General features: G+C 58.3%; 111 protein-coding genes and 13 pseudogenes (2 of these 124 running past the window's edge). 88 read left to right on the plus strand and 36 right to left on the minus strand.

Features of this window, described 5'->3' with window-relative positions:
- On the minus strand, nt 1-1,000 hold the 5' end (the start) of the coding sequence (plsB, locus tag RHM58_RS14495; protein ID WP_201201022.1) for a glycerol-3-phosphate 1-O-acyltransferase PlsB. The gene continues 1,502 nt to the left of window position 1, outside the view; 1,000 of the gene's 2,502 nt are visible here — the first part of the coding sequence; its start codon is at nt 998-1,000; its stop codon lies beyond the left edge, outside the window.
- A gap of 166 nt (nt 1,001-1,166) precedes the next feature.
- Between plsB and RHM58_RS14500 the strand changes: the two genes are divergently transcribed.
- Nucleotides 1,167-1,376, plus strand: coding sequence for a cold-shock protein (locus tag RHM58_RS14500; protein ID WP_322270620.1), 210 nt, complete (start codon nt 1,167-1,169; stop codon nt 1,374-1,376).
- Between the two features lie 92 nt (nt 1,377-1,468).
- On the opposite strand, the gene RHM58_RS14505 is transcribed toward RHM58_RS14500, so the two are convergent.
- The 4 genes from RHM58_RS14505 to RHM58_RS14520 form a co-directional block, all read right to left on the minus strand.
- Complete coding sequence (locus tag RHM58_RS14505; RefSeq protein WP_201201024.1) at nt 1,469-1,846, minus strand: hypothetical protein; 378 nt, start codon at nt 1,844-1,846, stop codon at nt 1,469-1,471.
- An 84-nt stretch (nt 1,847-1,930) separates the two neighbouring features.
- Nucleotides 1,931-2,740, minus strand: coding sequence for a putative RNA methyltransferase (locus RHM58_RS14510; RefSeq protein WP_201201025.1), 810 nt, complete (start codon nt 2,738-2,740; stop codon nt 1,931-1,933).
- Entirely contained in the window at nt 2,740-3,891 is a 1,152-nt protein-coding gene (gene dapE / locus RHM58_RS14515) for a succinyl-diaminopimelate desuccinylase (RefSeq protein ID WP_201201027.1), read from the minus strand. Before dapE ends, RHM58_RS14510 begins: the two co-directional genes overlap by 1 nt.
- A 220-nt stretch (nt 3,892-4,111) precedes the next feature.
- Nucleotides 4,112-6,703: a glycosyltransferase gene (locus RHM58_RS14520; protein ID WP_201201037.1), complete on the minus strand. Its 2,592-nt coding sequence runs from the start codon at nt 6,701-6,703 to the stop codon at nt 4,112-4,114.
- Nucleotides 6,704-6,924: 221 nt separating this feature from the next.
- On the opposite strand from RHM58_RS14520, the gene tcdA reads away from it, so the two are divergent.
- A complete protein-coding gene (tcdA, locus tag RHM58_RS14525) occupies nt 6,925-7,743 on the plus strand; it encodes a tRNA cyclic N6-threonylcarbamoyladenosine(37) synthase TcdA (RefSeq protein WP_123405731.1) in 819 nt (272 codons plus the stop codon).
- Nucleotides 7,744-7,848: 105 nt separating this feature from the next.
- On the opposite strand, the gene RHM58_RS14530 is transcribed toward tcdA, so the two are convergent.
- The 5 genes from RHM58_RS14530 to RHM58_RS14550 form a co-directional block, all read right to left on the minus strand.
- Nucleotides 7,849-8,259: a SufE family protein gene (locus RHM58_RS14530; RefSeq protein ID WP_201256209.1), complete on the minus strand. Its 411-nt coding sequence runs from the start codon at nt 8,257-8,259 to the stop codon at nt 7,849-7,851.
- Entirely contained in the window at nt 8,256-9,461 is a 1,206-nt protein-coding gene (locus RHM58_RS14535; RefSeq protein ID WP_201201040.1) for an aminotransferase class V-fold PLP-dependent enzyme, read from the minus strand. The genes RHM58_RS14530 and RHM58_RS14535 overlap by 4 nt, the downstream gene beginning before the upstream one ends.
- A gap of 161 nt (nt 9,462-9,622) precedes the next feature.
- The gene (dapD, locus tag RHM58_RS14540; protein ID WP_201201041.1) at nt 9,623-10,657 is read right to left on the minus strand and encodes a 2,3,4,5-tetrahydropyridine-2,6-dicarboxylate N-succinyltransferase; all 1,035 of its coding nucleotides are present in this window, start codon (nt 10,655-10,657) and stop codon (nt 9,623-9,625) included.
- 33 nt (nt 10,658-10,690) lie between these two features.
- Nucleotides 10,691-10,999, minus strand: coding sequence for an arsenate reductase (locus tag RHM58_RS14545; protein WP_242486321.1), 309 nt, complete (start codon nt 10,997-10,999; stop codon nt 10,691-10,693).
- Between the two features lie 429 nt (nt 11,000-11,428).
- Nucleotides 11,429-11,623, minus strand: coding sequence for a hypothetical protein (locus RHM58_RS14550; RefSeq protein WP_322270621.1), 195 nt, complete (start codon nt 11,621-11,623; stop codon nt 11,429-11,431).
- Between the two features lie 293 nt (nt 11,624-11,916).
- Between RHM58_RS14550 and RHM58_RS14555 the strand changes: the two genes are divergently transcribed.
- Nucleotides 11,917-13,548, plus strand: a complete 1,632-nt coding sequence (locus RHM58_RS14555) for a Na+/H+ antiporter (protein WP_201201043.1) — start codon at nt 11,917-11,919, stop codon at nt 13,546-13,548.
- Here the strand turns inward: RHM58_RS14555 and RHM58_RS14560 are convergent.
- The 4 genes and pseudogenes from RHM58_RS14560 to map form a co-directional block, all read right to left on the minus strand.
- Nucleotides 13,541-14,302, minus strand: coding sequence for a hypothetical protein (locus RHM58_RS14560; RefSeq protein ID WP_322270622.1), 762 nt, complete (start codon nt 14,300-14,302; stop codon nt 13,541-13,543). The genes RHM58_RS14555 and RHM58_RS14560 overlap by 8 nt on opposite strands.
- A 175-nt stretch (nt 14,303-14,477) precedes the next feature.
- A pseudogene (dapC, locus tag RHM58_RS14565) lies at nt 14,478-15,678 on the minus strand (succinyldiaminopimelate transaminase).
- Between the two features lie 193 nt (nt 15,679-15,871).
- Nucleotides 15,872-18,575, minus strand: a pseudogene (locus RHM58_RS14570) ([protein-PII] uridylyltransferase).
- A gap of 44 nt (nt 18,576-18,619) precedes the next feature.
- On the minus strand, nt 18,620-19,402 hold the full coding sequence (map, locus tag RHM58_RS14575; RefSeq protein ID WP_201201055.1) for a type I methionyl aminopeptidase: 783 nt from the start codon (nt 19,400-19,402) through the stop codon (nt 18,620-18,622).
- A 373-nt stretch (nt 19,403-19,775) separates the two neighbouring features.
- Here map and rpsB point away from each other — a divergent pair, with 373 nt between their 5' ends.
- The 23 genes and pseudogenes from rpsB (at nt 19,776) to ispD (ending at nt 45,960) form a co-directional block, all read left to right on the plus strand.
- Nucleotides 19,776-20,513, plus strand: coding sequence for a 30S ribosomal protein S2 (gene rpsB / locus RHM58_RS14580; protein WP_003219330.1), 738 nt, complete (start codon nt 19,776-19,778; stop codon nt 20,511-20,513).
- A gap of 187 nt (nt 20,514-20,700) precedes the next feature.
- Complete coding sequence (gene tsf, locus RHM58_RS14585; protein WP_201201057.1) at nt 20,701-21,564, plus strand: translation elongation factor Ts; 864 nt, start codon at nt 20,701-20,703, stop codon at nt 21,562-21,564.
- Between the two features lie 212 nt (nt 21,565-21,776).
- On the plus strand, nt 21,777-22,520 hold the full coding sequence (gene pyrH / locus RHM58_RS14590) for a UMP kinase (protein WP_003172271.1): 744 nt from the start codon (nt 21,777-21,779) through the stop codon (nt 22,518-22,520).
- Nucleotides 22,517-23,074, plus strand: coding sequence for a ribosome recycling factor (gene frr, locus RHM58_RS14595; protein ID WP_201201059.1), 558 nt, complete (start codon nt 22,517-22,519; stop codon nt 23,072-23,074). Before pyrH ends, frr begins: the two co-directional genes overlap by 4 nt.
- A 13-nt stretch (nt 23,075-23,087) precedes the next feature.
- Nucleotides 23,088-23,843 carry a polyprenyl diphosphate synthase gene (gene uppS / locus RHM58_RS14600; protein WP_201201068.1) on the plus strand — a complete coding sequence of 252 codons (756 nt, stop codon included), beginning with the start codon at nt 23,088-23,090 and terminating at the stop codon, nt 23,841-23,843.
- On the plus strand, nt 23,843-24,649 hold the full coding sequence (locus tag RHM58_RS14605; protein WP_201201070.1) for a phosphatidate cytidylyltransferase: 807 nt from the start codon (nt 23,843-23,845) through the stop codon (nt 24,647-24,649). The genes uppS and RHM58_RS14605 overlap by 1 nt, the downstream gene beginning before the upstream one ends.
- The gene (gene ispC / locus RHM58_RS14610) at nt 24,646-25,836 is read left to right on the plus strand and encodes a 1-deoxy-D-xylulose-5-phosphate reductoisomerase (RefSeq protein ID WP_201201072.1); all 1,191 of its coding nucleotides are present in this window, start codon (nt 24,646-24,648) and stop codon (nt 25,834-25,836) included. Before RHM58_RS14605 ends, ispC begins: the two co-directional genes overlap by 4 nt.
- A gap of 54 nt (nt 25,837-25,890) precedes the next feature.
- A pseudogene (gene rseP, locus RHM58_RS14615) lies at nt 25,891-27,242 on the plus strand (sigma E protease regulator RseP).
- 74 nt (nt 27,243-27,316) lie between these two features.
- The gene (bamA, locus tag RHM58_RS14620) at nt 27,317-29,707 is read left to right on the plus strand and encodes an outer membrane protein assembly factor BamA (RefSeq protein WP_201201075.1); all 2,391 of its coding nucleotides are present in this window, start codon (nt 27,317-27,319) and stop codon (nt 29,705-29,707) included.
- 45 nt (nt 29,708-29,752) lie between these two features.
- Nucleotides 29,753-30,256 (plus strand): OmpH family outer membrane protein, encoded by a 504-nt coding sequence (locus RHM58_RS14625; protein ID WP_322270623.1) that lies wholly within the window; start codon nt 29,753-29,755, stop codon nt 30,254-30,256.
- 3 nt (nt 30,257-30,259) lie between these two features.
- Nucleotides 30,260-31,315 carry a UDP-3-O-(3-hydroxymyristoyl)glucosamine N-acyltransferase gene (gene lpxD / locus RHM58_RS14630; protein WP_201201077.1) on the plus strand — a complete coding sequence of 352 codons (1,056 nt, stop codon included), beginning with the start codon at nt 30,260-30,262 and terminating at the stop codon, nt 31,313-31,315.
- 108 nt (nt 31,316-31,423) lie between these two features.
- A complete protein-coding gene (gene fabZ, locus RHM58_RS14635) occupies nt 31,424-31,864 on the plus strand; it encodes a 3-hydroxyacyl-ACP dehydratase FabZ (protein ID WP_201195505.1) in 441 nt (146 codons plus the stop codon).
- The gene (gene lpxA, locus RHM58_RS14640) at nt 31,861-32,637 is read left to right on the plus strand and encodes an acyl-ACP--UDP-N-acetylglucosamine O-acyltransferase (protein ID WP_201201079.1); all 777 of its coding nucleotides are present in this window, start codon (nt 31,861-31,863) and stop codon (nt 32,635-32,637) included. The genes fabZ and lpxA overlap by 4 nt, the downstream gene beginning before the upstream one ends.
- Nucleotides 32,638-32,639: 2 nt before the next feature.
- Nucleotides 32,640-33,770, plus strand: a complete 1,131-nt coding sequence (gene lpxB / locus RHM58_RS14645) for a lipid-A-disaccharide synthase (RefSeq protein WP_322270624.1) — start codon at nt 32,640-32,642, stop codon at nt 33,768-33,770.
- Between the two features lie 8 nt (nt 33,771-33,778).
- Nucleotides 33,779-34,405, plus strand: a complete 627-nt coding sequence (gene rnhB, locus RHM58_RS14650; RefSeq protein WP_201205153.1) for a ribonuclease HII — start codon at nt 33,779-33,781, stop codon at nt 34,403-34,405.
- Between the two features lie 83 nt (nt 34,406-34,488).
- Nucleotides 34,489-38,010 (plus strand): DNA polymerase III subunit alpha, encoded by a 3,522-nt coding sequence (gene dnaE / locus RHM58_RS14655; RefSeq protein WP_201201083.1) that lies wholly within the window; start codon nt 34,489-34,491, stop codon nt 38,008-38,010.
- A 152-nt stretch (nt 38,011-38,162) separates the two neighbouring features.
- Nucleotides 38,163-39,110, plus strand: coding sequence for an acetyl-CoA carboxylase carboxyltransferase subunit alpha (locus RHM58_RS14660; protein ID WP_201201085.1), 948 nt, complete (start codon nt 38,163-38,165; stop codon nt 39,108-39,110).
- Between the two features lie 131 nt (nt 39,111-39,241).
- A pseudogene (gene tilS, locus RHM58_RS14665) lies at nt 39,242-40,569 on the plus strand (tRNA lysidine(34) synthetase TilS).
- A 274-nt stretch (nt 40,570-40,843) separates the two neighbouring features.
- A complete protein-coding gene (locus RHM58_RS14670) occupies nt 40,844-42,484 on the plus strand; it encodes a CTP synthase (RefSeq protein WP_322270625.1) in 1,641 nt (546 codons plus the stop codon).
- 5 nt (nt 42,485-42,489) lie between these two features.
- The gene (gene kdsA, locus RHM58_RS14675) at nt 42,490-43,335 is read left to right on the plus strand and encodes a 3-deoxy-8-phosphooctulonate synthase (protein WP_092272409.1); all 846 of its coding nucleotides are present in this window, start codon (nt 42,490-42,492) and stop codon (nt 43,333-43,335) included.
- 156 nt (nt 43,336-43,491) lie between these two features.
- Nucleotides 43,492-44,807, plus strand: a pseudogene (locus RHM58_RS14680) (phosphopyruvate hydratase).
- Between the two features lie 170 nt (nt 44,808-44,977).
- Nucleotides 44,978-45,256: a cell division protein FtsB gene (gene ftsB / locus RHM58_RS14685; RefSeq protein ID WP_201195494.1), complete on the plus strand. Its 279-nt coding sequence runs from the start codon at nt 44,978-44,980 to the stop codon at nt 45,254-45,256.
- Nucleotides 45,253-45,960, plus strand: coding sequence for a 2-C-methyl-D-erythritol 4-phosphate cytidylyltransferase (gene ispD, locus RHM58_RS14690; RefSeq protein ID WP_322270626.1), 708 nt, complete (start codon nt 45,253-45,255; stop codon nt 45,958-45,960). Before ftsB ends, ispD begins: the two co-directional genes overlap by 4 nt.
- 166 nt (nt 45,961-46,126) lie before the next feature.
- Here ispD and RHM58_RS14695 read toward each other — a convergent pair whose 3' ends face one another.
- Nucleotides 46,127-47,023: a LysR substrate-binding domain-containing protein gene (locus RHM58_RS14695; RefSeq protein ID WP_201201103.1), complete on the minus strand. Its 897-nt coding sequence runs from the start codon at nt 47,021-47,023 to the stop codon at nt 46,127-46,129.
- 107 nt (nt 47,024-47,130) lie between these two features.
- Between RHM58_RS14695 and RHM58_RS14700 the strand changes: the two genes are divergently transcribed.
- The 8 genes from RHM58_RS14700 (at nt 47,131) to rpoS (ending at nt 54,275) form a co-directional block, all read left to right on the plus strand.
- Nucleotides 47,131-48,243, plus strand: coding sequence for an S-(hydroxymethyl)glutathione dehydrogenase/class III alcohol dehydrogenase (locus RHM58_RS14700; protein WP_201256060.1), 1,113 nt, complete (start codon nt 47,131-47,133; stop codon nt 48,241-48,243).
- An 8-nt stretch (nt 48,244-48,251) separates the two neighbouring features.
- Nucleotides 48,252-49,097 (plus strand): S-formylglutathione hydrolase, encoded by an 846-nt coding sequence (gene fghA, locus RHM58_RS14705; RefSeq protein ID WP_201201107.1) that lies wholly within the window; start codon nt 48,252-48,254, stop codon nt 49,095-49,097.
- 53 nt (nt 49,098-49,150) lie between these two features.
- On the plus strand, nt 49,151-49,624 hold the full coding sequence (gene ispF, locus RHM58_RS14710) for a 2-C-methyl-D-erythritol 2,4-cyclodiphosphate synthase (protein WP_137808032.1): 474 nt from the start codon (nt 49,151-49,153) through the stop codon (nt 49,622-49,624).
- The gene (gene truD, locus RHM58_RS14715; RefSeq protein ID WP_201201109.1) at nt 49,621-50,679 is read left to right on the plus strand and encodes a tRNA pseudouridine(13) synthase TruD; all 1,059 of its coding nucleotides are present in this window, start codon (nt 49,621-49,623) and stop codon (nt 50,677-50,679) included. Before ispF ends, truD begins: the two co-directional genes overlap by 4 nt.
- Nucleotides 50,667-51,416 carry a 5'/3'-nucleotidase SurE gene (gene surE, locus RHM58_RS14720; protein WP_201201111.1) on the plus strand — a complete coding sequence of 250 codons (750 nt, stop codon included), beginning with the start codon at nt 50,667-50,669 and terminating at the stop codon, nt 51,414-51,416. Before truD ends, surE begins: the two co-directional genes overlap by 13 nt.
- Before the next feature lie 41 nt (nt 51,417-51,457).
- Nucleotides 51,458-52,093 (plus strand): protein-L-isoaspartate(D-aspartate) O-methyltransferase, encoded by a 636-nt coding sequence (locus tag RHM58_RS14725; protein WP_201195881.1) that lies wholly within the window; start codon nt 51,458-51,460, stop codon nt 52,091-52,093.
- A 211-nt stretch (nt 52,094-52,304) separates the two neighbouring features.
- On the plus strand, nt 52,305-53,162 hold the full coding sequence (locus tag RHM58_RS14730; protein ID WP_201201113.1) for a peptidoglycan DD-metalloendopeptidase family protein: 858 nt from the start codon (nt 52,305-52,307) through the stop codon (nt 53,160-53,162).
- Between the two features lie 105 nt (nt 53,163-53,267).
- The gene (gene rpoS, locus RHM58_RS14735) at nt 53,268-54,275 is read left to right on the plus strand and encodes an RNA polymerase sigma factor RpoS (protein ID WP_201201115.1); all 1,008 of its coding nucleotides are present in this window, start codon (nt 53,268-53,270) and stop codon (nt 54,273-54,275) included.
- A gap of 562 nt (nt 54,276-54,837) precedes the next feature.
- Here the strand turns inward: rpoS and fdxA are convergent.
- The gene (gene fdxA, locus RHM58_RS14740; RefSeq protein WP_201201117.1) at nt 54,838-55,176 is read right to left on the minus strand and encodes a ferredoxin FdxA; all 339 of its coding nucleotides are present in this window, start codon (nt 55,174-55,176) and stop codon (nt 54,838-54,840) included.
- 142 nt (nt 55,177-55,318) lie between these two features.
- Nucleotides 55,319-57,886, minus strand: coding sequence for a DNA mismatch repair protein MutS (gene mutS, locus RHM58_RS14745; protein WP_201205155.1), 2,568 nt, complete (start codon nt 57,884-57,886; stop codon nt 55,319-55,321).
- Between the two features lie 269 nt (nt 57,887-58,155).
- Between mutS and RHM58_RS14750 the strand changes: the two genes are divergently transcribed.
- The 3 genes from RHM58_RS14750 to RHM58_RS14760 all read left to right on the plus strand — a co-directional run bounded on the left by RHM58_RS14750 (nt 58,156) and on the right by RHM58_RS14760 (nt 59,714).
- Nucleotides 58,156-58,599, plus strand: a complete 444-nt coding sequence (locus tag RHM58_RS14750; protein ID WP_322270627.1) for a hypothetical protein — start codon at nt 58,156-58,158, stop codon at nt 58,597-58,599.
- Nucleotides 58,596-59,156 (plus strand): hypothetical protein, encoded by a 561-nt coding sequence (locus tag RHM58_RS14755; protein ID WP_322270628.1) that lies wholly within the window; start codon nt 58,596-58,598, stop codon nt 59,154-59,156. The genes RHM58_RS14750 and RHM58_RS14755 overlap by 4 nt, the downstream gene beginning before the upstream one ends.
- A 267-nt stretch (nt 59,157-59,423) precedes the next feature.
- Nucleotides 59,424-59,714: a hypothetical protein gene (locus RHM58_RS14760; RefSeq protein ID WP_322270629.1), complete on the plus strand. Its 291-nt coding sequence runs from the start codon at nt 59,424-59,426 to the stop codon at nt 59,712-59,714.
- Nucleotides 59,715-59,736: 22 nt separating this feature from the next.
- On the opposite strand, the gene RHM58_RS14765 is transcribed toward RHM58_RS14760, so the two are convergent.
- The 11 genes and pseudogenes from RHM58_RS14765 to RHM58_RS14815 form a co-directional block, all read right to left on the minus strand.
- Nucleotides 59,737-60,975 (minus strand): site-specific integrase, encoded by a 1,239-nt coding sequence (locus tag RHM58_RS14765; RefSeq protein WP_322270630.1) that lies wholly within the window; start codon nt 60,973-60,975, stop codon nt 59,737-59,739.
- Nucleotides 60,942-61,139 carry an excisionase gene (locus RHM58_RS14770; RefSeq protein WP_122588920.1) on the minus strand — a complete coding sequence of 66 codons (198 nt, stop codon included), beginning with the start codon at nt 61,137-61,139 and terminating at the stop codon, nt 60,942-60,944. Before RHM58_RS14770 ends, RHM58_RS14765 begins: the two co-directional genes overlap by 34 nt.
- Before the next feature lie 166 nt (nt 61,140-61,305).
- Entirely contained in the window at nt 61,306-61,725 is a 420-nt protein-coding gene (locus RHM58_RS14775) for a hypothetical protein (protein WP_322270631.1), read from the minus strand.
- Between the two features lie 74 nt (nt 61,726-61,799).
- The gene (locus RHM58_RS14780; protein WP_322270632.1) at nt 61,800-62,612 is read right to left on the minus strand and encodes a DUF2303 family protein; all 813 of its coding nucleotides are present in this window, start codon (nt 62,610-62,612) and stop codon (nt 61,800-61,802) included.
- A 42-nt stretch (nt 62,613-62,654) separates the two neighbouring features.
- Nucleotides 62,655-63,005, minus strand: coding sequence for a hypothetical protein (locus tag RHM58_RS14785; protein WP_322270633.1), 351 nt, complete (start codon nt 63,003-63,005; stop codon nt 62,655-62,657).
- A gap of 59 nt (nt 63,006-63,064) precedes the next feature.
- Entirely contained in the window at nt 63,065-63,307 is a 243-nt protein-coding gene (locus tag RHM58_RS14790) for a pyocin activator PrtN family protein (protein WP_322270634.1), read from the minus strand.
- On the minus strand, nt 63,304-63,687 hold the full coding sequence (locus tag RHM58_RS14795) for a hypothetical protein (protein WP_322270635.1): 384 nt from the start codon (nt 63,685-63,687) through the stop codon (nt 63,304-63,306). The genes RHM58_RS14790 and RHM58_RS14795 overlap by 4 nt, the downstream gene beginning before the upstream one ends.
- Entirely contained in the window at nt 63,684-63,875 is a 192-nt protein-coding gene (locus RHM58_RS14800; RefSeq protein ID WP_322270636.1) for a hypothetical protein, read from the minus strand. The genes RHM58_RS14795 and RHM58_RS14800 overlap by 4 nt, the downstream gene beginning before the upstream one ends.
- 95 nt (nt 63,876-63,970) lie before the next feature.
- A complete protein-coding gene (locus RHM58_RS14805; protein ID WP_322270637.1) occupies nt 63,971-64,537 on the minus strand; it encodes a deoxynucleotide monophosphate kinase in 567 nt (188 codons plus the stop codon).
- Nucleotides 64,534-64,731 (minus strand): hypothetical protein, encoded by a 198-nt coding sequence (locus RHM58_RS14810; RefSeq protein WP_322270638.1) that lies wholly within the window; start codon nt 64,729-64,731, stop codon nt 64,534-64,536. Before RHM58_RS14810 ends, RHM58_RS14805 begins: the two co-directional genes overlap by 4 nt.
- Before the next feature lie 145 nt (nt 64,732-64,876).
- A pseudogene (locus RHM58_RS14815) lies at nt 64,877-65,675 on the minus strand (LexA family transcriptional regulator).
- 118 nt (nt 65,676-65,793) lie between these two features.
- On the opposite strand from RHM58_RS14815, the gene RHM58_RS14820 reads away from it, so the two are divergent.
- The 36 genes and pseudogenes from RHM58_RS14820 (at nt 65,794) to RHM58_RS14995 (ending at nt 94,802) form a co-directional block, all read left to right on the plus strand.
- On the plus strand, nt 65,794-66,003 hold the full coding sequence (locus RHM58_RS14820; protein ID WP_223554850.1) for a Cro/CI family transcriptional regulator: 210 nt from the start codon (nt 65,794-65,796) through the stop codon (nt 66,001-66,003).
- A 139-nt stretch (nt 66,004-66,142) separates the two neighbouring features.
- The gene (locus tag RHM58_RS14825) at nt 66,143-66,631 is read left to right on the plus strand and encodes a phage regulatory CII family protein (RefSeq protein ID WP_322270639.1); all 489 of its coding nucleotides are present in this window, start codon (nt 66,143-66,145) and stop codon (nt 66,629-66,631) included.
- On the plus strand, nt 66,624-66,830 hold the full coding sequence (locus RHM58_RS14830) for a TraR/DksA C4-type zinc finger protein (RefSeq protein ID WP_322270640.1): 207 nt from the start codon (nt 66,624-66,626) through the stop codon (nt 66,828-66,830). Before RHM58_RS14825 ends, RHM58_RS14830 begins: the two co-directional genes overlap by 8 nt.
- Nucleotides 66,827-69,525 (plus strand): annotated as a pseudogene (locus RHM58_RS14835) (bifunctional DNA primase/polymerase). Before RHM58_RS14830 ends, RHM58_RS14835 begins: the two are co-directional and overlap by 4 nt.
- Nucleotides 69,526-69,853: 328 nt before the next feature.
- Nucleotides 69,854-70,336: a hypothetical protein gene (locus RHM58_RS14840; RefSeq protein WP_322270641.1), complete on the plus strand. Its 483-nt coding sequence runs from the start codon at nt 69,854-69,856 to the stop codon at nt 70,334-70,336.
- Between the two features lie 187 nt (nt 70,337-70,523).
- Nucleotides 70,524-70,868 carry a phage holin family protein gene (locus RHM58_RS14845; protein WP_322270642.1) on the plus strand — a complete coding sequence of 115 codons (345 nt, stop codon included), beginning with the start codon at nt 70,524-70,526 and terminating at the stop codon, nt 70,866-70,868.
- 164 nt (nt 70,869-71,032) lie between these two features.
- Complete coding sequence (locus tag RHM58_RS14850) at nt 71,033-71,635, plus strand: terminase small subunit (RefSeq protein ID WP_322270643.1); 603 nt, start codon at nt 71,033-71,035, stop codon at nt 71,633-71,635.
- 4 nt (nt 71,636-71,639) lie between these two features.
- Nucleotides 71,640-73,654: pseudogene (locus RHM58_RS14855) on the plus strand (phage terminase large subunit family protein).
- A gap of 1 nt (nt 73,655) precedes the next feature.
- Complete coding sequence (locus RHM58_RS14860; protein WP_322270644.1) at nt 73,656-73,862, plus strand: phage head-tail joining protein; 207 nt, start codon at nt 73,656-73,658, stop codon at nt 73,860-73,862.
- A pseudogene (locus RHM58_RS14865) lies at nt 73,862-75,342 on the plus strand (phage portal protein). Before RHM58_RS14860 ends, RHM58_RS14865 begins: the two are co-directional and overlap by 1 nt.
- Complete coding sequence (locus RHM58_RS14870) at nt 75,339-76,493, plus strand: head maturation protease, ClpP-related (RefSeq protein ID WP_322270645.1); 1,155 nt, start codon at nt 75,339-75,341, stop codon at nt 76,491-76,493. The pseudogene RHM58_RS14865 and the gene RHM58_RS14870 overlap by 4 nt, the downstream one beginning before the upstream one ends.
- A complete protein-coding gene (locus RHM58_RS14875) occupies nt 76,490-76,834 on the plus strand; it encodes a head decoration protein (protein ID WP_322270646.1) in 345 nt (114 codons plus the stop codon). Before RHM58_RS14870 ends, RHM58_RS14875 begins: the two co-directional genes overlap by 4 nt.
- 63 nt (nt 76,835-76,897) lie before the next feature.
- The gene (locus RHM58_RS14880; RefSeq protein ID WP_322270647.1) at nt 76,898-77,893 is read left to right on the plus strand and encodes a major capsid protein; all 996 of its coding nucleotides are present in this window, start codon (nt 76,898-76,900) and stop codon (nt 77,891-77,893) included.
- A 2-nt stretch (nt 77,894-77,895) separates the two neighbouring features.
- On the plus strand, nt 77,896-78,216 hold the full coding sequence (locus tag RHM58_RS14885) for a hypothetical protein (RefSeq protein WP_322270648.1): 321 nt from the start codon (nt 77,896-77,898) through the stop codon (nt 78,214-78,216).
- Nucleotides 78,213-78,878, plus strand: coding sequence for a hypothetical protein (locus tag RHM58_RS14890; protein WP_322270649.1), 666 nt, complete (start codon nt 78,213-78,215; stop codon nt 78,876-78,878). The genes RHM58_RS14885 and RHM58_RS14890 overlap by 4 nt, the downstream gene beginning before the upstream one ends.
- Nucleotides 78,871-79,386 carry a hypothetical protein gene (locus RHM58_RS14895; RefSeq protein WP_322270650.1) on the plus strand — a complete coding sequence of 172 codons (516 nt, stop codon included), beginning with the start codon at nt 78,871-78,873 and terminating at the stop codon, nt 79,384-79,386. The genes RHM58_RS14890 and RHM58_RS14895 overlap by 8 nt, the downstream gene beginning before the upstream one ends.
- 29 nt (nt 79,387-79,415) lie before the next feature.
- On the plus strand, nt 79,416-79,949 hold the full coding sequence (locus RHM58_RS14900) for a phage baseplate assembly protein V (protein ID WP_322270848.1): 534 nt from the start codon (nt 79,416-79,418) through the stop codon (nt 79,947-79,949).
- Nucleotides 79,950-80,003: 54 nt separating this feature from the next.
- Nucleotides 80,004-80,255 (plus strand): hypothetical protein, encoded by a 252-nt coding sequence (locus RHM58_RS14905; RefSeq protein WP_322270651.1) that lies wholly within the window; start codon nt 80,004-80,006, stop codon nt 80,253-80,255.
- A gap of 5 nt (nt 80,256-80,260) precedes the next feature.
- Nucleotides 80,261-80,587, plus strand: coding sequence for a GPW/gp25 family protein (locus RHM58_RS14910; RefSeq protein ID WP_322270652.1), 327 nt, complete (start codon nt 80,261-80,263; stop codon nt 80,585-80,587).
- Entirely contained in the window at nt 80,584-81,465 is an 882-nt protein-coding gene (locus RHM58_RS14915) for a baseplate assembly protein (protein ID WP_322270653.1), read from the plus strand. The genes RHM58_RS14910 and RHM58_RS14915 overlap by 4 nt, the downstream gene beginning before the upstream one ends.
- 1 nt (nt 81,466) lies before the next feature.
- A complete protein-coding gene (locus RHM58_RS14920; RefSeq protein ID WP_322270654.1) occupies nt 81,467-82,075 on the plus strand; it encodes a phage tail protein I in 609 nt (202 codons plus the stop codon).
- Nucleotides 82,068-83,606 (plus strand): phage tail protein, encoded by a 1,539-nt coding sequence (locus RHM58_RS14925; protein ID WP_322270655.1) that lies wholly within the window; start codon nt 82,068-82,070, stop codon nt 83,604-83,606. Before RHM58_RS14920 ends, RHM58_RS14925 begins: the two co-directional genes overlap by 8 nt.
- Before the next feature lie 265 nt (nt 83,607-83,871).
- Entirely contained in the window at nt 83,872-84,069 is a 198-nt protein-coding gene (locus tag RHM58_RS14930; RefSeq protein WP_322270656.1) for a hypothetical protein, read from the plus strand.
- Nucleotides 84,070-84,173: 104 nt separating this feature from the next.
- On the plus strand, nt 84,174-85,340 hold the full coding sequence (locus tag RHM58_RS14935; RefSeq protein ID WP_322270657.1) for a phage tail sheath family protein: 1,167 nt from the start codon (nt 84,174-84,176) through the stop codon (nt 85,338-85,340).
- Nucleotides 85,341-85,352: 12 nt separating this feature from the next.
- On the plus strand, nt 85,353-85,856 hold the full coding sequence (locus RHM58_RS14940; RefSeq protein WP_322270658.1) for a phage major tail tube protein: 504 nt from the start codon (nt 85,353-85,355) through the stop codon (nt 85,854-85,856).
- Nucleotides 85,857-85,873: 17 nt separating this feature from the next.
- Nucleotides 85,874-86,146, plus strand: a pseudogene (locus RHM58_RS14945) (phage tail assembly protein); the annotation flags it as partial.
- A 36-nt stretch (nt 86,147-86,182) separates the two neighbouring features.
- Nucleotides 86,183-86,470 (plus strand): phage tail assembly protein, encoded by a 288-nt coding sequence (locus RHM58_RS14950; RefSeq protein ID WP_322270849.1) that lies wholly within the window; start codon nt 86,183-86,185, stop codon nt 86,468-86,470.
- A 150-nt stretch (nt 86,471-86,620) separates the two neighbouring features.
- A pseudogene (locus RHM58_RS14955) lies at nt 86,621-89,519 on the plus strand (phage tail tape measure protein).
- A 9-nt stretch (nt 89,520-89,528) separates the two neighbouring features.
- Nucleotides 89,529-90,373: pseudogene (locus RHM58_RS14960) on the plus strand (phage tail protein).
- Nucleotides 90,348-90,554 carry a tail protein X gene (locus tag RHM58_RS14965; RefSeq protein ID WP_201255284.1) on the plus strand — a complete coding sequence of 69 codons (207 nt, stop codon included), beginning with the start codon at nt 90,348-90,350 and terminating at the stop codon, nt 90,552-90,554. The pseudogene RHM58_RS14960 and the gene RHM58_RS14965 overlap by 26 nt, the downstream one beginning before the upstream one ends.
- Nucleotides 90,555-90,644: 90 nt before the next feature.
- Nucleotides 90,645-91,691, plus strand: coding sequence for a phage late control D family protein (locus tag RHM58_RS14970; RefSeq protein WP_322270659.1), 1,047 nt, complete (start codon nt 90,645-90,647; stop codon nt 91,689-91,691).
- A 48-nt stretch (nt 91,692-91,739) separates the two neighbouring features.
- Nucleotides 91,740-92,303, plus strand: coding sequence for a glycoside hydrolase family 19 protein (locus RHM58_RS14975; protein ID WP_322270660.1), 564 nt, complete (start codon nt 91,740-91,742; stop codon nt 92,301-92,303).
- Nucleotides 92,285-92,827, plus strand: a complete 543-nt coding sequence (locus RHM58_RS14980; RefSeq protein WP_322270661.1) for a lysis protein — start codon at nt 92,285-92,287, stop codon at nt 92,825-92,827. The genes RHM58_RS14975 and RHM58_RS14980 overlap by 19 nt, the downstream gene beginning before the upstream one ends.
- Nucleotides 92,828-92,977: 150 nt before the next feature.
- A complete protein-coding gene (locus tag RHM58_RS14985; RefSeq protein ID WP_322270662.1) occupies nt 92,978-93,772 on the plus strand; it encodes a DNA adenine methylase in 795 nt (264 codons plus the stop codon).
- Nucleotides 93,773-93,957: 185 nt separating this feature from the next.
- Complete coding sequence (locus RHM58_RS14990) at nt 93,958-94,506, plus strand: hypothetical protein (protein ID WP_322270663.1); 549 nt, start codon at nt 93,958-93,960, stop codon at nt 94,504-94,506.
- 38 nt (nt 94,507-94,544) lie between these two features.
- Nucleotides 94,545-94,802 (plus strand): hypothetical protein, encoded by a 258-nt coding sequence (locus RHM58_RS14995; RefSeq protein ID WP_322270664.1) that lies wholly within the window; start codon nt 94,545-94,547, stop codon nt 94,800-94,802.
- 47 nt (nt 94,803-94,849) lie between these two features.
- Here the strand turns inward: RHM58_RS14995 and RHM58_RS15000 are convergent, their stop codons facing one another.
- The 7 genes from RHM58_RS15000 to RHM58_RS15030 all read right to left on the minus strand — a co-directional run bounded on the left by RHM58_RS15000 (nt 94,850) and on the right by RHM58_RS15030 (nt 100,733).
- On the minus strand, nt 94,850-95,530 hold the full coding sequence (locus RHM58_RS15000) for an SOS response-associated peptidase family protein (protein ID WP_322270850.1): 681 nt from the start codon (nt 95,528-95,530) through the stop codon (nt 94,850-94,852).
- Nucleotides 95,531-95,553: 23 nt separating this feature from the next.
- Nucleotides 95,554-96,282 carry a hypothetical protein gene (locus RHM58_RS15005; RefSeq protein WP_322270665.1) on the minus strand — a complete coding sequence of 243 codons (729 nt, stop codon included), beginning with the start codon at nt 96,280-96,282 and terminating at the stop codon, nt 95,554-95,556.
- Between the two features lie 266 nt (nt 96,283-96,548).
- Nucleotides 96,549-96,959, minus strand: coding sequence for a response regulator (locus RHM58_RS15010; protein WP_322270666.1), 411 nt, complete (start codon nt 96,957-96,959; stop codon nt 96,549-96,551).
- A gap of 239 nt (nt 96,960-97,198) precedes the next feature.
- A complete protein-coding gene (locus RHM58_RS15015) occupies nt 97,199-97,582 on the minus strand; it encodes a hypothetical protein (protein WP_322270667.1) in 384 nt (127 codons plus the stop codon).
- Nucleotides 97,583-97,714: 132 nt separating this feature from the next.
- Nucleotides 97,715-98,071: a DUF6572 domain-containing protein gene (locus RHM58_RS15020; protein WP_322270668.1), complete on the minus strand. Its 357-nt coding sequence runs from the start codon at nt 98,069-98,071 to the stop codon at nt 97,715-97,717.
- Nucleotides 98,072-98,081: 10 nt separating this feature from the next.
- Complete coding sequence (locus tag RHM58_RS15025; RefSeq protein ID WP_322270669.1) at nt 98,082-99,287, minus strand: S-type pyocin domain-containing protein; 1,206 nt, start codon at nt 99,285-99,287, stop codon at nt 98,082-98,084.
- 885 nt (nt 99,288-100,172) lie between these two features.
- Entirely contained in the window at nt 100,173-100,733 is a 561-nt protein-coding gene (locus RHM58_RS15030; RefSeq protein WP_322270670.1) for a fasciclin domain-containing protein, read from the minus strand.
- Nucleotides 100,734-101,480: 747 nt separating this feature from the next.
- Here RHM58_RS15030 and RHM58_RS15035 point away from each other — a divergent pair.
- From RHM58_RS15035 to RHM58_RS15080, 10 genes and pseudogenes are all read left to right on the plus strand, one after another.
- Nucleotides 101,481-102,215: a LexA family transcriptional regulator gene (locus RHM58_RS15035; protein WP_201201119.1), complete on the plus strand. Its 735-nt coding sequence runs from the start codon at nt 101,481-101,483 to the stop codon at nt 102,213-102,215.
- A 521-nt stretch (nt 102,216-102,736) separates the two neighbouring features.
- Complete coding sequence (locus tag RHM58_RS15040; RefSeq protein WP_201195483.1) at nt 102,737-103,078, plus strand: phage holin family protein; 342 nt, start codon at nt 102,737-102,739, stop codon at nt 103,076-103,078.
- Nucleotides 103,079-103,101: 23 nt separating this feature from the next.
- Nucleotides 103,102-103,614, plus strand: a complete 513-nt coding sequence (locus RHM58_RS15045) for a hypothetical protein (protein ID WP_322270671.1) — start codon at nt 103,102-103,104, stop codon at nt 103,612-103,614.
- A gap of 2 nt (nt 103,615-103,616) precedes the next feature.
- Nucleotides 103,617-104,228, plus strand: a complete 612-nt coding sequence (locus RHM58_RS15050) for a phage baseplate assembly protein V (protein WP_322270672.1) — start codon at nt 103,617-103,619, stop codon at nt 104,226-104,228.
- Between the two features lie 11 nt (nt 104,229-104,239).
- Nucleotides 104,240-104,572, plus strand: a complete 333-nt coding sequence (locus tag RHM58_RS15055) for a phage baseplate protein (RefSeq protein WP_322270673.1) — start codon at nt 104,240-104,242, stop codon at nt 104,570-104,572.
- Nucleotides 104,569-105,564: a baseplate J/gp47 family protein gene (locus RHM58_RS15060; RefSeq protein WP_322270674.1), complete on the plus strand. Its 996-nt coding sequence runs from the start codon at nt 104,569-104,571 to the stop codon at nt 105,562-105,564. The genes RHM58_RS15055 and RHM58_RS15060 overlap by 4 nt, the downstream gene beginning before the upstream one ends.
- A complete protein-coding gene (locus RHM58_RS15065; RefSeq protein WP_322270675.1) occupies nt 105,561-106,196 on the plus strand; it encodes a phage tail protein I in 636 nt (211 codons plus the stop codon). Before RHM58_RS15060 ends, RHM58_RS15065 begins: the two co-directional genes overlap by 4 nt.
- Nucleotides 106,197-106,994, plus strand: a pseudogene (locus RHM58_RS15070) (phage tail protein); the annotation flags it as partial.
- A gap of 191 nt (nt 106,995-107,185) precedes the next feature.
- A complete protein-coding gene (locus RHM58_RS15075) occupies nt 107,186-108,151 on the plus strand; it encodes a hypothetical protein (protein ID WP_322270676.1) in 966 nt (321 codons plus the stop codon).
- Complete coding sequence (locus RHM58_RS15080) at nt 108,148-108,579, plus strand: phage tail protein (protein WP_322270677.1); 432 nt, start codon at nt 108,148-108,150, stop codon at nt 108,577-108,579. Before RHM58_RS15075 ends, RHM58_RS15080 begins: the two co-directional genes overlap by 4 nt.
- A gap of 109 nt (nt 108,580-108,688) precedes the next feature.
- Here the strand turns inward: RHM58_RS15080 and RHM58_RS15085 are convergent, their stop codons facing one another.
- The gene (locus RHM58_RS15085) at nt 108,689-109,834 is read right to left on the minus strand and encodes an acyltransferase family protein (protein WP_322270678.1); all 1,146 of its coding nucleotides are present in this window, start codon (nt 109,832-109,834) and stop codon (nt 108,689-108,691) included.
- A gap of 366 nt (nt 109,835-110,200) precedes the next feature.
- Between RHM58_RS15085 and RHM58_RS15090 the strand changes: the two genes are divergently transcribed.
- From RHM58_RS15090 to RHM58_RS15110, 5 genes are all read left to right on the plus strand, one after another.
- The gene (locus RHM58_RS15090; protein WP_322270679.1) at nt 110,201-110,623 is read left to right on the plus strand and encodes a phage tail protein; all 423 of its coding nucleotides are present in this window, start codon (nt 110,201-110,203) and stop codon (nt 110,621-110,623) included.
- Nucleotides 110,624-110,719: 96 nt separating this feature from the next.
- A complete protein-coding gene (locus RHM58_RS15095) occupies nt 110,720-110,905 on the plus strand; it encodes a hypothetical protein (protein ID WP_322270680.1) in 186 nt (61 codons plus the stop codon).
- Nucleotide 110,906: 1 nt separating this feature from the next.
- Nucleotides 110,907-112,073 (plus strand): phage tail protein, encoded by a 1,167-nt coding sequence (locus RHM58_RS15100; RefSeq protein ID WP_322270681.1) that lies wholly within the window; start codon nt 110,907-110,909, stop codon nt 112,071-112,073.
- On the plus strand, nt 112,073-112,579 hold the full coding sequence (locus RHM58_RS15105) for a phage major tail tube protein (RefSeq protein WP_322270682.1): 507 nt from the start codon (nt 112,073-112,075) through the stop codon (nt 112,577-112,579). The genes RHM58_RS15100 and RHM58_RS15105 overlap by 1 nt, the downstream gene beginning before the upstream one ends.
- Nucleotides 112,580-112,786: 207 nt before the next feature.
- A protein-coding gene (locus RHM58_RS15110) for a phage tail assembly protein (RefSeq protein ID WP_322270683.1) crosses the window boundary here: on the plus strand, nt 112,787-113,217 show its 5' portion. 151 nt of this gene lie beyond the right edge of the window; 431 of the gene's 582 nt are visible here — the first part of the coding sequence; it begins with the start codon at nt 112,787-112,789; the stop codon falls past the right edge of the window.

Below are 113,217 nucleotides of genomic sequence, written 5' to 3' on the forward strand. Positions count from 1 at the left end.
CAACGTGCGGCGGAGTCAGGCCATTGCGGAACAACAGATACGAAAGCAACAAGTAGTCGATGTGGCTGCGGTGGCAAGGCACATAGATCACTTCGTGACCCTGGGCGACTTTCTGCACACCTTCGATGTGGTTGACCTTCACCCCGTCGTAAATCTTGTTCCAGAACCAGCTCAACACTACTTCCAGAAAACGGATCGCGGTGTAGGTGTAGTCCGAGGCGATCTCGTTGCCGTAGCGCAGGGCCTGGGCCTTGGCTTTCTCCGGGGAGATGTTTTCACGCTCGGCTTCATCGAGGATCGCTTGTTTGACCAAGGGCTGATTGAGCAAGCCTTTGACCAGGTTTCGGCGGTGGGAAATGTCCGGACCGATCACCGCGGCTTTCAGGTTGCGGAAGTGCACCCGCAGGATCCGCTGAGCCATGCGCACGGTGCGTTCGTGGCCCTTATTGTGGTCGATCAGTTCGCGCAGATGGATCGGCGCCGAGAACTGCACGCGGGTCTTGCGCCCCAGCACGATGATGCTGAGCAAGCGGCGCAGACGCCCGGTGACCGCCCAACTGTCGGCGAACAACAGCTTCCACGGGCTGGATTCGCTGTCCGGCGACTGGCCCCAGAACACGCTGACCGGGATGATCTGCGCGTCTTCGGCGGCGTTCTGGCTCAGGGCGCTGACCAGGCGGGTCAGGGTCGGCGGCGCGCCGCGTTTGTCCTGGCGGCCGAGCCAGTCGGGCTCGGGTGTCAGGTAAAAGAACGCGGCGGGCTCCAACAGATTACCCACCGACACCGGCAGCACCGGGCGCGGCAGGCCGGCTTTGGTGCACTCGGTGTCGACCACCGCGAGGTCGGTCAGCGAAGGGTTTTGCAGGACGTAGAACACCGGACGGCTGCGGTCGAGGTTGAGGGTAAGGGACGACTGGTTGATCGTCTCCGAGCGAACCCAGAGGTACAACAGTCGGCGCAGGGTGCCAAACACAAGACGGCGAAACGGGGAACGGGTCATACGGCTTCTGCGTGAGTGAATAAAACCGAGCGTTTGCTCGGGAGGCCGATAGTGTGCCGGATTCATCGAAAATCGGCAAAAAAGCGGCTAAGTAAACTTGAGTTGAGAGTTTTGGCGGCTGTCATATACTCGACCGCTCAAAATAAAAAGAAGGGGGTAACGAGACATGGCTACGCGCGAAACCGGCAATGTAAAGTGGTTCAACGATGCCAAGGGCTACGGCTTCATTCAACGCGAGGACGGGGTGGACGTGTTCGTGCACTACCATGCGATCCGCGGTGAAGGCCACCGCTCGCTGGCTGAAGGTCAGCAGGTTGAGTATGCCGTGGTGACAGGCGAGAAGGGGTTGCAGGCTGAGGATGTGGTGGGGCTGTAAGCTTTAAGATCAAAAGATCGCAGCCTTCGGCAGCTCCTACAGGTGTACACATGACCCTGTAGGAGCTGCCGAAGGCTGCGATCTTTTTGGTTTTACACGGTTTTCCAGGTGATCTCTTCTTCACCGTCAACGCTGATTCGCATCCAGCGATCGGCCAATTCTTCACCTTCTTCCTCGACCCACGTACCCGGCGCGCAACGCACTTCGACGTTCAGCGCGGCAAAGGCTGCGCGGGCGCAGGCGATATCGTCTTCCCATGGGGTCTGGTCGCTGTCCAGAAACAGGCTGTTCCATTTGCCGACGGCTTTTGGCAGCCAGGTCACTGGCACGTTACCGGCCTTGCATTTGTAGGTCTGGCCTTTCTGTACCCAGTCGGTGCACGGGCCCAGAGCGGCGCCCAGCCAGGCGGCGACGGCTTTGTAGTCGACGTCGGCGTCTTTCAGGTAAATCTCTATATCGGGTTGGCGCATGGATGTCCTCACTGCGGTCTTGAAAAATCCATTCGCGGATTTAGCCGGTCCACGGCAAATGCCGTAGACCCAGAAATTGAAAAGTTACTGAAGAATAAAGTAATCGTAGCGCATCGAAACCGTGGTTTCGAACGGCTCGACCTGCTCGATGACTGCCGCTCGGCGTTCAGCGCTGGCGCGCCAGCCGTGGGGCGTCATGGCCAACAGGTTGGCGCGGTCCTGACCACTTTCCAGCGTCAGTTTGAATTCCAGGGTTTCGCTGTGCGCCAGCGCCATGCCTTCCGGCACCAGAGCCAGGTGCTTGTCGTCGGTGTATTCACGCACTTCGTCGTACAGGCTTTCGCGCAATTCCATCAGGTGGCCGCTGGTCGGGCCGACCTTCATCAAGCCGCCGCCAGGGCTGAGCAAGCGTTTGGCTTCTTCCCAGTCCAATGGGCTGAAGACGCTGGCCAGAAACTGGCAACTGCCGGACGCCAACGGCACCCGCGCCATGCTGGCGATCAACCAGGTCAGCGCCGGGTTGCGTTTACAGGCGCGTTTGACCGCTTCCCGGGAGATGTCCAGCGCGTAACCGTCAGTATTCGGTAAGGCCTCGGCGATTTGCGCGGTGTAGTAACCCTCGCCACAACCGATGTCGAGCCAGCGCTGCGGCGCGTACTGCGCCGCCAGTTCCGCCAGACGCTTGGCGACCGGCGCGTAATGACCAGCGTTCAAGAAATCGCGGCGGGCCTCGACCATCGCCAAGTTATCCCCAGGGTCGCGGCTGTTCTTATGCTGCACCGGCAGCAGGTTCAGATACCCCTGGCGCGCGCGGTCGAAACGATGCCCGGCGGGGCAGGCCACGCCGTTGTCCACCGCGTTCAGCGGTTCACTGCAGATCGGGCAGGCCAGCATCAGGCGAGCAACTTGATCAAGGTCTGGTAGTAGATTTCGGTCAGCACATCGAGGTCGGCGGCCAGCACGCGCTCGTTGACCTGGTGAATCGTCGCGTTGACCGGCCCCAGCTCAACCACTTGGGTGCCCATGGTCGCGATGAAGCGCCCGTCCGAGGTGCCACCACTGGTGGAAGCCTTGGTCTCGCGACCGGTGATGTCCTTGATGCTCGATGCCACGGCATCCAGCAGTGCGCCCGGTTCGGTGAGGAACGGCAGGCCCGACAGCGCCCAATCCACGTGCCAGTCCAGGCCATGCTTGTCGAGGATATCGGCCACCCGCTTTTGCAGGCCTTCGACGGTGGATTCGGTGGAGAAACGGAAGTTGAACACCGCCACCAGATCCCCCGGAATCACGTTGGTCGCGCCAGTGCCGGAGTTGACGTTGGAAATCTGGAAACTGGTCGGCGGGAAGAAGTCGTTGCCGTGGTCCCAATGCTCGGCGGCGAGTTCCGCGAGTGCCGGGGCGGAGAGGTGGATCGGGTTCTTCGCCAGGTGCGGATAGGCCACGTGGCCCTGAATACCGCGTACGGTCAGCTTGGCGCCGAGGGAACCGCGACGGCCATTCTTGACCACGTCACCGACCAGGGTGGTGCTCGACGGTTCGCCGACGATGCACCAGTCCAGACGTTCTTTACGGGCGGCGAGGCGTTCGATCACAGCCTTGGTGCCGTGGTGCGCCGGGCCTTCTTCGTCACTGGTGATCAAGAAAGCGACCTTGCCCTTGTGATCCGGGTAGTCGGTGACGAAACGCTCGGCGGCGACGGTCATGGAGGCGAGGCTGCCTTTCATGTCTGCCGCGCCACGGCCGCAGAGCATGCCGTGTTCGTCGATCACCGCGTTGAACGGGTCGATCTGCCAAGCGGTTACCGGACCGGTCGGGACAACGTCGGTGTGACCGGCGAAGCACAGCACCGGACCGTCGTGTTTACCGTGGGTGGCCCAGAAGTTATCCACATCTTCGATGCGCATCGGTTCCAGTTTGAAACCGGCATCGCCCAGGCGCTGCATCATCTGCTTCTGGCAATCGGCGTCGACCGGCGTCACGGACGGACGGCGGATCAGGTCGATGGCGAGTTGGAGGGTCGGCGAAAGGTCGGCGTGGGCCGTCATGGAAAACTCCGAAAAACATGAATTTGGGCGCGGACTAAAATGTGGGAGCGGGCTTGCTCGCGAAGCGGCCATCACTGGCGCCAAAAGCTTCGCGAGCAAGGCCGCTCCCACAGGTAAGGCGTTCGGCCGTTAAACCGGGCCCGGCCAAGGCCTGCAAAATGGCGGTTATCTTAAAGCAAAACGGCGGCCATTGGCCGCCGTTTAGTGCATCTGTACTGATTTAGACAGCCGGTGCAGGCTCAGGCTCGGCAACCGGTTTGGGCAGCGAAGACAGGAACGCCATGATCAGCGCCGCCAGGTACGGCAGCGACTGCACCAGCAACATGATCACCCAGAAGCGCATGTCGTTGCTCGGCAAGCCGTTCACCAGGAAGATCCCCAGCGCAGCGCCCCACAACAGCAGCATGATGAACATCTCTTCGCGAGCTTCCGAAATCGCCACCCAGAAGCCGTGGTTATCGGCGTTTTTCGGCGTGCGGAAGAACGGAATGCTGCTGGTGAAGAAGCCGTACAGCACCGCTTTGGCGATGGTGTGCGACAACGCCAACCCGGCCAGTGCCGCGCAGAACGCATCTTTCAGGTTGACCCCGACCGCACGACGGTACAGGAAGATGATCTTGCCAACCTTGAACACGAACAACGCCAATGGCGGGATTGCAAAAATCAACAGCGGTGGATCGACCCGTTGCGGCACGATGATCATCGCTGCCGACCACAACAGGGCGCCGACGGTGAAGAAGATGTTCATGCCATCGGCAACCCAGGGCAACCAGCCCGCGAGGAAGTGGTAGCGCTGGCCACGGGTCAGCTCGGTGCCCTTGCCGCGCAGCAAACTGGCGGTGTGACGCTTGATGATCTGAATCGCGCCATAGGCCCAGCGGAAACGCTGTTTCTTGAAGTCGATAAAGGTATCGGGCATCAAGCCTTTGCCGTAGCTGGTGTGGTAATACGCCGCCGACAAGCCTTTTTCGAATACGCGCAGGCCCAACTCGGCGTCTTCACAGATGCACCAGTCGGCCCAGCCGAGTTCCTCGAGCACCGAGCGACGGGTCATGGTCATGGTGCCGTGCTGGATGATCGCGTCACGGTCGTTACGGGTGACCATGCCGATGTGGAAGAAACCTTTGTATTCCGCGTAGCAGAGCTTCTTGAAGGTGCTTTCGTTCTGGTCGCGATAGTCCTGTGGCGACTGCACCACGGCGATTTTCGGATCGGCGAAGTGGGGCACCATGTGCTTGAGCCAGTTCGGGTCGACGCAGTAGTCCGAGTCGATCACCGCAATGACTTCGGCATCCTTGGCGGTGTGCGGAATCAGGTAGTTCAGCGCGCCACCCTTGAAACCGGCCAACGGGGCGACGTGGAAGAACTTGAAGCGCGGGCCGAGGGTTTCGCAGTAATCGCGCACCGGTTCCCAGACCGCCGGGTCCTTGGTGTTGTTGTCGATGATCAGGACTTCGAAATCCGGATAGTCGAGGTTGGCCAGGGCGTTGAGGGTCTGTTTGACCATCTCCGGCGGTTCGTTGTAGCACGGTACGTGAATCGAGACTTTTGGTCGGTAGTCCGAATCACCTTCGACCGGCAGGAATTCTCGCCGGCGCTTGTGGGTCCAGACCGCTTCGGCCAGTTCGTGGGCCTCGGTCAGCAGCACGATAAACACCCCGAGCGCACCGAGGGCGAGCAAGAAGCCCACCGTCAGGCTGAACCAGGTGCTGTATTGCTGGCTGTAGTCGTAGCCGATCCACACCAAAACCGAACCGCACAGGAAGGCGATAAAGGTCAGGAAGGTCCGGCCACGCTGGCGCAGGGCCGAGCCGTCGATCATCAGCAAGGTCAGGGACAGCAACGCCAGTACGGCCGAGCCGATCGCCAGCACGCGCCATTGCGGAATCGCGACCACCGGGCCTTCGAAGTTGAATTTCTGTTGGCGCGCGGCGTTGAACACGCCCCAATACGCGCCCACCGAGCCTTCGTCGCTGGCTTTCCACGGCTGGTCAAACGCTTCGATCACGAAGTAGTTGAAGCCCTGGCGGTTCAGCTTGTTGACCAAAGTCCGCAGGTAGATCGCCTGATCCGCCGGGCTCGCATCGGTGCCGCCACGCATCCGGCCGTTGCTCGGCCAGCCAACCTCCGAAAGCAGCAGTGGTTTTTTCGGGAACATCTTTTTCAGGTCCCGGGCGCGGTCGAGGACGAACTGACCGGCCTTGTCCACCGGGATGAATTCCCAGTAGGGCAGAACGTGCGCGGCGATCAGGTCGACGTGCTTGGCCAGTTCCGGGTGTTCTTCCCAGACGTGCCATTGTTCGGACGTGGTCACCGGCACTTTCACGGCGGCGCGGACGCGATCGAGGATCACGCTCAGGTCCTTGGCGGTGATTTCCTTACGGAAGATCGCCTCGTTACCGACCACCACGCGAACCACACTGCGGGAGGTGTTGGCCAGTTCGATGGCGCGCAGGATCTCGCGCTCGTTGCGTTCCTGGTCCGGGCTGATCCAGATCCCCAGGGTCACCCGCAGGCCGAACTCTTCCGCCAGTTTGGGGATGTCCTCCAGCGTGCCGTCGACCGAGTAGGTACGGATGTTGTCCGTCAGCTTGCTCATGATCTCCAGGTCGCGACGCATTTCATCGTCGGTCGGGTACTGGTCTTTCTGTGGGTACTGGTCTTGTTGAAACGGCGAGTACGAAAAACCGGAGATCTGTTCAGGCCAGTTGGGGGCGGAGACCGGGCGGTTAATCAGCGCCCAGAAGCCGGTAAACAAGGCTGCGATGGCGAGCACCACGACCAGGTTGAGTCCAAATTTACGCGATGACATAGTTTTTTTCGGGTTCCAAAGGCTGTGGAACGAAGGAACGGTTGGCGGCTGGCTGCCGGGGGCAGGGCGCGCATCCTACACTGGAGGTTCTCTGACCGTACAGCGAACAGGGAAATGCCCGGCATTGGGCACTGCGGTTTCACATAAGTTCTTACACTTATAGCCGGAAGGTTAAAAGTTCTCGCGCTGTGGCCCTATAATGCGCGCCGGTTTTTGGGGTAATGGTCATGAGTACAGAAGATCCGCGGTTTGCTGGCATCGCTCGTTTGTATGGCATTGAAGGCCTGGAGCGCTTGCGCGCGGCCCATGTGGCGATCGTCGGTGTCGGCGGCGTTGGTTCCTGGGCGGCGGAAGCCGTTGCCCGCTGTGGCGTGGGCGAGATTTCGCTGTTCGACCTGGACGACGTCTGCGTCAGCAACGCCAACCGTCAGTTGCATGCGCTGGACAGCACCGTCGGCAAACCCAAGGTCGAAGTGATGGCCGAGCGTCTGCGCGGGATCAACCCGGATTGCACGGTGCACGCGGTGGCGGACTTCGTGACGCGCGAAACCATGGCCGAGTACATCACGCCGAACATCGACTGCGTGATCGATTGCATCGACAGCGTCAACGCCAAGGCTGCGCTGATTGCCTGGTGCAAACGCCGCAAGATCCAGATCATCACGACCGGCGGTGCGGGCGGGCAGATTGACCCGACGCTGATCCAGGTCTGCGACCTCAACCGTACTTTCAACGATCCGCTGGCCTCGAAAGTGCGCTCGACGTTGCGCCGTGACTACAACTTCTCCCGCACCGTGACCCGCCATTACAGCGTGCCGTGCGTGTTCTCGACCGAGCAGCTGCGCTACCCGAAACCGGATGGCAGCATTTGCCTGCAGAAGAGTTTTGTCGGCGATGGCGTGAAGCTCGATTGCGCCGGCGGGTTTGGCGCCGTGATGATGGTGACGGCGACGTTCGGCATGGTCGCGGCGACCAAGGCTGTGGATAAGATTGTGGCGGGTGTGCGGCGGCCTGCGGATCGGGTTAAACCTGAAGCTTAAGGTTGCGGCTGATGGCCCCCATTGGAATGCGTTCCCGTGTAGGAGCGAGGCTTGCCCGCGAAGGCGTCTTGCCTGACACACCGCTTTCGCGGGCAAGCCTCGCTCCTACAGGGGCGCGGCCAACTCATTCATCCGCTGGAGTACGGCATTCAGGCCATTACTGCGCGACGGCGACAGTTGGCGACTGAGCCCGAGCTGGTTAAACCACTCGGGCAAATCCACCTGCTGCAACTCGGCCGCCGACAACCCGTTGACCCGCGCCAGCAGCAACGCCACCAACCCGCGAATCAATCGCGCATCGCTGCTCGCGGCAAACTGCCAGTGCCCAGCCTGCAACGCGCCCACCAACCAGACCTGGCTTTCACAGCCATGCACCCGGTTCGCGTCGACTTTATCCACAGCGCTCAACGCTGGCAGGCGGTCGCCCCATTGCATCAACAGGCGCGCCCGTTGTTCCCAGCCAGCGGCATTCTGAAAAGTCTCCAGCGCTGTAACGGCTTCGGCGGGCAAGCTCATCGCAATAACTCCAGCGCCTGATCCAGCGCTTCAAAGAAGCGTTCCAGATCTTCGGAATCGTTGTACAGCGCCAGCGACACCCGAATCGCCCCGGCCAGCTCGAAGCTTTTGAGTAGGGGCATGGCGCAGTGATGACCGGCGCGCACGGCGATCCCTTGCTCGGTCAGCAAATGCGCCAGGTCCGAGTTATGCACACCCTCGACGACAAAACTGGCCAGTGCCAAGTGCGGTTTACCCAGCAGTCGAATGCCATTGCGCGCCTCTAGACCTTTGAGCAAATAGTCATGTAGCGCCGCTTCGTGAGCAGAAACCGCTTCCTGATCCAGTCCGCCGAGATAATCCAGGGTCGCCCCCAGACCAATTACGCTGGCGATTGGCGGCGTACCCGCCTCGAAACCCAGCGGTGCCGGGCGAAAGCGCGCGTCGTGGTAGTTGGCGTCCAGCACCATCTCACCGCCGAATTGCCACGCACGCACTTGTTCAAGGGCTTCGTTACGCCCGAACAGCACACCCAGGCCATCGGGGCCATAGAGCTTGTGGCTGGAAAACACATAAAAGTCGCAACCCAGCGCCTGAACGTCGTGCCGGCCATGGACCACGCCCTGCGCGCCATCGACGACGGTCAGCGCGTTGTGGGCCTTGGCCAGCGCCAGCAACTCGGGCAGCGGCTGCCAGGCGCCAAGTACGTTGGACAACTGGCTGACCGCCAGCAATCGGGTGCGTGGGCCGATCAACTGCGCGGCAGCCTCAAGGTCGATCACACCGTCGGCATCCAGCGGCAAAATCACCAGTTTCAGCGCGCGGCGCAGGGCCAGTTGCTGCCAGGGCAATAGATTGGCGTGGTGCTCCAGGGCGCTGATGACAATCTCATCGCCTGGATTGAATAGATGTTCCAGGCCATAGGCCAGGAGGTTCAGCGCCGAGGTAGCGCCGTGGGTGAAGATGATCTGCCCGCAATCGCCAGCGTTAAGCCATTGGGCGACCTTGCTGCGGCTGTCCTCGAACGCCTGGGTGGCGTGGGCGCCGGGCAAGTGTTGCGCCCGATGCACGTTAGCCGCGCCATTAGCGTAGTAATGCGCCAGGGCATCCAGCAGGGCTTGAGGTTTTTGTGTGGTGGCGGCGTTGTCCAGATACGTCTGGTCTTGCCGTTGCAATGCGGCGATCGCCGGAAAATCGGCGCGCCAGGGAGAAGGAATCATCATGTTGTTCGGCCCTGGTGAACATGGGCGGGGTGTACGCCTGACCTCCCTGACCTTGTAGGAGCGAAGCTTGCTCGCGAAGCTTTTGGCGTCAGTGAAGACGCCTTCGCGGGCAAGCCTCGCTCCTACAAGTGCAGGGTGCAGGTGATCGTGTGACGCTCTGCTTAGTTGTGAGCGTGCAGCGCTTCGTTCAGTTCGATGGCCGATTTGTGGGTTTTGCATTCCACGGCACCGGTCTCCGAATTGCGGCGGAACAGCAGGTCAGGTTGACCGGCCAGTTCACGGGCCTTCACGACTTTGACCAGTTTGTTGTTTTCGTCCAGCAGCGCGACCTTGGTGCCAGCGGTCACGTACAGGCCCGATTCAACGGTGTTGCGGTCGCCCAACGGGATACCGATACCGGCGTTGGCGCCGATCAGGCAGCCTTCGCCAACCTTGATCACCATGTTGCCGCCACCCGACAGGGTGCCCATGGTCGAGCAACCGCCGCCCAGGTCCGAACCCTTGCCGACGAACACGCCAGCCGACACGCGACCTTCGATCATGCCCGGGCCTTCGGTGCCGGCGTTGAAGTTGACGAAACCTTCGTGCATTACGGTGGTGCCTTCGCCCACGTAGGCGCCCAGGCGGATACGCGCTGCGTCAGCAATACGCACGCCGGCCGGAACCACGTAGTCGGTCATTTTCGGGAACTTGTCCACCGAGAACACTTCCAGCAGCTCGCCGCGCAGACGGGCTTCCAGTTGATGCTCGGCCAGTTCGGTCAGGTCGATAGCGCCTTGGCTGGTCCAGGCAACGTTCGGCAGCAGCGGGAACACGCCGGCCAGGTTCAGGCCGTGCGGCTTGACCAGACGATGGGACAGCAGGTGCAGCTTGAGGTAGGCCTCCGGCGTGGAAGTCAGTTGCACGTCTTCGGCCAAAATGGTCGCGACCAGCGGCTTGTGGCTCTCGGCCAGACGGGTCAGCAATGCGGCCTGGCCGGCGTCGACGCTTTTCAGCGCTTCAGCCAGTTGCGAGGCCTGTGCAGTGCTGAACGCGATGGCCTGGTTGCCTTCGGTGTAGCCCAGAACCGGAGCAATAGCGGCGATCAGTTCGGCCGACGGGTTGAGCAGTGGCTGTGCGTAAAACACTTCCAGCCATGCGCCTTGACGGTTTTGAGTGCCGACACCAAAGGCCAGGCTGAACAGAGTATTGGACATGTTGATACCTCTAACAAAAAGGAACGGGCTGCCTTACTTGAGTGCGGCCGCGTAGATATCTGGCTTGAAGCCAATCAGGGTTCGGTCACCGAGATCAAGCACCGGGCGCTTGATCATCGAGGGTTGTGCGAGCATCAATTCGATGGCTTTCGCTTGGTCGAGATCGGCTTTGCGTTCGTCTTCGAGTTTGCGAAAGGTCGTGCCTGCACGGTTCAACACCACTTGCCAGCCGTGCTCGTCGCACCATTGGGTCAGGTGTTCACGGTCGATTCCGGCCGTTTTGTAATCATGGAAGTCATAGCTGGCAGCGTGTTCATCGAGCCAGGTGCGCGCCTTTTTCATGGTGTCGCAGGCTTTGATGCCGAAAAGGTGCAACGTTTTACTTGAAACGGTCAAGGAATTGCCCCCTTTACAGGTGCTGGAAAAAAAGGTGACGGATTATGCCATGGCCTTCCAGTTAAAACGCAAAACCTGTAGGAGCTGAGCTTGCTCGCGATAGCGCCAGGTCAGTCAACATTGATTTCGACTGACACGCCCCTATCGCGAGCAAGCTCAGCTCCTACAGGTTTTGCGGTGTTTGCGGGCGATGCGACATTGGTGCAACGGCCAGCCGTCAGTCTAAGCGGCTAATATGACATCAGCTATCTGCGTCGCAACGGTGCTTTGCGAGGTAGCCAGGCAATTTGATGAAAGAGTGGGAAACCTGGCGGACTACGCTAACCAAAGCCGCGTCTGAGGAATGACATGTGAGCAGGTTTTTGACGGGCCTGGTTACCAAGCGTTTATTTTTGAGCGCTCATACTCGACCCAGTTGACCCAGTCTTCCTGCATGGCTGGATTGCTATACCCTGCGCCGATGCGTGAAATATCTACTTCTTTGTCAAGCGCAATCTTGCTCGCTTCAAATCCTTTGCGAAATTTATCGTCGCTGTCTTCACCTAACAGCATTCTTAACCAAGCAAGCATCTTCGTTCCTTGAGTGGGGTATATGCCCTGCACTCTATAGCGATGATTACTGACTGGATGTAGGGCGTTTCCTAAACATTCCCCGCACATTGAAAAACCGCTTCAAGACCGGGTTTTTGTAGTGATCCCTCGTCTTGAATGAGGTTTACACCGTCTTGTCTCCTTGCAGGAAGGGCAATGGATTCTGGCGCAAAACACAGTCAGCGCGATTACACGCTGACTTTTAAATGGTCGTCAGTCCAAGCGGCTAATATGGCACTTCAATGCTGTCGATAGCCTGGGAAAAGCGCTTTATGCAAACCGCCTACACCGTCCTGATCATGCTGATGTTGGTCGGCGTTTCACGCCTGATCGGGCGAGTGATCCCGCTGCCGTTGCCGTTGGTGCAGATCGGTGCGGGCGCTTTGCTGGCTTGGCCGACGTTGGGGCTGCATGTGGCGCTTGATCCGGAACTGTTCCTCTTTCTGTTTCTGCCGCCGTTGTTGTTTTCCGATGGCTGGCGCATGCCCAAGCGTGAGTTGTGGCGCTTGCGCGGGCCGATCCTGACCCTGGCCGTGGGGTTGGTGCTGTTCACCGTGGTCGGCGCCGGGTATTTCATTCATTGGCTATTGCCGAGTATTGCGCTGCCGGTGGCGTTCGCATTGGCGGCGGTGTTGTCGCCGACCGACGCCGTGGCGGTCTCGGCGATTTCCCAGAACCGCTTGCCGACACCGTTGATGCACATGCTCCAGGGCGAGGCTTTGATGAACGACGCCTCGGGCCTGGTGACCTTCAAGTTTGCCTTGGCGGCGGCCATAACCGGGGTGTTTTCCCTGGCCAATGCCAGTCTGACGTTCGTGTTGGTGGCAGTGGGTGGTCTGGCCACCGGTGTGGCGCTGAGTTGGCTGGTCGGTCGCTTGCGCTCGTGGATGATCGCCCGAGGCTGGGATGACCCGGCGACTCACGTGGTGTTCATGCTGTTGCTGCCGTTCGCCGCTTACGTACTGGCCGAACGGCTCGGTGCCTCGGGCATTTTGTCGGCAGTGGCAGCGGGGATGATGCAGAGCTGGCTCGACCTGCTGCCGCGTCAGACCAGCACGCGTTTGCTCAATCGCAGCGTCTGGTCATTGCTGGAATTCGCCTTCAACGGCTTGATCTTCCTGCTGCTGGGCTTGCAGCTGCCGGACATCATCAAGGCGGTGGCCAGCCAGGAAGCGTCAATGTGGCCGACGTTGCTCTACCGTTGCCTGGACGTTGTGGCGGTTTTTATGGTGTTACTGGTGTTGCGGTTTATCTGGGTGCAGAGCATTTGGCGGGTGTCGGGGCTGCTGCGGCGATGGCGCGGTAAGGGCGAGCTGACGCTGGTGCCCACGGCGCGGTCCTGCTGGTTGCTGACGGTCGGTGGCGTACGCGGCGCGGTGACCCTGGCGGGTGTGCTGTCGGTGCCGCTGTTGATGGGGAACGACGCGTTTCCCGAGCGTGACCTGCTGATTTTCATCGCCGCCGGGGTGATTCTGCTGTCGCTGATTGCCGCGTGCATCGCCTTGCCGCTGTTGTTGCGTGGTATCGAGAAAAGCCCAGACGACAAGCGCCGCAATGAAGTGCGCGACGCCTGGCGAAAAACCGCTGAAGCGGCGATCCATGCGCTGGAAGTCGAAGAGGCCAAGCCTGTAGATGCGGCAGAGGCGGCGTTGGCGGCGGAGCTCAAGGCGCGAATCATGTCCGAGTATCGTCATCAACTGGAAGTCTTTAACGATTCCGCCGAAGCCCAGGCCTTGGCGTTTCAGATGGATTTGCTGGAGCGCCGCTTGCGTTTGAAAGCGCTGCGGGCGCAACGCCTGGAGTTGTACAGCCTCAGTCGTCATCACCAAATTGGTGATGACGTACTGCGTGAAGTATTGGGGGAGCTGGATTTAAGTGAGGCTAATCTGGGGCAGGTCAAATAGGTTCACTTTGCACGTCAGGGTAAGGGTAGGCCTCGGCCATGAACGCCTTGTCCTTTTCACTGAGCACCAGATTCAGGTCAATCTTGAAGCCATCGTCGGTCCATTCCTCATGGATGGCGTAGTGCATGATGGACTTCGGATCATAGGCTGAGTGCCTGACTTCATTGGCATCCAGGCGCTTGAGGTAGCGTTCGTCGAGCATCGTGCGCATGTAGTGATCTTCATCCGCGTGTTCATCCGCGCCAAAGGCCTCATACAACTTTCGCCTGTTCCACGGAATGGTCATTTCGGGATGTTGGTGTTCATGTTGGGCGCCCAGTACATGGCCAAACTCGTGCATCACATTGGCGGCAAAAAACGCCGGCATGCGCATGTCCGGTGACAGTCCCATGGTCGGGCCTTCTTCATGTAGCAAGGCATCTGTACCGACCGTCGACCAGTAAGTGCCCGGCGCGACAATAATGCGGATATCACCTTCTTCACCGTCGACGAAGTCGAACTTCAGATTGATGTGCGGTAACCAATTGTTTGCGGCGGCTTTGGTTGCATCCTTGAATACTTGATCACCGCTTAGAAAGGCAATGCGCAATGTGCGGCCCGGTGCCCAGAAGTGAGTGTGCTTGACGGCTGCACGCTTTCGGCGGCGTCCGGGTGTAGACGCGCCGCGATTCGCAGGGTTTTCGGCGATGGCGACTTCATAAGAAGCATTGATGTCGTCGGCTACTTTAATTTGGCAGGGTAGTGCGTTGTTCATTGTGGACTTCCATGTACATTAAAACTTATGCCTGAGTCATTTCGGGCATTTGGTATGTAATGAAAGGCTAAGCGAGATGCGCCAAGTTGTTAAGTTTAAAAATGAGTGAGGCTGTTACTTTATAAGAACAAACCCGCGCGGCATTGCACCGGGCGGGTTATATAGTGGCGACTGCTTATGACTTGTTGGTAATAAACGCGCGAATTCGTTCGGCCGCTTCGACACACTCCGCCAGCGGCGCAACCAATGCCATACGCACGCGCCCGGCGCCCGGATTGAAACCATCAACGTCGCGGGACAGATAAGACCCCGGCACTACAGTCACATGTTCTTGCACAAACAAATCCCGGCAGAACGCCTCGTCATCGCCTTCAACGCTTGGCCAGAGGTAGAAACCACCGTCCGGACGCTGCACATCCATCACCGGGCTGAGGATTTCCAGCACCGCATCGTACTTCTCGCGATACAGCGCCCGGTTGGCGCGTACATGCACTTCGTCGTTCCATGCAGCGACACTGGCCAGTTGGGTTTGAACCGGCATCGCGCAGCCGTGGTAGGTGCGATAGAGCAGGAAGCCCTTGAGGATGTCGGCATCACCGGCCACAAAACCCGAACGCAGGCCCGGCAGGTTGGAGCGCTTGGACAGGCTGTGGAAGACTACGCAGCGCTTGAAGTCCTTGCGGCCCAGTTCGACGCAGGCGCTGAGCAGACCGGCTGGCGGGGTTTGTTCGTCGAAGTACAGCTCGCTATAGCACTCGTCGGCGGCGATCACAAAGTCGTATTCGTCGGCCAAGGCGATCAGCTTTTTCAGGGTTTCAACCGGGATCAACGCGCCGGTCGGGTTGCCCGGCGAGCACAGGAACAGGATCTGGCAGCGTTTCCAGATGTCTGGCGAGACGGCGTCGAAATCCGGGTTGAAGCCGTTTTCGTCCAGGCATGGCAGGTAATGCGGCTTGGCACCGGCGAGGAACGCGGCGCCTTCGTAGATCTGATAGAACGGGTTCGGGCTGACCACCAGCGCGTCTTCGCCACGATTGACCACGGTTTGGGTGAAGGCAAACAGCGCTTCACGGGTGCCGTTGACCGGCAGTACATTGCGCGCCGGGTCGAGCCAGCCGCTTGGGACGTTGAAACGACGTTCACACCAGGCGGCGATGGCTTCACGCAGAGCCGGGATACCGAGGGTGGTCGGGTACACGGCCATCTGATCCAGGTTGTTGGCCAGGGCTTCGGCGACAAAGCTTGGCGAACGGTGCTTCGGTTCACCGATGGACAACGCGATAGGGCGCTTGTCCGGGTTTGGCGTGACGCTAGCCGAGCAGGGCGCGGAGCTTCTCGAACGGGTAGGGCTGCAACTGGGTCAGAGCGTTGTTCATCGATAGATCTCATGCAATGTGGGCGCTGGCTTTTGTGGCGAGGGGCTTGCCCCCGTTCGGCTGCGCAGCTGTCGTAAACATTGTATGCGGTGTACCTGATACACCGCGGTTGCAGATTTTTGGGCCGCTTCGCAGCCCAACGGGGCAAGCCCCTCGCCACACAAGCCCGCTCCAACAGGGGAAATTTGTTAGTTCAAATGCTGATGCGCGACAGTTTGATATCCGGTTCGTGGCTGACGCTCAACTGTTCAACGATTGCATCCTGCAAGCGGCTGCACAGCAGCGGGTCGGACAAGGGCTGGTTGTGTGCGTCGGTGATAAAGAACACGTCTTCCACGCGCTCGCCGAGGGTGGCAATCTTGGCGTTCTGCAACGACAGGTCGAACTCGAGGAAGATCGTGCCGATCCGCGCCAGCAGGCCCGGGCGGTCGGGTGCGCTCAGCTCCAGTACTGTGACCGGGCGCTGGGCGTCGTTGTGGATCGTCACCTGTGGTGCAAACGCGAAATGCTTGAGCTGGCGCGGTACCCGGCGCTGGATGATCGTCGGGTAGTCGTCCGGGTTACGCAGGGCTTCGGTCAGGCCCTCGCGGATCTGCTTGACCCGCGTTGGATTGTCACCGATTGAGTCGCCGTCGGTGTCGAGCACGATGTAGGTGTCGAGGGTGAACTGACTGCTGGAGGTGATAACCCGGGCGTCATGAATGTTCAGGTTGAGCTGGTCCATCGCGGCCACGGTCACGGCGAAGAAGTCATGCTGGTCCGGCGCGTAGATGAAGATCTGCGTGCCGCCTTCGAATTCGCGCTGGGTGGTTTCCTTGATCAGCACCAGCGGGCCGCCGTCGGCCGGTTGCTGGAGGATCGCGTCACTGTGCCAGGCCACATCGCCAGCGGTATGACGCAGGAAATAGTCATCGCCCAATTGCGCCCACAACTGCTCGACATCGTCCGGGTCGGTGCCGCCGCGCACCAGGATGTCCAGGGCAGCGCTCTGGGTCTGGCGGATTTGCTCTTCGCGGTCCACCGGGTTTTCCAGGCCGCGGCGCAAGGCACGCTTGGTCTCGGTGTAGAGCTGGCGCAACAGGCTGGCGCGCCAGGAGTTCCACAGCGTCGGGTTGGTGGCGTTGATGTCGGCGACGGTCAGCACGTACAGATAATCGAGATGGGTTTCATCGCCGACAATCTGCGCGAAGTCGTGAATGACCTGCGGGTCGGACAAGTCCTTGCGCTGGGCGGTGGTCGACATCACCAGATGGTTTTGCACCAGCCAGACGATCAGCCGGCTATCCCATACCGGCAACTGATGGCGCTGGCAAAAGGCTTCGGCATCCACGGCGCCAATGTCCGAATGGTCGCCGTGCCGGCCCTTGCCGATGTCGTGGTACAGGCCGGCCAGGTAGATCAGTTCGGGCTTGGGCAGTTTGCCCATGAGCTTGCTGGCCAGCGGGAATTTTTCCGACACCTGGGTGTACTGCAACTTACGCAGATGCTTGATCAGGTTCAGGGTGTGAGCGTCGACCGTATAGATGTGAAACAGGTCGTGCTGCATCTGCCCGACGATAAAGCCGAACTCCGGCAAATAGCGCCCAAGGATGCCGTAACGGTTCATCCGTCGCAGGTTGCGGTGAATGCCGATCTTGCACTTGAACAGCTCGATGAACAGGCTGGTGTTGCGGATGTCGTTGCGGAAGTCGTCGTCGATCAAGTGACGGTGTTCGCGCAGCAGACGGATGGTATCGGCGCGAACGCCTTTGATCTCCGGTTGCTGGGCCATCAGCACGAAGATCTCGAGCATGGCGAACGGCGTGCGGCGGAACACGTTGTTGTTGCGTGCCTCGATGTAGCCATCGTGCAGTTGGAATCGCGAGTTGATCGGCTGCGGCGGCGCTTCGTCTTCCGGCGCGAGGATGACTTCCTCGAAATGCTGGATGATCAGGTCGCTGAGCTGGGCAATGCTCATGACCACCCGGTAATACTGCTGCATGAAGTTTTCGATGGTTTGCTTGGCGTCATCGCCTTTGAAGCCCAGCAGCCCGGCGATGGAGCGCTGGTGGTCGAACAGCAAGCGGTCCTCGGAGCGCCCGGCGAGCATGTGTAGGGCGTAACGGACCTTCCACAAGAACTCCTGGGACGAGGCCAGCAGGGCGTTTTCGCTCTCTACCAAAAAGCCTTCGCCGGCCAGGGCCCGCAAGTTGAGGGTGCCGTACTCGCGACGGGCGACCCAGAGAATCGTCTGAATATCCCGCAAGCCGCCAGGCGAGCCTTTGACGTTGGGTTCCAGGTTGTATTCGGTGTCGTTGTACTTGTGGTGACGGGCCTTCTGCTCGGCACGTTTGGCCAGGAAGAAGTCCTTGCTCGGCCACATGTGCGCGGTGCTGGTAACGTCCAGCATGCGCTGGCGCAAGCGCTCGGGGCCGCAGATGGTGCGGCTTTCCATCAGATTGGTGACGACCGTCAGGTCGGCGCGGGCCTCGACGGCGCATTCGTCCACCGAGCGAACGCTCTGACCGACTTCCAGGCCGATGTCCCACAACAGGGTCAGAAAACGCTCGATGGAATCGCGGAAGACTTCGTGGTCAGCGCTGTCCAGCAGGATCAGCAGATCAATGTCGGAATAGGGGTGCAACTCGCCGCGACCGTAGCCGCCGACCGCGACCAGCGCGATGTCGGCGTCTTCGCTCCAGTTGAACTGCTCCCAAGCCTTTTGCAGGATGTTATCGACGAACCAGGCGCGATCCTCGATCAGCCGGCGAATGTCCCGGCCGCTGCGAAAGCGCCCGTCGAGCACCTCGCGCAGCCGGGCGAATCGCCTTCTTGAAGGCCGCGATCGGGCTTGCCTTCAGGGCTAGTTCAGCCTGGAACTGGCCACGGTCGAAGAGTTCGGGATCCACCTGCGGCATCGATTGGCTTTCCTTTCTATAAGGCTATGGGCAGAACGGGTCGATCAGGCCGAAACGCGCGCGATAGTGTCATCGGCGCGCAGGGTGAAGATCTCATAACCGGTGTCGGTCACCAGCAGGGTGTGTTCCCACTGGGCGGAAAGTTTGCGGTCCTTGGTGATCGCGGTCCAGCCGTCGCCCAGTACCTTGGTATCGGCCTTGCCCTGGTTGATCATCGGCTCGATGGTGAAGGTCATGCCCGCCTTGAGTTCCATGCCGGTGCCGGCGCGGCCGTAGTGCAGGATCTGCGGCTCTTCGTGGAACACCTTGCCGATGCCGTGGCCGCAGAACTCGCGAACCACCGAGAAACCGTTCTTCTCGGCGTGTTTCTGGATCACTTCACCAATGTCGCCCAGGCGGCAGCCGGGTTTGACCAGTTCAATGGCTTTGTACATGCATTCCTGAGTGATCTGCGACAGGCGCTCGGCCCAGACCGGCACGGTACCGACGTGGAACATACGGCTGGTGTCGCCGTGGTAGCCATCCTTGATCACCGTGACGTCGATGTTCAGCGTGTCGCCATCCTTCAGCGCTTTCTCGTTCGGGATACCGTGGCAGACCACGTGGTTGATCGAGGTGCAGATCGACTTCGGGAAGCCTTTGTAGTTGAGCGGGGCAGGGATGGCTTGCTGCTCGTTGACGATGTAGTCGTGGCAGATGCGGTCCAGTTCTTCGGTGGTGATGCCCGGTTTGACATGTTCGGCAATCATTTCCAGCACATCGGCGGCCAGTTTGCCGGCGATCCGCATTTTTGCGATGTCCTCTGGGGTTTTGAGGGTGACGGTCATACAGGCTCTCTCTGCGCTCAATGGCGCTTTCTAATTCGGAATGGGCGTTGCGCGGTTGATATTCGCGGCCCTGAAAAACGCGATTCTAACAGACGATCAGCGCAAATCTGAGCCTCTGTGCATCGCTTCTCTCTATAGATAGGCGCATTCTTGAGCGATTCCAAGGGCGCGATTGAAGGCGCGCGCCAGGAATTGAGAATTCGGGTTCCGTTTTTTACAGCCTTGTGATATAAAATGCGCCGCTTTCCGGGTATACCCCGAAAGGCTTAAATCCACACACGTGTCGACACGATGACCTGGGTGCCTTCAGCTGATGCTGCTGGTTGGTCATTGGGATACGTGGAGGCCAAACCCGACTTATTAAGGAACTATCATGTCCCAAGTCAACATGCGCGATATGCTGAAGGCCGGTGTGCACTTCGGTCACCAAACCCGTTACTGGAACCCGAAAATGGGTAAATACATTTTCGGCGCGCGTAACAAGATCCACATCATCAACCTTGAAAAAACCCTGCCAATGTTCAACGAAGCTCTGACTTTCGTAGAGCGTCTGGCCCAGGGCAAAAACAAGATTCTGTTCGTTGGCACCAAGCGTTCCGCTGGCAAGATCGTTGCTGAAGAAGCAGCACGTTGCGGTTCGCCGTACGTCGATCACCGCTGGTTGGGCGGCATGCTGACCAACTTCAAAACCATCCGTGCTTCCATCAAGCGTCTGCGTGACCTTGAAGTGCAAGCCGAAGACGGTACTTTCGCCAAGCTGACCAAGAAAGAAGCGCTGATGCGCACTCGCGATCTTGAGAAGCTCGATCGTTCCCTGGGTGGTATCAAGGACATGGGCGGTCTGCCAGACGCACTGTTCGTTATCGACGTTGATCACGAGCGCATCGCGATCACCGAAGCCAACAAGCTGGGCATCCCGGTTATCGGCGTAGTCGATACCAACAGCAGCCCGGAAGGCGTTGACTACATCATCCCAGGCAACGATGACGCAATCCGCGCTATCCAGTTGTACATGGGTTCGATGGCTGACGCTGTAATCCGCGGTCGCAACCACGTTGCTGGCGGCACCGAGCAGTTCGTTGAAGAAGCTCCGGTAGCAGCAGCTGAGTAATTGACGCCTTGGCGTTAACTCAGTAAGCAAAAAGGGGCTTGGCCCCTTTTTGCCACCTCGAAAACCGTTTGTCGGCAGCGCAGCTACAGCTTTGTAACGTGCAGCGGCTACAAGAAGGTTCGGGAAGAATTGAACGCCCGTTTGATCGGGTGGAATGGTTGATAACCTATCCAAGAGGATTTTTGAAATGGCAGAGATTACTGCAGCGTTGGTTAAAGAACTGCGTGAGCGTACTGGCGAAGGCATGATGGATTGCAAAAAGGCCTTGACCAAGGCCGGCGGCGACATCGAAAAAGCCATTGATGACATGCGTGCTTCTGGCGCTATCAAGGCTGCCAAGAAAGCAGGCAACGTGGCTGCTGAAGGCGCAATCTCTCTGAAGGAAGACGGTAAATCCGCCGTTCTGCTGGAAGTGAACTCGCAGACCGACTTCCTGGCTTTGCAGGATGACTTCAAGGCATTTGTCGCTTCCAGCGTTGAAAAAGCGTTCGCTGACAAACTGACTGACGTTGCTCCGCTGATCGCCGCTCAAGAAGCCGATCGCCTGGTTCTGGTCGGCAAGGTTGGCGAAAACGTCAACATCCGTCGCCTGGCTCGCGTTGAAGGTGATGTTGTTGGTGGTTACCTGCACGGCAACAAGATCGGTGTTGTGGTTGCCCTTAAAGGCGGCAGCGTTGAGCTGGCCAAAGACATCGCCATGCACGTAGCGGCGACCAACCCTGAATTCCTGCTGCCATCGGAAGTTTCCGCTGAAGCGGTTGAGCGTGAGAAGGGCGTGTTCCTGACCCTCAACGCTGACAAGATCGCCGGCAAGCCAGAAAACATTGTTGAAAACATGGTCAAAGGCCGTATCAGCAAGTTCCTGGCTGAAGCGAGCCTGGTTGAGCAGGCGTTCGTCAAGAACCCTGAAATCAAGGTTGGCGAACTGGCCAAGAAAGCCGGTGCTGAAATCGTTTCCTTCACCTACTTCAAAGTAGGCGATGGCATCGAGAAGCCGGTCGACAACTTCGCTGAAGAAGTTGCTGCCCAGCTGGCTGCCGCCAAGCAATAAGACGGTTTTTTAAACTGTCGCCCTGAAGAGGCTGCCCGCTTACGCGCGCAGCCTCTTTTCAGATGGGGTATCAATTTTTTAATTGGTTTCCCTTTGGAACTGGCTTACAAAGCCATGTTCCGATGGCGCTGAAGCAGCGCCAAGCTAGAGTGAACGCCAGCTGTAAACAGCTCGCAAAGAATTTTTAAAATACGCCGCAGGAGAGATTCGCAATGGCTCAGCAGGGCAGTGGTTATCAGGCTCGCTATAAACGCATTCTACTCAAGCTTAGCGGCGAGGCCCTGATGGGCTCGGAAGAGTTCGGGATTGATCCGAAAGTTCTGGATCGCATGGCGCTGGAAGTTGGCCAACTGGTCGGCATCGGTGTACAGGTCGGTCTGGTGATCGGCGGCGGCAACCTGTTCCGCGGTGCAGCGCTGAGCGCGGCCGGTATGGATCGGGTAACGGGTGACCACATGGGCATGCTGGCCACTGTGATGAACGCCCTGGCCATGCGTGATGCGCTGGAGCGTGCCAATATCTCGGCCATCGTGATGTCGGCCATTTCCATGGTTGGCGTGACCGATCACTACGACCGTCGCAAGGCCATGCGCCACCTGAACGCCAAGGAAGTCGTGATTTTCGCGGCCGGTACTGGCAACCCGTTCTTCACCACGGATTCGGCCGCTTGCCTGCGTGCAATCGAAATCGATGCCGATGTCGTGCTCAAGGCGACCAAGGTCGATGGCGTCTACACCGCCGATCCATTCAAAGACCCGCATGCCGAGAAGTTCGATCATCTGACTTACGATGAAGTGCTGGATCGCAAGCTGGGCGTGATGGATCTGACGGCCATTTGCCTGTGCCGCGACCACAAGATGCCGTTGCGCGTTTTTAACATGAACAAACCTGGCGCCCTGCTGAATATCGTGCATGGCGGCGCTGAAGGGACCCTGATCGAGGAAGGCCAACAATGATCAACGAAATCAAGAAAGACGCTCAAGAGCGTATGCAGAAATCCCTGGAGTCTCTGTCCCATGCATTTGGTCAGATTCGTACCGGCAAGGCGCACCCGAGCATCCTCGGTAGCGTGATGGTTCCTTACTACGGCGCTGACACCCCATTGAGCGGCGTTGCCAACGTTACCGTGAAAGATTCCCGGACCCTGCAGGTCGTGGCGTTTGAGCGCAACATGCTCGCGGCCGTCGACAAGGCAATCCAGAGTGCTGGCCTGAACCTCAACCCGACCAACCTGGGCGAGTTGCTGCTGATCTCCATGCCTGCCCTGACTGAAGAAACCCGCAAGGGCTTCACCAAACAGGCGCGTAGCGCAGCTGAAGATGCTCGCGTTGCCGTGCGCAACATTCGCCGCGACGCACTGGGTGAGCTTAAGAAACTGGTCAAGGACAAGGAAATCAGCGAAGACGAAGAGCGTCGTGGCGCTGCCGATATCCAGAAGCTGACCGACAAGGCTGAGGCTGACATCGATGCAGCCACCAAGCAAAAAGAAGCGGACCTGATGGCCGTATAAGGGTCCCGTTTTCATGGATAAGACCAAGCAGACTGCGCCGTCCGCGGTGCCGCGCCATGTCGCGATCATCATGGATGGTAACAATCGCTGGGCGAAAAAACGCTTTATGCCGGGTGTTGCCGGGCATAAAGCGGGTGTGGATGCCGTTCGTGCAGTGATCGAGGTGTGCGCCGAGGCCAAGGTCGAGGTGCTGACCCTGTTCGCCTTCTCCAGTGAAAACTGGCAGCGTCCGGCCGATGAAGTCAGCGCCTTGATGGACCTGTTCTTCAAGGCGTTGCGTCGTGAGGCCAAGCGCCTCAACGACAACAACATCAGCCTGCGCATCATTGGCGACCGTTCGCGTTTTCACCCCGAGCTTCAAGCTGCCATGCGCGAAGCCGAGGCGATTACTGCCGGTACCAATCGCTTTATCCTGCAGATCGCCGCCAACTACGGTGGTCAGTGGGATATCGCACAAGCCGCACAGCGTCTGGCGCGCGAAGTCCAGGCCGGGCATCTGCGTCCGGAAGACATCACCCCGGAATTGCTGCAAACCTGTCTGGTGACTGGCGATCTGCCTATGCCGGACTTGTGCATTCGTACCGGTGGCGAGCACCGCATCAGCAATTTCCTGCTGTGGCAGCTGGCTTACACCGAACTGTACTTCTCCGACCTGTTCTGGCCGGACTTCAAACACGACGCCATGCGCACTGCGCTGGCCGATTTCGCTTCTCGGCAGCGCCGCTTCGGTAAGACGAGCGAGCAGGTCGAGGCTGGAGCCCGGGTTTAATGCTTAAACAACGAATCATCACTGCGCTGATCCTTCTACCGATTGCCTTGTGCGGGTTTTTCCTGCTCGAAGGCTCCGGTTTTGCGCTGTTCATCGGGCTGGTCGTGACCCTGGGTGCATGGGAGTGGGCTCGTCTGGCAGGTTTCACTGCTCAGCCGATTCGTGTTGCCTATGCCGCTGTGGTCGCGCTGATGCTGTTTGTCATGCATATCCTTCCCGGGCTCGCGCCTTGGGTGTTGGGCGCCTCTGTGCTGTGGTGGGCGGTGGCAACCTATCTGGTGCTGACGTATCCACGCTCCAGCGAACACTGGGCCAGCGCGGCCTGCAAACTGGTGATCGGCCTGTTGATCCTGTTGCCGGCCTGGCAAGGTCTGGTGCAGATCAAGCAAGAGCCTTTGGGCAACTGGCTGATCATGGCGGTCATGGTGCTGGTCTGGGGTGCCGATATCGGTGCGTACTTTTCCGGTCGGGCTTTCGGCAAGCGCAAGCTCGCGCCGCAGGTCAGTCCTGGCAAAAGCTGGGAAGGCGTCTACGGTGGCCTGGCGCTGAGCCTGGTTATCACGTTGATTGTCGGCCTGGTTCGCGACTGGACGGTGGCGGAGCTGTTTAAAGGTCTGATCGGCGCAGCATTGATCGTGTTCATTTCGGTGGTGGGCGACCTCACCGAAAGCATGTTCAAGCGCCAGTCCGGGATCAAGGACAGCAGCAATCTGCTGCCGGGTCACGGCGGTATTCTGGACCGTATCGATAGCCTGACGGCGGCGATCCCCGTGTTTGCGGTGCTGTTGTGGATGGCGGCACCGTGAGCCGCCCACAGCAGATTACCGTTCTGGGGGCGACCGGTTCGATTGGCCTGAGCACCCTGGATGTCATTGCTCGTCATCCCGAGCGCTATCAGGTTTTCGCGCTGAGTGGTTTCACTCGACTGAGTGAGCTGCTGGCCTTGTGTGTACGGCACACTCCACGTTATGCGGTCGTGCCTGAAGCGGGCGCTGCCCGTGGTTTGCAGGACGACTTGCACGCGGCCGGTCTGTCGACTCGTGTTCTGGTGGGGGAGGAGGGCCTTTGCCAGGTCGCTGCCGATCCTGAGGTCGACGCGGTCATGGCGGCCATCGTTGGCGCGGCGGGCTTGCGCCCGACCCTGGCGGCAGTCGAGGCGGGCAAGAAAATCCTGCTGGCCAACAAGGAAGCGCTGGTGATGTCCGGTGCGCTGTTCATGCAGGCTGTGCGCAAAAGCGGATCGGTACTGCTGCCGATCGACAGCGAGCACAACGCGATTTTCCAGTGCATGCCACAGGATTTTGCTCGTGGTCTGGGGGCAGTCGGTGTGCGTCGGATTTTGCTGACAGCCTCTGGCGGTCCGTTCCGACAGACGCCGATGGCTGAGTTGGCGCATGTTACTCCCGAGCAGGCATGTGCCCATCCGAACTGGTCCATGGGTCGCAAGATCTCGGTCGATTCGGCCAGTATGATGAACAAAGGGCTCGAGCTGATCGAAGCCTGCTGGCTGTTCGATGCCAAGCCCTCCCAGGTCGAAGTGGTGATTCACCCGCAGAGCGTTATTCATTCGCTGGTCGATTATGTCGATGGTTCGGTATTGGCGCAGTTGGGCAATCCGGACATGCGTACGCCAATTGCCAACGCCCTAGCCTGGCCAGAACGCATCGACTCGGGGGTCGCACCGCTGGATCTGTTTGCCATCGCACGTCTGGATTTCCAGGCGCCCGATGAAGAGCGTTTTCCATGTCTGCGCCTGGCTCGACAGGCGGCAGAGGCTGGCAATAGCGCGCCGGCGGTGCTCAATGCGGCAAATGAAGTGGCTGTTGCAGCCTTTCTCGATGGACGGGTTCGTTACCCGGAAATCGCGAGTATCATCGAGGAAGTCTTGAATCTTGAACCTGTGGTTGCGGTAAACGATCTCGAGGCGGTGTTCACGGCAGACGCCAAGGCGCGTGTGCTGGCCGAGCAGTGGTTGAGTCGTCACGGGCGATAAGTGCTGCAGTACGCTGGCCCAATGCAGCACCGGATAGGATTGCGGAGAAAGTAGATGAGCGCGCTCTATATGATTGTCGGCACCCTGGTAGCCTTGGGCGTGCTGGTCACCTTCCACGAATTCGGCCACTTTTGGGTCGCGCGTCGCTGTGGGGTCAAAGTGCTGCGCTTTTCCGTGGGCTTTGGCATGCCGTTGTTGCGCTGGCATGACAAGCAAGGCACTGAGTTCGTGCTGGCGGCCATCCCGCTGGGCGGCTACGTGAAGATGCTCGACGAGCGCGAAGGCGAAGTACCCGCCGATCAGCTCAATCAATCCTTCAATCGCAAATCTGTCCGCCAACGCATTGCCATCGTTGCTGCGGGTCCAATCGCCAACTTTCTGCTGGCGATGGTTTTTTCTGGGTATTGGCCATGCTCGGCAGCGAGCAGGTACGCCCGATTATCGGCGCCGTCGAGTCGGGCAGCATCGCTGCCAAGGCCGGCTTGAGCCCGAATCAGGAAATCGTTGCCATCGATGGCGAGCCGACTACCGGGTGGGCGGCCGTTAATTTGCAATTGGTCCGTCGCCTTGGCGAGAGCGGTGCCTTGCAGTTGCTGGTGCGTGAGCAGGGTTCAACCACCGATTCACCTCGAGAGCTGATGCTGGATCACTGGCTCAAGGGCGCCGATGAGCCGGACCCGATTCGTTCGCTTGGCATTCGTCCATGGCGTCCGGCGTTACCGCCGATCCTGGCTGAACTCGATTCGAAAGGGCCGGCGCAAGCGGCGGGTCTGAAGACCGGTGATCGTCTGTTGACCCTTGATGGCCAGTCGCTCAATGACTGGCAGCAGGTGGTTGATACCGTCCGTATGCATCCGGATACCAAAATCATGCTGCGCGTTGAGCGCGATGGTGCTCAAATCGACGTCCCTGTGACGCTGGCCGCTCGCGGCGAGAGCAAGGCACCCACGGGTTATCTGGGTGCCGGGGTGAAAGCAGTCGATTGGCCACCAGAGATGATTCGTGAGGTTAGCTACGGTCCGCTGGCCGCGATTGGGGAGGGTGCCCGACGCACCTGGACCATGAGTGTACTGACCCTCGATTCGCTCAAGAAAATGTTGTTCGGCGAGCTCTCGGTAAAAAACTTGAGTGGACCGATAACCATTGCTAAAGTGGCGGGCGCTTCTGCCCAGTCGGGTGTCGCTGATTTCCTGAATTTCCTTGCTTATCTGAGTATTAGCCTGGGAGTTCTGAATTTGTTGCCCATTCCTGTATTGGATGGGGGACATTTGTTGTTTTATCTGATCGAGTGGGTGCGTGGTCGCCCCTTGTCAGATCGGGTGCAGGGTTGGGGGATACAGATCGGCATCAGTTTGGTGGTCGGGGTGATGTTGCTTGCTCTGGTCAATGATCTGGGTCGACTGTAACGCTTCGCTGAATTGCGAATCTGCCGCATTTTGCGGCAGTTTGTTTATTGCCAGTTGGAATAAGAAAGGACTTCATGAAACGTCTGCTGCTAACTGCGGTTCTCACCGTATTGATGATCGCCGAAGTTCACGCCGAGTCCTTCACTATCTCTGATATTCGCGTCAATGGCCTCCAGCGGGTCTCCGCGGGTAGTGTCTTTGGTGCCTTGCCGTTGAACGTCGGCGAACAGGCGGATGATCGTCGCCTGGTGGAATCCACTCGTGCGTTGTTCAAAACCGGTTTCTTTCAAGATATCCAGCTGGGTCGCGAAGGCAATGTCCTCGTTATCACGGTAGTCGAGCGTCCTTCGGTCGCGAGTATCGAGATCGACGGTAACAAGGCCATCTCCACTGAAGACCTGATGAAGGGCCTCAAGCAATCTGGCCTGGCCGAAGGCGAGATCTTCCAGCGTGCCACCCTCGAAGGTGTGCGTAACGAGCTGCAGCGCCAGTACGTCGCTCAGGGTCGCTACTCGGCAACTGTCGACACCGAAGTGGTGGCGCAGCCGCGTAACCGCGTCGCGTTGAAGGTCAATATCAATGAAGGCACCGTCGCTGCTATCCAGCACATCAACGTGGTGGGTAACACGGTCTTTCCTGATGAAGACCTGATCGACCTGTTCGAACTCAAGACCACCAACTGGCTGTCGTTCTTCAAGAACGACGACAAGTATGCTCGTGAAAAACTTTCCGGTGACCTGGAGCGTCTGCGCTCCTACTACCTGGACCGCGGCTATATCAATATGGATATCGCTTCGACCCAGGTGTCCATCACCCCGGACAAGAAACACGTCTACATCACGGTCAACGTCAACGAAGGCGAGAAGTACACCGTTCGTGACGTGAAGCTCAGCGGCGACCTGAAAGTGCCTGAAGACCAGGTCAAGTCCCTGCTGCTGGTTCAGAAAGGCCAGGTGTTCTCGCGCAAGCTGATGACCACTACCTCGGAACTGATCACTCGTCGTCTCGGTAACGAGGGTTACACCTTCGCCAACGTCAACGGCGTTCCTCAGCCGCACGATGATGACCACACGGTAGACATCACTTTCGCTGTTGATCCAGGCAAGCGTGCTTACGTAAACCGTATCAACTTCCGCGGCAATACCAAGTCGGAAGACGAAGTGCTGCGTCGTGAAATGCGCCAGATGGAAGGCGGCTGGGCTTCGACCTACCTGATCGACCAATCCAAGACGCGTCTTGAACGTCTGGGCTTCTTCAAGGAAGTTAACGTTGAAACGCCTGCCGTACCGGGCGTGGATGACCAGGTTGATGTGAACTACAGCGTTGAAGAGCAGGCTTCCGGTTCGATTACCGCCAGTGTCGGTTTCGCCCAGAGCGCCGGTCTGATCCTCGGTGGTTCGATCACCCAGAACAACTTCCTGGGTACCGGTAACAAGGTCAGCATCGGCCTGACCAAAAGCCAATACCAGACCCGCTATAACTTCGGTTATGTCGACCCGTACTGGACTGCTGATGGTGTGAGCCTGGGTTACAACGCGTTCTATCGCACCACTGACTACAAAGACCTCGACGTCAACGTTGCAAGCTACGCGGTAGATAGCCTGGGTGCTGGCGTAAGCGTCGGTTATCCGATCAGCGAGACGTCGCGCCTGACCTTCGGCCTGACTGCGCAACAAGACAAGATCAAGACAGGTCAGTACACCGTCGACGAAATCTTCGACTTCGTTAACCGCGAAGGCGATAGCTACCTGAACTTCAAGGCTTCGGCCGGCTGGTCCGAGTCCACCCTGAACAAAGGTGTACTGGCGACCCGTGGTCATTCCCAGAGCTTGACACTGGAAGCCACCACGCCGGGCAGCGACCTGTCGTTCTTCAAACTCGACTACCGTGGCCAGTTGTTCCAGCCTCTGAGCGAAAACTACACCGTACGCCTGCACACTGAATTGGGTTATGGCGATGGTTATGGTTCGACAGATGGCTTGCCATTCTATGAAAACTACTATGCTGGTGGTTTCAACTCGGTTCGTGGTTTCAAGGACAGCACCCTGGGTCCGCGCAGTACTCCAAGCCGTGGTCAAACTGCCACGGGCAACAACGGAACATTAGCGGACCCGGATCAAGATCCACTGCCATTCGGTGGCAACGTTCTGATTCAAGGTGGTGCAGAGCTTCTGTTCCCGCTGCCATTCGTCAAGGACCAGCGCTCCCTGCGTACGTCGGTATTCTGGGATGTGGGTAACGTGTTCGATTCCAAGTGCCAACAAGCTACAAACTCTAACGGGGTAACACCGTCCAACACGCAGTGCAACGACATCAGCCTGAGCAATATGGCCAGTTCCGTTGGTGTTGGTCTGACTTGGGTCACCGCGCTGGGGCCTTTGAGTTTCGCGTTGGCCATGCCGGTCAAGAAACCGGATAACGCTGAAACCCAGATTTTCCAATTCTCCCTCGGCCAGACGTTCTAAGCGTCTGACCCAAGATAACGACAATGGATTTTGTAGGAGTGCATCGTGCGTAAGTTGACTCAATTGGTTCTCCTGGCGACCGTACTGGTAGCAGGTCCGGCTTTTGCCGACATGAAAATCGCTGTACTGAACTATCAGATGGCCCTGCTGGAATCCGACGCGGCCAAGAAGTACGCCGTGGATGCCGAGAAAAAGTTCGGCCCGCAGCTGACCAAGCTCAAGACGCTGGAAAGCAGTGCCAAAGGTATCCAGGACCGTCTGGTAGCCGGTGGCGACAAGATGCAGCAAGGCGAGCGTGAGCGTCTGGAGCTTGAATTCAAGCAAAAGGCTCGTGACTTCCAGTTCCAGTCCAAGGAATTGAACGAAGCCAAAGCCGTTGCTGACCGTGAAATGCTGAAGCAGCTCAAGCCGAAACTGGACAGCGCTGTGGAAGAAGTCATCAAGAAAGGTGCTTTTGACCTGGTCTTCGAGCGTGGCGCAGTGATTGATGTCAAACCTCAGTACGACATCACTCGCCACGTTATCGAGCGCATGAATCAGCTGAAGTAATCCATGACAGCGACTATAAAGCTTGGCCAATTGGCCGAGTTCCTCGGCGCCACCCTGAGTGGCGACCCGGAGAAAGAAATTACTGGGCTAGCCACTTTGCAAGAGGCTGGCCCAGCTCAGTTGAGCTTTCTGGCAAACCCTCAATACCGTAAATACCTGGCGGACAGTCAGGCCGCAGCCCTGTTGCTGAAGGCCGCTGACGCTGAAGGTTTTGTCGGTAATGCGCTGATCGTGCCTGATCCGTACTTGGCTTACGCGCGAATTTCCCACCTGTTCGATCCCAAGCCAAAGGCGGCTGCCGGTATTCATCCGACAGCGGTGGTGGCAGCGGACGCGGTGGTTGATCCGGCGGCGAGCATCGGTGCCTTTGCGGTGATTGAAAGTGCGGCGCGAATTGCTGCGGGTGTGACCGTCGGGGCTCATTGCTTCATCGGCGCTCGCTGCGAGATCGGTGAGGGCGGCTGGCTGGCTCCACGGGTCACGCTGTATCACGATGTGCGTATCGGCAAGCGAGTAGTGATTCAGTCGGGTGCCGTACTCGGTGGCGAAGGTTTCGGTTTTGCCAACGAGAAAGGTGTCTGGCAGAAAATTGCCCAGATCGGTGGCGTGCTGGTGGGTGACGACGTGGAGATTGGCGTGAATACCGCCGTCGACCGTGGCGCACTGGCTGATACCATCCTCGGCAACGGTGTGAAGCTCGACAATCAGATTCAGATTGCTCACAACGTCCAGGTTGGAGATCACACCGCCATGGCGGCGTGCGTAGGTATCTCCGGCAGCACCAAGATAGGCAAGCATTGCATGCTGGCCGGTGGCGTCGGGCTGGTGGGGCATATCGAAGTTTGTGACAACGTTTTCCTGACCGGGATGACCATGGTGACCCATTCGATTACCGAGCCGGGTTCCTATTCTTCCGGTACAGCCATGCAACCGGCTGCCGAGTGGCGCAAAAGCGCGGCACGCATCCGTCAGCTCGATGACATCGCGCGGCGTCTGCGACAGCTGGAAAAGCGTGTAGGGGAAGTGACCCCTGACGGTAATGCTTCATCAGATGGCTGATACCATTTTCCATATCAAGTAAGCACAGCCGCTAGACTGCCTCCTTGATTTGCTAGAGGGGCGCGCTTCAGTCGCGCGCTTCCAATCTTTACATAGGCTTCCCCCGAAATGATGGACATCAACGAGATTCGCGAATACCTGCCTCACCGTTACCCGTTCCTGCTGGTGGACCGGGTTGTGGATCTGGATGTGGAAGGCAAGCGCATTCGCGCCTACAAGAATGTCAGCATCAACGAGCCGTTCTTCAATGGTCACTTCCCTGCGCATCCAATCATGCCAGGCGTGCTGATCATCGAAGCGATGGCTCAGGCTGCCGGGATCCTTGGTTTCAAGATGCTGGACCTGAAACCGGCCGATGGCACCCTGTACTACTTCGTAGGCTCGGACAAACTGCGTTTCCGTCAGCCGGTCAAGCCAGGCGACCAGTTGATCCTTGAAGCCACGTTCATCAGCTGCAAGCGCAAGATCTGGAAGTTTGAATGCCAGGCATCGGTGGACGGCAAGCCGGTATGCTCGGCCGAGATCATCTGTGCGGAACAAAAAGTATGAGTTTGATTGACCCTCGCGCAATCATCGATCCGACGGCCATCCTGGCCGACGGCGTCGAGGTCGGCCCTTGGTCGATCGTCGGCGCAGGTGTGGAAATCGGCGAGGGAACAGTGATCGGGCCGCATGTGATTCTCAAGGGCCCGACCCGAATCGGTAAGCACAACCGCATCTACCAGTTTTCCTCGGTAGGTGAGGACACGCCCGATCTGAAATACAAAGGCGAAGAAACCCGCCTGGTCATCGGTGATCACAACGTCATCCGCGAAGGCGTAACGATTCACCGCGGCACCGTGCAGGACCGTTCGGAAACCACTCTGGGCGATCACAACCTGATCATGGCCTATGCCCACATTGGCCATGACAGCGTTATTGGCAACAATTGCATCCTGGTCAATAACACTGCGTTGGCTGGCCACGTGCACGTTGAAGACTGGGCGATCCTTTCCGGTTTCACTCTGGTTCACCAGTATTGCCATATTGGCGCCCACAGCTTTTCCGGCATGGGCACCGCCATCGGCAAGGACGTCCCGGCGTACGTCACGGTATTCGGTAACCCTGCCGAAGCCCGTAGCATGAACTTTGAAGGGATGCGTCGTCGCGGTTTCAGCGAAGACGCCATCCACGCCCTGCGTCGTGCCTACAAGGTGGTTTACCGCCAGGGCCTGACGGTCGAACAGGCGCTCGCCGAACTGGCCGAACCCTCGGCACAGTTTCCGGAAGTCGCGGTATTCCGTGATTCCATCCAGTCTTCGACTCGCGGCATCACTCGTTAATCATGGCTAATCTGCGTATTGCGCTGGTAGCGGGTGAGGCTTCCGGTGACATTCTGGGCGCCGGTCTGATGCGTGCACTCAAGGCGCAGCACCCGGCGGTGGAGTTCATTGGTGTCGGCGGTCCGCTGATGCAGGCCGAAGGTCTGACCTCGTACTTCCCTATGGAACGCCTTTCGGTCATGGGCCTGGTGGAAGTGCTGGGTCGATTGCGTGAGCTGCTGGCTCGGCGCAAGAAGCTGGTCGCGGACCTGATCGCCGAGAAACCGGACGTGTTCATCGGCATCGATGCCCCGGACTTCAACCTCAATATCGAACTCAAGCTGCGTCAGGCCGGGATCAAGACTGTGCATTACGTCAGCCCGTCGGTCTGGGCCTGGCGGCAGAAGCGGGTGCTGAAGATTCGCGAAGGCTGCGACCTGATGCTGACGCTGTTCCCGTTCGAAGCCAAATTCTACGAAGAGAAGGGCGTGCCGGTGCGGTTTGTCGGGCATTCCCTGGCTGATGCGATTCCGCTTGAAGCCGATCGCGCGGCGGCGCGGGCCGAACTGGGTTTGCCAGACGGTCCGTTAGTCGCGCTGATGCCTGGCAGCCGTGGTGGTGAAGTGGGCCGTCTCGGTGCGTTGTTCCTTGATACCGCCGAGCGCCTGCAGGTCCTGCGTCCCGGCATTCGGTTCGTCATGCCATGCGCGAGCCCCGAACGCCGTGCCCAGCTCGAAGAGCTGCTGGCCGGGCGCGATCTGCCGCTGACCCTGCTCGATGGCAAGTCTCATCTGGCCCTGGCAGCCTGCGATGCGGTGTTGATCGCCTCCGGAACGGCGACGCTTGAAGCGTTGTTGTACAAACGCCCGATGGTGGTTGCCTATCGCCTGGCGCCGCTGACGTTCTGGATTCTCAAGCGCATGGTCAAAAGCCCCTACGTCTCGTTGCCGAACTTGCTGGCCCAGCGCCTGTTGGTGCCTGAGTTGTTGCAGGACGATGCGACCGTGGAAGCCCTGGCCCAGACCTTGTCTCCGTTGATCGAGGGTGGCGAAGAGCAGACTCGCGGCTTCGATGAAATTCACCGGACCCTGCGTCTGGATGCCTCCAACCAGGCGGCAGATGCCGTACTGAACCTGATCGGCAAAATACAATGAGCAAAACTATGCAGATGGGCCTCGACTTCACACTGGTCGCCGAACTGGAAGAGCTGGTTGCCGGTGTCGACGAAGTCGGTCGCGGCCCGCTCTGCGGCGCCGTGGTCACCGCTGCGGTGATCCTCGACCCGAACCGGCCGATCCTGGGGCTGAACGACTCGAAGAAGCTCACCGAAGCCCGCCGCGAAAAGCTCTACGACGAAATCTGCGAAAAGGCCTTGAGCTGGTGCATCGCTCGGGCCGAAGTCGAAGAAATCGACGAACTGAACATCCTGCATGCCACGATGTTGGCCATGCAGCGCGCCATCGAAGGCCTGCACATTCAGCCGAAACTGGCGATGATCGACGGCAACCGCTGCCCGAAACTGTCCATGCGCTCCGAAGCCGTGGTCAAGGGCGATAGCAAGGTGCCGGCCATCGCCGCCGCGTCGATCCTGGCCAAGGTCAGTCGCGACCGTGAAATGGCCGCATTCGAATTGATTTACCCGGGTTACGGGATCGGTGGCCACAAAGGCTACCCGACGCCCGTTCATCTGGAAGCCTTGGCACGTTTGGGGCCTACCCCGATTCACCGCCGCTCGTTCGCCCCGGTCCGCCTGGCTTACGAGGCGCGGGAAAGTCTGATCGAGAGTTAGTCGCGAGGCTGATGTTTTTTCCAAGGCCCGGTACAATCCGGGCCTTGTTGTCTTCACGTTTCTAGTTTCTAGACAGGATCACTATGCCGGCTTCATTCGTTCATCTACGCCTGCACACTGAATACTCCCTGGTCGACGGTCTGGTGCGGATCAAACCGCTGGTCAAGACCCTGGTCGGCATGAACATGCCTGCCGTGGCGGTCACTGACCAGAACAACATGTGTTCCCTGGTCAAATTCTATAAAGCTTCGATGGGCGCGGGCATCAAGCCTATCTGCGGCGCCGACCTGTGGCTGTCGAACAAGGATCCGGATAACGCTCTGAGCCGGATCAGCCTGCTGGCGATGAACGCCGTGGGTTATCGCAACCTCACCGAACTGATTTCCCGCGGCTTCATCGACGGCCAGCGCAACGGCTCGATCATCATCGAGCGCGAGTGGGTGGCCGAAGCCAGCGAAGGCTTGATCATGCTGTCGGCGGCGAAGGAAGGCGAAATCGGCCTGGCGATGCTTAGTGGCAATCCGGTTGAAGCGGAAACCCTCGCTCGCGAATGGATGACGGTATTCCCGGATCGCTTTTATCTGGAAATCCAGCGCACCAACCGCCCCAACGATGAAGAGCAACTGCACGGCGCCGTGGCCCTGGCCGAGAAAATCGGCGCTCCGCTGGTCGCAACCAACGATGTGCGCTTCATCAAACAGGAAGACTTCGCGGCCCACGAAACCCGCGTTTGCATCGGTGAGGGTCGGGCCCTCGACGATCCGCGGCGTTCGAAGAACTACAGCGATCAGCAGTACCTCAAAAGCGCCGAGGAAATGGCCGAGCTGTTCAGCGATATTCCCGAGGCGCTGGAAAACACCGTCGAGATCGCCAAGCGCTGCAACATCGAAGTGAAGCTGGGCAAGCACTTCCTGCCCAACTTCCCGATCCCCGATGGCATGACCATCGACGAGTATTTCCGCAAGGTGTCCTTCGATGGCCTGGAAGAACGCCTGAGCGTTTTGCTGCCCAAAGACACCACCGAAGACTACGAAGCCAAGCGTCAGGTCTACGTTGATCGGCTGAATTTCGAACTGGATATCATCATCCAGATGGGCTTCCCCGGTTACTTCCTGATCGTGATGGACTTTATCCAGTGGGCCAAGAGCAACGGCGTGCCGGTAGGTCCGGGTCGGGGGTCGGGTGCCGGGTCGCTGGTGGCCTATGTACAGAAGATCACCGACCTCGATCCACTGGAATATGACCTGCTGTTCGAACGTTTCCTTAACCCGGAACGGGTATCGATGCCCGACTTCGACGTCGACTTCTGCATGGACGGGCGTGACCGGGTTATTGAATACGTGGCCGAGAAATACGGCCGCAACGCGGTAAGCCAGATCATCACCTTCGGTTCCATGGCCGCCAAAGCGGTGGTGCGTGACGTTGCGCGGGTGCAGGGCAAGTCCTACGGCCTGGCGGATCGTCTGTCGAAGATGATTCCGTTCGAAGTCGGCATGACCCTGGAAAAAGCCTACGAGCAGGAAGAGATCCTGCGTGACTTCATCAAGGTCGATGAAGAGGCTGCCGAAATCTGGGAAATGGCCCGCAAGCTCGAAGGCGTTGTACGTAACGTCGGTAAGCACGCCGGTGGTGTTGTCATCGCGCCGACCAAGCTGACCGACTTTTCGCCGATCTATTGCGACGAGGCCGGTGATGGCCTGGTAACCCAGTTCGACAAGGACGACGTTGAGGCTGCCGGTCTGGTGAAGTTCGACTTCCTCGGTCTGCGGACCCTGACGGTCATCGACTGGGCGCTGAAAACCATCAACCGCGATCGCGCCAAGGTTGATGAGCCGCCACTGGACATCGCGTTCATCCCGCTGGACGACAAACCGACCTACACGCTGCTGCAAAAAGCCGAAACCACGGCGGTGTTCCAGCTCGAGTCCCGGGGCATGAAAGAGCTGATCAAAAAGCTCAAGCCCGACTGCCTGGAAGACTTGATCGCACTCGTGGCCCTGTTCCGTCCGGGCCCGCTGCAGTCAGGCATGGTGGACGACTTTATCAACCGTAAGCACGGTCGCGCTGAACTGGCGTACCCGCACTCGGACTACCAGTACGAAGGCCTCAAGCCGGTATTGGCGCCGACTTACGGCATCATCCTGTATCAGGAACAGGTGATGCAGATTGCCCAGGTCATGGCCGGTTACACCCTCGGTGGTGCGGACATGCTGCGTCGGGCCATGGGTAAGAAAAAACCCGAAGAAATGGCCAAGCAACGCGGTGGTTTCATTGAAGGCTGCACCGCTAACAACATCGATCCGGACCTGTCCGGTAACATTTTCGACCTGGTGGAAAAATTCGCCGGTTACGGTTTCAACAAATCTCACTCGGCTGCTTATGGCCTGGTGTCATACCAAACGGCGTGGCTGAAAACCCACTACCCGGCGCCGTTCATGGCCGCGGTACTGTCGGCGGATATGCACAACACCGACAAGGTCGTGACCTTGATCGAAGAAATTCGCACCATGAAGCTGCGTCTCGACGCGCCGGATGTGAATACTTCGGAATTCAAGTTCACGGTGAACGACGAAGGCCGGATCATTTACGGCCTCGGCGCGATCAAAGGTGTGGGTGAAGGTCCGGTGGAGGCGATCACCGAGGCGCGTCAAGCGGGTCCGTTCAAGGATCTGTTCGACTTCTGCGCCCGTGTCGACCTCAAGCGTATCAACAAGCGGACCCTGGACGGTTTGATCCGCAGCGGTGCGCTGGATCGTCTCGGTCCTTACTTCCATGACGAGCAGAAAGCCTACCAGGCCAACATCGACCGTAACCGGGCGGTCTTGCTGAATGCCATGGAAGGGGCGATCAAGGCAGCCGAACAAACCGCGCGTACCAAAGACAGCGGTCACGTCGATCTGTTTGGCGGCTTGTTCGTCGAAGAAGACGCCGATGTCTACGCCAATCACCGCAAGGCCAAGGAACTGACCCTCAAGGAACGCCTGAAGGGCGAGAAAGACACCTTGGGCCTGTACCTGACCGGTCACCCGATCGACGAATACGAAGGCGAGATCCGCCGTTTCGCCCGCCAGCGCATCATCGACCTGAAACCGGCGCGCGATACCCAGACTGTCGCGGGGATGATCATCGCCCTGCGGGTCATGAAGAACAAAAAGGGCGACAAGATGGGTTTCATTACCCTCGACGACCGCTCGGGCCGGATCGAGGCGTCGTTGTTCGCCGAGGCATTCCATTCCGCGCAGTCGCTGTTGCAGACCGATGCGATGGTGGTGGTCGAAGGCGAAGTCAGCAACGACGACTTCTCTGGCGGCCTGCGGCTGCGGGTCAAGCGGGTGATGAGCATGGAAGATGCGCGCACCAACCTGGCCGAAAGCCTGCGCTTGAAGCTGCAGACCCAGGATTTGAAGGGCGATCAGCTACGCTGGCTCGGTGAGCTGTTCAAGCGTCACCGAGGTGCGTGTCCGATCACCATGGAATACACCAGTCCCGATGCGAAGGCCTTGCTGCAGTTCGGCGAGACCTGGCGAATCGACCCGGCGGATGCCTTGATTCAAGCTCTGCGTGACCAGTTCGGGCGAGACAACGTCTTCCTCCAATACCGTTGACGGTCAGGTGGCATTCTTTACCATTAAGAGCATGGCCTGATCTCGACTCAATTTTTAATCTCGACCTGAACGCGCCTCTCCCTTAAGGTAGGGCGCGAATAGACAACCGGCCGGCCCAAGCTCTCTTGGATGTCGACCCAAGACGGACGCCTATGAACCCGAATTTTCTAGATTTCGAACAGCCGATCGCCGACCTGCAAGCCAAGATCGAAGAGTTGCGCTTGGTCGGTAATGACAATTCGCTGAATATCGGCGATGAGATTTCCCGCCTGCAGGACAAAAGCAGCACGCTGACCGAAGACATCTTCGGCAAGCTGACCAGCTGGCAGATCGCGCGTCTGGCGCGTCACCCGCGCCGCCCGTACACCCTGGACTACATCGAACACATCTTCACCGAGTTCGACGAACTGCACGGCGATCGTCACTTCTCTGACGACGCTGCCATCGTTGGCGGTATCGCCCGTCTGGACGACCAGCCAGTAATGATCATCGGTCACCAGAAAGGCCGTGAAGTGCGCGAGAAGGTTCGCCGCAACTTCGGCATGCCGCGTCCGGAAGGCTACCGCAAGGCCTGCCGCCTGATGGAAATGGCCGAGCGCTTCAAAATGCCGATCCTGACCTTCATCGACACCCCGGGTGCTTACCCTGGTATCGACGCCGAAGAGCGCAACCAGAGTGAAGCGATTGCCTGGAACCTGCGCGTCATGGCACGCCTGAAAACCCCAATCATCGCCACCGTGATCGGTGAAGGTGGTTCGGGTGGTGCGTTGGCGATCGGCGTTTGTGATCAACTGAACATGCTGCAGTACTCGACCTACGCGGTGATTTCGCCGGAAGGTTGCGCTTCGATTCTGTGGAAAACCGCCGAGAAAGCACCGGATGCCGCTGAAGCCATGGGCATCACCGCCGAGCGCCTGAAAGGCCTGGGCATCGTCGACAAAGTGATCGGCGAGCCTTTGGGCGGCGCCCACCGCGACCCGGCTGCTGCCGCTGCATCGATCCGCGCCGAGCTGAGCTCGCAACTGGCGATGCTGAAGAAGTTCGACAACGAAGCGCTGCTCAAGCGTCGTTACGAGCGACTGATGAGCTACGGTCTCTGATCTGACCTCGGCTTCAATGTGGGAGCGGGATTGCTCGCGAAAGCGGTATAACAGGCAACCAATGTGTTGAATGTTGAGCCGCTTTCGCGAGCAAGCCCGCTCCCACATTTGATTTGCGTGAAGTGATCGATATGAGTCAGTCCATGATTGATCTTCCTGCCAGGCTCCTGCTGAATCTCAAACCTTGGCGCAACGCCAAAACCTGGCGCATCGCTTTCTCCGGTGGCCTCGACTCCACCGTCCTGTTGCACCTTCTCGCTTATCTCGCAAAAACCGAATCCCTGCCGACGCTCAAAGCCATCCATGTCCATCACGGTCTTCAGGCTGTGGCTGATGCGTGGCCGGAACACTGTCAGTCGATGTGTGATGCGCTGGGAGTGCCGCTTAAGGTTGTTCGCGTCCAGGTTCAACCCGGCGCCAGCCTTGAGCGTGCCGCCCGGGAGGCGCGTTATGGCGCCTTCATCGAGGCGACCCAAACCAATGAAGTACTGCTGACTGCCCAGCACCGTGACGATCAGGCGGAAACCCTGTTGTTTCGCTTGTTGCGCGGGGCCGGGGTCAAAGGGTTAGCGGGGATGCCTTCTGAGCGAGCGTTGGGGCCTGGGCATTTGCTTCGACCGCTGCTTGATGTCACTCGGGCCGAGCTTGAAGCGTATGCCGCCGAGCATCAATTGAGCTGGATCGAGGACCCCTCGAACCAGGATCGGCAGTTCTCGCGCAATTATCTGCGACATCAGGTGTTCCCGGTCTTGGCCGTACGTTGGCCGCAAGCGGTGGCGACCATGGCTCGTAGCGCCGCACATTTACGCGAGGCCCAAGGGTTACTTGATGAGTTGGCGCAGATCGATCTGGCCGAGGCCGGCAGCAGCTGTGAGTTCGATTGGCTGGGAGTGCCTTCCCTCGCGCTGGCTCCATTGGAAAAGCTGTCCAGCCCGCGTCAACGCAATGCCTTGAGTCATTGGCTGACGACGCGGACACGTCTGCCGGACAGTGACCATTGGTCGGGTTGGCAAAATCTTCGTGATGCCACTGGCGATGCCTGTCCCATCTGGCGACTGGCGGACGGTGAATTACACCGGGCGAGCGGGCGTATCTGGTGGTTGTCCGGTGTCTGGCTGCGTACGCCACCGGTTGCAGGTAAATGGGCCGACCCCACGTTGCCACTTTTTTGCCGGAAAATGGCCGGCTCACGCTGAACGGCCAAATCCCCTATGGCCCGTTGCATATCCGCTATCGTGAGGGAGGCGAGGTCATGGATCTGGCCGATCGCGGGCACCGCGACCTCAAGCGTTTGCTCAATGAACGCGGTGTTCCGCCGTTTGCCCGTGGCAGATTGCCGCTGCTCTATCGAGGTGAGCATTTGCTGGCGGTGGCGGGGCTGCGGGGGTTAAACGGCAGTGCGCGGGACGGCTGGGATTTACAGTGGCAGCCACCGAACGAAGATCAAGGTTTGAGCTGAAAGGGGCTTTCCGGTAGACTACGCTCCCTTCTTGATACAACTTCTGTGGATTCGCCTGAATTGCAGGAGTTGCCGATTACCAAGCAGTCTTTGCTGGGCGATTCCAAAAAATGTGTAGCGAGCAACGCACCGGTGTTTCATCTCCCGGTCTGTCCCAACGCGGCGGTTTTTTTGAAAGATGCACTGTGATTAATGCAGGTGATCGGGGGCTTCGGCCTTCCTTCGCTTTCCCCGGCGGCTCGGACCGCTTTAACGCAGACTTCTAGGGTTTTTCATGACGCGCTACATATTCGTCACGGGCGGTGTTGTTTCTTCATTGGGGAAAGGCATTGCCTCGGCTTCATTGGCGGCCATCCTGGAGGCGCGGGGACTTAAGGTCACCATGCTGAAGCTGGACCCGTACATCAACGTTGACCCGGGCACCATGAGCCCGTTCCAGCACGGTGAAGTGTTCGTCACTCACGACGGCGCCGAGACCGACCTGGACCTGGGCCACTACGAGCGGTTCATCCGCACGACCATGACCCAGAACAACAACTTCACCACTGGCCGTGTCTACGAACACGTCCTGCGCAAAGAGCGCCGTGGTGATTACCTGGGCGCAACCATCCAGGTCATCCCGCACATCACCGACGAGATCAAGCGCCGGATGCGCCTCCAGGCCGACGACGCGCTGCGCCCCGACGTGATCATCTCCGAGATCGGCGGCACCGTCGGCGACATCGAGTCGCAGCCGTTCCTCGAAGCGATCCGTCAATTGCGCTTCGAAGTCGGCGCCAAGCGCGCGATGCTGATGCACCTGACGCTGGTGCCGTACATCGCCACTGCCGGCGAAACCAAAACCAAGCCTACCCAACACTCGGTCAAGGAACTGCGTTCCATCGGCCTGCAACCAGACGTGCTGGTCTGCCGTTCCGATCACCCGATCGACATCTCCTCGCGTCGCAAGATCGCGCAATTCACCAACGTTGAAGAGCGTGCGGTGATCGCGCTGGAAGACGCCGACACCATCTACAAGATCCCGGGCATTCTGCACTCCCAGGGCCTGGATGATTTCGTTGTCGAGCGTTTCGGCCTGCAATGTGGCGGCGCTGATCTGTCCGAGTGGGAAGCCGTGGTCGACGCCAAGCTCAACCCTGAGCACGAAGTCACCATCGCCATGGTCGGCAAGTACATGGAACTGCTGGACGCCTACAAATCGCTGATCGAAGCGATGAGTCACGCCGGCATCAGCAACCGCACCAAGGTCAACCTGCGCTACATCGATTCCGAAGACATCGAAAACCAGGGCACCGCGCTGCTGGAAGGTGTCGACGCGATCCTCGTACCGGGCGGATTCGGTCTGCGCGGCGTGGAAGGCAAGATTACTGCCGTTCAATTCGCTCGCGAAAACAAGGTTCCGTACCTGGGCATCTGCCTGGGCATGCAAGTGGCCGTGATCGAATTCGCTCGTAACGTGATGGGCTGGAAGGACGCCAACTCCACCGAATTTGATCGCGCCAGCGGTCACCCGGTCGTGGGTCTGATCACCGAGTGGGAAGATGCCACCGGCGCTGTCGAAACCCGTACCGAAACGTCCGACCTGGGTGGCACCATGCGCCTTGGCGCACAGGACTGCCTGCTGGAGCCGGGTTCGCTGGTTCACGATTGCTACGCCAAGGACGTGATCGTCGAGCGTCACCGTCATCGCTACGAAGTGAACAACAATCTGCTGCCGCAAATCATGGCGGCCGGCCTGAAAGTCTCCGGTCGTTCCGGTGATGGCGCGCTGGTAGAAGTGGTTGAAGCCCCGGATCATCCATGGTTCGTCGCTTGCCAGTTCCACCCTGAGTTCACCTCGACACCGCGCGACGGTCACCCGTTGTTCACCGGCTTCGTCAAAGCAGCGCTGACTCAACACCAGAAGAAGGCATAAATCCGATGGCGCAGAAGATCATCCGTGTAGGCGATATCGAGATTGCCAACGACAAGCCAATGGTGCTTTTCGGTGGCATGAACGTGCTGGAAAGCCGCGACATGGCGATGCAGGTCTGCGAAGAATACGTAAAGGTCACCGAGAAACTCGGTATCCCTTACGTGTTCAAGGCCAGTTTCGACAAGGCTAACCGTTCCTCCGTGACCTCTTACCGTGGCCCCGGCCTGGAAGAGGGCATGCGGATCTTCCAGGACATCAAGCAAGCCTTCGGCGTGCCGATCATCACCGACGTCCATGAGCCTGAACAGGCTGCGGTCGTCGCTGAAGTCTGCGACATCATCCAGCTGCCAGCCTTCCTGTCGCGCCAGACCGACCTCGTGGTCGCGATGGCCAAGACCGGCGCGGTGATCAACATCAAGAAAGCCCAGTTCCTCGCACCGCACGAGATGAAACATATCCTGAGCAAGTGCGTGGAAGCGGGTAACGATCAGTTGATCCTCTGCGAACGTGGTTCGAGCTTCGGCTACAACAACCTGGTCGTCGACATGCTCGGCTTCGGCATCATGAAGCAGTTCGAATACCCGGTGTTCTTCGACGTGACTCACGCGCTGCAAATGCCCGGCGGTCGCTCCGATTCCGCTGGCGGTCGTCGCGCCCAGGTCACCGACCTGGCCAAGGCCGGCATCAGCCAGTCGTTGGCGGGCCTGTTCCTTGAAGCCCACCCTGACCCGGACAACGCCAAATGCGACGGCCCTTGTGCCTTGCGTCTGGACAAACTGGAGCCATTCCTGGCCCAGCTCAAAGCTTTGGACGAACTGGTTAAGAGTTTTCCGACGGTAGAAACCGCGTAATCCTCAATTCTCCGGTAAAGTACCGCACGAATTAATGTTCAGGCCCCCGGGCCTGAGCCTTATCGTCCGCAAGCCTGCCCGCTGCACATCACTTGCCGACGGTAAAAGATTTCCTCTAGCTGCGTCGTTTTCGTCAACTTTGGAGTGTTTACAACAATGGCAAAAATCGTCGACATCAAAGGTCGTGAAGTTCTCGACTCCCGTGGCAATCCCACCGTCGAAGCGGACGTGCTTCTCGATAACGGCATCATCGGTAGTGCTTGCGCGCCGTCCGGTGCTTCCACTGGCTCGCGTGAAGCGCTCGAGCTGCGTGATGGCGACAAGAGCCGTTACCTGGGCAAGGGCGTACTCAAAGCCGTAGGCAACATCAACGGTCCGATCCGCGACCTGCTGCTGGGTAAAGACCCAAGCGACCAGAAAGCGCTCGATCACGCGATGATCAAGCTCGACGGTACTGAAAACAAAGGCTCCCTGGGCGCCAACGCGATCCTCGCCGTTTCCCTGGCTGCGGCCAAGGCAGCAGCACAGGACCAGGACCTGCCGCTGTACGCTCACATCGCCAACCTGAACGGCACCCCGGGTGTTTACTCGATGCCGGTCCCGATGATGAACATCATCAACGGTGGCTCGCACGCCGACAACGACGTGGACATCCAGGAATTCATGGTTCAGTCCCGCTCGGTGCCGAGTCCTTCGCCGAGGGCCTCCGCATGGGGCACCGAGACGTACCATCGCCCTGAAGGCCCTGCTCAAGTCGAAGGGCCTCTCCACCGGCCTCGGCGACGAGGGTGGATTCGCTCCGAACCTCCCGAGCAACCGTGCGGCACTCGACCGTCATCGTCGAAGCCATCACCAACGCCGGCTACACGTCCGGCACGGACATCGGCCCTGGCACTCGACTGCGCCGCCAGTCCGAATTCTACGAAGGACGGCGTCTACAACCTGTCCGAGCGCAAGGCCAGGTGTTCTGCCGCAGGAGCTGTCCGCGGACTACCTCGAAAGGCTCGACCGAGTCGCTACCCGATCATCTCCATTGAAGATGGCGCTCGACGAAGTCCGACTGGGCTGGCTACGAACATCCTCACCGACGAAGATCGGCGAGAATCATGCAGACTGGTAGGCGACGACCTGTTCGTAACCAACACCAGAGCATCCTGCCAAGAAGGCATCGATCAAAAGCATCGGCCAACTCGATCCTCGTCAAGGTCAACCAGATCGGTACCCTCACCGAGACGCTCGACGCCGTTGCCCTCGCGCAGCGCGCCGGCTACACGACCGTCATCTCGCACCGCTCCGGTGAGACCGAAGACACCTTCATCGCCGACCTCGCGGTCGCGACGGATGCCGGCCAGATCAAGACCGGAGCGCCTGCCCGCTCCGAGCGCGTTGCCAAGTACAATCAGCTGCTGAGGATCGAAGAGCAGTTGAATGGCAAAGCCAAGTACAACGGCCGCAGCGAGTTCCGCGGCTGAGTGGTAAATAGTAAAAAGACACCGGATTGTGTCGAAAAAATCGCGACAGCGACGGTTTTGCCACTAATCTGATGCCTTATAAGCACAAGCCTGGGTCTTCCAGGCTTCGTGCTATCAGAAGCTTCATAGTTTTGGCATGGCTGTCTTTTTTCACTGGATACCTGATTTCGATGCGCAGTCCCAATTGGTTGTTCCTCATCTTGCTTCTGCTGCTGGCTGGCCTGCAGTACCGCCTGTGGGTGGGAAATGGCAGTCTGGCGCAAGTGGCCGAGCTGACTCAGCAGATCGCGGATCAACACGCTGAGAATGAAGGGTTGCTGGAACGCAATCGGGTCATGGACGCCGAAGTCAGTGAGTTGAAAAAAGGCATGGAGACCGTTGAAGAGCGGGCTCGTCATGAGTTGGGCATGGTCAAGGATGGTGAAACCCTTTACCAGTTGGCTCAATGATCCAGTCGTTACCGGCCTTCTGGGCCGTGATTCCTGCCGCGGGCGTCGGTGCCCGTATGGCCGCGGACCGTCCCAAGCAATACTTGCAACTGGGCGGGCGCACTATTCTCGAACACAGCCTCGGCTGTTTCCTTGATCATCCTGCCCTGAAGGGGTTGGTGGTCAGTCTTGCAATTGATGATCCTTATTGGCCGAACCTGGCCTGTGCCTCTGACCCTCGTATTCAGCGGGTTGAGGGTGGCGCAGAGCGTTCCGGGTCGGTGCTCAATGCGTTGCTGCATTTGCACGCGCTGGGCGCTGATGATGAGGATTGGGTGTTGGTGCATGACGCCGCACGGCCGAACCTGGCGCGTGATGATCTCGATAAGTTACTGAGTGAACTGGCGGATGATCCGGTCGGCGGACTGCTGGCGGTGCCGGCGCGCGATACCTTGAAGCGGGTCGATAAGCACGGTCGTGTTGTTGAAACCGTGGATCGTAGCGTGATCTGGCAAGCCTATACGCCGCAGATGTTTCGCCTCGGCGCGTTGCATCGGGCATTGGCCGACAGTCTGGTGGCCGATGCGGTGATCACTGATGAAGCTTCGGCGATGGAGTGGGCGGGTTTGGCTCCGCGTCTGATCGAAGGGCGGTCCGACAACCTCAAAGTCACGCGCCCCGAAGATCTGGAGTGGTTGCGCCAGCGTTGGGCCAATCGCCGCTGAGTGCTGTGGTGTCTATCAGATTGCTTTCGCGAGCAAGCCCGCTCCCACATTGAAATAGCGTCGGTCCCAGAACCCGCATCCACCCGAGATCAAATGTGGGAGCGGGCTTGCTCGCGAAGGCGGTCGTCTGTTCAACAAACCTGTCACTGACAATACGCGAGCGTATCTAGCCCCGATACTCCGGCCGCTCGGCCAACCCTTCCTTCAAATAATCCACCAACTTGCGCACCTTCGGCGACAGATGCCGTTGCTGTGGATAAAGCGCCCACACCGCCGTGTTCGGCGGTTGATGTGCCTCCAGCAGCGAAATCAACGCGCCGCTGTTCAAATGCTCCAGCACGTAATAGTCCGGCAACTGACACAACCCCACCCCTTGTAGCGCCGCATCCAGTACCGCTTGCCCACTGTTGCAACGCCAATTTCCCTGCACCCGCTGGGAAAATTCCCGGCCGTTCTGTTCCAGTTGCCAGAGGTCCGAGCTGCCGATGAGGCAGTTATGCCGGCTCAGTTCCGACAAACTGTGTGGCCGACCATACCGTTCCAGGTAGGACGGTGACGCGCATAGGTACATGCGTCGTGGTGCCAGACGTGTCGCCACCAGCCGCGAATCTTGCAGGCGGCCGAGGCGGATCGCCAGGTCAAGGCCTTCATGAACCAGGTCGAGTTGGCGATTGCTCAGCTCAATGTCGATTCGAAGCTGCGGATAGAGCCCCATGAACCGGGTCACCAACGGCACGATGAACCGCTCGCCGTACGCCACGGCGCAGGTCATGCGCAGCATGCCCTTGGGTTCACTGGTCAGGTCGCCGACCGCGCGCAACGCTTCTTCGCGTCCATCCTGCAAACGCTGGCAATGTTGCAGGAAGGTTTGTCCGGCTTCGGTCAGCGTAACCCGACGGGTGCTGCGGTACAGCAGCCGCGTCTGAAGACGCTCTTCCAGGCGTACGATTTGTCGACTGACATGGGAGGAAGAAACCCCAAGACGTTCAGCCGCCGCGGTGAATTGGCTGCACTCGGCAACGGCGACGAACTCGTCGATCCCTTCCCAGCGGTTGTCTGACATTTAGGATTATCCCTATACGGCAATAATATTTTGCATTTGCCCCGATTATTCATCGTAAGGCTGTGTATTACACTCCTTGTCTCGTTTTTATTCACTGGAGAGTCAGCATGATCAAGTCGCGCGCCGCCGTTGCCTTCGAGGCCAAGAAACCCCTTGAGATCGTTGAAGTCGATGTCGCCATGCCCAAGGCCGGTGAAGTCCTGCTGCGCGTCGTGGCTTCCGGTGTTTGCCACACGGACGCCTACACCTTGTCCGGAGCGGATCCGGAAGGCATCTTCCCGTCGATCCTCGGTCACGAAGGTGGCGCTGTGGTTGAAGCCATCGGCGAGGGCGTAACGTCGGTCGCTGTCGGTGATCATGTGATCCCGCTGTACACCCCGGAATGCCGCCAGTGCAAATTCTGCCTGTCGGGCAAAACCAACCTCTGCCAGGCGATTCGCGCCACTCAAGGCAAAGGCCTGATGCCGGATGGCACTTCGCGCTTTTCCTACAAGGGGCAGCCGATTTTCCACTACATGGGCACCTCGACCTTCTCCGAGTACACCGTGCTGCCGGAAATCTCCGTGGCTAAAATTGCGAAAGAAGCGCCACTGGAAAAAGTCTGCCTGCTGGGCTGCGGTGTTACCACCGGCATCGGCGCGGTGCTCAACACTGCCAAGGTGAAACCGGGTGATACCGTCGCCATTTTCGGCCTCGGCGGCATCGGTCTGTCGGCGGTGATCGGCGCGGTTAAAGCCAAGGCTGCGCGGATCATTGCCATCGACATCAACCCGGCCAAATTCGAGATCGCCAAGCAACTGGGTGCAACCGATTGCGTGAACCCGAAAGACTTCGACCGTCCGATCCAGGAAGTCATCGTCGACATGACCGATGGCGGCGTCGACTTTTCCTTCGAGTGCATCGGCAACGTCCAATTGATGCGTGCCGCACTTGAGTGCTGCCACAAGGGTTGGGGCGAGTCGGTCATCATCGGTGTGGCCGGTGCCGGCCAGGAAATCTCGACCCGTCCGTTCCAGCTGGTCACCGGTCGCGTCTGGCGCGGTTCTGCGTTCGGCGGCGTGCGCGGTCGTACCGAGCTGCCAAGCTACGTGGAAATGGCCGCGACCGGCGAGATCCCGCTGGATACCTTCATCACCCACACCATGGGCCTGGAAGATATCAACAAGGCGTTTGACCTGATGCATGAAGGCGAGAGCATCCGTTCCGTCATCCATTTCTGAGGTCGGTCATGAGCCTGGAAAATATCTCCTGCCAGAAGAGCTTCGGCGGCTGGCATAAACGCTACCGGCACCGCTCAGACGTGCTCGGCTGCGACATGGTGTTCGCCGTGTACCTGCCGCCGCAAGCGGAGCAGGGCGGCAAACTGCCGGTGCTGTACTGGTTGTCCGGCCTGACCTGCACCGACGAAAACTTCATGCACAAGGCTGGTGCCATGCGCATGGCCGCCGAGCTGGGGTTGATCATCGTCGCACCGGACACCAGCCCGCGCGGCGCCGATGTGCCGGGTGATCCGGATGGCGCCTGGGACTTTGGCCTGGGTGCCGGTTTCTATCTGAATGCCACGCAGGAACCGTGGTCGCGACACTATCGGATGCATGACTATGTCGTGCAGGAATTGCCGGCATTGGTCGAGGCGCATTTCCCGGCGTCTGACAAACGCGGCATCAGCGGCCACTCCATGGGTGGCCACGGTGCGCTGGTCTGCGCGCTGCGTAATCCGGGGCGTTATCAGTCGGTGTCGGCGTTTTCGCCGATCAACAATCCGATGGATTGCCCGTGGGGCCAAAAGGCCTTCTCCCGCTACCTGGGTGAAGACCGTTCCAAGTGGCGCGAATGGGATGCGTGCGCCCTGATCGCAGAGGCTGCCGAGAAGCTACCGTTGCTGGTCGACCAAGGTGATCGCGACGATTTCCTCGCCAACCAGCTCAAGCCTGAAGCCCTGCAACAGGCGGCCAAACTGGCCGGTCATCCGCTGACGTTGCGCCTGCAACCGGGCTACGACCACAGCTATTTCTTCATCGCCAGTTTCATCGACGATCACTTACAGCATCATGCGCGCGCTCTAGGCGCCTAATGTCCGACAAAGCAGGTAGAATCACGCCCTGACAAAAATCGGGGCGTTTTTTTATGCGTATTGGCCACGGCTATGATGTGCACCGTTTCGCTGAAGGCGATTTCATTACTCTGGGCGGCGTGCGCATTGCACACGGCTTCGGGCTGCTCGCTCACTCCGACGGTGACGTCCTGCTGCACGCCTTGAGCGATGCCTTGCTCGGCGCGGCTGCGTTGGGTGATATCGGCAAGCACTTCCCGGACACCGACCCAAAATTCAAAGGCGCGGATAGCCGCGTGCTGTTGCGTCACGTCGTCGCACTGATCCACGCCAAGGGCTGGAAAGTCGGCAATGTGGATAACACCATCGTCGCCCAGGCGCCGAAAATGGCCCCGCATATCGAATCGATGCGCGCTCTGATTGCCGCGGATCTTCAAGTTGAGTTGGATCAAGTGAACGTGAAAGCTACCACCACCGAAAAGCTTGGCTTTGTCGGTCGCGAAGAAGGCATTGCCGTGCATTCCGTTGCCTTGTTGCTGCGCGCATGAACGAATTGCAATTGCTCGGCCCGCGAGCCTATGGCGAAGCCCTCGGCACGGCGGTACTGAAAGCCACTGCGGAAGATTTCCAGGTCGATGAAGTGCTCAATATCCCGCTCAGCGGCGATGGCGAACACCTGTGGATCTGGGTTGAAAAGCGCGGTCTGAACACCGAAGAAGCCGCACGACGGATTGCCAAGGCGGCCGGCGTGCCGTTGCGCACCGTCAGTTATGCGGGCCTGAAGGATCGTCAGGCGCTGACTCGCCAGTGGTTCAGTGTGCAACTGCCGGGCAAGGCCGATCCGGATCTGTCGGCAGCAGAAAACGACACGCTGAAGATCCTCAAGACCGGCCGGCACAAGCGCAAGCTGCAACGCGGTGCTCACTCGGCCAATGGCTTCACCTTGCGCCTGACCCAGTTTGCTGGTGACAAGGCTGCGATCGAAGAACGCCTGCAATTGATTGCCAAGCAAGGTATTCCAAATTATTTCGGCTCCCAGCGCTTTGGGTTTGACGGCGGTAACGTCGTTGACGCGCGCGGCTGGGCTGCACGCAAGGCGTTGCCGGAGCAGCGCAACGTTCGCTCGCGCCTGCTCTCCACCGCTCGCAGTTTCCTGTTTAACCAAGTGCTGGCGGCGCGTGTGGCGGATGGCACCTGGCAGCGTGCGTTGGTGGGTGATTTGCTGGCCTTCACCGACAGTCGCAGCTTCTTTCCGGCCGGTGAAGCTGAATGCAGCGATCCGCGCCTGGCGATTCTTGACCTGCATCCGACCGGCCCTCAGTGGGGCGAAGGTGACTCGCCGGCCACGGGCGCTGTCCATGAACTGGAGCAGGAAATCGCCAGCCGCGAAGCAGACTTGCGCGATTGGTTGATTAACGCCGGTATGAGCCACGAACGTCGCATCCTGCGGCTGCCCATTGGTGGGTTGACGTGGCATTATCCCGAGCCTGACATTCTGCAACTGGAATTCGTCCTCCCGGCCGGATGCTTCGCCACCGTATTGGTGCGCGAACTCGTCGATCTGGTGCCGGTGGGGCAGACGGACAGCCCATGCGTATTCTGATATCTAACGACGATGGGGTAACCGCACCCGGTCTCGCCGCGCTTTATGCTGCGCTGGCGGATTACACCGAGTGCGTGGTTATCGCCCCGGACCAGGACAAAAGTGGCGCCAGCAGTTCGCTGACGCTCGACCGTCCGTTGCACCCGCAAACCCTGGCCAATGGCTTTATCAGCCTCAACGGCACACCCACCGATTGCGTGCACCTGGGCCTTAACGGCTTGCTGGAGCGCGAACCGGACATGGTGGTTTCCGGTATTAACCTGGGCGCTAACCTGGGGGACGACGTTTTGTACTCCGGTACCGTGGCGGCGGCCCTTGAAGGTCGCTTCCTGGAACGGCCTTCGTTTGCCTTTTCGTTGGTCTCACGACAAGTAGAGAACCTTCCCACAGCTGCCTACTTTGCGCGCAAACTGGTCGAAGCCCATGCTGACCTCCAGTTGCCACCGCGCACGGTGCTGAACGTGAATATTCCCAACCTGCCGCTGGACCACATCCGCGGTATACAGTTGACCCGCCTCGGGCATCGCGCCCGCGCTGCGGCGCCATTGAAAGTCGTCGACCCGCGAGGCAAGTCCGGTTACTGGATTGCTGCCGCAGGTGACGCCGAAGACGGCGGCCCGGGCACCGATTTCCATGCAGTGATGCAGGGCTATGTTTCGATCACTCCATTACAACTGGATCGCACCTTCAACGATGCCTTCAGAAGTCTCGATGGCTGGCTGGAGGGGCTGCGCTAATGGGCCGTGAACAAGACGATATGCTGCGTCGCGGCATCGGGATGACCTCTCAGCGGACCCGCGAGCGCCTCATTCAGCGGCTGTATGAAGAGGGAATTTCCAACGCCAAGGTGCTGGAGGTCATCCGCCGTACACCGCGTCACCTGTTCGTCGATGAGGCACTGGCTCACCGCGCCTACGAGGACACGGCGCTGCCGATCGGCAATAACCAGACCATCTCCCAGCCTTATATGGTGGCCCGCATGAGCGAGCTGCTGCTGGAGGCAGGTCCTCTGGACAAGGTGATGGAGATCGGCACCGGTTCGGGTTACCAGACCGCCGTGCTGTCGCAACTGGTGGAACGGGTGTTTTCCGTGGAGCGCATCAAGGTCCTGCAGGACCGGGCCAAGGAGCGCTTGGTCGAACTGAACCTGCGCAACGTGGTATTCCGTTGGGGCGATGGCTGGGAAGGCTGGCCGGCACTGGCACCCTATAACGGCATTATCGTCACCGCTGTCGCCACCGACGTGCCCCAGGCACTGCTCGATCAGTTGGCGCCGGGCGGGCGACTGGTAATTCCGGTCGGCTCCGGTGAGGTCCAGCAATTGATGCTGATCATCCGTGAAGAACAGGGCTTTTCCAGGCGTGTTCTGGGGGCTGTGCGCTTCGTGCCGTTGCTCCATGGGCCACTGGCCTGAGCATTTGTTTTTGCGCGCTGAATTCTATTCGATTGTTCGGGTCTTACTCCGGCATCGATTGGTTAAACGGGATTTATCGGCGGGTAGCAAACGTGTGCGTGAAGCAATTTCGCTTCATTAAAGGTAAAGCCTGTACGGCCCGTTATACTTGCGACATTTCGTGCCGGAACACGGCAATCCACAATTTCAGCCACCACAAAGGGAGCGGCGGGTGAGTCTCACAGTCATTGCGCAGCGTATGGGTACAACAAGCTTTCAGCGCCTGGTGACTGGCCTTGTCTTGAGCACGTTGCTGGTCGGTTGCTCCAGTACCAAATCGAGTTCCGTAGGCGTGGTGGATCGCAACAAAGCCGTCGCTCAGCGACCGGCCGTGACCACGGGTCAGTACGTCGTTCGGCCGAAAGACACCCTGTTCTCGATCGCTTTTCGCTACGGTTGGGACTACAAAGCCCTCGCAGCACGGAACAATATTCCTACGCCCTATACGATCCATCCGGGTCAGACAATTCGCTTCGATGGTCGTACCGGTTCAACGCCGACGGAGGTGGCCAGTTCGTCCGATTCAACGCCTTCGTCGTCGCTGAAAACCACGGTAATCCGACGTCAGGCAAATGGCACAACCACCAGCACAGCAGTGGTTGCACCGTCCGTCGCCAACAAGCCGGCACCTGCACCGCTGCCTCCAGCGGGCCCGGCCCCAACCGGCTGGGGATGGCCATCTAATGGCATATTAATTGGAAAATTCTCTTCAAACGGTAGTTTGAATAAAGGAATTGATATCGCCGGGGATTTGGGACAGCCTGTTTTAGCTGCGTCTGATGGGACGGTGGTATACGCCGGGAGTGGCTTAAGGGGCTACGGCGAATTAGTCATCATCAAACACAGCGATACCTACGTCAGTGCCTACGGACATAACCGCAGGCTGTTGGTTCGGGAGGGGCAGCAGGTCAAAGTCGGACAGACAATTGCCGAAATGGGGTCAACGGGTACAGACCGGGTGAAACTGCATTTTGAGATTCGCCGACAAGGTAAACCTGTAGATCCGCTGCAATTCCTGCCACGTCGTTGATTTGTTGTCAGCCTGTTCCGTCACGTAGAGGGAACAGGCTCCAGCGTTGCCAAGGATAAAGGCGCCGCTTGAGCTTGAGGTCGAACTCACCAAAGGACTATAACAATGGCTCTCAGTAAAGAAGTGCCGGAGTTTGACATCGACGATGAGGTTCTCCTTATGGAGACCGGCATCGCTACGGATTCGATGTCGAATGATGAAGGGGCTACTCCACCTTCCGTTCGCGCCAAATCCAAACACTCCGCTTCGCTAAAACAACACAAGTACATCGACTACACGCGGGCACTCGATGCCACGCAGCTGTACCTCAATGAAATCGGCTTTTCCCCGCTGCTCTCTCCGGAAGAAGAAGTTCATTTTGCGCGCCTGTCGCAAAGTGGCGATCCGGCCGGGCGCAAACGCATGATTGAAAGCAACCTGCGGCTGGTGGTGAAAATCGCCCGGCGTTACGTCAATCGTGGTTTGTCGCTGCTGGACCTGATCGAAGAGGGCAACCTCGGCCTGATCCGGGCAGTGGAAAAGTTCGACCCCGAGCGCGGCTTCCGCTTTTCGACCTACGCAACCTGGTGGATTCGTCAGACCATCGAGCGCGCGATCATGAATCAGACCCGGACCATCCGGTTGCCGATCCATGTGGTCAAAGAGCTCAACGTGTACCTGCGGGCTGCACGGGAGTTGACGCAAAAGCTCGATCACGAACCTTCACCCGAAGAAATCGCCAACCTGCTGGAAAAACCGGTAGGCGAGGTCAAGCGCATGCTGGGCCTGAACGAGCGGGTTTCTTCGGTCGACGTCTCGCTGGGTCCGGATTCGGATAAAACCCTGCTGGACACCCTTACCGACGATCGTCCAACCGATCCATGCGAACTGTTGCAGGACGATGACCTGTCCCAGAGCATCGATCAGTGGCTCTCGGAGTTGACCGACAAGCAGCGTGAGGTGGTGATTCGCCGCTTCGGCCTGCGTGGTCACGAGAGCAGCACGCTTGAAGATGTAGGCTTGGAAATCGGCCTTACCCGGGAGCGGGTCAGGCAAATCCAGGTGGAAGGGCTTAAACGCCTTCGGGAGATTCTCGAGAAGAACGGCCTGTCGAGCGAGTCGCTGTTTCAATAAGGCATTCACTCAACGGCACCAAAAAGCCCCGACTGGTTCGGGGCTTTTTGTTGCCTGGGAGAACGGCAGGACGCCATCTCAGGTTTGTAGTCTAGCGTTGTAAGACTTGGCTTACTCTTTCGTAAGTGTTCGGTATTTTTAGAGGTTGGTAGTCGTCTATTTGAATTGTGAGCTGAATTTAAATAGCTGATTTATATAGGTATTTAATTTTATTAACGGCATATGACAGTGAGTTTCAGCGTCAGCGGTCGATTGCTCTTGCCGGGGAATTCTCTAGTATCTGGGTTGTGTCGACGGATAGACACGCCCTTCAAGGAAGAGGGGAAAGGACATCGCAGGACGCGGTTCATCAGGACGATGAAAAGGAATACAAGGAATAGGGAAAAAATGTGGGCGGGTCAAACCGCCCCTTTTTTGCCTGTAGAAAAGCAAGATCAAAAGATCGCAGCCTTCGGCGGCGCCCACAGGCGCGTAGGAGCTGCCGAAGGCTGCGATCTTTTGATCTTTCAATCCCGGAAAAGCAAAAAGGCCCACAAGGGGCCTTTTCAAGAACGCGGGGTAATCAGCGTTCGAGGTCTTTCAGCTTGCTGCCTACAGATTTGTTAAGCACGCGATCAAACGCTTCCGCATCAGGCATCGATTCTTTCTTCTCGGTGATGTTCGGCCAGATTTCGGCCAGATCAACGTTCAGCTGAATGAATTCCTGCATCTCTTCCGGGACTTCATCCTCGGAGAAGATGGCCACGGCCGGGCATTCTGGTTCGCACAGTGCGCAGTCGATGCACTCATCCGGGTGAATCACCAGGAAGTTCGGGCCTTCGTAAAAGCAGTCCACCGGACAGACTTCTACGCAGTCGGTGTACTTGCACTTGATGCAGTTGTCGGTGACGACGAAGGTCATTTCTAATTTTCTCCTCAGGCGGCGGCAGCGGAGCCCCTTCACGTTGGGGTCGCCAGGTTCGGGAGCGATAGTCTGCTGGCCAGGCTATTAGCCAGCAGCATCCCAAACCGCGCGAGATTCTAACAGCTTGCACGCAAGTGCGTTAGATCCGTGTCTTTAGTGTATAGAGCATTTCTAACGCACGACGTGGACTCATATCGTCCAGATCCAGTTTGGCCAGCTCATCCAGCACTGGATGCGGCAGACTGGCGAACATGTCGCTCTGCTGCGGCGCAGCCGGTTTACCTTTGACGGCCTTGGGCACCTCGTGCGGCAGGGCGGTGGCTTCCAGGCGACCCAAATGCTCGCGGGCACGCACGATCACTTCGCTCGGCACGCCGGCCAATTGCGCAACCGCCAGGCCGTAGCTCTGGCTGGCAGGCCCCGGTAACACGTGGTGCAGGAACACGATGCGTTCGTTGTGCTCGGTCGCGTTGAGGTGCACGTTAGCCACCAGCGGCTGGGCTTCCGGCAACACGGTCAATTCGAAGTAGTGGGTGGCGAACAGTGTGTAGGCGCGTAGATACGCCAGACGCTCGGCGGCGGCCCATGCCAGCGACAGACCGTCGAAGGTGCTCGTACCGCGTCCGACTTCATCCATCAGCACCAGGCTGCGTTCGGTGGCGTTGTGCAGGATGTTTGCGGTTTCACTCATCTCGACCATGAAGGTCGAACGGCCACCGGCCAAGTCATCACTGGAACCGATCCGGGTAAAGATCCGGTCCACCAAGGACAATTCACAACTGGCCGCCGGAACGAAGCTGCCGATGTGCGCCAACAACACGATCAACGCGGTCTGGCGCATGTAGGTGGATTTACCGCCCATGTTCGGACCAGTGATCACCAGCATGCGGGTGTTGTCATCAAGGCTCAGGTCGTTGGCCACGAACGGCGTGCTCAGCACCTGCTCGACCACCGGGTGACGACCCTGGCTGATGCGCATGCACGGCTCGCTGACGAAGCGCGGGCAGTTCAGGTCGAGGTTCAGCGCTCGCTCGGCGAGGTTGCTCAGCACGTCCAGCTCGGCCAGTGCGGCGGCGGTGTCTTGCAACGGCGGCAGTTGCGAAATCAGGTCTTCGAGCAGCGCTTCGTAGAGCATCTTCTCGCGGGCCAGCGCGCGGCTCTTGGCCGACAACGCCTTGTCTTCGAACGCCTTCAGCTCCGGCGTGATGAAACGCTCGGCGCCTTTGAGCGTCTGGCGACGGATGTAGTCCGCTGGCGCCGACTCGGCCTGTTTGCTTGGCAACTCGATGAAGTAACCGTGAATGCGGTTGTAGCCGACTTTCAGGTGCGACAGGCCAGTGCGGGCCTTCTCGCGGGCTTCGAGGTCGATCAGGAACTGCCCGGCGTTTTCGCTGAGCGATTGCAGGTCGTCCAGCTCGGCGTCGTAACCGGTTTTCAACACGCCGCCGTCACGGATGACGGCCGGCGGGTTGTCAATAATGGCTTTTTCCAGCAACGCCGCCAGTTCCGGGTAGGTGCTGGTAGTCGCGGCCAGTTGAATAATGTGCGGGGCTTCCAACTCGGTCATCGCCACTTGCAGCTCGGGCAGTGCACCGAGGGCGTCGCGCAGACGCGCCAAGTCACGAGGACGGGCATTGCGCAGACCGATCCGCGCCAGAATCCGCTCGATGTCGCCGATTTCCTTGAGCTGTGGTTGCAGCTTCTCGAAGCGGTAGCCGTCGAGCAGGCAGGTGATCGAAGTCTGACGCGCGAGCAACACGGTCAAGTCCCGCAGTGGACGGTTCAACCAACGGGTCAGCAAACGGCTGCCCATGGCGGTCTGGCAGCGATCGACCACCGATTGCAGGGTGTTCTCGCGACCCCCGGCCAGGTTGGTGTCGAGCTCCAGGTTGCGACGGCTCGCGCCGTCCAGCACCACGGTGTCGTCCAGGCGTTCATGACGCAGGCTACGCAAGTGCGGCAGGGCGGTGCGCTGGGTTTCCTTGGCGTAGCTGAGCAGGCAACCGGCGGCGCCGATGGCCAGGGTCAGGTTCTCGCAACCGAAGCCTTTAAGGTCCTGGGTGGAAAACTGCTGGCAGAGACTTTTCAGCGCCGTATCACGCTCGAAATCCCACGGTGCACGACGACGAACCCCACGGCGTTTTTCCGCCGGCAGATCCTTTGGCCAGTCATCCGGGATCATCAGCTCTACCGGGTTGACCCGCTCCAGTTCCGCCAGCAGGTTTTCCCAGCCTTTGATTTCCAGCACGCTGAAGTTGCCGCTGGTGATGTCCAGCACCGCCAGCCCGAACAGACGCTCGTCACCCAGCACCGCTGCGATCAGGTTGTCCCGACGCTCATCCAGCAGCGCTTCATCACTGACCGTACCCGGCGTGATGATCCGCACCACCTGACGATCCACCGGCCCTTTGCTGGTGGCCGGGTCGCCGACCTGCTCACAGATCACTACCGACTCGCCGAGCTTGACCAGTTTCGCCAGGTAGCCTTCGGCGGCGTGGTAAGGAATCCCACACATCGGAATCGCCTGGCCGGCCGACTGCCCACGGGCGGTCAGGGTGATGTCCAGCAACTTGGCGGCCTTCTTCGCGTCTTCATAGAAGATCTCGTAGAAGTCACCCATGCGGTAGAACATCAGCTGGTCGGGGTGCTGGTTCTTCAGGCGCCAGTATTGCTGCATCATCGGCGTGTGACTGGATAGATCTGAAATTGCTTTATTCATCAGTGACTTAGCGTTATTCATTCGAAAGTGTGGGGCAAAAATGGGGCGTTTCGATTGTCGGACGGGCTCAATTAAACTTGGAAAAATGCCATCATATAGCTATGTTGTTGGTGCGTTGCGTTCATGCTGGCGAGGTTAACATGGGTGAGGCGCGTGACAGCTGTCAATTCATTGCCCTGGATGGCTCCAACCGATCCGGCTGTATAGTCGACTGAAGGTGGTATCAGGGGCGCATTTGGAATTCCCGAAGGATCACCATGGCACGTAAGCCTATCAGTCGTACCCTGCAGCTCAAGCCTGTTCAGTTCTCACCTCAAAAGCCTGGCGAAGAAGTGACGCTCGTCGACTTGATGAGAACAGTCCGTGATCTTTGCCCAACTGTAGGGTCTCGAATCTGGGAGCAAATGATTGCGCTCGCCGACGGTACCCGTGTTCCACAGCAATGTTATTTTTTCAATAATTTTCAGGACTTGGATGATCAAACAGTTCTTTTTGAAGTTTGGTCTTATGAGCCCGGCACCATCCCTCAAACTCTTACGCCCGACCCTCATCAAGAAAATGCTGTAATTGATGAGCGTGCAGATGGGGAGGAAGATGCTCGGGAGTTGATTCAAATCTCGCATGTTCTCGTTTATGGGAGGGCAGCGATAATTGAAAGTACTCGTGGTGCGGGGGGATTAATTTTATACAGCGTTACTTGAATAGGTTGGTAAAAGATCATCAGCTCGGCAGAAGGTTTAATTTTTACTTTACTGATGCGGTTTCTTCTGGTCTAAGGAGTGAAATCGAACGTGGGAATGGTGCTGTAGGTTTTACACTTGGTCTGAGTGAGTCGGTTCCTAATGCTCAAAGTGAATTGTTGGGGATGCTGTCGGGCGTAAAAAGTTATATGCCTAGCTCCGGAATGATGACCGTTGAGTGGAAATCAAAAGACAGATTGCCTGTTGACAAAGTAATTGAGGCGTACGACGAAGCGCAGCAGCAGGATGAAATTGATAGTGTTATAATACACCTCTCGGATGGATCTTCTATTCGTGGGCTATCGAAGTTCAAGATCAAAAGGACGATTGAGGTCGCGGATGTCGGTGGTAAAAACCCCGATAGGGCGGAGCTGGGACATAAGATGGTTGGCTATCTCGAGGACTTATGTGCGCCAGGAAGGAATGGGAAAAGGATTTTAGACGAATTCGGAGCGCTTGCAGATAATGAAATTTTCGTACCTACTGCCCGAAGAGTTAAGGAACGTCCAGCTGGTTAATAGGGAGTTGGCGGATGTGGCGCGAGCGTCACAAAGCAACTCGGTATACTTGACGTTTAATATGGTTGTATTTTCAATAGGTGCGTGTTTAAGCCTTCTGTTTTCTGATTTTGTTGATGAAGGCTTACTCAATGCATTGATTTCATTTTCCGGCGTGATCATTGGTTTTGTGATTATGTCGATGTTTTTTCTGGCCGAAGTCAGTTTGTAGCTAAGCTCACATATGAGCAGACATTGCGGTATGTTTTAAAAACCAAGTATATTTTGATGTCTCAACTCAATACGCTATTTTCATTTTTGATCTGTGTGATTTTCTGTCTTTTGACTATGCTGGCTATAAAGACAAAGCTCCCATTGGATAAGGATGTAGCTGTTTTTCTTTCTGCAGGCTTTTTCTTTTTAGGCTCCTACAGAATGCTTATTCTGCCATTTCAGATTTATGATATACATTCTTTTGCACTCAATAATCTAGTTGATGATAGTGCGGATGAGGTTAGGGCGGGAGTGCGGGCTGCTAGTGAGGCACGGCGCGAAAAACTTATAAAGCTCGCTCGGTGAGTCTCTGGCGCTATTTCTCGATTTAGTGCCCACTAAGTCTTTTCCATATGTGTAGTAATTCTGTTGGCGATTCGTCATCCATCCATTTTGCGTACACTTCTACTAGCATGGTGAAGTCCTTGTGGCCCATTTGCTTCGCAATAAACGCAAGGTTTCCACGGGCAGTTAGGCACCAGCAAGCGTAGGTGTGCCTAGTCTGGTAAGGTCGGCGGGTTCGAATGCCAGAACGCCTTTGAATCGCTGCCCACTTGGTATTCCAAGAGGTTGGAACATACCAGTGGTTGATGATTTTTTTTCGGGCTTGTGTTGTCGGGGAAAGCAGCGGGGTGACCGTTTCAGTGCGGCTTTCGTGGCGGTTCATGTACACCTCGATCTCCCTCGGTACGTGATCGGCTACCAGTTTCATCAGGACTCTGCAGGCCTCTATAGCTGGTGGCATCAAAAGTACTACCCGAGGCTTTCCTGTTTTGGGGACTTTGAATGTTCCGTCCGCTGTGATAGCCCTCGTGATGTTGATTTGCCCCGCTTCCAGATCGAGGTCTTCGACTGCAAGCGCGCACATTTCACCTGGGCGAATGCCCGTGTAAACGGCGAGAGTGATTGCGGCTGAGTCTTGTGGATGAAGGCAACCCTTGCTAAGCAGCTGTTCAAACTCACCCTTCGTCAATGGGTCCGGCTCTCGACCTATCATCGCGAATCGAATGCAAGCGGCAGAAAGTCCTTTACGGCAGTAGCTGTTACTCTCGCACCACGCCAAGAATCCGGCAAAAGTTGCTAAGTAATGGTTCGCCGTCGACGGTGCTCGGGTGGCGATTAATTGTGTCCTGAGTAGTTGTATGTCTTCGGGCAGGAGAATGCCCGCCAGGCGATCTGGTCCAAGCAGCTCCGTACAGATATCCAATGCATAGCCGTATTTCTCTTCAGTCATGGGAGTTATGTCGACGGCCTTTAGCGGTTTGTAACGTTCCATCAGCGCTGCTATGCGTTCGTCTTTTACGTTGGTGTAGTTGGTTGCATTCTTCGAGTTAGGGAAGTGTCGGCCGTAATCAAAGTGCCCTGTCTTGATCTCATGAATGATCGCCGCCCTCAGTAGGGCGGCATGCTTGATATTGGCTTTGGTTACCGGAAGGCCGAGGGATTCGCGGCAGCGGATTCGCCGCCACATGAACACGACGCGAATGTTGCCTCCATGTAGTTCAATCCCCTTGTGTTTGGCTAGCTCCGCCTCTAAGCCGCTTGCTGCGGTGCGCTCTCGGCCCACTTGTCGTACTCCGTCATGTTGATGGCAATGCGGCCGTCTGGCGTTTTGCGCCAGATCCGGCCTTGAGCCCAGGTGCCGTTTTTCACTTTGTGGCGGATGGCATCTTCGCTGTAGCCCGTTAGTTCTGAAGCGCGGTTGATCATTACCCAGCGTGGAAGGCTCATTGCTGTTTCTCCCCTGCGAGCCTTGCGATGCCTTCGGCTTGGCGCTGTTTGCTGCATTTTTGGTGGTTGCCGTGAGCCCGCGACTTGTCGCATTTGTCACAGATGACGTTCAGGTCGAGGGGCGGCATTTGTCCACTCCGTATTCGGACTGTTCGGCGAAGAGCTGTCATGGGGCATTTACCTGCGCTACCGGCTCCAGGAGACTCGCCATGGCCAAAGCCTTGTCGCGGAGGGAGAGTGAATCCCGTTCAAGCTTTTTACCGGTCTTAAAGGCGCTGAATGTTTCGGCCGCGATCCGCAGTTTTTCTGCGATCTCCAATAGGGTTTGACGAGCTGGTTCACCAAGTCTCGAAGCGGCAAGCGCGAGCTCGTAGTGGGCGTAGAGCTGCTTTTGGTGTTCACGTGCCTGGTCAAGCGACAGGTTCAGGGCGCGAATCGCCTCTGAGTTGTCGGACTGCTTAATATCCTTACCCTCTTCGATTCCCTCAGTGCGGCCATTGATCAAGCCTCCGCGATAGCCTGTCCAGTAAGTGAGGCCTGCGAGTAGGGTCAGAGCGATCAGTGCGCAAATCTGAATTGCTGTCATGTGCTGTGTACCTCGGTAGAGCCCGCCGCCGGGATCATTGGTGAGAGGCCGGCGGCGGAGTGTTGTAGTGGTGCTTAGCCCAGGTTGAAGCTGCCGATGGTCAGCTTCGCGCCGCCGCCGACTTCTTGTTGAACGACATCCTTGAATTCTTGTGCGAGGTCTTCGCGCAGTTGCTCTTCGCCGATCCAGCGCAGGCGCAGTAGGGGCTTGTCACCGCCGGTAAGAACTGCAACGCGGAGGCGGATGATCTGGACCTTCAGCCCTTCGTATGGCTCGACGGTGAATAGGAATTCAGCTGGCAGTCCTTCAGATGATTTGGCTTCGATCTGGTCCATCGCCGAACGGGATGAGCTCAGGTCGCCGACGACGTGTTCGCTCTTGCGCGCTTGCTCGATGCTGATGGAGCGGATGGCACTCGCGGCTTTGCGCAAATCGATCTGACAGTCATCGGCTGCAAGGGCTTGAAGGTTCGATGCCCAATCCTCAATCCAGTCGCTCAGGTCTTTCTGCGCGAATTGGATGGAGGCAGCACGCTCAAGTGCTCGGAAGGCGGCGGTTTTTCTCAGGTTGAGGGTGGCGGTGAAGTCGCCGTGCCCTGGCTCTTTGGTGTCGCCCAGGTTGAAAATCACGACACACGACATGGATTCTGCATCGACAAAGCCAGAGGCAACGACATCAGCGCTTTGCGCCATCACGTAGTTGCCGAAGTCCAGCAGTGAGTGGGTGGTGAGCGCTCCACGGAAGCGGCTGCGTGCAGCTTGGAACTTCTCGATGCTGTGGATCTTTTGGTCCGACGGCAGTACCAGCGTCGGGGTGAAGGTGTTGAGCTGCTTGGCGTAAGCCAGAACGGCGGTGTCTTGAATCAACTGAATTGCTTTGGCTTCCATTGGATCGAGTTCCTGTTGGTGAGAGGCATGGAGCGGCTTTGTTTAGGATTTGGCGTGCACCGGTGCTTCGTCTCTGTTGAACAGTTGGCCGGCGCGAGGGGCTTCGGCAAACAACGTCAAGCGGCCGCCCTCGTTAACGTGCATCGGCGTGTCGAGCGTGGTGTCTTCAGTGCGGCTGCCGCGCTTCGTTGGCACCTTGTAGGCGAGCTTGTGGTTGACCGTGACCTGATGGCTGTCGGCGATCTGTTTCAGGGTAAAGGTCAGCGTGACTGAGCCGACCTTGCCGTTATCGACGACGCCCGTCGCTACTTCGGAAAGGGCATGACCGATCTGGTTTGCGAATACGCCGGCGTTGAGCTCGCCGATAAACTCGGCGGTGTCTGTAGGTTTCATGTGCTGTGCCTCGTTGGGTGCGAGTTGTTTGCCCCTGGACGGCAGGGGATACCGTTGATTTAGGCCGCTTCCTTCATCGCTTGGGCGTCGAGGAAGTCGGCCAAGTCGTGCAGGTACACAACCCGTTGTGCGCGGGCTGAGCCGTGTAGGCGCTTCACAACCAGTGCGATACGACCGGCCTTGATTTCGGTCAGCAAGTAGCGATCGGTCCGGATATGCGTGAAGTACTGTTCGCGGACCACCGACAAGGTCGGGCAGGGCGTAGCGAATTGACGGCGTAGTTGTTCAAGTGTATTGCTCACGCTGCAACCTCCCCGAACCCCTCCGACGGGGGCACCAACTTCAGGCGGATCAGTTCGGCCAACCCCTCTTTGCTTTTTCCAATTCCGGCGGCACAGACGTGACCTTTTTCGTCAGCTACTACAGCGCCAAAGGGATACTCGGGCGAGTTGGTAGGGGTGACGTAGGCGATCTGGCCTTCGAGGATTACGTTGTTGACGCAACGAAACACTTCGGCCAGCTCGGTGCTCAGCACTGGCATGGATTCGAGTAACTGAACAGCCTCGGTGGAGGCCCCCAGTAGCGTGGCGCGGCTTATCACGCCCGGGCAGCTCAAGTAGATCGGGATCAGTTTCAGGGCGCCGAGCGCTTGGGTGTAGGCGTTGAGTTGATTGGTCTTCATGCGGCGGCGTCCTTGTTGGTGATGGTGACTCCCAGCTTCTTGGCCAGCCAGGTCACTCCGTTGTCCTTCACCATCACCACGGAGTAGTAACGGCATTTATTGAGCGACGGAATCAGCGTGCTACGCGGGTCCGAGAACAGGTAGCCGCGGTCGCGGTGCTGGCTGGCAAGGTCGCCGCTGCTGTTCAATATGCCCAGCTCCCGCAGCCTGGTGCGGAAGGCGCGGGAGCTTGAGTCCGAGCAATGCGGCGGTTTCGTCCAGGGTGCGGTTCATGGCGCTGTCCTCAGGCGACTGCTGCGCGGGTGTGCAGCGTGTCCACGATGTGGTTGATGTTTGTGAACAGCTCATCGAAGGGACCATCGTTTGGTAGCCGCAAGTCGCCAAGAGCAAACCGGATTCCGTTTTCACTGCTGTGTGGGTTTACGGGTGTTGCTGCCACGCGATCCATGTGAACTACGACGCCGCCTCGCTTGCGGATGAAGTCCGCTTCGTTGTTGAACCGTATGTCACTGACCACGAAGCCGCGTGCGGTGTCGTGGGTGCGGGCCAGCAGGTCGAGGTTCTGCGCGGCCAGTAGCAGCCACAGTTCAGGGTGCACGCCGTTGCGGCCCCACTCGGTGCCCAAGGACTGCATAAGTTCACGTGGTGAACGTCCCAGCCATGGAAGCGGGAGTTCCTTTTGCGCGCCTTCGAAGTCGCAGGGGCTCAGGTTGAGGATGTGCATCAACCCATCGCGCAGTGGATCGGCGAACGCGTAAGACTGGAACCCGTGGTGGTTCACCAGATGCTGTGCTGCGGTGTCTTTGCCGACGCGGGCGTGACCAGAAAGACCAATCAGAAGAGGCTTCATGCTGCATCACCCCCGAACGGGCCGAAGCCGCCGTCGACTACGTCTGTTTTCGCAGGCGCCAGGCGGCAGCCCGGAGTGACTATCACCAGCAGACCGGTGTGTTTCTCGATGGCGTCAACCGCCTGCGGGCTGGTGCACGCGGCGGGGTGTAGATACACCGGGCAGCGGGTAGGGCTGTGCTGTGTGGTTTGCATGGGGCAATCTCTTTGGTGAGAGGCAGATTCCAGTGCAAAATTAGTATTACTGATTTAATAAGTCAACAGTAACACTTATAAAATTAGCAAAATAAAATTAGTAGGCAGAAAAAAGGCCCTTATGGGCCTTTTCGAATGAGATTGGTTAAAGCATCACGGAGTACCAGAAAACCCTACCGATGATACGAATGTGTTGCTGCACATAGTCGCCATCGTAGCGTTCATCCGGATGTTCCTCAGTGTTGTAGCTCCTAAGGCGTAATCCTGACCCTGGCAGTCGGTAGAGGAGCTTCACACGCAATTGGCCATCATGATCGATGGCGTACATCTTGCCGTCTTGAATGGTTGTATTCGCGGTGTCTACACCCACGGTACTACCATCCGGAAGCACGGGCTCCATACTGTTTCCTGTGACTGGAACGCATCCTGCTGAGGCGGGATCAATGCTTTTTCTTTTCAGGGTTCGCTTGCCGAAACGTAGCTTACGTCCGTTTGTTTCAAGCCTTACCTGAGATCCATTACCCGCAGACAATTCTACTTCCTTAAAGGAATGGCAGCTCGACTTCATCAGGGCCTAGCGGCGTCTCGTCATCCCACACTTCAATCTGATGCATTTCCCAGTCGGGGACCCTAGAGCTTTCAGAGTTGCCTTGCGAATGCCGCAAGCGGGGCATTTCGGCAAAGGCAGCTAGGCGCGGACTGACCTCTTCAAGCGAAAAACCCAACACGTTCGCGAATTTGATTAACGCTCCGAGATTGAGAGGGATGCGGTTATTCAAGTATTGGCTGACCACGCTTTGCCCGGACCATTCGCACAAATCGGCGATTTTGTCCTGCGTTAGGGTCGGATCATCCCGTTTGCGATCCTGATAAATAGCCTTCAAGCGCATGGCTTCGGCTTTTCGGATCTCATCGTCGGCGATAAAGGGGGTCGAAATAATCATGCTTCCCAATTTATAAGGAAGGCTTATTTTTTCAAAACAGCTGTACGTCTTTTTTTCTTGCTGTTTAAAAGAAGTAACACTAATATCCATACCGCAACGCCCATTCGAGGAAACGTGGATGGCTAACGAAATAGGAATTCCCTTGGAAGATTTTGCCGAGGGTAAGACTCAACCAGAACTGGCTTTACTTATTGGGGTATCGCAAAGCGCTGTTTCTCAAATGCTCAACTCGGCTCGGGATATTCGAGTTCGGGTCGACGAGAAAGGGGCTTGTTCAGCGGTAGAGATTCGTCCAATCGGATCGCGCCGCAAGCCCAAGGCGGCTTAAAAGGTGTCGAGCTGGGGCCTCTCACCAAAGAATCCCCCAGCCCGACTACGACGATACACAGCATATGCACATCGGTCGTGGTCATAGGATAGGGTTTGCCCTGGCCTATGGCTACACCGTAAATAGGGATTTACGGTTTATGAGTCGCACAGATCTTTTGCCGGACGCGGGTCCGGTTCTTCCTCTACGCCAAGCGATTTATCGCGCTGGTCGTGACTACAAGGGCGGGATCACCGCCCTTGCCTTTGACATGGTATTGGATAACGACACCCTTCAAAAGAAACTCAAGCTTGATGAGGAGCGCCGCTGGCTGAACCCGGATGAGCTTGAGGAAGTAATCAGGCTGACCGGTGACTCGCGCTTGCTCGATGCATTGATGCGGCCAGCGGGTGCGGTTTGGTACCGACCGGTGCCGGTCCCAGCAACACGCGATGCACTGAAAGCCGTAGGTAAGTTGCTCAGCGAGACGGGAGAGTTCGTTGCAGCAATGCATGACGGCGCCGCCGATAACATCTGGGAGCTTCACGAAGTTAAAGTCCTCGAAAAGCAGGGTATGGATGTGATCCGCGAAATCCTCGGCATCATGGCCGGTGCGCGTCAGGCGATGGAGGATCGCAACAATGGCTGATGATATCGACCGCGCTAACGATCAGGCGCAATACCTGCTCGACGTTGCCCTTCATCGCAGTCGCCGCATACCTACGACCCGTGTAAGCGCTCAATTTTGCGAGGACTGCGATGACCCCATCCCGTTACTTCGACAGCAGAAAATTGAAGGTTGCGAAACCTGCGTCCCTTGTCAGGAGTTGCGGGAGGCCCGGCGATGAGTGAGGCGGCCAAAGGAATAGCTACCTCCGCATGGGCAAAGCGTTACATCAACACTTTCGATCTCGCCCTGGTATCCATTGAGCCAGGTGAAAAAGCTCCGAAAGGTCTGGGATGGAATAAGCCGGGCGGTTACATCACTGACGCCGCTACAGCTGAAGCATTCTGGCAACGAAATCCGAACCACAATCTCGGTGTCGTGCTCGGGCCAAGCCGTGTCTGTTCATTGGACGTCGATGACGTTCAGTGGACGCGTCATGTGCTGTATGAGCTTCTGGGTATCGATCTGGATGCCATGGCGGTGGTGTATCCGACCATCGTCGGTAACCCCGCGCGCTTCCGGGTGCTGTTCAAACTGCCAGATGGTGTTGAGCTGACCCGGCACTCTCTTTCCTGGCCAAATGAAAATGACCCTGACGGGTCGATTTTCAAAGGTCTGATGGACAACGCCAAGGCTGCTAAAGAGCGGGGCGATGTTACTGGCGAAGCTGCTGCACGTGCGGAAGCTGATCCATTCAAGCGCTTCACGGTTTTTGAATTGCGCGCAGGCCTAGTGCAGGACGTATTTCCTCCATCTATTCATCCGGGCACCGGCAAGCCTTACACCTGGAAAACACCACCGAACGCTATGGACGGTTTGCCGACGCTGACCAGCGACCTGTTGGCTATTTGGCAAAACTGGGACATCTTCAAGCGTGATGCTGAAGCGGCATGCCCGTGGGCAATCAAACCAAAAACTCCGCCCTCGAAAGCCACCAAGCGTTCAGCGATAGCGGGCGGTAAGGCACCGTCGGTGATTGATGAATTCAACAACTGCCACGACGTCGAAGAGCTCCTGCGCACCCACGGCTACGTCAAGCGGGGCAGCAAGTGGCTTTACCCGCAAAGCAGTACCGGCCTGCCCGGTGTGACGATCAGCGAAGGCAAAGTCTACTCGCACCACGGTGCCGATCCGCTCGCGAACGGCCATCAGAATGATGCCTTCGAGGTGTTCTGTTTACTCGAGCACGGCGGTGAGCAGTCGAAGGCAGTAAAGGATGCTGCGCGCATGTTGGGTATGCAGCACTCCTCGCGTCCAGATCCGCGTGATCTTCCTCCGACCCCATCCGGTGATTTGAGCGGGCCGAGCCCGGTTGATGCCGATGCCCCGGGTGACGCCGCTCCTGCTTCTGACGGGGGGCGGGGGAGGCGCTGACGCTTGACCATCTGCTTCGTCGTTTCGCTTTAGTCGAGGGGACCACGCACGTGTGGGACTGCGACCAGTCCCGGGTGATGAAAAAGGCGGCGTTCGAAGCGCGGGTCGGCAAACCGCTGGCCAAAACCTGGCTGGATGACATGGGCAAGCGGTTGATCTCTGACGATCACGTTCGCGACATTGAACAAGCTCGACGTATGGCGGGCAAAAAAGGCGGTGCCTTGGGCATGTCCCCGACTGATCGTTATGTGTACATCGATGGCACCAAAGACGTTTGGGATCGGGAGAAGAAGCGGCGCATTGCCGAAGGTGCAGTGAAGATGGCCCTGGGCGATACCTATCCGCTGTGGTTGAACAGCAGCGACCGGCGCACGGTCGACGTTGAACATATCGTGTTTGACCCGACGATGACCAAGGACCCTGCGATGTACATCAATACGTTTGATGGCCTGCCGTTGGAGCCGCTCAGGAATGACGAAGCATGCGCCAATCTGCGCTGGCTGATTTCGTTCTTGTGCAACCACGACGAAGCGGCGGCCAGTTGGTTGATTCGCTGGTTGGCATATCCGCTGCAGCACCTGGGCGCCAAGATGGACACCGCCGTGCTGATGCATTCGATCATGGAGGGCTCGGGTAAGAGCCTTCTGTTTGCTGATGCGCTCGGGATGCTTTACGGCCAGTACGCCGCGACGGTCGGCCAGACTCAGCTGGAAAGCAACTTCAACGCCTGGCAAAGCCGCAAGTTGTGGTCAGTGTTCGAGGAGGTTGTCAGCCGCGATCAGCGTTACAACCAAGTGGGCAAGATCAAGCACCTGATCACCGGCAAAACGGTACGAATGGAGTCGAAGTTCATCAATGGCTGGGAAGAAGCCAACCACATGAACGCGGTGTTCCTGAGCAACGAAATTCTCCCATGGCCCATCAGCGAAAGTGATCGGCGCATGCTGGTGATGTGGCCCATGGAAACCCTGCCAGTCGAACGCCAGAAGGCTATTGGGCGGGAGCTGGAGCAGGGCGGTGTTGCAGCTTTATATGGGTGGTTGTTGTCGATTGATCTGGGTGATTTCAACCAACGGACGCGACCGCCTTCAACAGATGCGCGTGAGCGCTTGGTCGCCTTGAGTCGAGCCGGCTGGCAAACGTTTCTGCACCTGTGGAAGTACAGTGAACTGGGACACGGTCTTTGGGGGCCATGTCTGTCGACTGACCTTTATTCACTGTTTCTTGAATGGTGCCAGCGCAATAAAGAACACGTCATGAGTCAGACGAAATTCTCACTGTTCATTAGTTCTGAGGTCGATAAAACGCGTGCTATCCCCTGGACCGATGGCAACAACCGTCGTTTTGGTGCGTTCTTCTTTCCTGTTGATCCGGATGCTTCCCCGCCCCCATCACTGAAGGCGGCCGAGCTCGGTAAGCAGGTGGAACACTGGCGGGCCAAAGCCAAGCTGGCGGGTTGGCATGTGGACAGCTGGGACCACATCAAGGCGATTGCTGCATGACTACCTTTGAAAATGTGTTGGGTGTGTTGAGTGTGTGTCGGGTCCATTCTGGAGACCCCACACAGTTTCAGGCATTGAAATATGCGGGGTTGCGGGTGTTGTGTGGGGTGTGTTGGGTTTCGTATCGCGCACGCGCATGCATGACGTTATTCGAACCGAAAGCGAGGGGAGGTTTTTTTTCTTATGCGAAGACAGATAAACCCAACAAACCCAACACACTCAACTCAAAGTCGATAAAGGTATTGAATTTAAAGGGATCTATTTGTGTTGGGTTTGTGTTGGGTTGTGGTTTTTCTGTGTCGGGTTCGGTTTTTCGAGGGGAAGGTCAATGATTGAGGCGATGGAGTTGTTGCTGAAGCATTGGGGCGAGCAGTGCCGCCAGAACGGCGAGGCCGGTGGCATGGGTAGCCCGATGGCAACGATCATGGAGTGGGGCGGATGTGCACCGCGCGGCACTCCCGGTTCTCGGATCATTATGGGCGCTGGTGCGGGGCCTGATGCAGTTGCTCAGGAAATCGGTGCGGCTCTTTCCGAGATCGCCAGACAAGATGGGCGGGGAGAAAGGCTGCAACAGTTGGCGGTCTTGCGCTATGGCGACGACCCGGCACCGACCTGGATTTCGCAGATGCATGAGCTGGGGTATGTGTCCAAGGCGAAGCAAACCTACTACGACCTTGTGCACAGTCTTCATGTGCGACTCTTTGAGGTGCTGGCCGAGCGCAAAGACGCACGTAAGTGGCTTACCGCTGGTCGGGGCGTTTTACCTCAAAGTCTCCTCAAAGTTGCGTCAAAGTTGCGTCGAGCCGGTTAACCGAAAATACCCTCTTTTCGGTTCCGTACTCAGGGGGTAAAAAGTCACCACGATATGAATTCTGCGCCTCGGCGCTTCCCCGAGCACGTGCTGTGCACCGTCCTGGCAAGCGCCTCGACACTGAAAACCCTGCCCTCCGGCGGGGTTTTCTTTTGTGTTTGGCACGCTCTTCCACTTGAGGCACAACATGACAAATGAGCAGCAAGCGCTGGCAGAGATGCCGATCTGGTTAGTGATCGTTCTGGCCTTGGTCGGCGGCGTATCCGGTGAGATGTGGCGAGCCGACAAGGATGGGGCTCGGGGCTGGGCGTTGTTACGGCGCCTGGCACTTCGGTCCGGTGCCTGCATTGTCTGCGGGGTGTCGGCGATGATGCTGATGATTGGGGCGGGCATGACGATCTGGACGGCCGGCAGCTTGGGTTGTCTGACCGCGATGGCCGGCGCCGATGTGGCCATCGGGCTTTACGAACGCTGGGCCGCCAAGCGGCTGGGCGTTTCCGAAGTGCCACCTGCTAGCAGCGAACAGGGGTGAAATCGCACCGGCCCTCCGAAAACCGCCGGGGACCCTGGGGTTATTCGGCGGGTACGGGGTCGGAAACCCGCGGGAAATTGTTAGCGGCAGGGTTGCCAGCTTACTGAAATTCAATCCATTGAAATCGAAAGGTTCCATTGAAAAGCCGTTGAAAAGGAGGGCTTATGACAGAACCAATGTACCTGTCAAAGAGCGCCTTCGCGGCTCGGATCGGCAGGGCGCCCAGCTACATCACCTGGTTGAAAAACAACAACCGCCTGGTGCTGACCGCTGACGGTAAACAGGTCGATGTCACGGCCAGTGAAGCGTTGATTCGCGACACCGCTGACCCTAGCAAGACCGCCGTCGCTGACCGCCACCACCAAGACCGGCTTCAGCGTGACGTTTACAGCCAGCTATCCAGTCAGGCCGAGCCGACTTCAATGGCTGCGCCGCCGCTCGCGATCACCCCTGCGGGGCAGCTCCCCGACTTCCAGAAGGCCCGCGCACTGCGCGAGCACAACCTGGCACAGCTCGCCGAGATCGAGTTGCACAAGGCCAAGGGCTCGCTGGTGGCCTTGGCGGCGGTTCAGACCGGTGCCTACAACGCCGGTCGCATGCTGCGCGATCAACTGCTGGGGATGCCTCCGCAACTGGCTCCGGAACTGGCATCGATGACCGACCCCTGGGAAATCGAAAAGCACCTCACGGCGGCGATCCGCCGCTCGCTGGAAGACGCCGAACGCATGTCTTCAGCGGACCTTGAACACGCACTGACCACGAGTTAAGCCCATGCCCACGGAAATTCCTGACGGTGCAGAGGTGTACCGCGAGGCGTATTTCCGTGGGCTACGGCCCGACCCGGACGTCTGGATCGATCAGTGGGCCGATGAGTACATGCGGATCCCGCGTGACACCGGTGCCGCTGAGCCAGGCCAGTACCGCACCTCGCGCACACCGTATGCCCGCGAGCCCATGCGTTGTCTGTCGCCGGCTCACCCCTGCAAGCGCGTGATCACCATGGTCGCGTCGCAGTTGATGAAAACCCAGATCGGTTTGAACTGGATCGGCGGCCTGATGCACATGGCACCGTCGAATATCCTGGCGCTGCTGCCAAGTCTCGGCCTTGCAAAACGGGTGTCCTCGCGGATCGGTAAAACGATCAAAGCGACGCCGGTGCTGCGCGAACGTGTGGCCGCCAACCGCTCGCGGGATTCGCGCAACACCATGGACACCAAGGAGTTCGAGGGTGGCACGTTGTATGTCACCACCGCCGGCTCAGCCGCCAACCTGTCGGAGCTGTCGGCGCGTTACGTTTACGGCGACGAAATCGACCGCTGGGAAGTGGACATCGGCGAAGAGGGCGACCCCATCGAACTGGCGGAAACCCGGGGCAGTACCTTTGGCCGCAACGCCAAGTTCTACTTCTCCAGCTCGCCGACGATCAAGGGAGCCTCGCGGATTTCCGACCTGTTTGATGGCAGCGACCAGCGTCACTACTACGTGCCATGCCCGACTTGCGGGCACATGCAAATCCTTGAGTGGGAACGGCTGCACTACTCGATGGACTTCTGCGTGGTGCACTACCAGTGCGCCGGGCCTGAATGTGATGTGCTGATCGAGGAATACCACAAGGGAGAAATGCTCGCCAACGGTGAATGGCGCGCCCATGCCGAGGGCGACGGCGAGACCGTTGGCTTCCACCTCAACGCGCTGTATTCGCCGCTCGGCTGGATGGACTGGAAGTCGCTGGCCAAGCAATTCGAGAAGGCCAAAAAGGCCCAGGCCAAAGGCGATCTTGAGCCCATGCAGGTGTTCTACAACACCCGTCTGGCGAAGGTGTGGGACGCGGCTCAAGAGCAGACCAAAGCGGACGTGCTGAGACAGCGGGCGCGGTTGGAGGGCTTTACCCTCGGCTCGCTGCCGGCGGCGGTGATGATGATCACCGGCGCCGTCGACGTTCAGGCCAACCGGCTGGAGTTCATGGCCATGGGCTGGGGGCCGGCATGGAGCGCTGGGTTGTTGATTTCCAGATAGTTTCGGGCGATCCCGCAGACGAACGCACCTGGGCGGCGCTGGATGAATTGCTCAAGGCTAAATATCGCCACCCGTGTGGTGTTGGCTTGGGCATTCTGGCCACCGCTGTCGACTCCGGCGGTCACCACACCGATGAGGTCTACCAGTTCTGCCGTGTTCGCCGCTGGCGCAACGTGTTTGCCATCAAGGGCGCGAGCAAACCCGGCAAACCGGTCATTGCTCAGCGGCCATCGATGGTCGATGTGACCTGGAAGGGTCAGACCGAACGCAACGGTGCCGAGCTTTGGTTCGTGGGTACCGACACGGCGAAAGACTGGATCTACAACCGCTACCCGTTCGAATCCGGGCCGGGCGCGTTGCACTTCGCCAATGACCTGCCGGACGACTTCTTTGACCAGTGCGTCGCGGAGCGCAAGGTCGCGCGCTACGTGCGCGGTCACAAGCGCATCGAATGGGTCAAGGGCAAGGCCGAGCGCAACGAAGCGCTCGACCTGATGGTGTATTGCCTGGCCATGGCGCATTACCTGGGCCTCAACCGCTACAAGGAACACGACTGGGAGCGCGTGCGACAGTCCCTGGCGCAGTCCGGATTGTTTGACGAAGCCCTGGGCATCAAGGCCGTTCAAGGTGAACGGGTCGATAGTCCTGGTGCGGCAACACCTGCTCGGCAACCGGCATCACCACCCGTTGTTCCGGTCGTGCAAACGCGACCCGCAGCAACGCCACCTCCACGCCGCAGCTCCACCAGCGGTTACCTGAAGAGACGCTGATATGTCATTTACTAAGAAGCACCTCGACGCGGTTGAGGCGGCCATCGCTCGCGGTGAAAAAACCGTGCGCTACACCGACCGCACCGTGGAGTACCGCACGGTCGATGAGCTCCTCAAGGCCCGCGAAGAGATTCGTTCGTCCTTGGCCAGCGCTGCCGGGCCACGTTCGCGTGCGGTTCGGCTGTACCACGGAGGCAAAGGACTCTAATGGCCCGACACTTTCCGACGTTGACCCGTAACGGATTCGTGTTGCCGTCGAACATCAAAGCCAGTTACGAAGGCGCCGGAGAGGGCCGCCGCTCCACTGGCTGGGATGCTCCCGACAACGGGATCAACAGCATCAACACCCCGGCCTTGCGCAACCTGCGGTCGCGCTCCCGGGCGGCGGTTCGCAATGATCCGTATGCCTTCAACGTGATCGACAAGCGCGTCAGCAACCTTATCGGCACGGGCATCACCCCTCGGCCGACGACCGACGATGATGCGTTACGCAAGTTGCTGCAGGAGCTGTGGGGGATTGGGTCGATGAGTCGGATGCGGATGATCGTACCGACTTCTACGGCCAGCAGGCCCTGGTGGCGCGCACGGTTGAAACCTCGGGCGAGTGCTTTGTGCGGCTGCGACCGCGCAGCCCGGATGAGGGCTTGGCGGTACCGCTGCAGCTCCAGATTCTGGCACCGGAGTTTGTCCCGCATGACAAGTACGAGAGCACCAAAACCGGCAACGTTATCCGCGCCGGGATCGAGTTCACCCCGGGCGGCAAGCGCGTGGCGTACTGGATGTACCTGTCGCATCCGCGCGATGCGGCGTCGCTGAACGCCGGCTACAACCAACTGGTGCGGGTGCCGGCCGCCCAGGTGCTGCACATCTTCGAGCCGGTCGAACCGGGTCAGTTGCGTGGGGTGCCGCGATTGTCGCCGGTGCTCAAGCGACTGCGCAGCCTCGATAACTACGACGATGCCGTGTTGTTCCGCCAGGAGGTGGCCAACCTGTTTGCCGGCTTTATCAAGCGGCCTACGCCGGAGTCTGGACCGGTGCCGAGAGATCCGGTGACCGGCGCACCGCTGAATCTTGATCGTGACGGCTTCACGCCGATGGTCGCGCTTGAGCCCGGCACCATGCAGGAGCTGGGGCCGGGTGAGGAGGTCGAGTTCTCCAAACCGCCGGATGCGGGCAACAACTATCCGGACTTCATGCGGCAACAACTGATGGCCGCAGCCGCCGGGTCCGGTACGCCTTACGAGATCCTCACCGGCGACATGCGCGGGATCAACGACCGCGCGCTACGTGTGGTGCTCAACGAGTTTCGGCGCCGCTTGGAACAACTGCAATTCAGCGTGTACGTCCACCAGCTCTGCCGCCCAGTGCGGGCCGCCTGGATGGACATGGCGGTGTTGTCCGGTGTCCTGGTGCTGGGCGATTACGCGCAAAAGCGCCGGGACTACCTGCGTACCCGTTGGGTGCCGCAAGGCTGGGCCTACATCCAGCCGGTGCAGGACGTACAGGCTCGACGGATGGAAGTGCAGGCCGGCTTTGCCTCGCGTAGCGAGATGGTCTTGCGCACCGGTTACGACGCCGAAACGGTCGACCTGGAAAACGCCGCCGATCTGGCGCGGGCCACAGCACTGGGCCTCAACTACAACACCCTTGATGCCGTCGAAACAACCGACGACAAGGAGCAACCATGAGCAAGAAAGCGCGACCGCGCATTTACAACCGCGCCGGCCAACGCGTGCAGGTTCAGGACAAAACCTGGTACGCCGTGCAGCCCAGCGGTGACGCAGCCGAGCGGGTGATCGAAGTCTTTGTCTACGGCGAGATCGGTGCCTGGGGTGTGACTGCCAATCAGTTCGTGCAAGACCTGCGTGCCATGGACGACGGCGTCTCGGAGGTGATCGCCGCGTTCAATAGCGTCGGCGGTGACTTGTTCGACGGCTTGGCCATGCACAACGCTTTGCGGCGCTTGGGCGCGCGCTGCACCGGGCGAATCGATGCCTTGGCTGCCAGTGCTGCCAGCGTGGCGGTGTGCGGCGCGCACAAGGTCGTCATCGCCGAAAGCGCGATATTGATGATCCATAACCCCTGGACCTATGCGGCGGGTGACGCCGAAGATTTCCGCAAGGTGGCCGACGTCCTCGATCAGACGATGGAGGCGATCATTGCGGCCTACAAGGCCAAGGCGCCGGACATCGATGAGGTCGAACTGCGGCGGCTGGTCGCCGCTGAAACCTGGCTCACCGCCAATGAAGCGGTGGCGCTGGGCCTGGCCGATGAAGTCGGCGACGGCATCAAGGTCAAGGCCTGCCTCGGTCAGGGTGGTGTGCTGCAGCGTTACCAGCACGCACCGGCTGATCTGCTGGCCCAGCTTGATGAACCACCCGAGCCGGATCCGGAGCTGGATCCGGTCGATCCACCATTGGTACCGCCGGTAGTCGACTCGGCCAAGTTGGCCCTGATGATCACCCAGCGCTGCACGGCGGCGGGCATCAGCAACCTGGTCGAGCCGCTGCTCAGCTCGACCCAGCTCGAAAGCGAAGAGATTGTTCTGGCCGGCCTGACCCGGGCCAAGGCGGTGAATGACCTCTGTGTGGCGGCACGATTGCCGGAATTCAGTGCCGAGTACGTCGCGGCGGGTCTGGATGCTGCAGCGGTTCGAGCGCGTCTGTTCGACAAGATTGTCACCAGCGGCAAGGGCTTTGAGATCGACAACAGCCTGCCGCTGGACAACGACCCGGCACCCAAAGTGCTGGCCAAACAACCTGACCCCACCTCGATCTGGGCTTCGCGACAAGCGGCTCAATCTGGAACTGCGCACGGCGCGAAAGGAGCAAGACAATGACCATCAAAAAAGAGCCGATCCACGCAGGTGAATTTCTCCTGTCCGAGGGCGCGGGAAACATTTCGCGGGAATCGATCAACGTTGCCGCAGGCCTGGCGCTAGAGCCAGGGCAGATCCTCGGTCTGGTCACGGTGACGGGCGAATTTGCGCCGTACCACCCAACCGCCGAAGACGGCACGCAGACCGCCGTGGCGATTCTTTTCGGACCACTGGGGGAGTCGGATGTCGTTCGCCGTGGTCGCGCCGTGGTGCGTTTGGCTGAAGTCAGCGAAGCGCATCTGACTGGGCTGGATCTCGATGCCGAAAAGGCTCTGGCCACCCATTTCCTGATCGTCCGCTAGGACCCTCAGTCACGTTTTACCCAGCCCGCCTTGAGTGGGTTTTTTCATTTCTGGAGAGTACCCATGGCCGAGATCGCCATTTTTGACGACGAAGCGTTTACCGTGACCGCGCTGACCGCTGCACTCAATGATCAACCTTACCTGCCGGGTCGCATCAGCGCCCTGGGCCTGTTCCGCGAGGAGGGCATCACCACCCTGACGGTACAGATCGAAAAGGACGGTGACACCCTGGCACTGGTGCCGGCCGGTGAGCGCGGTGGCTCTGGTCTGGTGGTCGCGGCCAGCAAGCGCAACTTGATCCCGTTCAACACCGTGCACTTGCCGGAACGCTTCACCATCAAGGCCGACGAGATCCAGGGCATTCGTGCCTTCGGTACTCGCACCGAGCTGCAGGCGGTGCAGGACGTGGTCAATGCCCGCCTGGCCAAAGCGCGTCGTCAGTTGGACGCGACCCATGAATTCCAGCGCATGGGCGCGCTCAACGGCCTGATCCTGGATGCCGATGGTAAGACTGTGCTGCTGGATCTTTATGATCGCTTCGGTGTGCAGCGTCAGAAGTTGCCCATGGGCTTGGCGGACCCGAGCACTGAGCTGCGGGTTAAGTGCGGCGAAGCGTTGGACATGCAAGAGGACGCGCTGGGCAGTGTGACCAGTACCAGTTCCCGCGCCTTCTGCGGCAAGAACTTCTGGAACAAACTGATCGTTCACAAGTCGGTCAAGGAGACTTACCTCAACAGCCAGCAGGCAGCGGCCTTGCGTGGTGACGCCCGGGAGAGCTTCGAGTTCGGCGGCATTATCTGGGAACGCTACCGTGGCAAAGTGGCCGGCGTGTCTTTCGTCCACGACGACAAAGCGTTGCTGGTTCCTGAGGGTGTGCCTGATCTGTACATCTCGGTGTTTGCTCCGGCGGACTACATGGAAACGGTCAACACTCAGGGAATCCCTTACTACAGCATGATTGAGCCGCTGCCGTTCAACAAAGGCATGGCCGGTGAAGCCCAGTCGAACCCGCTGCATCTGTGCACCCGACCTCGCGCACAGATTCTGCTGGAGCTCTGACCGTGGGCTTTCGCGACCTGGTCGCCGAGGTCGACGCGGTGGTGTTCGAAACGCTGGGCGATACCGCACGGATCGAGGGTCGCGAAGAACCGGTGTTCGGCATGTTTGCGGCGCCCTGGCTGCAGCCGAAGTTCGGCAAGCTCAACACCGGGCTCCGTGAGCCTCGGTTCGAAATCCGCGTCAGCGATTCGCAGGGCCTGGAGCCGGGCTTGTTGGTTCGTATCGAATTGCCCGCGTTGGATGGCGGTGGCGACTACGACTTGTTTCAGCTCGAGCCGAGCGGCGACGGCCTGGTCGCCTTGATCCTGAGGATGCGCCCATGAGTGTCGGTAGCCATTTCAAGCCGTCGGCCGGCGGCGGGATGATTTCTATCCAGTCCTCCGCGACGGACCTTCAGGCGTTTCAGGACTTTGCCAAGCTGGTGCCCAAAGCGGCTGCGACAGCGCACCGACGCGCGATCAACAAGACGTTGGGGTGGTTGCGCACGCACATCGCCCGGGCCGTCAGCCGACAGGAACGCATCGCTGTCGCGGCGGTGCGTCAACGGTTGCGTAGTTATCCGGTGTCCGGCGGGGCTACGAGCGGCAAGCTGTGGTTTGGCCTCAACGCCATCGAGTCGAGCCGGATCGGCCGAGCACGGCAGACCGGCAGGGGCGTGTCGGTGGAGGGGCGGCGTTATCAGGGGGCGTTCCTGAAGAAGGTCTACGGCAACAAACCTGACATCTGGATTCGTACCGCGAGCAAGCATTTCAATGCGGACGACTATCCCGACAGTACGGTGTCACCGGGTCGCGGGCCGAGCTCGGGGTGGGTGGCGGAAAATGGCAGTCGCTTTCCGCTGGCCAAGGCCAAAGTCTCGCTGGAGCAAGCCCGGCCGCACTTCGAAAGCTGGGTACAAAAGGCCGATGAGCGCCTGCTGGAGATCCTGAAACAGGAACTCAACTTTGAGCTGCAGAAGTACCTCAAGAGGATAGGCAATGTCTGATGAGCCATTTAGCCTGGACCAGCTTTATCAGGCCGTTGAACAGCACCTGACGAAGCATCTGCCAGGTGTGCGGGCCGTGACGGTCTGGCCGAATATTTCGGACCGCGTTGCGTTGCCGGCAGTGTTTTTAGAGTTGGCCGAGATTGAGCCGGGTCAGGACATCGGCACGGGCGAAACCACGTTAGTCTGCAAGTTCGAGGCGCGCATCATCGTCGATCCGATCAAGCCGCACCATCAACGGCAGGCCGTGCAATTGGCGACTCAGCTCGCGGTGTTGCTGCGCGCCCAGACCTGGGGGTTGCCGGTCGATCCCGCCGAGTTCGTTCAAGCACAGCAGGACTGGACCCAGCCGGCGCTGGATGGCTACACCGTCTGGCTGGTGGAATGGACCCAGCAGGTGTACCTCGGTCCAGAGGAATGGCCTTGGCCTGATCAACCGCCTGGCACGCTGCTGTTCGGGTTTAACAACGACGACAAAGAGGACTTTGTCCCGGCGGAGGACGCGTGAGCGGCTACGTAGTTGCCCAGCATGACCGCATGATCGCGGGGGTGGTCAAGGCGTGTTATGTGGTCGGGTTGGACTTGGCCGCCTCACCCCCAGCGTGTCGGGTGTCGGATGGGGAGTGGACCAGCGCGTGGGTGCGTTGGCACAGCATCGCCGCCGGCAAGGCCAGGCATTGGCGGGCGCCTTCCATGGGCGAGCAGGGGACTTTGGTCAGTGCCAGCGGTGACGTGTCGCAAGGCACATTTATCCCGGGTTTGTACGGTAATGCCGGCCCACCACCGGATAACCGTGATCATGTGGAAGTCTGGCGGTTTGATGATGGCGGCTCGCTGATCTACGACTGGCAAGCCAAGAGCTACAGCATCACGCTGCCGAGCGGTACGGTGACCATTAAAGTCGCCAGCACGGAGGTGGTCGTCACGGACGGTGCCGTGAACGTCACCACCGGCAACATCAACCTGAAAGCGGCGGTGACCATCGACGGCGCGTTACACGTCACGAAGGGCATCACCAGTGCCGGCGCGATCATCGACGCCGGTGGCAACAGCAACCACCACTCGCATTAATTTCAACCCACGATAGCCCGCCCTGTGCGGGTTTTTTTATGCCTGGAGAAACACATGGCCAAGATCGTCGACCCGCTCGTCACCGACGAACAGGTGTCCGCATCACCGATGCGACAACCGCTACTGCTAACGGCTTCGGAGCGTTTGAAGTTTCGCGACAAGGTCTATACATCGCGGCTGCTGATCGTTCCCGACACTGACCGCACCTTGCCGGTGAACAAGGGCGTGGTAGAGGTTCCGGTGTCCGATACCGATGCCGTCAAGTTCCTGAAAGCCAACGAAGAATTCGAGCTGCTGAAGGAGTGATGTAGATGATCGGAATGGACCGCCACACCGGCCAACCCATTTCCGGCATCGCGCACTTGCGCCAGTCCGTTCCAGACATCTTGGGCACACCGTTGGGCAGTCGCCGGCACAGGATGGAGTACGGCAGCAAGCTGCGGCGGTTTGTTGACCTGCCCGTTAACGAAGGTTGGAAAAGCGCCGTACAGGCTGAAGTCGCCCGCGCCTTGGGGCGCTGGGAGCCGCGTTTGAAACTGGATCAGGTGCGCGTCATTTCCGTTATTGGCGGGCGAATCAACCTGAAGATCGTCGGCGAGTACCTGGGCGACGGCGTCACGTTGGAGGTAGCCGTATGAGTATCGTGGATCTGTCGTCGTTGCCGGCACCGACAGTGTTGGAACCTCTGGACTTCGAAGAGGTTTATCAGGAAAAGCTGGGTGTTTTTCGCGGGTACATGGGCGGCAACTGGACCGCCGCACTTGAAAGTGATCCGGTGGTTAAGGTGCTGGAGGTCGGCGCTTACATCAAGGTCGGCAACCGCGCCCGGGTCAATGACGCCGGTAAGGCGGTGTTACTGGCGCATGCCATACGCGGTGACCTTGATCACTTGGGGGCCAACGTCAATCTAAAGCGGCTGGTCATTCAAGCCGAGGATCTGCTGGCGGTGCCGCCGGTGCCGGAGGTCAAGGAGGACGATGACCCGTTTCGTGAGCGTATCCAGTTGGCCTATGAAGGGCTGACCACGGCCGGCCCGCGTAACAGCTACATCCTGCATGCGCGTAATGCTTCGGGGTTGGTGGCAGATGCCACGGCCGAAAGCCCGGCGCCGTGTTACGTGACAGTGACGGTGCTGGGTTTGGACGGGGAAGGGGTGGCGCCACCGGAGTTGCTGGCCACTGTGGCCGCCGCCCTGAATGACGACGATGTACGGCCGGTGTGTGATCGGGTGACGGTGCAGAGCGCCCAGGTGATCCGCTACCAAATCAACGCGGTTCTGCACATGGCCAGCGCCGGCCCCGAAGCGGATGCCAGTTTGGCCGAGGCGAAAAGTCGATTGGCCGCCTGGATCAATCCGCGTAAACGGCTGGGCGTCGAGGTCGCGCGGTCCGGCGTCGACGCGCAGTTGCACGTTGCCGGCGTATCTCGGGTTGAACTGGTCGGCTGGGTGGATCTGGCCCCAACCAAGGCGCAGGCGGCGTTCTGTACGGACTACGCCGTGAAGCTGGCGGGCTGATATGAAAAGCTTACTGCCGATCAACAGCACGCAGCTGGAACGCGCCATGGAGGCCGCGTTTTTCGAGAAAACGATTGTCCCGCTGCGCGACCTCTACAACGCCGATACCTGCCCGGTGCATTTACTGCCGCATCTGGCGTGGGCCTGGTCAGTGGATCGCTGGGACTACCGCTGGACCGAGGCGACCAAGCGCGCCGCCATCAAGGCCTCCTATTACATCCATGCACACAAAGGAACCATCGGCGCACTGCGCCGTGTGGTCGAGCCGCTGGGCTATCTGATTGAGATTATCGAGTGGTTCAACACCGTGCCTATGGGCGTGCCGGGCACCTTTGCGCTGAAGGTCGGCGTTTTGGATACCGGTATCACCGAGGAAATGTATCAGGAGCTGGAACGCCTGATCGACGATGCCAAACCCGTCACCCGACACCTGACTGGGCTGGCGATCAGCCTCGAAACTCAAGGCGCTTTGAATATCAGTGTCGCCCTGTACGAAGGCGACGTAATCGACGTTTACCCGCCGGTCATGCGTGACATCGAGGTCACCGGGACCATCGGCGTGGTCGGGCGCGAACACTCAATAGACACTCTGGATATTTACCATGGTTGATGTGAACTCTCAGTTTTTCGCGCTCCTCACGAAAGTGGGGAGAGCCAAGCAGGCGAACGCCGACGCGCTCGGTCTTCCCTGGAAGATCACCGAAATGGGTGTGGGCGATGCTAATGACACCGATCCGATTCCGAGCGAGTCGCAAACACGGCTGATCAATGAATGGCGCCGCCGGCCGCTGAATCAACTCCGGGTTGATCCAGCCAACGCGGCGGTGATCATCGCCGAGCAGATTATCCCGGCCGACGAGGGTGGGCGTTGGATTCGCGAAATCGGTCTGTACGACGCGGACGGCGATCTGGTAGCGGTGGCCAACTGCGCGCCGAGCTTCAAGCCGATGCTGTCGCAAGGCTCCGGCCGCACCCAAGTCGTGCGGATGAACTTCATTGTGTCCAGCACCGGCAACATCACGCTCAAGATTGACCCGGCCGTGGTGCTGGCGACTCGCGAGTATGTTGATCAACGGATCATGGAAGAGCTTTATAAGCTCGACAACAAGCAGTCGGTTCGGGTGGCAACCACGGCCAACATCGCGCTGGCGGGCCTGCTGACTGTCGACGGTATTGCGTTGGCGGCCGGTGATCGGGTGCTGGTGAAAAACCAGACCGTGGTCAAGGACAACGGCCTGTACGTCGCGGCGGCGGGCGTGTGGAAACGCGCGGAAGATGCCGACACCAATGCCGAAGTAACGTCGGCGCTGCTGGTATCGGTTGAGCAAGGCGCTACGCTGGCCGACACGCGTTGGCAGTTGGTCACAGATGGGGTGATTGTCCTAGGCTCCACTGCCCTGATGTTTCAGAACGTGACCCAAGGCTTTGCCCCGATCAATTCGCCGGCCCTGATCAACCCCACAGCGAACACGCCGGCTCAGTTCGATAACACCGATAAACTGGCAACAACCAAGTTTGTACAACGAGCATTGAACGGATATTCATCTTTTCAAATTATCTCGGCGTCCCGTGATTTGGTTACGTCTGATATCGGCGCTCTTCTTTGGTTTAACTCGTCAGGTTCGTACAACCTAAACCTGCTAACACCTGCGGCATTAGGTGTGCCCGCGACGGGTGCTAGCTTCACCGTGTTTTGTACGTCTGTGGGCGGGATTGTTACCGCCTCGGGCGGTGCAACCATTCAGGACCAGTCAGGCGGTATTGCCACATCGTATGTGATGAAGTCGGGCCAGTCGGCCAAGTTCGTGGCTACAGGCATCGCGCAGTGGACTGTTCTGGAGTCCACAGCCGGCCTCGGAAAAAACGCAGATTTTGCCGCTGTTCTCGGGGCTGCTGCCGCCAGCCAACAACTACCGGGCCTGATGATCAAAGCGGGGAATATCTCTAACGCCTCGACTGCGGCAACTACCCCTCTAACGTTTCCGGTGTCATTTCCCAATGCCTGTGTCGCGCTTCTCTTCACATCTTGGGCTACTTCACCGGCGGTCTACAATCACAATAATCGGGATAAGTCCGGCGCCGTGGTTTATAGAAATGCGAACCCTGCTTTCTATTTTGATTACATTGCGATTGGGTATTAAAGATGAGCAAGTATTACTGTCGTATCGATGACACCCGCGGCGGTTTTTTGATCCTGCCGTCCACGGAGAAATTGGCAGCCCTGATTGCTCCATTCCGCAGGGGGCTCACGAAATCACGGATGAACAGCACGCCGAGTTAGTGGCCGCGCAAAGTAATGGGAAGTTCATTGTTCCCGATCCTGACGGATATCCGGTGGCGATAGATCCACCGCCACCGAGCGCTGATGAGGCGGCTGCTACAGAGCGGGTTTGGCGGGATCTGCGATTGGCTGAAACGGACAGCGTGGTGACCCGCCATCGCGACGAACTGGAAAGCAGCGGTTCGACCACGTTGACGGCCGAGCAATACATCGAGTTGCAAGACTACCGCCGCCACTTGCGCAACTGGCCGGAAGGCGCCGAATTCCCCCTGGTGGATCACCGTCCGGTGGCGCCACCCTGGTTGACCGGCTCGCTCCAATAAACGCCCCGCACTGACGGGGCGTTTTCTATTCCGTTACGCGTAACACGAACACCCCTCACAGCCTCGCTTATGCGGGGCTTTTTCGTTTCTGGAGATTGAGCTTTATGAGTTTCTTTCACGGCGTTACGACCACCGATATCAAGACCGGCGCGCGCACCATTTCCTTGCCGTCGTCTTCCATCATCGGGCTATGCGACACCTTCAACCCGGGCGCCCTCGGTGGTGGTACGGCCAAGGCCGGCGAGCTGAAGTTGATCACCTCCGAGCGCGAAGCTATCGCCGCCTTCGGCGCTGATTCGGCGATCACGAAGGCCTGCAAGGCGATCTATGTCAAAGCCAAGGCAGTGATCGTCGCCATCGGCGTGCCCAAGCTGGAAGACGCTGCGCTGCAAACCTCGGCGATCATTGGCGGGGTTCTGGCTTCGGGTCAGCGCACCGGCCTGCAGGCCTTGCTCGATGGCAAAAGTCTGTTTAACGCCCAGCCGCGGCTGTTGATTGCGCCGGGGCACACGGCTACGCAAGCGGTGGCCACCGCGCTCGATGGTCTGGCGCAGAAGCTGCGGGCCATCGGCATTCTCGACGGGCCTGGCACCACGGATGAGGCCGCCATGGCCTACGCCGAGAACTTCGGCAGTCGCAACCTGTTCATGGTTGACCCGGGTGTGCAGTACTGGGACACCGACCTCAGCAAGACCGTCGATGCCCCGGGTTCGGCCTGGGCGGCGGGCTTATTCGCCTGGACCGATGCGGAATATGGTTTTTGGGCGTCGCCGTCGAACAAGGAATTTACCGGCATCACCGGCACGACCCGCGCCGTCGAGTACCTGGACGGCGACGAAACGTGCCGGGCCAATCTGCTGAACAACGCCAATATCGCGACGATCATCCGCGATGACGGCTACCGCTTGTGGGGCAACCGCACGCTGTCGAGCGATCCGAAATGGGCGTTCGTCACCCGTGTTCGCACGTTGTTCATTCTCATGGATGCGGTGCAGGCCGGTCACAAGTGGGCCGTGGACCGCTCGATCACCAAGACCTACGTCAAGGATGTGACCGACGGTCTGGACGCGTTCATGCGCGACCTGAAAGCCCAGGGCGCCATCATCAATTTCGAGGTGTTCCCGGACACCGAACTGAACACGGCCAGTCAGATCGCCCAGGGCAAAGTCTATTGGCGCATTCGCTTCACCGACGTGCCACCGGCCGAAAACCCGAATTTCCTTTTCGAAGTCACCGATCAGTGGATGACCGAAGTTCTTGAAGCAGCCTAAGGGGCCTAGTCAATGATTCCTCAAACTTTGTTTAACACCAACTTGTTCGTTGACGGGATGAGCTTTGCCGGCGACGTGCCGAGCCTGACGCTGCCCAAGCTGACCAGCAAGACCGACGAGTATCGCGGTGGCGGCATGGCCGGTCCCATTGAGATGGACCAGGGCCTGGAAAAAATGGAAGCGTCCTTTGTCACCAAGGGCGTGCGCCGTGAGTCGCTGAAGTACTTCGGCCTGGCCGATGGTACGGCCTTCAACTCGTCTTTCCGTGGCGCCTTCAAGGGGCAAAAAGGGGCGATTACTGCCGTTGTTGCCACCCTGCGCGGCCGGCTCAAAGAGGTCGATCTGGGCGACTGGAAAGCCGGTGACCCGGCCGAGATCAAACACGCGATTGCAGTCACTTACTACAAGCTCGAAATCGATGGCCGCCTGATGTACGAAATCGATATGGTCGCCGGCATTCAGGTGATCGACGGCAAAGACCAACTCGCCGAAGTGCGCACCGCGCTCGGCCTCTAAGGGAATAGATCCAGATGATGAATCAAGCTGAAAAAGCGTTGCCGTCCTGGTTGTTGGTCACCGCTGAACACGCCGTCGTGACCCTTTCGCGTCCCAGCGAAACCAACGGGGTGAAGGTCGACAAAGTAACCCTGCGCTCGCCGACCTTGCGCGATGAGCGTGCGGCCGACCGGGCGGCCCAAGGTGATGCCGAACAACGCGAACTGATGTTGTTTGCCGGTCTGGCGGAAGTGGGGCTCAAGGATCTTGAGAGCCTGAAACTGTTGGATTACCACCGGTTGCAGGAAGGCTATTCGCGGCTGGTGCCGCAGTTCACCGATCCGACGTTGCTGCCGGCTTGGTTGTCGGTCACGGCGGACAACGTGCTGGTGACGCTCTCGTGCCCGACGGAGGTCAAGTCGGTGCAGGTTGATACGTTGAGCCTGCGCTCGCCGACCGTGCGCGAGGTCCGGGCGGCGGATCGTTCGGCCAACGGCAACGCCGAACAGCGCGAGCTGACGTTATTCGCTGAATTGACCGGCGCCGACCTTGCAGATCTGGAGGGCCTGAAACTGGTGGACTACTACCGCTTACAGGCCGGCTATTTTCGCCTGGTGCACGACGACGGGGTTTGATCCCGGGGTCATGAAAGTGGCGGCGAAACGTTTGGCTGCGGAGACCGGATTTTCCGCCGTCGAGATTCAGACAATGCCATTTGCCGAGATGGTGTGGTGGCTCACGGATTGAGCCGCTACCGGTAATGTTGTGTAACTGGGAGCCATGACATGGCGAACAAAATCGCCCTCGGGCTGGTGATCGGCGGCGCCGTCAGTTCGACGGTCGGCGCCGCGTTCAAAGATGTGACGAAACGCATCAAGAGCCTCGAAGCGGAAGGTAAAAAGACGGGTGCGCTGCAGCGCACCATTGGCGACACCATTCGCCTGCGCGATGAATGGAAAAAGGCTCACGACAGTGGCGCCGCAGGGGCGTCCAAATTGCTCAGCCGGTTGAACTCCAATCTCGACAGCTTGAAAAAGCAGGGTGTGGAGGTCGGCCGGTTGGGCAAGGCTTATCAGGCCATGGGCCAGGCCGCGAAAAAGGCCGAGTTTAAGGCGAAGGGTTACCAGCAGCTCGACGCCGGCAAGTCCGGCATGAAAGGTGCGGTCGGTGCGGCAGTGGTCGGTGTCGGCGCCATGGCGGTGCCGACGAAGGTCAGTGCGGATTTTGGGGCCATTGTTCGTGACATTGCGATCAAGGCCGGCATTGCCAACAAGCCGCAAGAACAGGAGATGTCGCGCAAAATTATCGACACCTCGCGCGATACCGGCATGGCGCGCAACGACGTTGCCGACGTGGTCAACCAGTTGGTTGGCGCCGGCATGGACTTGAGCAAGGCCCTAGCAGTACGCACCGGTCGCGGCCAAGTTTGTTGTGGGGCAGGGGTCGAGCGGTGTTGATACGGCGAAGATGATCAACGCCCTCGGGCAGAACGCCAAGATCACCGACGCCAAACAGATGCAGCAGGCGCTGGAGGCGATTGCCTATCAAGGGCAGGCGGGCAGCTTTGAAGCGGCCGACATGGCCAAATGGTTCCCTGAGCTGTTGGCCAACATGGGCAGCATTGGTATCACCGGCATGGACGCGGTGACACAGTTGGGCGCCATGCTGCAGGTGCAGATGAAGACGGCCGGCAGTTCGGATGAAGCGGCGAACAACCTGAAAAACTGGATGGGCAAAATCGGTTCGACCGATACCGTCCAGGCCTACAAAAAGGCCGGCATCGACTACAAGGGCTCGATGCAGACCGGTTTGCAGAACGGCATGTCCACGCTGGAAACCAGCATGGCGTTGGCTCAGAAGTACATTCAGGCCACTGATCCGAAACGCGCGGCGGCGATGGCCGAAGCGACGTCGAAAATCAGCAAGGAAGCGGACCCGGAAAAAGCCAAGGCCATGATGGCCTCGCTGGAAGAGTCGTTGCGTACCGGCGACCTGTTCGCTGACATGCAGGTCAAGGCTGCGCTGTCGGCGTTCATGCAGAACAAGGCGCTGTACAGCCAGCTTAAAAACGATTCGCGCGATGCAACGGGCATACTCGACAAAAACCTTAGCGAGCGGCGCGAGTCGTCGTCGCAGAAGTGGGCCGAGATGGCTCAGTCGATGGATGACGCCATGCGCAGCGTCGGGGACGCCCTGCGCCCAGTCACGGACACCGTGGCCGAGGCGCTGACCAAGGTCACCAAGAGCATCACCTCGATGTCGGACAGCGCGCCCGGGGTGGTGACGGGGATTGCGTTGGTCGGTGGTGGATTAGTCACGCTGACGGGCCTGCTCAGTTCGTTCAAGATGGGTAAAGGCTTGTTTAACCTGGCGCGCGGGTCGTTGGGCGGCAAGTCCGGCGCCGTGCAAAAGGTCTTTGTGACGAACTCCGAGGACGGCGACGGCGGTGGGAAAGCTGCAGAGCCCAAAGGCAAGACCGGCAAAGCGCTGTCGCTGGTGGAAACCGGACTCAAGGCGGTGGCGGCCTTCAAGGGTCAGTCTGCCGATGGCGACGGCGATAAAGCGGATGGCAAAGACGACAAGAAAGCCGGTAAATTCGACCTAGTCGCGACCGGCCTCAAGGTGGTTTCGCTGGCACAGGAAGCGACCGGCGCCGGTGATGAAGCGGGTTCGGATGGCGAAGGCGTCAAGAAGGTTTTCGTCGTCAATGCGGGCGCGCTGGGCGGCGCGTTAGGCTCGGCAGAAGGACCGAGCGAAACACGCCGCCGTGGTCGTGGTGGACGGCGCAGCCCTTCACGTCGTCGGCCGGGACCGCCTCGGTTAGGTGGAGCGGGTCGGCCACCTGTTCCACGGCCACCCATACCACGTCCGCCCATTCCCCCTGTACCGGTTCCAAGCGGTGCGATGGCCAAGGTGGGCGGGGTGATGAAAGCGGTCGGCAAGGTCGGCAAAGTCGGTAAGTTCATTCCTGGCGGCTCGCTAATGGAAGCGGGGTCCATGGCGTTCGATACCTTCGAGAATGCCAAGACCAAGGACGAAAAAGCCGAGGGTTATGGTGCGGCCGCCGGCAATCTGGCAGGCACCATGGCCGGTGCAGCAGCAGGGGCGGCCATTGGTTCGGTGGTGCCGATTATTGGCACCGCTATCGGCGGCTTGATTGGCGCCTATCTGGGCAGTCAGGGCGGCGCCGCGTTGGGCGGCTCGCTGGGTAAGTCACTGTTTGGTGGCGATGATGACAAGCCCGCAGAAAAGCCGGCGGCACCGATCACGCCGTTGTTGATGGCCCCGCGCCCGGGGCCGGCGGTCCCCAGTTTGGCCGTCTTGACCCAGCCGCTTAACGCAGCGAACGGTCCGGGCAATCCGGCGAACGGTTCCGGCGCTTTGCTGATGGCTCAGACGCCGGCCCCGCAAGGGCCGGTGCTGGGTGATGTCGCGCGCTCGCTGGCGGTGTCGGCACCGGTCAAGCCGGCAGCCGTGGCGATCCAACCCAAAGAGCCGGAGAAGCCGGTGCCGGCCAAAGTGGATCAGCAATTTCAGTACTCGCTGAACATGCCGGTCACGGTGCAAGGGGATGTCAAAGACCCGCAACGCTTGGCCCAGGATCTGATGCCGCACATGCAGCGGATGATGGCGGACGCCGCGAAACAGAACGCTACCAAGCTGTACGACGAACCTCACGTGTAAGGGGGCCTTATGGCTTATATGGAACAATTGCAATCGGGCCTCAAGTACCTGGTCGAGGCGGGGAGGCCGGCCGGCGCAGTGCGGACGGCATGCTGGGACCGGTTAACGGCGCGATCAGTGAGTTAACCGGCGCCGCGTCCGAGCTGGAAAACATCCCGTTTGTGGGGCCGGCTATCGGCGCCAAGCTACAGCGGGTAATGCGTGGCGTGGATGCGGCCCAGGCCAAGGTCGGCCAGGTGGTGGCGGTGTACGGTCGTGCGACGCGGGCCGCCACCGAAGTACAGGAACGGTTGGGCACGCTGAAGGAGCAGGCGGGCAAGGCGGCGACGGCGATCAATAACATCGCCGGCAAGGTCAGTCCGTCGTTGGCCAACATCGTGCCCACCAGCGCCTTTGCCGTGGATGCCACGCCGGCACCGGAAGCGGTGAGGCCGTTCCCGCACTTGCTGATCATTCAACCCCGCGATCCCAAGGTTCAGCCTTACTACTTCAACCTGGACACGGCGGCCTTCGACGAGCTGAGCCGCTCGACCGAATTCCGCTGGGCCTCCCAGGAACGACTGTCGCGCCGCCCGGCGCAACAGGCCGTGGGAATGGGTGAGGAAAAGCTCACGCTAAAAGGCACGATTTACCCGGGCTTCAAGGGTGGCCTCAAGCAGCTCGACACGTTGCGCACCATCGGCGCCAGGCTTCAGCCGCTGACCCTGACCACGGGCTATGGCGAGGTGATGGGGACCTGGTGCTTGAAGAACATCAACGAGGAACAGGGTGCGCTGTTGCACGGCGGCATTCCCCGTAAACAAGGGTTCACTCTGGAGTTTGCGCGCTATGGCGACGACCTGCAGAACGTCTGACGGCGACATGCTCGATGTCATTTGCCACAACGTTTATGGCCATCTGAACGGCAGCACCGAGGCGGTGCTCGATGCGAATCAGGGGCTGGCGGATGAACCCCAGCCCTATCGTACGGGCGTGGTGATCGTACTGCCGGATCTGCCCACTCCGACTGCGGAGGGGATCAGCTTGTGGGATTGACCTCGGCCGGTGCCGGCACCGCGTTGCGTTATGCGTAACGACACTTTGTTTTTTGACCCGCCTTGTGCGGGTTTCTTTTGGACAAAATCCATGACCCCCATGTTTCGAATCGTGGCCGATGGCGCCGATATCACGACGCTGATCAATGATCGGCTGCTGTTGCTGCGCACCTCTGACAAGCCGGGCATGGAGTCCGACGAATTTGAGTTGCGCATTGATGACCGTGACGGCCAAGTGCAATTGCCTCGGCGTGGCAGTTCTATCGAGATCTACCTGGGCTATGCCGAAACGTCCTTGGCGCGCCTGGGGCGTTACGCGGTGGACACGGTCGAGGTGTCGGGTCCGCCGGACACGATTGTGATCAAGGGCAAGGCCAGCGATATGCGCGGCAGTGGCAAGACCATCCGTAGCGGAAGCTGGGAAGACGTGCCGCTGTCGAAGATCGTGGCCGACGTCGCCGCGCGCAATGGCTGGCAGCCGGTGTGTCCGGTGGCGACAAAGGTCGCCCGGGTGGACCAGCTCAATGAGTCCGATTTTAATTTCATCACGCGCCTGGCCAAGCAGTACGACTGCACGGCCAAGGTCGCGGACGGCAAGCTGTTGGTGATGCCGCGTCAAGGTGGCCAGACCGCCAGCGGCAAGACGTTCGGCGCGATCACCCTGACGCGTAGCGACCTCAGCCGCTGGCAGTTCAGCCTGGGCGATCGCAACTCACACAAGGCGGTGGCGACCAAGCATCAGAACAAAAAGGACGGCAAGCTCGCGGTCGTGACCATCAACAACGACGACGCGCCAGATGGTCTGCCGGCCGTGCATACCGACCGGCACATCTATCCAAACAAGTCTGCCGCCGAGGCGGCTGCCAAGGCCCGCTTGACGGCGTTCAATCGCTCAACGGCGGATGTTCGTCTTGAGATGCCCGGCCGGACGGACATCTTTGCTGAGCGGCCGATCAACGCCCAGGGTTTTAAGGTCGGCCTCGATGGCGAGTACCTGGCGGATTCGGTCGAGCAGGTGTTCACCCAGTCCGGCTGGTCGACCACGGTCGAGTGCAATGCCGGCAAGAAAGGCAAATCGAAAGATAAGAAAAAGAAAGAAACGAAGCCTCTCAAGGTCGTGAGCGTCGAGAAGCTGTAGCCCATCCCATCGCCGCCTGAGTGCGGTTTTTTATATATGGAGTTTTATATGTCCGTCACGGAACAACAGCTGCAACGCATCATGCCGAACGCCCGCCGCCAAGCGGGCGTTTTCGTATCTGCCCTGAACGCGGCGATGGCCCATCGGCAGATCAACACACCGAAACGCCAGTCCGCGTTCCTGGCGCAGCTCGGCCACGAGTCGGGTCAGCTGCAGTACGTCCGCGAACTGGGCGGCGATCAGTACCTGAGCAAATACGACACCGGCAACCTGGCTGCGAAACTGGGCAATACCCTGGAAGCGGATGGTGATGGCCAGCGCTATCGCGGTCGCGGTTTGATCCAGGTGACCGGCCGAAACAACTACCTGCGCTGCAGCCTGGCCTTGTTCGGCGACGAGCGATTGCTGCGTACCCCTGAGCTGCTCGAGCTGCCGCAATGGGCCGCCGAGTCGGCCGCGTGGTTCTGGTGGGTGCGTGAGCTGAACGCGCTGGCAGATCGGGATGAGTTCGAGGCGATCACCCGCAAGATCAACGGCGGCCTCAACGGCTTAGCGGATCGGCTGGAATTGTGGAACCGGGCGAGGGCAGTGTTATGCGTCTCGTCGACCTGATCCCGGCACCGTATCGGTTGCTGGCCAACGGCGTGCTGCTGGCCGCGTTGGCCGGTGGATCAGCCGCGCTGGCGTGGCAGGTTCAGGACTGGCGCTACGGCCAGCAATTGGCGGAGCAGGCCAAGCTGCACACCGACACTCTCAATCAACTGACTTTCGCCGCTGCCGCGCAACAACAAGCCGAGCAGGACAAGCGCCTGGCGCTGGAACAACGGCTTTCAGTCAGTGAACAATCCCATTACCGAGTCTTGAGCGATGCCCAACGTGATCAAGGTCGCCTGCGTGACCGTCTTGCCACTGCTGATCTGCGCCTGTCAGTCCTACTCGACACCACCGAGTCGGCCAGCGGCGGCACAGTGTCAGCCACCCCCTCAACCGGCGGCGTGGTTCATGGCCCCACAAGAGCCCAACTTGAGCCAGCGCATGCTCAACGAATTATCGGCATCACCGATGCCGGCGACCAAGGACTGATCGCCTTGGCGGCCTGTCAGGCCTACGCCAAAGAAATCTCAACACCGAAGTAAAAAAGAGCGGCCGGGCTGGATGCGTCAACATCCAACCTGACCGCCGTCCCTGCAGATTGTCCCTGCAAGTCCAGCCAAGGCTCTTACTCCGTGCACGAAGCGCGGCGAGCCTAGCACCTGTTTATCCATACAGTAAAGGTCTTGCTCTCAATGTCTACACCCATCATCCCTTGGATGGGCGGCAAACGCCGCCTGGCCGACCGCCTCATTCCGCTTTTTCCGCCTCACGAATGCTACGTCGAAGTCTTTGCCGGCGGTGCTGCGCTGTACTTCATGCGGCCCCAGGCCGCGCCGGTTGAAGTCCTCAACGACATCAACGGCGACCTGGTCACGCTGTACCGCGTCGTGCAGAACCACCTGGAAGAATTCGTCCGTCAGTTCAAATGGGCGCTGAGCTCACGCCAAGTGTTCGAGTGGCAGAAGATGACCCGCCCCGAAACCCTCACCGACATTCAGCGCGCCGCCCGATTTTTCTACCTGCAGCACCATGCCTTCGCCGGCAAGGTTACCGGGCAGACGTTCGGCACCGCGACCACCGGCCCGGCCATCAACCTGTTGCGGATCGAGGAAAATCTCTCGGCCGCTTGGCAGCGCCTGTCCGGCACCTACGTTGAACACCTGCCCTGGCTCGAATGCGCTGAGCGCTACGACCGAGCTCATACCTTCCATTACATGGACCCACCTTACTGGCAGACCGCCGGTTATGGCGTGGACTTTCCGTTCGAGAATTATGAGCGGATGGCCGACTTCATGCGCCGTTGCAAAGGCAAGGTGATGGTCAGCATCAACGATCATCCGGACATCAGGCGGGTGTTTGAGGGGTTCCACTTTGAGACGCTGGATATCCGCTATTGCAACACCAATCAGCGCCAAGGCAAGGCCGGGGTGAGTGGCGAGTTGGTCATTATGAATTGGGAACCAGTCGATTTAGGTTTGCTTTTTTAATGTAAAAACTTCTCTTGGTATTCTGTCTATACTAATAGAAAGCACAGATCAGTTGAGGCGAATTAATGTCAAATACTTTCATGTTAGAAAATGACGAGATTTTTAATGATTTTAAAAAGCACTATGGCGCACTTTTTTTAAGGTGCTTGACTCGACTGATCATGGGACCATTGACCTAAGCCGAGGTGCTAGTACTGACGTCTGCAAGTATTGCGGAAAAGGGGAGGGAAACAACTTTTGCAAACGATTCTCACGCCATCCCCCTTGCTCTTGGTAACCATACTTTACTAGATACCTTGGAGTGCGATCAGTGCAATAAACATTTCTCGGTTTACTTGGAGGACTCATTTTCAAAATTTACACTGCCTCATAGAATTGTTAATACGATTCGAGGAAGGAGTAAACCAAAGTACAAAGATAAAGATTTCGAAATCACGTTTTCCAGTCGGGGAAATATAGAGGTTAATATTCTGGAGGAAGGAGTTGGTAAGATTGATTTTGAGGCGGTAGAGACCGGTCATTTGTTGAAATACACATTTACTAGGCAAACTTATCGTCCTGTTGCAGTGTATAAAATGTTTGTAAAAATAGCGCTTGCATTAATGCCCGATGTTGATAGATCTCGTTTGGGGCTTTTAAAACAGTGGGTTCTGAGTAAAGACCATACGAGGATGTTTTCCGGTGTGCCTGTATTGCAGTATGAGTTCCAGGGGCTTTTGACCCTAATAAGCTGAAGTGTGGTTTATTTAAAGTTAAGGATGAGTTTGAGGGTGTGTATTTTAAATATGTACTTGTTCTGGTTTTTGGAAACTTGCAGTACAGTGTTGTTATTCCTGATCCGATGTCAGAACAAGGTGTCAGCAAAACCTTGCTTGCCTTTCCGGCGCTTGTTGATAGGGCCAGTATAGAGGAGTGTGGAGAGCCTGCTTTCGAGCATCTTTATTTTGAATCTGAAGATGCTGTAAAGGGGGAAAAGGTCGACATATGTATGCTTTTTGAGAAGAGAGAAAAAATTGATCCAGTGCCATAGAAGCTTTGGAGGTTGGATCTAACGAGCAAGGGGGCGTAAAGGGGTACTTATTCTATCGGTTTGATCAGATCACTTCCCTGATTTCGTACGTTGCCCAAGACTTGATCAATCTTGAACCATTCGAACGCCTCCGTTGGTTCGCTCTGGAATAGCGCCATTTGTTCGGCGCGTTCTTTTTGTGTGACCGGGTCCAGCCATTCCCGAGCTAGTTCCGGCGAGAAACTCACTGGGCGCCGATCATGGATGTCGACCATGCCGCCGGCGCTGTCGGCGGTGATGATCACGAAGCCATCGTGTTCACTGGGTCCATGTTCGGCATTGGGGTACTGGCCAATTGCGGCGCAAAGGATCGGCGCTCGATCCTTCCGCCGAATGAGGTAGGGTTGCTTCTTCGGTCCGCCTTCATCCACCCACTCAAACCAGTTGTCGATGGCGATGATCGCGCGGTGTGGCCAGATCGCACGGAAGAACGGACCGTGGGCCACTTTCTCAACCCGGGCGTTGATCGGCGCGGCTCGGTCTTTGGCCCAATGTGGCCGCCACCCCCAGCGCACCATGTCGGCGTGCAGCATGCTCTCTTCCTGGTGGAAGAGGGCGAGCTGAGTTGAAGGCGCGGCGTTGTAGCGCTCAAATGGTTGGTCGCCGGCGGTGTTGATCAGGGCGTTGGGCATGCTCAGCGCTGCCACGAAATCGTGTATGCCTCGGTATTGGGAAAGTCGTCCGCACATGACTTCGTCCTCACGTATTGCTTTCAGCGTAGACCAGTGAACACCTGCTTCGTTACAAACCCTTTGCCGGCGCAAGTCGGGCAATCGTCGCGTTGTCCGAAACGATCAAGGCAGGACGGGCAAGTGTGAAACCTGGCCAGGTCGAGAAGCGGGCGTACCTTTTCGAACGTACGCAGATTTTGGTTCTCTTGGGCGACTTGGGCGGTGTCGACCAGGACACGGTACAGGTCGGGATCCTCGATCGGCTCGTAAGTGACACCATCGACAACTCGCTGAGTCTCGACGAGGTCGCACACCGTTCCGTCAGGCATGGTCAATGTGAGGCCGGTAATTCTGGCAATTGCTTTGGAGGCATTGAACACAAGGTTTGCCCCGTCGCCATCTGGATAAATTTTGCCGTCGTAGGTAGTCCGACTAGGGGCTGCGAGTGAGCTCGCGAAGTGGAAAATTGAACGACCAATACGTCCAAATAGTTCGGTTTTCCCGTGCGCCATAACGTCATAGGAAGAGGCGCCACAGTAGCGTGGCGGCGAATCATGCAGTTCCTCGACGACGTGCCAATAGGCGGCGTTCGCCAGTTCGTCCATGTCGAATTGCTCAAGCTTGTCGATCAAGCCTTCGGCGGCTAGGCCCTGGCTCATGGAGTGAAGAGTCTGGCGATACGCCTCCGGGTTCTGAACTCGGAAGGATGGGTTGTCGAGGGTCGAGCGCCACTGCTGAAGTCTCAGCGCTTTTGCCTGGTCGAAATTCATGGGGACTAATTCGCTGTACAGATACTGGTTTTATGTACAGTAATTCAGCCGTGTGATTGCGGCGAGGGTTGGGCGACGAACAGCAGCTTTTAGGCGTCCGGAATTCGCTCATCGGACCTGGGACTGTCAAATGTCACCTGGTCGCATGCATCTATGTGAGCCACAAACCCGCGAGCGCGAGGAGGAGACACAACACGCTCATCGTTAAAAGCAGGTAAAGATAGCAAAACCTGTGGATTAAATGTCCAAGAGGGGAGAATAGACGCTCAAATTTTACCAGCCGAGTAATCCGGCTGAAGGCAGTTCTCGACCGCGTGAACAAATGCATCCATGGACCAAGGTTTCTGCAGATAGATTGTTGAAGCGGGCACCATAGCGGGATCAAGCTCAAGACCAGATGTCAGAATCGCAGACGTCGTCGGCCATCTGGACTTTACCATTTCGATGAACTCCCCACCCTGAAGCCGGCCTGGCAGCCCCTGGTCAACGATCACCAGCGGACACCCGCCATGCGTCTGCAGTAGAAAAATAAAAGCCGCATCAGCCGTTCTGAAGTCCAGGGACTGAAGGCCGATCTCCGCCAAAATTTCCACCGTCAACATGCGCAAGGTTAGGTCGTCTTCAACAACGACTGCCCACCCCGTAATCGGTGAGAGATTTCTCCTTCCTACGTCCATGCTCGTTCCTTAATTGGCTCAATTCCACCAAAAGGCAGAGCAGCCCAGTGTAGGCGCCTTTTCTTGAGATTGATTCTTAAAGGTAAAGGGGACGTTTCAAAAAGATCGATATCAGCGATTGGAGCGAGAGAGGGTTCGTCCGAGCGACTGCATTCAACCCATCGCTGCCAGTGATGACTGACAGAAATCAGCTATAAGGAAACATCAAAGGTTTGCTTATTGTTGGCTACATAGAGTCACTACGTGCGCCAAGACTGTTTATCGAACTCCGCCCCGAGCCATGAGACGTCTCCTTTCGCTGTTCTGCCAACATCCACCAGAAACGTCTGCCCATCTAGCCCTGGCTGTGAAAAATCAATGCCGCCATCTTTCGGCGTGTAGAACCGGCCCGCCGGCTGACGCGGACGGAATACCGAAAGTCGATAACGGCAATCATCAACGAGCGATGTGAAGTAACACACAAGGTGGCCGCCGGCTGTCTTATTTGACCAAACTTTAAAGTCGAGGCGAGCTGCCCACGTACCTTCCGGAATATCGGTATAAGCATACGACCGGGGTTCTAACCCGGCTTCTACTGCGGCGTTGTAACTCCAGGCACGCCGCGTATCTTTTGCCTCTTCCATAGCTTCTCCTCATTTTCATGTGATTTGTAATGTAGGCAAGGATGGTTTCTGTCGCACCCTATGAGCGTCCGCTATTAGCCCCATACTCTGCCGTATCCAGAAAACGGGGCCTGGTACTGGCAATGTTGCCTGTCACATGTTGCGAATGTCTTCGTTTGCTTTAAGTACGAACTCAAACCCGATTCCCACTTCCTTTAGCGTCTGTGCAACGCGGTCGACGAAGAACTCGGCTTGCTCTGGCAGTTCGTACAGGCCGTTAATCCGGATGATGGGCAGCTTGCCTTTGGATGGCGGATAGCTTTCCAATATCTCGCCGCTTTCGATGAAGGCAATGTAGGTATTGATTTTCTCTTGCAGCAACAATAGGTGCTCGCCCTGTTGGGCTTTGTCGCCCCATTTGAGGTGGTCGGTAATAACCAGAATTACGTTTTTGGGTTCCCACTCTGGTACGGCAATAATATCGACGACTTTCGTTTCTACGATGGACATGTCTGCTCCCTCAGAGGGGTGGACCAGGTCGAAGGATTTCGATTCTGGTGGGCGGTATCTTGGTGCCGCCGGGGAAACCGGGTTTCCCTTTACCTACGATGGTTGCACCAGTTTTCTCAATTTCAGGGAAGGCGGCCTTCTGATTCTTGGTCAGTGGCGCGGTTTCAGATGACTTGCATTCAACGCATGAAATCTCGCCGTCAGTGTCCCGGCCCATCATATCAATCCGGGTCTTAACACCGCTGTCGGTTTTAACCGTAACCTCACGGACGGCTTCGGGCTTGGTTTTGCTGTACTCGCCGTAAGAGTCGTCTTCAAAGGCCTTACCCTGCTTCTTGTTGTTCTCCAACTGCGTGCTGAGAACTATGTAGATCGGCTCAATGCCCGAATCAGGGAACCAAATAATTGCATCTTGGAACTCAGGGGGATGCGCAGGATTCGCCAACACCGTGTCAGATTGTGCTGTGGGCGGGTAGACCCACACCGGTGGCAACTGTGGAGCGCCTTCCAGTGCGGGAATACCCAGTACACCGTCAGGGCTTGCCGCTGGCGTCCAGGTGAGCCCAATCCCATTGCCGATGTCAGCAACGAATTTATCGCCATCTTTCTTGCCCTCGATGACGGGGACATTTTCCCATTCTGCTTTACCGCCCGTGTAGAAACCGTATGCGTTGACGGAGCCGTCCGGCAAAGTCTTCACGTTGACACGTACACGGGTGCGGCCAGTTTCAAGCGTTGCGTACTGGTCGTTCGTGTAGAAGGCGCTGTCAGGTGAAATGCTGGTGTTCGGTATCAGCATCCCAACCGTGCCCATTACAAAGCCAGCGCCAACAACACCTGATCCTTTCAGCAGGCCCAGTGACAGCGATCCGCCAAGCCGTTGAGCAATTGCACTGCCCGTAGCAGACCCGCCCACCAGTTGCAGTGGGGTGCCTTCGGCGGTAATTGCGGCCCCGGTGGCCAGCACTGCCCACAGTCCGTAGTCGGCCAGCTTCTCAACAGGCACAAATCCGGCTGGGTTCTTGTGATTGATTACACCGTCAGGAAGGTTGCAGCTCTTGGCGAACACACAGCCCATAGTGTCGGGCTTGTCTTCAGGCTTCGGTGCAAGGTCTTTGTATTCAGCCCAACGCTGGGCATTGATATCAACAGGCTCTACGCCGTTGTTGGTGCTAGTCGCATTGGGCAAAGCTGGTTTTGGTATGTAGCCAGACATGCAGCTTCCTTTCGTCCTTGGGAATTCCCGGCCTGATGCTGGGACAGAATGACGTTACCGGGAAGCTCGCGCACTGGCTGTAGGACAATTCCTAGTAGCAGTGCTGATTTCTCTGTTCCATGTCATTGCAGGGGGAGGATGGTAACCGCACTAGTATGTGGGTTTGAATGGTGGCATTTTGCGCACCCGCTGCCATCCTTCCGAAAGTTGGCTTCCGGCTGATTGCAATTGCCAGCCCGGGTCGGGCAGGGGGATTGGCGAAGGGGGAAAGACCTGGCAGCACTCAATTTTGGGTGGCTGTTCTGATGCGGCTGGCCGAAGTTCAGGTTTGTTGCGGAGAGGGGAGTCTCCTCGAAGCGCTGGTGTCTGTTTCGATTCGTTCGGAGTCTTGGAAAAACAGAAACAGACACCTGAACAGACACCTAGTTGAAGCGGGTAAGGCTGGAGGCCTTGAAAACAGTGGAGCGGGTGAAGGGATTCGAACCCTCGTTATCAGCTTGGGAAGCTGCTGGTGAGCATCATTCGGCCAAGGCGGAGCTTGGGAACCGGCCACAATGCTGAAAGGCTCGACTGAGGTCTACGAAAGGGGCTTTTTACCCTGTTCTAGATATCTCCCGCACAAAGTTGCTGTTACGAAAATGGCTCCTAGTACAAGTGCGTAAAGTCCGTAACTTCCTTCTAAGCCAAGCCCCCAAATCATCCCCAAGCCCAATGCACAGAATATGCATAGTATTTGGGTGCCGTAGGCGATATCAGCAGTTGAAATAGCCCGCATAATCTTTCCTCGGAGAGTGCTGGTCTTGCTGTTTCAAGGATAGCTGAGCAAGACCAGTGTCCTTCAATATAAAACGAAGCCACTCTCAATAGTCCGAGAGTCCACGTTACCTACTTCGGTATCAAAACTGTGTCGATGACGTGTATGACTCCGTTGGACTGCATGACATCGGCGATGGTAATGGCAGCCTTACCGCCTTTGGCGTCCTCCACCCATAACTTGCCATCGCGCAGCCAGACCGTCAGTGACTCACCTTGAACGGTTGTCAGCATGACTTTACCGCCATGCATTTTGGCATCATCCATCAGTTGCTTAGCAGTATGAGTGCCGGCCACCACATGATAGGTGAGGATCTTGGTGAGGTCGGCTTTGTGGTCCGGCTTGACCAGCGTGTCGACTGTGCCAGCAGGCAATTTGGCGAAAGCCTCATTGGTTGGGGCGAAGACTGTGAACGGCCCCTTGCTGTTGAGCGTATCGACCAGGCCGGCGGCTTTGACCGCTGCGACAAGTGTCGTATGGTCTTTAGAGTTGACGGCGTTTTCTACGATGGTTTTGCTTGGATACATGGCAGCGCCGCCAACCATCACGGTATCGGCAGCGAAGCTAAGTCCAGTGCTAATGCAAAAGAGGGTGAAGCAGGCGATAGCAATGCGTTTGATGAACGTATGCATGATGCGTCTCCTTGATTCTTCGACCCTTCGAATGAGGGGTGATGGATATACGTAGAAAACGGCGAACTGGATGCACCCCAGCGAAAATAAACTGAAGGCCGCTTTCGGCCCAGAGTGTGTAAAAAGGCAGATACCATTTGGAAGTCTGCGTTGCTACGTAAAATCTGTCAGCGCTTGGCTAGCCGGCAGACCTGAAATTTGCGTAGGAACGCGATTTTCGCTCTGGTTCTGACCGTAATACCTGCTCTAAAACGTTTTTACACAGCCTGGGCCGAATGCTGCCTGTCAGAAGGATTTGGTTTACCTATCGTTAGGATTTCCTGGCAGGACCGTGAACCAAGGAGGTGGGCTGGCGAGGGTGGGGCAAAAATGGGGCAAACCGTACGCCAATTCATGCCATTCAATGCCAATCAAGCGTTCGTGCATGCAGTGGTGATATACGCTGAGCCTCAATAAACACATGGGGTTGGGGCTTAACGACCGAAATACTCCAGCACAATCGGCGTGTGCGAGGACAGATCGGAGATAGCTTTATTCATCGGAAATCAGGAAAACTCGTTGAAAGGTGTAGGGCAAAGGAGGGGCATCGGCCCGGCTTTTCCGCGATGGGCGCAAGGTTAACATGAGCGGTCCGCCGGACGCAGGCATGAAAGGCCTGTGACTTATTCTGCTTTTATTTACGTTTTATGCGCTCTATATGCAATTCTGCATTTGTTTTCCGGAAAAAGATCAAGCACTATTCGCGTTATGCAAAAACGCAACGTTTCTACTGTCTTAAGAGCACTGCTCGATCAGCACGGGATCTCCCCCACGGAGCTTCACCGTCGCACCGGCGTGCCTCAATCCACTCTCTCGCGGATTCTCAGTGGGAAGATCGTCGATCCTTCGGATAAACATATCTCGAAGATTGCCGAGTACTTCTCTGTGAGCACCGATCAGTTGCGCGGGCGCGCGGATGTCGCGCCGGCCGCCGCTGCTGCGCGCGATCAACTACATTCCGAACTCAAGGACATAAGCTTGTGGGACGACGATACCCCTGTCGATGATGACGAGGTGTCGGTCCCCTTTCTTCGCGAGGTTGAATTGGCTGCAGGATCAGGAAGATTCGTCATCGAAGAAAGCGAGCGCTCTAGCTTGCGCTTCGGCAAGCGCAGTCTGCGTCACAACGGCGTGCAGTTCGACCAGGCCAAATGCGTGACAGTGCGCGGCAACAGCATGTTGCCGGTGCTGCGCGATGGCGCCACCGTCGGCGTGAACGCCGGTAAATGCGGGATTGGCGACATCGTCGATGGCGACTTGTACGCCATCAACCATAACGGTCAGTTGCGGGTGAAACAGCTCTATCGTCTGCCGACCGGTATCCGTCTGCGCAGCTTCAATCGCGATGAGCATCCGGATGAGGACTACACCTTCCAGGAAATCCAGGAAGAGCAGATTGTCATCCTCGGTCACGTCTTCTGGTGGGGCATGTACGCCCGCTAACCTCATAGCTGTCCGCTAAAACCCGCCCCTCGGCGGGTTTTTTTCGCCTGCATAAAACCACCAGCGCCTTTGTTTTTGGGGCTTCCATGCGCTTGTGCATTTTATGTGCATAAATAAATGCATTTACGCATTGACTGTATATGCATCAATGCATATTCTGTGTCCCAAGCCGCTCAACAAAGCGGCTCGAAACGAAGCTCTTTAGTTCCACCACAAAGGCAGCGATGAACCGGCCTCAACGGTTCAGAGGGTTGGCAACTGACCCGGGTGTGCAGCGTAAAGCACCAGAAGCAGTTATCCGGCGGGCAGGGACCGCGGTCGGAAAAACAATTTGAATGGACTCGTACCGCGCCAGTAGCGCCGAAAAGTCAGCTTCCTTTTTGTACACAGGATTAAAGGAAGGCGAAGGACCGCATTACTGAAAAGCCCGGCCCAGCGCCGGGCTTTTTGGAATGCCTACCTCAAGAGACAGCGTTTGAATCCAATACATACCACTCATCAATCACCCCAGGAGGCGTGACATGACAAACGAGCAACAAGCGTTAGCGGACATGCCGATCTGGCTGGTCATCGTCCTCGCCCTGGTGGGCGGGGTATCCGGCGAAATGTGGCGCGCCGACAAGGAAGGCGCCCGAGGCTGGGCGCTGTTGCGGCGCCTGGCGTTGCGCTCCGGGGCCTGTGTGATCTGCGGGGTCTCGGCAATCATGTTGCTGTACGCCGCTGGCGTGTCGATCTGGACCGCGTGTGCGTTTGGCTGTCTTACGGCGATGGCTGGAGCGGATGTGGCCATCGGACTTTACGAACGCTGGGCTGCAAAGCGCATCGGCGTCTGTGACGTCCCGCCGCGTCCGGATCAACAATAAAACGGCGGCACAGGAGGCCACTAATGCCCGTTGTCATCGAAAAACCTTCGCAGCTTGTTTCCGCTATTGCCGAAGCGTTGCGCGTCGCCATCCCCAGCGTGAAGGTCGGCAGTCCTCAAGACTTCGACAGCACCGGCGATCCGACCTGGGTTCTGATCACGATCGAACACGATGCGCCGGGCGAGCGCGCCAATAGTGGACGCATCGCCCATGTCCTGACGGTTTCGCTACAAGCCGTGCTGCCCGCTTCAGGACTGGCTGCTTGCGACCTTGCGAGCGAGTTGAAAAACCTGGTCACCGACAACCGCTGGAAGCTGCCGGGTGATCAATGCGACCTGCCGATGAACATCGATGGCATCGCATCCACATTCATCCGCGATACACGGCAATACAACGCCTGGACTGTTTCATTCACCCAGACGCTGTACCTCGGGCCGCTGCTGCTGGAGGACCCGACCGGCATCCCGAAATTTGCCCGCACCTGGGAGGTGTCGAACATCGACGACCCGGATCAATACACCGCACTCGAGGGCTAGCCATGTTTGATGCGCTACTACGTATGCAATTGGGCCCGATCATCGAACGACTGGCGCAGATGGAAACCGAGCTTGAAGACCTGTATCGGCGCGCCGACAGCTTTTGTCGCATCGGCGTGTGCCAGGAGGTCGACGCGGCCAGCAACACCTGCAAGGTCAGCCATGGTGAGTTGCTCTCCCCGGCGATCCGGTTTTTCAACCCCAGCGCCGGGGCCCAAAGCGAGTCGCGGATTCCTTCCGTGGGCGAGCAATGCCTGTTGCTGAATCATGGCGGCGGCGAGGGCGGCGGGCAGTCGGTCGCACTGTTCGGCCTTAACGGCGGTCAATTTCCGCCGGTCTCGACACAGGCTTCGCTGACGCGTCGCCTCTATCAGGACGGCACCGAAAGCGGCTACGACGATGCCAGCCACGTCCTGCACTGGAAGAACGGCCCGGCAACATTCACGGGATCACGCGAGTCGCTCGAGCTGAGCATCGGCCCGGCCCGACTAGCGATGACCCCCCAGGCGATCACCTTGCAACTGGGCGCGGTCGGCTTGCTAATCGACGCGTCCGGTGTGCACCTGAGCGGCCCGGTGGTGGATCACCAGGGCCGCGTCATCAGTCCGGCATAAAGAGTTTTCCCATGATCGGAATCGATAGAGACACCGGAGTCACGGTCGACGACTGGCTGCAGTTTGTGCAGCGCGCGACCCGGGCGCTGACGACGCCTTTGGGCACTCGTCAGAAGCGTCCTTTGTATGGCTGCCAACTCACTGAGTTGCTGGGGCAAAACCTCGGCGACGATCTGTTGATTCTTGCGCAAAGCCACGCCGCCCAAGCGTTTTACAACAAGTACAACGGCATCGACGATTTCGAGCCGCAAGTCATTGTGGCCAGTCGGCACGGCGCTGGTTTGTTGTTGCGTTTCGCCGGCACCTGGAAAAACCGCCAACAAACCTTTGAGGTGGTGGCATGAGTATGTTGATACCTGGCCAGAATCAATTGGCCGAACCTTCGATTGTCACCGTCGAGGCGTTTGAAGATCTGCTCGCAGAGTTCAAGACCTTCGTCGTTGAATACGTCGGCGCCCGCTCTCCCGAGAGCGCGGCAAAGCTTGTGGTCAGCCTGGAAAACGAAAGCGAGTTGCTGACCTTGGCGCTCGAAGCGTTTTGTGTGCGGCTACAAACCCACGAACGCAAATACAACGCCCGCATCAAGCAGATGCTGGCGTGGTGGGCGACGGGCAGCAACCTCGATGCTCGCTTGGCGGACATGGGTCTTGAGCGTCAGTTGCTGGACCCGGGCGACCCGGCGGCGTTCCCATCCATCCCACCGGTTTACGAAAGCGACGACGACGCCCGGTTGCGTTATTACCTGGCGCCGCATGCACCGGCAGCCGGTTCACGGATGCAGTATCGCCGGGAGGTTTTTACCCTCGGCGAACGGCCGGCGGTAAAGGTGGAAGCGGCGACTGCCGGCGTGGTGACGGTCACTTACACCTTTGATCCGGACGGCTTTGCGGCACAGGTCAAGGATGGCAATGGGCGTCGCACCGGCCCCGGCGAAGTGATGGTTACCGTGCTGGCCCGCGAGGGCGATGGCACCCCGACCGCAGCGTTGCTCGACGGTGTTCGCCAGCACTTTGCCCGACCGGATGTATGCCCGGAAACCGACCACGTCACCGTGCAGGGCGCGCAAATCAAGAACTACAAAATCCGCGTGGTGGCGAAGATTAACGCCGGCCCGGATTCGGGTCTGACCAAGGTCGCCGCGCAACAGCAGTTGCAGGCGTATGCGGATGCTTGTCATCGGCTGGAAGGGCGGGTCGACCCGAGTTGGATCGACTACACGCTGCACAGCGCCGGCGCGGTTCAACTGCAAATCCTTGAGCCGCTGGCGCCGATTGTGACGACGGCTTTCCAGGCCCCGTATTGCACGGGCGTCGAGGTCGAGGTGGATACGTTATGAGTGACGACACACCTCGTCCAAGCCTGTTGCCGGCCAACAGTTCGTCGCTGGAAAGGGCGCTTGATCTTGGTTTCGGTCGCTTGCTTGATCGCATCGATCCGCCGTTTCCGGAGTTGATGAGTCCCGCCGTGACGCCTTCTGCATTCCTGCCGTACCTCGGTGCGGATCGCGGGGTCAGCGAGTGGAGCAGCGAAGCGCCCGAGTCGGAAAAGCGTTTGACGGTCGAACTCGCCTGGCCCACCGCACGGCAAGCCGGCACTCGAAAGGCTCTGGAAAACGCCGCCAAAGGCTTGCAGCTGCAACCCGAAGTGAGCGCCTGGTACGAGCAAACACCGCCCGGCCAGCCTTACAGTTTTTCCGTCAGGGCCTTCACCGAACAGCCTTACAGCGAAGACATCGATGCGCGTCTTGACCGGCGCTTGGCCGACGCTAAAAGCGAACGCGACACCTTGACCGTGTCCGTGGGCCTGAGCGCCTTCGGTAGTCACGTCATCGGCGCCGCCACCGTGTGCGGCGAGCTGACCACGGTGTACCCGATTGTCATCGAAGGGCTTGAAGCCTCGGGCCAGGTCTTCATGGCCGCCGGGCTCTACGCCGTCGAAACTTCCACTATTTATCCTCAGGGGTCCTAAATGGCCGACTATTACACCCTGCTTACCAACGCGGGGATTGCCTACGAAACTGCCTGTAAAGCGGCGGGGCAGCCAATCAAGTTGTCACAGATTTCTGTTGGTGACGGCGGCGGTGCGGTTTACAACCCAGCGGCGACTGACACTGCGCTCAAGCGCGAAGTATGGCGCGGGCCACTCAATGCACTGTTCCAGGATGAGAAAAACCCGAGCTGGTTGCTCGCTGAAGTGACTATTCCGCCGGATGTTGGCGGCTGGTATGTGCGTGAGGCCGGGCTCTGGACGGATACCGGGATTTTGTACGCCATCGTTAAATATCCGGAGTCGTTTAAACCGGTATTGGCGACGTCGGGGTCGGGGAAAGAGTTTTACATTCGCTCGATTTTTGAGACCAGTAATGCGGCGTTGGTGACGTTGTTGATTGACGACACCGTGGTTAAAGCGACCCGTGCGTGGGTAGCTTCCTATGTCGCTGACGAACTCGCCAAACTTGACAGTAAGCAATCGGTGCGGGTAGCAACTACCGCCAACATCACGTTGGTCGGGCCTCAAACAATTGATGGCGTGGCTGTTGTTGCAGGTGATCGCGTTCTCGTTAAAAACCAGACGGCGGCGAAAGATAACGGCATCTATGTTGCGGCGGTTGCGGCCTGGGTTCGGGCGATAGACGCGGACATAAGCGCAGAGGTGACGTCGGCCTTGGCCGTCTCCGTAGAGCAGGGGGCGACGCAGGCCGACACTCGCTGGCAACTGGTCACTGATGGGGCGATTGTCCTGGGTACCACGGCGCTGACGTTCCAGAACGTGACGCAAGGTTTTGCGCCGCTCAACTCGCCGACGCTGCTGGGGGGCCAACTGCCCCGACCGCGCTTCAGTTCGATAGCAGCAAGTTGCTCGCGACGACCGAGTTCGTACAGCGCGCTATCGGTAGTTACTCCGGTCAAACCAACTATCCGGGGGACGTCGTACTGACTGTTGCGGACGTCGGGCGCTTGAGTAACTTTGCGCAGTTGTCGGTGGTCACTCTGCCTATCGCAGCAACGGTGGCTCCCGGCGGACTTGTCATTATTGGTAGCTCAATCTCTGGATCAGTAACGGTGAAGGCCGGCGGGTCGGACACCCTCGCGAACCTGGCCACAAACCCCGGCCCATTTAATATCCCGCTGGGCAGCATCGGGGTATTCCGTCGTCTGCTCGGCGGCAATGGCTGGAGCTTTGATGGTGGAGACGCAGCGCTCAAATATTCACCACTGATGTCTGGCGCAAACTGGACAACAGCGCCTCAGTTCGACAACACGAAGACATTCGCAACCACGGAGTTTGTGCAGCGGGCACTGGGCAGCTATGCCGGGCAAACCTACTATACCGGCGACACGATTTTAACGGCGACCAGTGTGGGGCAGCTCACGGTAATGGATGGCCCGGGGATTGTGACGCTGCCCGACGCGGCGACGGTTCCCGTTGGGGCGCTGGTTACGATTGTCAGTAACGCCGGGTTTACGCTAAGGCCCAAGGCAAGTGTCGGCAATACCCTTACCACCGCCAACGGTGTGACGGGTTTGCTTGTTTTTCCCGCCCAAACCTTCGCAGTCTGCCGACGTCTTATCGCCGGTGGCGGCTGGACGTTAGATAGCGGTGACGGCGCGTTGAAATATTCGCCGATGTTCGGAGCACAGCTAGGAACCAATGGCTACCAAAAGTTACCGACCGGCGACATTGAACAATGGGGTATCTATATTTCTGCGCCATCAGGTTCGGATACGGTTATTCCTCTATCTGTCGCTATGTCAGTGGTCCCGACCGATATTCAACTGACGTTTGCAGACTTTTCCAGTAGCCAGCCAGTAGGCATCGCTCCGGTATTTCAGGCGAGAAACAGCACGCTAGGAAGCATTACAGTACGCAACTTATACAGTGCTAACGCGTCATTTTTCTGGAGAGTGAGGGGTAAATCATGACGGTTTTTTATAGCCCAGATACTGGCTACTTCTACGATGACCAAGTGTGTTCTTTCATTCCCGAAGACGCCCGTGAGTTCGATGCCGAAGAGCGTGATGCGCTTCTTGCGCAAGTGAGTCACGGCAAGCGTTTGGTCTGTGGGCCGGAGGGTTTGCCTGTACTGATGGACGCTCCCGCGCAATCACTTGAAGAACTGGCGGAAGTTGAGCGTTATTGGCGTTCGGTACAGTTGACGGTAACCGACGGCGTTGTAACTCGTCACCGAGACGAGGTGGAGGAAGGTTCGCCAAAAACGCTGACTCCGACCCAATACACCGAGTTGCAAGCGTATCGCCGCTTGCTGCGTAACTGGCCAGAATCTGGCGAATTCCCCTTGCTCCAACATCGGCCACTAGCGCCGGAATGGCTCTCAACCCTCCCCCAATAAACGCCCCGCACCGCCGGGGCGTTCTCTTATCCACTGATCAAGGCCCAACAGACAAAAAAAGGGCCCACCTTTCGGTGAGCCCTTCTAGATCAGGCTGATCCCTCATCACTCACTGAGCCGACTCAGTAGTCTTGAGCCTTGGCCGAACAGCATCATATGCACGCATGAGTCCGCGCTGGCATGGTTTCTCTACGAACTTCCAGATAAACGCTGCACAGATAATGGACGTGATTGTCACAAATGCAAACTTGACATAGGGGTCATAGGATTCGAGGAACTTCTGTTCGATGGTTACGCGGATGACGATCGAATGAATCAAGTAAATGGAAAAGCTTATTTCGCCTAAAAACACCATTGGGCGCCAGGAAAGTGCCCGCGATACCATGCCTTTATCCAAGTAGAAGCTAGAGATTACCGCAGCAAAAAGGATCGCTATCGAAGAGTGGCGTATAACCTCGGCTAATGCGTTATGGGCAGGTCCCAAATAAAACGAAGGGTAAATGCCGAGTGGCGGAGCTATAAAAACAATGGCCGCTATAGAAATAATTTCGATAGCTGTTGCTGGCCCCTTTTTCAGCCAGCCAAAATCAATCCTGGATAGAACACGCTGACAGACAATGCCCAGCATGAATTCCTGTATACGCCCTAAAGGGCTGATGTAAACAAGTCCATGAGCGGAAATCTGATCCAGCTTGTCAGGTGAGTAGTAAGCAATACCTGCAGCGTCTATCGAGTAGGCAAACAATCCGCCGAGCGCAATGGCAGCACATAGCTTGAGCACGGGCTTGCTCGAAAACCACAGCAGCAAAAGCGGGAATGCCATGTAGAAGAATATTTCTGTGGAAATACTCCAAGAGACGCTATTGAAAGAGAAATACACGTCCGGGATCGGAACGGCAGCGTGAAGCATCATCAAGTTCAAAACAAAAATATAAACGTTACTGGCTGACTCCAGCAATACACGCTGATAGGGGAGACAGAGCAAAAGTATTAACGTGCAAAATGCATGCGCAGGCCACATCCTGGCAAACCGCGCAAAATAGAATCTTGCAACACCTCCATCAATTCCTTTCTTTGAATAAACATGAGAGAGGATAAAACCCGACAGAACAAAGAAAAACATTACGCCTGCGTCAGTTGGAATGTCCCACAAGAAATTCGGTGGAAAAAAGCTTCCCTTGGTGTGGTGAACAATAATTGAAAATGCAGCAAAAAACCGGAGGGCTGTTAGCCCCCCAATCTGTTTTGTACTCATTAGTGACATGCCCTGTCGATTTAAATTTTTAAAATACTATCACGATTGTATCTTGCGACCGATTGCCAGGCCGATCAGCTGAGCGGTCGAGTCACGCGATCACATACCCCGCCGGCCATCGGCGCGGCTGCATCCTCACATAAGCCTGACACCTTACTAGCGCGATGCGTCCCTCGGCGCCTGGCTGTACGGGCAGTAGCTTGTTGCACAGAAACTCAGTCAGGGCTGGGCCGGGAGAGCCAACCCTGCGGCTATTACTTACGAGCCCTGTCGGGTCAAAATCTTTGATTCTGCAATCAGTCAACACACGATGTCCGCCCAGGTGGGTGGCTATAGAGTCGCTGGCTATTAAATAAGGAAGCACCTATGTTTTATTCAAAATCCACAGCCGGTTTTTACGATCCCTCCTTTCATACAACGATGCCAAGCGATGTGGTTGAAATCTCGCGTGAGTATTGGCTTGAGTTATTGGACGGACAGTCTAGCGGCAAGATGATTGTCGGGAATGATGAAGGCTATCCGGTGCTGATCGATCCGCCGCCGCCATCTGCAGCCGAACTGGAGGCGATTGAACGCGCATGGCGAAACATGCAGCTTGCAGCCACTGATAGTGCTGTGTCCCGTTACCGTGATGAGGTGGAACGTTGGCCCACGTTGCTGACCCCGGCGCAATACATCGAGTTGCAGACGTATCGCCGTGTGCTTCGTATCTGGCCGGTAGGCGGCGAGTTGCCCCTGAGCGAACATCGGCCGCCAGCGCCGGAATGGCTCGCAACCCTACCTCAATAAACGCCCCGCACCGTCGGGGCGTTTTCTTATCCGCTAATCAACACCCAACAGCCCCTTCCTCAAAAAAGGGGCTTTTTCGTCTCTGGAGAAAACCAAATGGCAGAACGCCAAACCTACACCGTCCTCGTCCCGTTCCCTGTCGGGCGTGGTCACTGGTCGACCGCGGGCCAGGAACTCGACCTGCTCGATGTCGAAGCCAACGCATTGCTCAGCGCCGGTCGCCTGGCGCTGAAATCTACATCCACCCCGGCCGAACAGGCCGTTGCCAAGAAGGCTGAATAACATGGCTGAGGTTTTGAACTTCGAGCACAACGGCATCACCGTCAATGCCACTGAATCCCCCGAGGCCATGGGTGGCCTGGGCGACAACGTCATTGGCCTGGTCGGCACCGCGCCGAAAGCCGATCTGCTGATCCCGCGCAATTCGCCGTTCCGCATCAACAGCTTCACCACTCAGGGGCTGCTCGATCCGACCGGCGCCGAGTCGGGCACGCTGTACCAAGCGGTGTACCAGATCCTGAAAGTGGTGAAGGTCCCGGTTTACGTGGTTATCGTCGAAGAGGGCACGACCCCGGCGGACACCGCGAACAACGTGATCGGCGGCGTCGAGCCGGTGACCGGCCGCAAACTGGGCCTGGCCGCGCTGAGCGGTGTGCCGGAAGACCTGACCATCATCGGTGCACCGGGCTTCACCGGCACCAAGGCAGTGGCCAGTGAATTCGCCTCCTTCGGCAAGCGCATCAAGGCGCGCGTTGTGCTCGACGGCAAGGACGCCGCGGTCGCTGATCAAGTGACGTACAGCAAGGATCTGGGCGGCGATGACCTCGGTTTCGACCGCTGCCTGCTGGTGCACAACATGCCGGCCGTTTACTCCAAAGCGGCGAAGAAAAACGTGTTCCTGGCGCCGTCGAGCCTGGCCATCGCTGCGCTGGCCAAGGTCAAGCAGTGGGAGAGCCCGGGCAACCAGGTGACCTACGCCGAGGACGTTTCGCGGGTCGTGGAATACAACATCCTCGACACTTCCACCGAAGGCGATCTGCTCAACCGCTACGGCATCAGCTACTACGCCCGGACCGTCCTCGGCGGCTTCTCGCTGTTGGGTAACCGTTCCATCACCGGCAAGTTCATCAGCTACGTCGGCCTGGAAGATGCCATCAGCCGCAAGCTGGTGAAAGCCGGCCAGAAAGCCATGGCCAAGAACCTGACCAAGTCCTTCATGGATCAGGAGGTCAAGCGCATCAACGACTGGCTGCAAACCCTGGTCGCCGACGAAACCATCCCCGGCGGCAGCGTTTACCTGCACCCGGAATTGAACAGTGTCGAGAAGTACAAAAACGGCACCTGGTTCATCGTCATCGACTACGGCCGCTACGCGCCGAACGAACACATGGTTTACCAACTCAACGCCCGCGATGAAATCATCGAGCAGTTCCTGGAGGATGTTCTCTAATGTTTACTAACCGCGTAAGACAGGCCATCGCGGCCACCCTGCAAGGCTTGCCGTTGTCGGCGACTGTGGAAAGTTTCACACCACCTAAGATCGAGTTCGGAATGGAATCGATGACGGGCGGACGCTTTATCGGCGAAGAAATGGCCAAGAACGGCGTCGTGCTCGGGGCCACTTTGGCCCTGCAAGGCATGGGGCCGGAAATCATGCTGGCTTTGGGTGTGAAACTGGGTGACGACATTCTGCTGAACGTGCGCGAGGCCGGTCAGGATCAGGACGGCAATACCTGGTTCACTTACCACACCGTCGGCGGCAAGCTGAAGTCCTTGGCCGAAACGGCGCTGAAGATGGGCGAAAAGCCGATCACCACGCTTGAACTCTCCTGCCGCACCTACAACCGCCTCGAAAACGGCATCCCGGTGATCGACATCGACGTGCGCACCCAGAAGTTCATGCTTAATGGCGTCGACATCCTGGGTGATGCCCGCCGCGCGGTGCTGCTGCCATAAGCCCCGCAACATCCACCAGTTAAACGCGATCCCTGTGGGAGCGGGCTTGCTCGCGAAGAGGCCATCAGCTTCAACATCAATGTTGACTGAATCATCGCTTTCGCGAGCAAGCCCGCTCCCACAGGGGAGGCTCACAAGCCTTGAAATCTGCGTTAATCGGTAGGCATTTGCGCAACACCTCCCCACGACCCACCAAGGAATTCATTCATGTCCTGGACGCCTCCTGTTCACGTCTTGCTGTCGCCGATCACCGCCGACAACCAGTCGCAGATCGAACAGATTCAGCTTAAACCCTTGTTTTACGCCGCGCAGAAAGAGGCCCTGGTCCGTGCCGGCGATGATGAGGACGATCAGTTCTTCGAACTGGCGAAATTGGCCACCGGCCTGTCGGTCAAGGAACTCGACCAACTCAAACGCCCGGACTACGTGAGCATCGCCCAGTACGTGCACGAGATGTCGACCCGTCCGGCTTCGTACTTTCTGGAGCAGGACGAGCAAGGCGACCCATCGGCAGACCCCGATCAAGTGCAACTGCTGCAACCACTCAACGCAGCGGGCCGCAGCACAACCTCGCTGACCCTGGAAATGCCGGTACTGCGCGCCACCAAAGCGATGAAGAAACTGAAAACCGCCAAGGA

It is taken from the genome of Pseudomonas sp. 10S4 (assembly GCF_034344865.1).
Lineage (GTDB): Bacteria > Pseudomonadota > Gammaproteobacteria > Pseudomonadales > Pseudomonadaceae > Aquipseudomonas.

Excerpts from the sequence above, each read along its gene's own strand:
- RHM58_RS14500 (WP_322270620.1), top strand. The coding sequence starts at position 1,167 with ATGGCTACGCGCGAAACCGGCAATGTAAAGTGGTTCAACGATGCCAAG.
- RHM58_RS14505 (WP_201201024.1), bottom strand. The coding sequence starts at position 1,846 with ATGCGCCAACCCGATATAGAGATTTACCTGAAAGACGCCGACGTCGAC.
- RHM58_RS14510 (WP_201201025.1), bottom strand. The coding sequence starts at position 2,740 with ATGCTGGCCTGCCCGATCTGCAGTGAACCGCTGAACGCGGTGGACAAC.
- dapE (WP_201201027.1), bottom strand. The coding sequence starts at position 3,891 with ATGACGGCCCACGCCGACCTTTCGCCGACCCTCCAACTCGCCATCGAC.
- RHM58_RS14520 (WP_201201037.1), bottom strand. The coding sequence starts at position 6,703 with ATGTCATCGCGTAAATTTGGACTCAACCTGGTCGTGGTGCTCGCCATC.
- tcdA (WP_123405731.1), top strand. The coding sequence starts at position 6,925 with ATGGTCATGAGTACAGAAGATCCGCGGTTTGCTGGCATCGCTCGTTTG.
- RHM58_RS14530 (WP_201256209.1), bottom strand. The coding sequence starts at position 8,259 with ATGAGCTTGCCCGCCGAAGCCGTTACAGCGCTGGAGACTTTTCAGAAT.
- RHM58_RS14535 (WP_201201040.1), bottom strand. The coding sequence starts at position 9,461 with ATGATGATTCCTTCTCCCTGGCGCGCCGATTTTCCGGCGATCGCCGCA.
- dapD (WP_201201041.1), bottom strand. The coding sequence starts at position 10,657 with ATGTCCAATACTCTGTTCAGCCTGGCCTTTGGTGTCGGCACTCAAAAC.
- RHM58_RS14545 (WP_242486321.1), bottom strand. The coding sequence starts at position 10,999 with ATGAAAAAGGCGCGCACCTGGCTCGATGAACACGCTGCCAGCTATGAC.
- RHM58_RS14550 (WP_322270621.1), bottom strand. The coding sequence starts at position 11,623 with ATGCTTGCTTGGTTAAGAATGCTGTTAGGTGAAGACAGCGACGATAAA.
- RHM58_RS14555 (WP_201201043.1), top strand. The coding sequence starts at position 11,917 with ATGCAAACCGCCTACACCGTCCTGATCATGCTGATGTTGGTCGGCGTT.
- RHM58_RS14560 (WP_322270622.1), bottom strand. The coding sequence starts at position 14,302 with ATGAACAACGCACTACCCTGCCAAATTAAAGTAGCCGACGACATCAAT.
- map (WP_201201055.1), bottom strand. The coding sequence starts at position 19,402 with ATGACCGTCACCCTCAAAACCCCAGAGGACATCGCAAAAATGCGGATC.
- rpsB (WP_003219330.1), top strand. The coding sequence starts at position 19,776 with ATGTCCCAAGTCAACATGCGCGATATGCTGAAGGCCGGTGTGCACTTC.
- tsf (WP_201201057.1), top strand. The coding sequence starts at position 20,701 with ATGGCAGAGATTACTGCAGCGTTGGTTAAAGAACTGCGTGAGCGTACT.
- pyrH (WP_003172271.1), top strand. The coding sequence starts at position 21,777 with ATGGCTCAGCAGGGCAGTGGTTATCAGGCTCGCTATAAACGCATTCTA.
- frr (WP_201201059.1), top strand. The coding sequence starts at position 22,517 with ATGATCAACGAAATCAAGAAAGACGCTCAAGAGCGTATGCAGAAATCC.
- uppS (WP_201201068.1), top strand. The coding sequence starts at position 23,088 with ATGGATAAGACCAAGCAGACTGCGCCGTCCGCGGTGCCGCGCCATGTC.
- RHM58_RS14605 (WP_201201070.1), top strand. The coding sequence starts at position 23,843 with ATGCTTAAACAACGAATCATCACTGCGCTGATCCTTCTACCGATTGCC.
- bamA (WP_201201075.1), top strand. The coding sequence starts at position 27,317 with ATGAAACGTCTGCTGCTAACTGCGGTTCTCACCGTATTGATGATCGCC.
- lpxD (WP_201201077.1), top strand. The coding sequence starts at position 30,260 with ATGACAGCGACTATAAAGCTTGGCCAATTGGCCGAGTTCCTCGGCGCC.
- fabZ (WP_201195505.1), top strand. The coding sequence starts at position 31,424 with ATGATGGACATCAACGAGATTCGCGAATACCTGCCTCACCGTTACCCG.
- lpxA (WP_201201079.1), top strand. The coding sequence starts at position 31,861 with ATGAGTTTGATTGACCCTCGCGCAATCATCGATCCGACGGCCATCCTG.
- lpxB (WP_322270624.1), top strand. The coding sequence starts at position 32,640 with ATGGCTAATCTGCGTATTGCGCTGGTAGCGGGTGAGGCTTCCGGTGAC.
- rnhB (WP_201205153.1), top strand. The coding sequence starts at position 33,779 with ATGCAGATGGGCCTCGACTTCACACTGGTCGCCGAACTGGAAGAGCTG.
- dnaE (WP_201201083.1), top strand. The coding sequence starts at position 34,489 with ATGCCGGCTTCATTCGTTCATCTACGCCTGCACACTGAATACTCCCTG.
- RHM58_RS14660 (WP_201201085.1), top strand. The coding sequence starts at position 38,163 with ATGAACCCGAATTTTCTAGATTTCGAACAGCCGATCGCCGACCTGCAA.
- RHM58_RS14670 (WP_322270625.1), top strand. The coding sequence starts at position 40,844 with ATGACGCGCTACATATTCGTCACGGGCGGTGTTGTTTCTTCATTGGGG.
- kdsA (WP_092272409.1), top strand. The coding sequence starts at position 42,490 with ATGGCGCAGAAGATCATCCGTGTAGGCGATATCGAGATTGCCAACGAC.
- ftsB (WP_201195494.1), top strand. The coding sequence starts at position 44,978 with ATGCGCAGTCCCAATTGGTTGTTCCTCATCTTGCTTCTGCTGCTGGCT.
- ispD (WP_322270626.1), top strand. The coding sequence starts at position 45,253 with ATGATCCAGTCGTTACCGGCCTTCTGGGCCGTGATTCCTGCCGCGGGC.
- RHM58_RS14695 (WP_201201103.1), bottom strand. The coding sequence starts at position 47,023 with ATGTCAGACAACCGCTGGGAAGGGATCGACGAGTTCGTCGCCGTTGCC.
- RHM58_RS14700 (WP_201256060.1), top strand. The coding sequence starts at position 47,131 with ATGATCAAGTCGCGCGCCGCCGTTGCCTTCGAGGCCAAGAAACCCCTT.
- fghA (WP_201201107.1), top strand. The coding sequence starts at position 48,252 with ATGAGCCTGGAAAATATCTCCTGCCAGAAGAGCTTCGGCGGCTGGCAT.
- ispF (WP_137808032.1), top strand. The coding sequence starts at position 49,151 with ATGCGTATTGGCCACGGCTATGATGTGCACCGTTTCGCTGAAGGCGAT.
- truD (WP_201201109.1), top strand. The coding sequence starts at position 49,621 with ATGAACGAATTGCAATTGCTCGGCCCGCGAGCCTATGGCGAAGCCCTC.
- surE (WP_201201111.1), top strand. The coding sequence starts at position 50,667 with ATGCGTATTCTGATATCTAACGACGATGGGGTAACCGCACCCGGTCTC.
- RHM58_RS14725 (WP_201195881.1), top strand. The coding sequence starts at position 51,458 with ATGACCTCTCAGCGGACCCGCGAGCGCCTCATTCAGCGGCTGTATGAA.
- rpoS (WP_201201115.1), top strand. The coding sequence starts at position 53,268 with ATGGCTCTCAGTAAAGAAGTGCCGGAGTTTGACATCGACGATGAGGTT.
- fdxA (WP_201201117.1), bottom strand. The coding sequence starts at position 55,176 with ATGACCTTCGTCGTCACCGACAACTGCATCAAGTGCAAGTACACCGAC.
- RHM58_RS14750 (WP_322270627.1), top strand. The coding sequence starts at position 58,156 with ATGGCACGTAAGCCTATCAGTCGTACCCTGCAGCTCAAGCCTGTTCAG.
- RHM58_RS14760 (WP_322270629.1), top strand. The coding sequence starts at position 59,424 with ATGTCTCAACTCAATACGCTATTTTCATTTTTGATCTGTGTGATTTTC.
- RHM58_RS14770 (WP_122588920.1), bottom strand. The coding sequence starts at position 61,139 with ATGAGCCTTCCACGCTGGGTAATGATCAACCGCGCTTCAGAACTAACG.
- RHM58_RS14775 (WP_322270631.1), bottom strand. The coding sequence starts at position 61,725 with ATGACAGCAATTCAGATTTGCGCACTGATCGCTCTGACCCTACTCGCA.
- RHM58_RS14780 (WP_322270632.1), bottom strand. The coding sequence starts at position 62,612 with ATGGAAGCCAAAGCAATTCAGTTGATTCAAGACACCGCCGTTCTGGCT.
- RHM58_RS14785 (WP_322270633.1), bottom strand. The coding sequence starts at position 63,005 with ATGAAACCTACAGACACCGCCGAGTTTATCGGCGAGCTCAACGCCGGC.
- RHM58_RS14795 (WP_322270635.1), bottom strand. The coding sequence starts at position 63,687 with ATGAAGACCAATCAACTCAACGCCTACACCCAAGCGCTCGGCGCCCTG.
- RHM58_RS14805 (WP_322270637.1), bottom strand. The coding sequence starts at position 64,537 with ATGAAGCCTCTTCTGATTGGTCTTTCTGGTCACGCCCGCGTCGGCAAA.
- RHM58_RS14810 (WP_322270638.1), bottom strand. The coding sequence starts at position 64,731 with ATGCAAACCACACAGCACAGCCCTACCCGCTGCCCGGTGTATCTACAC.
- RHM58_RS14820 (WP_223554850.1), top strand. The coding sequence starts at position 65,794 with ATGGCTAACGAAATAGGAATTCCCTTGGAAGATTTTGCCGAGGGTAAG.
- RHM58_RS14825 (WP_322270639.1), top strand. The coding sequence starts at position 66,143 with ATGAGTCGCACAGATCTTTTGCCGGACGCGGGTCCGGTTCTTCCTCTA.
- RHM58_RS14830 (WP_322270640.1), top strand. The coding sequence starts at position 66,624 with ATGGCTGATGATATCGACCGCGCTAACGATCAGGCGCAATACCTGCTC.
- RHM58_RS14840 (WP_322270641.1), top strand. The coding sequence starts at position 69,854 with ATGATTGAGGCGATGGAGTTGTTGCTGAAGCATTGGGGCGAGCAGTGC.
- RHM58_RS14845 (WP_322270642.1), top strand. The coding sequence starts at position 70,524 with ATGACAAATGAGCAGCAAGCGCTGGCAGAGATGCCGATCTGGTTAGTG.
- RHM58_RS14850 (WP_322270643.1), top strand. The coding sequence starts at position 71,033 with ATGACAGAACCAATGTACCTGTCAAAGAGCGCCTTCGCGGCTCGGATC.
- RHM58_RS14860 (WP_322270644.1), top strand. The coding sequence starts at position 73,656 with ATGTCATTTACTAAGAAGCACCTCGACGCGGTTGAGGCGGCCATCGCT.
- RHM58_RS14870 (WP_322270645.1), top strand. The coding sequence starts at position 75,339 with ATGAGCAAGAAAGCGCGACCGCGCATTTACAACCGCGCCGGCCAACGC.
- RHM58_RS14875 (WP_322270646.1), top strand. The coding sequence starts at position 76,490 with ATGACCATCAAAAAAGAGCCGATCCACGCAGGTGAATTTCTCCTGTCC.
- RHM58_RS14880 (WP_322270647.1), top strand. The coding sequence starts at position 76,898 with ATGGCCGAGATCGCCATTTTTGACGACGAAGCGTTTACCGTGACCGCG.
- RHM58_RS14890 (WP_322270649.1), top strand. The coding sequence starts at position 78,213 with ATGAGTGTCGGTAGCCATTTCAAGCCGTCGGCCGGCGGCGGGATGATT.
- RHM58_RS14895 (WP_322270650.1), top strand. The coding sequence starts at position 78,871 with ATGTCTGATGAGCCATTTAGCCTGGACCAGCTTTATCAGGCCGTTGAA.
- RHM58_RS14900 (WP_322270848.1), top strand. The coding sequence starts at position 79,416 with ATGATCGCGGGGGTGGTCAAGGCGTGTTATGTGGTCGGGTTGGACTTG.
- RHM58_RS14905 (WP_322270651.1), top strand. The coding sequence starts at position 80,004 with ATGGCCAAGATCGTCGACCCGCTCGTCACCGACGAACAGGTGTCCGCA.
- RHM58_RS14910 (WP_322270652.1), top strand. The coding sequence starts at position 80,261 with ATGATCGGAATGGACCGCCACACCGGCCAACCCATTTCCGGCATCGCG.
- RHM58_RS14915 (WP_322270653.1), top strand. The coding sequence starts at position 80,584 with ATGAGTATCGTGGATCTGTCGTCGTTGCCGGCACCGACAGTGTTGGAA.
- RHM58_RS14920 (WP_322270654.1), top strand. The coding sequence starts at position 81,467 with ATGAAAAGCTTACTGCCGATCAACAGCACGCAGCTGGAACGCGCCATG.
- RHM58_RS14925 (WP_322270655.1), top strand. The coding sequence starts at position 82,068 with ATGGTTGATGTGAACTCTCAGTTTTTCGCGCTCCTCACGAAAGTGGGG.
- RHM58_RS14935 (WP_322270657.1), top strand. The coding sequence starts at position 84,174 with ATGAGTTTCTTTCACGGCGTTACGACCACCGATATCAAGACCGGCGCG.
- RHM58_RS14940 (WP_322270658.1), top strand. The coding sequence starts at position 85,353 with ATGATTCCTCAAACTTTGTTTAACACCAACTTGTTCGTTGACGGGATG.
- RHM58_RS14965 (WP_201255284.1), top strand. The coding sequence starts at position 90,348 with ATGGCGACGACCTGCAGAACGTCTGACGGCGACATGCTCGATGTCATT.
- RHM58_RS14970 (WP_322270659.1), top strand. The coding sequence starts at position 90,645 with ATGACCCCCATGTTTCGAATCGTGGCCGATGGCGCCGATATCACGACG.
- RHM58_RS14975 (WP_322270660.1), top strand. The coding sequence starts at position 91,740 with ATGTCCGTCACGGAACAACAGCTGCAACGCATCATGCCGAACGCCCGC.
- RHM58_RS14980 (WP_322270661.1), top strand. The coding sequence starts at position 92,285 with ATGCGTCTCGTCGACCTGATCCCGGCACCGTATCGGTTGCTGGCCAAC.
- RHM58_RS14985 (WP_322270662.1), top strand. The coding sequence starts at position 92,978 with ATGTCTACACCCATCATCCCTTGGATGGGCGGCAAACGCCGCCTGGCC.
- RHM58_RS15000 (WP_322270850.1), bottom strand. The coding sequence starts at position 95,530 with ATGTGCGGACGACTTTCCCAATACCGAGGCATACACGATTTCGTGGCA.
- RHM58_RS15005 (WP_322270665.1), bottom strand. The coding sequence starts at position 96,282 with ATGAATTTCGACCAGGCAAAAGCGCTGAGACTTCAGCAGTGGCGCTCG.
- RHM58_RS15010 (WP_322270666.1), bottom strand. The coding sequence starts at position 96,959 with ATGGACGTAGGAAGGAGAAATCTCTCACCGATTACGGGGTGGGCAGTC.
- RHM58_RS15015 (WP_322270667.1), bottom strand. The coding sequence starts at position 97,582 with ATGGAAGAGGCAAAAGATACGCGGCGTGCCTGGAGTTACAACGCCGCA.
- RHM58_RS15020 (WP_322270668.1), bottom strand. The coding sequence starts at position 98,071 with ATGTCCATCGTAGAAACGAAAGTCGTCGATATTATTGCCGTACCAGAG.
- RHM58_RS15025 (WP_322270669.1), bottom strand. The coding sequence starts at position 99,287 with ATGTCTGGCTACATACCAAAACCAGCTTTGCCCAATGCGACTAGCACC.
- RHM58_RS15030 (WP_322270670.1), bottom strand. The coding sequence starts at position 100,733 with ATGCATACGTTCATCAAACGCATTGCTATCGCCTGCTTCACCCTCTTT.
- RHM58_RS15035 (WP_201201119.1), top strand. The coding sequence starts at position 101,481 with ATGCAAAAACGCAACGTTTCTACTGTCTTAAGAGCACTGCTCGATCAG.
- RHM58_RS15040 (WP_201195483.1), top strand. The coding sequence starts at position 102,737 with ATGACAAACGAGCAACAAGCGTTAGCGGACATGCCGATCTGGCTGGTC.
- RHM58_RS15045 (WP_322270671.1), top strand. The coding sequence starts at position 103,102 with ATGCCCGTTGTCATCGAAAAACCTTCGCAGCTTGTTTCCGCTATTGCC.
- RHM58_RS15050 (WP_322270672.1), top strand. The coding sequence starts at position 103,617 with ATGTTTGATGCGCTACTACGTATGCAATTGGGCCCGATCATCGAACGA.
- RHM58_RS15055 (WP_322270673.1), top strand. The coding sequence starts at position 104,240 with ATGATCGGAATCGATAGAGACACCGGAGTCACGGTCGACGACTGGCTG.
- RHM58_RS15060 (WP_322270674.1), top strand. The coding sequence starts at position 104,569 with ATGAGTATGTTGATACCTGGCCAGAATCAATTGGCCGAACCTTCGATT.
- RHM58_RS15065 (WP_322270675.1), top strand. The coding sequence starts at position 105,561 with ATGAGTGACGACACACCTCGTCCAAGCCTGTTGCCGGCCAACAGTTCG.
- RHM58_RS15080 (WP_322270677.1), top strand. The coding sequence starts at position 108,148 with ATGACGGTTTTTTATAGCCCAGATACTGGCTACTTCTACGATGACCAA.
- RHM58_RS15085 (WP_322270678.1), bottom strand. The coding sequence starts at position 109,834 with ATGAGTACAAAACAGATTGGGGGGCTAACAGCCCTCCGGTTTTTTGCT.
- RHM58_RS15090 (WP_322270679.1), top strand. The coding sequence starts at position 110,201 with ATGTTTTATTCAAAATCCACAGCCGGTTTTTACGATCCCTCCTTTCAT.
- RHM58_RS15095 (WP_322270680.1), top strand. The coding sequence starts at position 110,720 with ATGGCAGAACGCCAAACCTACACCGTCCTCGTCCCGTTCCCTGTCGGG.
- RHM58_RS15100 (WP_322270681.1), top strand. The coding sequence starts at position 110,907 with ATGGCTGAGGTTTTGAACTTCGAGCACAACGGCATCACCGTCAATGCC.
- RHM58_RS15105 (WP_322270682.1), top strand. The coding sequence starts at position 112,073 with ATGTTTACTAACCGCGTAAGACAGGCCATCGCGGCCACCCTGCAAGGC.